General features: G+C 67.6%; 99 protein-coding genes and 1 tRNA gene (2 of these 100 cut by a window edge). 39 read left to right on the top strand and 61 right to left on the bottom strand.

All coding sequences use genetic code 11. The features are described 5' to 3' along the window. Together AC1RB9_RS12985 and dsbD are read right to left on the bottom strand one after the other, a co-directional pair. Positions 1–627, bottom strand: partial view of a TlpA family protein disulfide reductase gene (locus AC1RB9_RS12985; protein WP_003089792.1) — the 5' portion only. The gene continues 210 nt to the left of window position 1, outside the view; only the first 627 of its 837 coding nucleotides appear in the window; it begins with the start codon at positions 625–627; its stop codon lies off the left edge, out of view. After that, positions 627–2,396: a protein-disulfide reductase DsbD gene (gene dsbD, locus AC1RB9_RS12980; RefSeq protein WP_003451371.1), complete on the bottom strand. Its 1,770-nt coding sequence runs from the start codon at positions 2,394–2,396 to the stop codon at positions 627–629. Before dsbD ends, AC1RB9_RS12985 begins: the two co-directional genes overlap by 1 nt. A gap of 162 nt (positions 2,397–2,558) precedes the next feature. Here dsbD and AC1RB9_RS12975 point away from each other — a divergent pair, with 162 nt between their 5' ends. Beyond that, a complete protein-coding gene (locus AC1RB9_RS12975; RefSeq protein ID WP_003451374.1) occupies positions 2,559–3,239 on the top strand; it encodes a response regulator in 681 nt (226 codons plus the stop codon). After that, the gene (locus AC1RB9_RS12970; protein ID WP_003103567.1) at positions 3,236–4,558 is read left to right on the top strand and encodes an ATP-binding protein; all 1,323 of its coding nucleotides are present in this window, start codon (positions 3,236–3,238) and stop codon (positions 4,556–4,558) included. Before AC1RB9_RS12975 ends, AC1RB9_RS12970 begins: the two co-directional genes overlap by 4 nt. Positions 4,559–4,733: 175 nt before the next feature. On the opposite strand, the gene AC1RB9_RS12965 is transcribed toward AC1RB9_RS12970, so the two are convergent. The 4 genes from AC1RB9_RS12965 to AC1RB9_RS12950 form a co-directional block, all read right to left on the bottom strand. After that, positions 4,734–5,609, bottom strand: a complete 876-nt coding sequence (locus AC1RB9_RS12965) for a c-type cytochrome (protein WP_003103565.1) — start codon at positions 5,607–5,609, stop codon at positions 4,734–4,736. Continuing rightward, entirely contained in the window at positions 5,606–6,259 is a 654-nt protein-coding gene (locus AC1RB9_RS12960; protein WP_003451376.1) for a c-type cytochrome, read from the bottom strand. The genes AC1RB9_RS12965 and AC1RB9_RS12960 overlap by 4 nt, the downstream gene beginning before the upstream one ends. A 114-nt stretch (positions 6,260–6,373) precedes the next feature. After that, positions 6,374–7,375 (bottom strand): LLM class flavin-dependent oxidoreductase, encoded by a 1,002-nt coding sequence (locus tag AC1RB9_RS12955; RefSeq protein WP_003089806.1) that lies wholly within the window; start codon positions 7,373–7,375, stop codon positions 6,374–6,376. 150 nt (positions 7,376–7,525) lie between these two features. Beyond that, the gene (locus AC1RB9_RS12950; RefSeq protein WP_003451378.1) at positions 7,526–8,140 is read right to left on the bottom strand and encodes a TetR/AcrR family transcriptional regulator; all 615 of its coding nucleotides are present in this window, start codon (positions 8,138–8,140) and stop codon (positions 7,526–7,528) included. Positions 8,141–8,327: 187 nt separating this feature from the next. Here AC1RB9_RS12950 and AC1RB9_RS12945 point away from each other — a divergent pair, with 187 nt between their 5' ends. Both AC1RB9_RS12945 and ptrC read left to right on the top strand, forming a co-directional pair. Then, a complete protein-coding gene (locus AC1RB9_RS12945) occupies positions 8,328–8,447 on the top strand; it encodes a PA2485 family small membrane protein (RefSeq protein WP_003089810.1) in 120 nt (39 codons plus the stop codon). Between the two features lie 16 nt (positions 8,448–8,463). Next, entirely contained in the window at positions 8,464–8,658 is a 195-nt protein-coding gene (ptrC, locus tag AC1RB9_RS12940; protein ID WP_003089814.1) for a type III secretion system co-regulatory protein PtrC, read from the top strand. Positions 8,659–8,683: 25 nt separating this feature from the next. Here the strand turns inward: ptrC and AC1RB9_RS12935 are convergent, their stop codons facing one another. Then, positions 8,684–8,956 carry a hypothetical protein gene (locus tag AC1RB9_RS12935; protein WP_003451381.1) on the bottom strand — a complete coding sequence of 91 codons (273 nt, stop codon included), beginning with the start codon at positions 8,954–8,956 and terminating at the stop codon, positions 8,684–8,686. A gap of 97 nt (positions 8,957–9,053) precedes the next feature. Here AC1RB9_RS12935 and AC1RB9_RS12930 point away from each other — a divergent pair, with 97 nt between their 5' ends. From AC1RB9_RS12930 to AC1RB9_RS12920, 3 genes are all read left to right on the top strand, one after another. Beyond that, positions 9,054–9,818: an AraC family transcriptional regulator gene (locus tag AC1RB9_RS12930; RefSeq protein WP_003451383.1), complete on the top strand. Its 765-nt coding sequence runs from the start codon at positions 9,054–9,056 to the stop codon at positions 9,816–9,818. A 26-nt stretch (positions 9,819–9,844) separates the two neighbouring features. Then, the gene (locus AC1RB9_RS12925; RefSeq protein ID WP_003113300.1) at positions 9,845–10,660 is read left to right on the top strand and encodes an AraC family transcriptional regulator; all 816 of its coding nucleotides are present in this window, start codon (positions 9,845–9,847) and stop codon (positions 10,658–10,660) included. Between the two features lie 80 nt (positions 10,661–10,740). Next, the gene (locus tag AC1RB9_RS12920; protein WP_003089825.1) at positions 10,741–11,115 is read left to right on the top strand and encodes a cupin domain-containing protein; all 375 of its coding nucleotides are present in this window, start codon (positions 10,741–10,743) and stop codon (positions 11,113–11,115) included. Positions 11,116–11,173: 58 nt separating this feature from the next. Here AC1RB9_RS12920 and mexS read toward each other — a convergent pair whose 3' ends face one another. Beyond that, positions 11,174–12,193 carry an oxidoreductase MexS gene (gene mexS, locus AC1RB9_RS12915; protein ID WP_003103552.1) on the bottom strand — a complete coding sequence of 340 codons (1,020 nt, stop codon included), beginning with the start codon at positions 12,191–12,193 and terminating at the stop codon, positions 11,174–11,176. A gap of 220 nt (positions 12,194–12,413) precedes the next feature. Between mexS and mexT the strand changes: the two genes are divergently transcribed. The 4 genes from mexT (at position 12,414) to oprN (ending at position 19,428) form a co-directional block, all read left to right on the top strand. Continuing rightward, positions 12,414–13,328, top strand: coding sequence for a multidrug efflux system transcriptional regulator MexT (gene mexT / locus AC1RB9_RS12910; RefSeq protein ID WP_003089829.1), 915 nt, complete (start codon positions 12,414–12,416; stop codon positions 13,326–13,328). A 230-nt stretch (positions 13,329–13,558) separates the two neighbouring features. Next, the gene (mexE, locus tag AC1RB9_RS12905) at positions 13,559–14,803 is read left to right on the top strand and encodes a multidrug efflux RND transporter periplasmic adaptor subunit MexE (protein WP_003103549.1); all 1,245 of its coding nucleotides are present in this window, start codon (positions 13,559–13,561) and stop codon (positions 14,801–14,803) included. Between the two features lie 21 nt (positions 14,804–14,824). Beyond that, positions 14,825–18,013 (top strand): multidrug efflux RND transporter permease subunit MexF, encoded by a 3,189-nt coding sequence (mexF, locus tag AC1RB9_RS12900; protein WP_003089834.1) that lies wholly within the window; start codon positions 14,825–14,827, stop codon positions 18,011–18,013. Next, positions 18,010–19,428 (top strand): multidrug efflux RND transporter outer membrane subunit OprN, encoded by a 1,419-nt coding sequence (gene oprN, locus AC1RB9_RS12895; protein ID WP_003113303.1) that lies wholly within the window; start codon positions 18,010–18,012, stop codon positions 19,426–19,428. Before mexF ends, oprN begins: the two co-directional genes overlap by 4 nt. A 154-nt stretch (positions 19,429–19,582) precedes the next feature. Here oprN and AC1RB9_RS12890 read toward each other — a convergent pair whose 3' ends face one another. Then, positions 19,583–20,098, bottom strand: coding sequence for a DinB family protein (locus AC1RB9_RS12890; RefSeq protein WP_003451388.1), 516 nt, complete (start codon positions 20,096–20,098; stop codon positions 19,583–19,585). A 58-nt stretch (positions 20,099–20,156) separates the two neighbouring features. Next, positions 20,157–21,035 (bottom strand): LysR substrate-binding domain-containing protein, encoded by an 879-nt coding sequence (locus AC1RB9_RS12885; protein WP_003122653.1) that lies wholly within the window; start codon positions 21,033–21,035, stop codon positions 20,157–20,159. Between the two features lie 127 nt (positions 21,036–21,162). Between AC1RB9_RS12885 and AC1RB9_RS12880 the strand changes: the two genes are divergently transcribed. Genes AC1RB9_RS12880 through AC1RB9_RS12870 form a run of 3 tightly spaced genes read left to right on the top strand, consistent with a single transcriptional unit; the run spans position 21,163 to position 23,491 of the window. Beyond that, entirely contained in the window at positions 21,163–21,795 is a 633-nt protein-coding gene (locus AC1RB9_RS12880; RefSeq protein WP_003109549.1) for an ankyrin repeat domain-containing protein, read from the top strand. 17 nt (positions 21,796–21,812) lie between these two features. Further along, complete coding sequence (locus AC1RB9_RS12875; RefSeq protein WP_003122651.1) at positions 21,813–22,268, top strand: nucleoside deaminase; 456 nt, start codon at positions 21,813–21,815, stop codon at positions 22,266–22,268. Next, positions 22,265–23,491, top strand: a complete 1,227-nt coding sequence (locus AC1RB9_RS12870) for a CynX/NimT family MFS transporter (RefSeq protein ID WP_003451393.1) — start codon at positions 22,265–22,267, stop codon at positions 23,489–23,491. The genes AC1RB9_RS12875 and AC1RB9_RS12870 overlap by 4 nt, the downstream gene beginning before the upstream one ends. 43 nt (positions 23,492–23,534) lie before the next feature. On the opposite strand, the gene AC1RB9_RS12865 is transcribed toward AC1RB9_RS12870, so the two are convergent. Next, a complete protein-coding gene (locus AC1RB9_RS12865) occupies positions 23,535–23,702 on the bottom strand; it encodes a hypothetical protein (protein WP_003089849.1) in 168 nt (55 codons plus the stop codon). Between the two features lie 103 nt (positions 23,703–23,805). Beyond that, positions 23,806–25,146: a leucine-rich repeat-containing protein kinase family protein gene (locus tag AC1RB9_RS12860; protein WP_003160390.1), complete on the bottom strand. Its 1,341-nt coding sequence runs from the start codon at positions 25,144–25,146 to the stop codon at positions 23,806–23,808. Between the two features lie 117 nt (positions 25,147–25,263). On the opposite strand from AC1RB9_RS12860, the gene AC1RB9_RS12855 reads away from it, so the two are divergent. Beyond that, on the top strand, positions 25,264–26,517 hold the full coding sequence (locus AC1RB9_RS12855; protein WP_003116870.1) for an SMI1/KNR4 family protein: 1,254 nt from the start codon (positions 25,264–25,266) through the stop codon (positions 26,515–26,517). 3 nt (positions 26,518–26,520) lie between these two features. Here the strand turns inward: AC1RB9_RS12855 and AC1RB9_RS12850 are convergent, their stop codons facing one another. Together AC1RB9_RS12850 and AC1RB9_RS12845 are read right to left on the bottom strand one after the other, a co-directional pair. Then, positions 26,521–27,138, bottom strand: a complete 618-nt coding sequence (locus AC1RB9_RS12850; protein WP_003089860.1) for an immunity protein Imm33 domain-containing protein — start codon at positions 27,136–27,138, stop codon at positions 26,521–26,523. Positions 27,139–27,389: 251 nt separating this feature from the next. Continuing rightward, entirely contained in the window at positions 27,390–28,736 is a 1,347-nt protein-coding gene (locus tag AC1RB9_RS12845; RefSeq protein WP_003109544.1) for an OprD family porin, read from the bottom strand. 362 nt (positions 28,737–29,098) lie between these two features. Between AC1RB9_RS12845 and AC1RB9_RS12840 the strand changes: the two genes are divergently transcribed. Further along, positions 29,099–29,317, top strand: coding sequence for a hypothetical protein (locus tag AC1RB9_RS12840; protein ID WP_003089862.1), 219 nt, complete (start codon positions 29,099–29,101; stop codon positions 29,315–29,317). A 157-nt stretch (positions 29,318–29,474) separates the two neighbouring features. Here AC1RB9_RS12840 and catA read toward each other — a convergent pair whose 3' ends face one another. From catA to AC1RB9_RS12825, 3 genes are read right to left on the bottom strand one after another with little or no spacing between them, the layout of a single operon-like run. Then, positions 29,475–30,407: a catechol 1,2-dioxygenase gene (catA, locus tag AC1RB9_RS12835; protein ID WP_003113307.1), complete on the bottom strand. Its 933-nt coding sequence runs from the start codon at positions 30,405–30,407 to the stop codon at positions 29,475–29,477. Positions 30,408–30,451: 44 nt separating this feature from the next. Next, on the bottom strand, positions 30,452–30,742 hold the full coding sequence (gene catC, locus AC1RB9_RS12830; RefSeq protein ID WP_003089864.1) for a muconolactone Delta-isomerase: 291 nt from the start codon (positions 30,740–30,742) through the stop codon (positions 30,452–30,454). A 31-nt stretch (positions 30,743–30,773) separates the two neighbouring features. Continuing rightward, positions 30,774–31,895: a muconate cycloisomerase family protein gene (locus AC1RB9_RS12825; RefSeq protein WP_003120080.1), complete on the bottom strand. Its 1,122-nt coding sequence runs from the start codon at positions 31,893–31,895 to the stop codon at positions 30,774–30,776. A gap of 161 nt (positions 31,896–32,056) precedes the next feature. Here AC1RB9_RS12825 and AC1RB9_RS12820 point away from each other — a divergent pair, with 161 nt between their 5' ends. Continuing rightward, positions 32,057–32,929: a LysR family transcriptional regulator gene (locus tag AC1RB9_RS12820; protein ID WP_003089870.1), complete on the top strand. Its 873-nt coding sequence runs from the start codon at positions 32,057–32,059 to the stop codon at positions 32,927–32,929. Between the two features lie 8 nt (positions 32,930–32,937). Here AC1RB9_RS12820 and AC1RB9_RS12815 read toward each other — a convergent pair whose 3' ends face one another. Beyond that, a complete protein-coding gene (locus tag AC1RB9_RS12815; protein WP_003451400.1) occupies positions 32,938–33,939 on the bottom strand; it encodes an AraC family transcriptional regulator in 1,002 nt (333 codons plus the stop codon). Between the two features lie 316 nt (positions 33,940–34,255). Here AC1RB9_RS12815 and antA point away from each other — a divergent pair, with 316 nt between their 5' ends. The 3 genes from antA to antC are packed head-to-tail and all read left to right on the top strand — an operon-like array spanning position 34,256 to position 37,179. Continuing rightward, a complete protein-coding gene (antA, locus tag AC1RB9_RS12810; protein ID WP_003113310.1) occupies positions 34,256–35,650 on the top strand; it encodes an anthranilate 1,2-dioxygenase large subunit in 1,395 nt (464 codons plus the stop codon). Then, positions 35,647–36,138 (top strand): anthranilate 1,2-dioxygenase small subunit, encoded by a 492-nt coding sequence (gene antB / locus AC1RB9_RS12805; RefSeq protein ID WP_003116865.1) that lies wholly within the window; start codon positions 35,647–35,649, stop codon positions 36,136–36,138. The genes antA and antB overlap by 4 nt, the downstream gene beginning before the upstream one ends. Before the next feature lie 18 nt (positions 36,139–36,156). Then, positions 36,157–37,179 carry an anthranilate 1,2-dioxygenase electron transfer component AntC gene (antC, locus tag AC1RB9_RS12800; protein WP_003109538.1) on the top strand — a complete coding sequence of 341 codons (1,023 nt, stop codon included), beginning with the start codon at positions 36,157–36,159 and terminating at the stop codon, positions 37,177–37,179. Positions 37,180–37,184: 5 nt separating this feature from the next. Here the strand turns inward: antC and AC1RB9_RS12795 are convergent, their stop codons facing one another. From AC1RB9_RS12795 to AC1RB9_RS12760, 8 genes are all read right to left on the bottom strand, one after another. After that, complete coding sequence (locus AC1RB9_RS12795; protein WP_003451405.1) at positions 37,185–37,946, bottom strand: 1,6-dihydroxycyclohexa-2,4-diene-1-carboxylate dehydrogenase; 762 nt, start codon at positions 37,944–37,946, stop codon at positions 37,185–37,187. 24 nt (positions 37,947–37,970) lie between these two features. Further along, positions 37,971–38,984: a benzoate 1,2-dioxygenase electron transfer component BenC gene (benC, locus tag AC1RB9_RS12790; protein WP_003109537.1), complete on the bottom strand. Its 1,014-nt coding sequence runs from the start codon at positions 38,982–38,984 to the stop codon at positions 37,971–37,973. A 33-nt stretch (positions 38,985–39,017) separates the two neighbouring features. Then, positions 39,018–39,506, bottom strand: coding sequence for a benzoate 1,2-dioxygenase small subunit (benB, locus tag AC1RB9_RS12785; protein ID WP_003113314.1), 489 nt, complete (start codon positions 39,504–39,506; stop codon positions 39,018–39,020). Beyond that, positions 39,503–40,870 carry a benzoate 1,2-dioxygenase large subunit gene (gene benA / locus AC1RB9_RS12780; RefSeq protein WP_003113315.1) on the bottom strand — a complete coding sequence of 456 codons (1,368 nt, stop codon included), beginning with the start codon at positions 40,868–40,870 and terminating at the stop codon, positions 39,503–39,505. Before benA ends, benB begins: the two co-directional genes overlap by 4 nt. Positions 40,871–40,986: 116 nt before the next feature. After that, positions 40,987–41,943 (bottom strand): AraC family transcriptional regulator, encoded by a 957-nt coding sequence (locus AC1RB9_RS12775; RefSeq protein WP_003109534.1) that lies wholly within the window; start codon positions 41,941–41,943, stop codon positions 40,987–40,989. 206 nt (positions 41,944–42,149) lie between these two features. Beyond that, the gene (locus AC1RB9_RS12770; protein WP_003158534.1) at positions 42,150–45,305 is read right to left on the bottom strand and encodes an efflux RND transporter permease subunit; all 3,156 of its coding nucleotides are present in this window, start codon (positions 45,303–45,305) and stop codon (positions 42,150–42,152) included. Positions 45,306–45,327: 22 nt separating this feature from the next. Beyond that, positions 45,328–46,782, bottom strand: a complete 1,455-nt coding sequence (locus tag AC1RB9_RS12765; RefSeq protein ID WP_003109532.1) for an efflux RND transporter periplasmic adaptor subunit — start codon at positions 46,780–46,782, stop codon at positions 45,328–45,330. 52 nt (positions 46,783–46,834) lie between these two features. Further along, positions 46,835–48,121, bottom strand: a complete 1,287-nt coding sequence (locus AC1RB9_RS12760) for a TolC family protein (RefSeq protein ID WP_003113317.1) — start codon at positions 48,119–48,121, stop codon at positions 46,835–46,837. A gap of 512 nt (positions 48,122–48,633) precedes the next feature. Here AC1RB9_RS12760 and AC1RB9_RS12755 point away from each other — a divergent pair. Both AC1RB9_RS12755 and AC1RB9_RS12750 read left to right on the top strand, forming a co-directional pair. Further along, on the top strand, positions 48,634–49,308 hold the full coding sequence (locus tag AC1RB9_RS12755; RefSeq protein WP_003089900.1) for a heavy metal response regulator transcription factor: 675 nt from the start codon (positions 48,634–48,636) through the stop codon (positions 49,306–49,308). Then, positions 49,305–50,723, top strand: coding sequence for a sensor histidine kinase (locus AC1RB9_RS12750; RefSeq protein WP_003451409.1), 1,419 nt, complete (start codon positions 49,305–49,307; stop codon positions 50,721–50,723). The genes AC1RB9_RS12755 and AC1RB9_RS12750 overlap by 4 nt, the downstream gene beginning before the upstream one ends. Before the next feature lie 8 nt (positions 50,724–50,731). On the opposite strand, the gene AC1RB9_RS12745 is transcribed toward AC1RB9_RS12750, so the two are convergent. The 5 genes from AC1RB9_RS12745 to muxA form a co-directional block, all read right to left on the bottom strand. Beyond that, positions 50,732–50,965, bottom strand: coding sequence for a hypothetical protein (locus AC1RB9_RS12745; RefSeq protein WP_003451411.1), 234 nt, complete (start codon positions 50,963–50,965; stop codon positions 50,732–50,734). Positions 50,966–51,098: 133 nt separating this feature from the next. Continuing rightward, complete coding sequence (gene opmB / locus AC1RB9_RS12740; RefSeq protein ID WP_003089909.1) at positions 51,099–52,595, bottom strand: multidrug efflux RND transporter outer membrane subunit OpmB; 1,497 nt, start codon at positions 52,593–52,595, stop codon at positions 51,099–51,101. After that, entirely contained in the window at positions 52,592–55,702 is a 3,111-nt protein-coding gene (gene muxC, locus AC1RB9_RS12735) for a multidrug efflux RND transporter permease subunit MuxC (protein WP_003451413.1), read from the bottom strand. Before muxC ends, opmB begins: the two co-directional genes overlap by 4 nt. After that, positions 55,699–58,830 carry a multidrug efflux RND transporter permease subunit MuxB gene (muxB, locus tag AC1RB9_RS12730; protein ID WP_003089920.1) on the bottom strand — a complete coding sequence of 1,044 codons (3,132 nt, stop codon included), beginning with the start codon at positions 58,828–58,830 and terminating at the stop codon, positions 55,699–55,701. The genes muxC and muxB overlap by 4 nt, the downstream gene beginning before the upstream one ends. Next, positions 58,827–60,107, bottom strand: coding sequence for a multidrug efflux RND transporter periplasmic adaptor subunit MuxA (muxA, locus tag AC1RB9_RS12725; protein WP_003111498.1), 1,281 nt, complete (start codon positions 60,105–60,107; stop codon positions 58,827–58,829). Before muxA ends, muxB begins: the two co-directional genes overlap by 4 nt. Positions 60,108–60,363: 256 nt before the next feature. Here muxA and AC1RB9_RS12720 point away from each other — a divergent pair, with 256 nt between their 5' ends. The 3 genes from AC1RB9_RS12720 to ptaA all read left to right on the top strand — a co-directional run bounded on the left by AC1RB9_RS12720 (position 60,364) and on the right by ptaA (position 64,443). Continuing rightward, positions 60,364–61,797, top strand: coding sequence for a TldD/PmbA family protein (locus tag AC1RB9_RS12720; RefSeq protein WP_003451415.1), 1,434 nt, complete (start codon positions 60,364–60,366; stop codon positions 61,795–61,797). Continuing rightward, positions 61,797–63,122, top strand: a complete 1,326-nt coding sequence (locus tag AC1RB9_RS12715) for a TldD/PmbA family protein (protein WP_003113322.1) — start codon at positions 61,797–61,799, stop codon at positions 63,120–63,122. Before AC1RB9_RS12720 ends, AC1RB9_RS12715 begins: the two co-directional genes overlap by 1 nt. Positions 63,123–63,318: 196 nt before the next feature. Beyond that, the gene (ptaA, locus tag AC1RB9_RS12710) at positions 63,319–64,443 is read left to right on the top strand and encodes a pyoverdine biosynthesis transaminase PtaA (RefSeq protein WP_003113323.1); all 1,125 of its coding nucleotides are present in this window, start codon (positions 63,319–63,321) and stop codon (positions 64,441–64,443) included. A gap of 149 nt (positions 64,444–64,592) precedes the next feature. Here the strand turns inward: ptaA and tpx are convergent, their stop codons facing one another. The 3 genes from tpx to AC1RB9_RS12695 all read right to left on the bottom strand — a co-directional run bounded on the left by tpx (position 64,593) and on the right by AC1RB9_RS12695 (position 67,641). Then, positions 64,593–65,090, bottom strand: a complete 498-nt coding sequence (gene tpx / locus AC1RB9_RS12705) for a thiol peroxidase (protein WP_003089950.1) — start codon at positions 65,088–65,090, stop codon at positions 64,593–64,595. A gap of 134 nt (positions 65,091–65,224) precedes the next feature. Next, positions 65,225–66,574: an alanine/glycine:cation symporter family protein gene (locus tag AC1RB9_RS12700; protein ID WP_003113324.1), complete on the bottom strand. Its 1,350-nt coding sequence runs from the start codon at positions 66,572–66,574 to the stop codon at positions 65,225–65,227. Between the two features lie 155 nt (positions 66,575–66,729). Further along, positions 66,730–67,641, bottom strand: a complete 912-nt coding sequence (locus AC1RB9_RS12695) for a LysR family transcriptional regulator (protein ID WP_003120066.1) — start codon at positions 67,639–67,641, stop codon at positions 66,730–66,732. Between the two features lie 118 nt (positions 67,642–67,759). On the opposite strand from AC1RB9_RS12695, the gene AC1RB9_RS12690 reads away from it, so the two are divergent. Next, positions 67,760–68,755: an aldo/keto reductase gene (locus AC1RB9_RS12690; RefSeq protein ID WP_003113326.1), complete on the top strand. Its 996-nt coding sequence runs from the start codon at positions 67,760–67,762 to the stop codon at positions 68,753–68,755. 230 nt (positions 68,756–68,985) lie between these two features. Here AC1RB9_RS12690 and AC1RB9_RS12685 read toward each other — a convergent pair whose 3' ends face one another. From AC1RB9_RS12685 to AC1RB9_RS12645, 9 genes are all read right to left on the bottom strand, one after another. After that, complete coding sequence (locus tag AC1RB9_RS12685) at positions 68,986–69,921, bottom strand: phosphatidate cytidylyltransferase (RefSeq protein ID WP_003089962.1); 936 nt, start codon at positions 69,919–69,921, stop codon at positions 68,986–68,988. Position 69,922: 1 nt separating this feature from the next. Next, entirely contained in the window at positions 69,923–70,552 is a 630-nt protein-coding gene (locus AC1RB9_RS12680) for a lysophospholipid acyltransferase family protein (protein ID WP_003120065.1), read from the bottom strand. An 11-nt stretch (positions 70,553–70,563) separates the two neighbouring features. Further along, positions 70,564–71,016 carry a hypothetical protein gene (locus AC1RB9_RS12675; RefSeq protein WP_003451420.1) on the bottom strand — a complete coding sequence of 151 codons (453 nt, stop codon included), beginning with the start codon at positions 71,014–71,016 and terminating at the stop codon, positions 70,564–70,566. Continuing rightward, positions 71,009–72,358 (bottom strand): phosphatase PAP2/dual specificity phosphatase family protein, encoded by a 1,350-nt coding sequence (locus tag AC1RB9_RS12670; protein WP_016852825.1) that lies wholly within the window; start codon positions 72,356–72,358, stop codon positions 71,009–71,011. Before AC1RB9_RS12670 ends, AC1RB9_RS12675 begins: the two co-directional genes overlap by 8 nt. Then, positions 72,358–74,118 (bottom strand): bifunctional alpha/beta hydrolase/class I SAM-dependent methyltransferase, encoded by a 1,761-nt coding sequence (locus tag AC1RB9_RS12665; RefSeq protein WP_003451500.1) that lies wholly within the window; start codon positions 74,116–74,118, stop codon positions 72,358–72,360. Before AC1RB9_RS12665 ends, AC1RB9_RS12670 begins: the two co-directional genes overlap by 1 nt. A gap of 89 nt (positions 74,119–74,207) precedes the next feature. Beyond that, positions 74,208–74,843 carry a CDP-alcohol phosphatidyltransferase family protein gene (locus tag AC1RB9_RS12660; RefSeq protein WP_003122639.1) on the bottom strand — a complete coding sequence of 212 codons (636 nt, stop codon included), beginning with the start codon at positions 74,841–74,843 and terminating at the stop codon, positions 74,208–74,210. 134 nt (positions 74,844–74,977) lie between these two features. Further along, positions 74,978–78,643 (bottom strand): translocation/assembly module TamB domain-containing protein, encoded by a 3,666-nt coding sequence (locus AC1RB9_RS12655; RefSeq protein WP_003451506.1) that lies wholly within the window; start codon positions 78,641–78,643, stop codon positions 74,978–74,980. Then, the gene (locus AC1RB9_RS12650) at positions 78,640–80,379 is read right to left on the bottom strand and encodes an autotransporter assembly complex protein TamA (RefSeq protein WP_003122638.1); all 1,740 of its coding nucleotides are present in this window, start codon (positions 80,377–80,379) and stop codon (positions 78,640–78,642) included. The genes AC1RB9_RS12655 and AC1RB9_RS12650 overlap by 4 nt, the downstream gene beginning before the upstream one ends. 133 nt (positions 80,380–80,512) lie before the next feature. Further along, a complete protein-coding gene (locus AC1RB9_RS12645; RefSeq protein ID WP_003122637.1) occupies positions 80,513–81,226 on the bottom strand; it encodes a GNAT family N-acetyltransferase in 714 nt (237 codons plus the stop codon). A gap of 144 nt (positions 81,227–81,370) precedes the next feature. On the opposite strand from AC1RB9_RS12645, the gene xthA reads away from it, so the two are divergent. Then, the gene (xthA, locus tag AC1RB9_RS12640; RefSeq protein ID WP_003104469.1) at positions 81,371–82,183 is read left to right on the top strand and encodes an exodeoxyribonuclease III; all 813 of its coding nucleotides are present in this window, start codon (positions 81,371–81,373) and stop codon (positions 82,181–82,183) included. Positions 82,184–82,292: 109 nt separating this feature from the next. On the opposite strand, the gene AC1RB9_RS12635 is transcribed toward xthA, so the two are convergent. Beyond that, positions 82,293–82,724, bottom strand: coding sequence for a VOC family protein (locus AC1RB9_RS12635; protein WP_003104467.1), 432 nt, complete (start codon positions 82,722–82,724; stop codon positions 82,293–82,295). Between the two features lie 94 nt (positions 82,725–82,818). Here AC1RB9_RS12635 and AC1RB9_RS12630 point away from each other — a divergent pair, with 94 nt between their 5' ends. The 4 genes from AC1RB9_RS12630 to AC1RB9_RS12615 all read left to right on the top strand — a co-directional run bounded on the left by AC1RB9_RS12630 (position 82,819) and on the right by AC1RB9_RS12615 (position 86,528). Further along, positions 82,819–83,733, top strand: a complete 915-nt coding sequence (locus AC1RB9_RS12630) for a LysR family transcriptional regulator (protein WP_079275388.1) — start codon at positions 82,819–82,821, stop codon at positions 83,731–83,733. A 59-nt stretch (positions 83,734–83,792) separates the two neighbouring features. After that, positions 83,793–85,187, top strand: a complete 1,395-nt coding sequence (locus AC1RB9_RS12625) for a substrate-binding domain-containing protein (RefSeq protein WP_003160406.1) — start codon at positions 83,793–83,795, stop codon at positions 85,185–85,187. A gap of 149 nt (positions 85,188–85,336) precedes the next feature. Next, positions 85,337–86,380: a TerC family protein gene (locus AC1RB9_RS12620; protein ID WP_003104462.1), complete on the top strand. Its 1,044-nt coding sequence runs from the start codon at positions 85,337–85,339 to the stop codon at positions 86,378–86,380. Continuing rightward, entirely contained in the window at positions 86,337–86,528 is a 192-nt protein-coding gene (locus AC1RB9_RS12615) for a hypothetical protein (RefSeq protein ID WP_003451520.1), read from the top strand. The genes AC1RB9_RS12620 and AC1RB9_RS12615 overlap by 44 nt, the downstream gene beginning before the upstream one ends. Positions 86,529–86,570: 42 nt before the next feature. On the opposite strand, the gene AC1RB9_RS12610 is transcribed toward AC1RB9_RS12615, so the two are convergent. Continuing rightward, positions 86,571–87,800 carry an acyl-CoA dehydrogenase gene (locus AC1RB9_RS12610; RefSeq protein WP_003089998.1) on the bottom strand — a complete coding sequence of 410 codons (1,230 nt, stop codon included), beginning with the start codon at positions 87,798–87,800 and terminating at the stop codon, positions 86,571–86,573. A gap of 173 nt (positions 87,801–87,973) precedes the next feature. On the opposite strand from AC1RB9_RS12610, the gene AC1RB9_RS12605 reads away from it, so the two are divergent. Beyond that, positions 87,974–88,906, top strand: a complete 933-nt coding sequence (locus AC1RB9_RS12605) for a LysR family transcriptional regulator (protein WP_003090000.1) — start codon at positions 87,974–87,976, stop codon at positions 88,904–88,906. Positions 88,907–89,022: 116 nt separating this feature from the next. Here AC1RB9_RS12605 and AC1RB9_RS12600 read toward each other — a convergent pair whose 3' ends face one another. The 6 genes from AC1RB9_RS12600 to AC1RB9_RS12575 all read right to left on the bottom strand — a co-directional run bounded on the left by AC1RB9_RS12600 (position 89,023) and on the right by AC1RB9_RS12575 (position 96,867). Further along, a complete protein-coding gene (locus tag AC1RB9_RS12600; protein ID WP_003451524.1) occupies positions 89,023–90,150 on the bottom strand; it encodes an acyl-CoA dehydrogenase family protein in 1,128 nt (375 codons plus the stop codon). Between the two features lie 28 nt (positions 90,151–90,178). Further along, positions 90,179–91,369 (bottom strand): acetyl-CoA C-acyltransferase, encoded by a 1,191-nt coding sequence (locus AC1RB9_RS12595; RefSeq protein ID WP_003108823.1) that lies wholly within the window; start codon positions 91,367–91,369, stop codon positions 90,179–90,181. A 17-nt stretch (positions 91,370–91,386) separates the two neighbouring features. Next, the gene (locus AC1RB9_RS12590) at positions 91,387–92,154 is read right to left on the bottom strand and encodes a 3-hydroxyacyl-CoA dehydrogenase (RefSeq protein WP_003451527.1); all 768 of its coding nucleotides are present in this window, start codon (positions 92,152–92,154) and stop codon (positions 91,387–91,389) included. Between the two features lie 19 nt (positions 92,155–92,173). Continuing rightward, complete coding sequence (locus tag AC1RB9_RS12585) at positions 92,174–93,841, bottom strand: acyl-CoA synthetase (RefSeq protein WP_003102517.1); 1,668 nt, start codon at positions 93,839–93,841, stop codon at positions 92,174–92,176. A 177-nt stretch (positions 93,842–94,018) separates the two neighbouring features. Further along, on the bottom strand, positions 94,019–95,104 hold the full coding sequence (locus AC1RB9_RS12580) for an AraC family transcriptional regulator (protein ID WP_003451531.1): 1,086 nt from the start codon (positions 95,102–95,104) through the stop codon (positions 94,019–94,021). Between the two features lie 68 nt (positions 95,105–95,172). Next, positions 95,173–96,867 carry an AMP-binding protein gene (locus AC1RB9_RS12575; protein WP_003451533.1) on the bottom strand — a complete coding sequence of 565 codons (1,695 nt, stop codon included), beginning with the start codon at positions 96,865–96,867 and terminating at the stop codon, positions 95,173–95,175. 220 nt (positions 96,868–97,087) lie between these two features. Between AC1RB9_RS12575 and AC1RB9_RS12570 the strand changes: the two genes are divergently transcribed. Together AC1RB9_RS12570 and AC1RB9_RS12565 are read left to right on the top strand one after the other, a co-directional pair. After that, complete coding sequence (locus tag AC1RB9_RS12570) at positions 97,088–97,780, top strand: MgtC/SapB family protein (protein WP_003451535.1); 693 nt, start codon at positions 97,088–97,090, stop codon at positions 97,778–97,780. Positions 97,781–97,916: 136 nt separating this feature from the next. Continuing rightward, complete coding sequence (locus tag AC1RB9_RS12565; protein ID WP_003090016.1) at positions 97,917–98,063, top strand: PSPA7_2676 family Cys-rich small protein; 147 nt, start codon at positions 97,917–97,919, stop codon at positions 98,061–98,063. Between the two features lie 39 nt (positions 98,064–98,102). Here AC1RB9_RS12565 and AC1RB9_RS12560 read toward each other — a convergent pair whose 3' ends face one another. Continuing rightward, positions 98,103–98,645, bottom strand: a complete 543-nt coding sequence (locus AC1RB9_RS12560) for a DUF4946 domain-containing protein (RefSeq protein ID WP_003090018.1) — start codon at positions 98,643–98,645, stop codon at positions 98,103–98,105. 318 nt (positions 98,646–98,963) lie between these two features. Between AC1RB9_RS12560 and srfA the strand changes: the two genes are divergently transcribed. Further along, the gene (gene srfA, locus AC1RB9_RS12555; RefSeq protein WP_003090022.1) at positions 98,964–99,194 is read left to right on the top strand and encodes a stress response facilitator SrfA; all 231 of its coding nucleotides are present in this window, start codon (positions 98,964–98,966) and stop codon (positions 99,192–99,194) included. A 74-nt stretch (positions 99,195–99,268) separates the two neighbouring features. Here the strand turns inward: srfA and plzR are convergent, their stop codons facing one another. Further along, positions 99,269–99,556 (bottom strand): type 4 pili assembly inhibitor PlzR, encoded by a 288-nt coding sequence (gene plzR, locus AC1RB9_RS12550; RefSeq protein ID WP_003102510.1) that lies wholly within the window; start codon positions 99,554–99,556, stop codon positions 99,269–99,271. 168 nt (positions 99,557–99,724) lie between these two features. Between plzR and ctpH the strand changes: the two genes are divergently transcribed. Further along, positions 99,725–101,431: a methyl-accepting chemotaxis protein CtpH gene (gene ctpH, locus AC1RB9_RS12545; RefSeq protein WP_017001943.1), complete on the top strand. Its 1,707-nt coding sequence runs from the start codon at positions 99,725–99,727 to the stop codon at positions 101,429–101,431. Positions 101,432–101,557: 126 nt separating this feature from the next. Here the strand turns inward: ctpH and AC1RB9_RS12540 are convergent, their stop codons facing one another. Continuing rightward, positions 101,558–102,070: an anti-virulence regulator CigR family protein gene (locus tag AC1RB9_RS12540; protein ID WP_003090028.1), complete on the bottom strand. Its 513-nt coding sequence runs from the start codon at positions 102,068–102,070 to the stop codon at positions 101,558–101,560. A 356-nt stretch (positions 102,071–102,426) separates the two neighbouring features. On the opposite strand from AC1RB9_RS12540, the gene AC1RB9_RS12535 reads away from it, so the two are divergent. Further along, positions 102,427–103,914 carry a SulP family inorganic anion transporter gene (locus AC1RB9_RS12535; protein WP_003451548.1) on the top strand — a complete coding sequence of 496 codons (1,488 nt, stop codon included), beginning with the start codon at positions 102,427–102,429 and terminating at the stop codon, positions 103,912–103,914. Between the two features lie 134 nt (positions 103,915–104,048). On the opposite strand, the gene AC1RB9_RS12530 is transcribed toward AC1RB9_RS12535, so the two are convergent. Next, on the bottom strand, positions 104,049–104,258 hold the full coding sequence (locus AC1RB9_RS12530) for a hypothetical protein (RefSeq protein ID WP_003102501.1): 210 nt from the start codon (positions 104,256–104,258) through the stop codon (positions 104,049–104,051). A 256-nt stretch (positions 104,259–104,514) separates the two neighbouring features. Here AC1RB9_RS12530 and AC1RB9_RS12525 point away from each other — a divergent pair, with 256 nt between their 5' ends. Continuing rightward, positions 104,515–106,278 carry a cyclic di-GMP phosphodiesterase gene (locus tag AC1RB9_RS12525; RefSeq protein ID WP_003102498.1) on the top strand — a complete coding sequence of 588 codons (1,764 nt, stop codon included), beginning with the start codon at positions 104,515–104,517 and terminating at the stop codon, positions 106,276–106,278. 58 nt (positions 106,279–106,336) lie between these two features. On the opposite strand, the gene AC1RB9_RS12520 is transcribed toward AC1RB9_RS12525, so the two are convergent. The 5 genes from AC1RB9_RS12520 to AC1RB9_RS12500 form a co-directional block, all read right to left on the bottom strand. Next, a complete protein-coding gene (locus AC1RB9_RS12520; protein WP_003102495.1) occupies positions 106,337–106,744 on the bottom strand; it encodes a hypothetical protein in 408 nt (135 codons plus the stop codon). A gap of 118 nt (positions 106,745–106,862) precedes the next feature. After that, complete coding sequence (locus AC1RB9_RS12515) at positions 106,863–107,204, bottom strand: hypothetical protein (RefSeq protein ID WP_003120049.1); 342 nt, start codon at positions 107,202–107,204, stop codon at positions 106,863–106,865. A gap of 271 nt (positions 107,205–107,475) precedes the next feature. Further along, positions 107,476–107,844, bottom strand: a complete 369-nt coding sequence (lecA, locus tag AC1RB9_RS12510; RefSeq protein WP_003102492.1) for a PA-I galactophilic lectin — start codon at positions 107,842–107,844, stop codon at positions 107,476–107,478. A gap of 416 nt (positions 107,845–108,260) precedes the next feature. Beyond that, positions 108,261–108,347 (bottom strand) — tRNA-Leu (locus AC1RB9_RS12505). Between the two features lie 113 nt (positions 108,348–108,460). Then, positions 108,461–109,873: an ATP-binding protein gene (locus AC1RB9_RS12500; RefSeq protein ID WP_003120048.1), complete on the bottom strand. Its 1,413-nt coding sequence runs from the start codon at positions 109,871–109,873 to the stop codon at positions 108,461–108,463. A 77-nt stretch (positions 109,874–109,950) separates the two neighbouring features. Here AC1RB9_RS12500 and nosR point away from each other — a divergent pair, with 77 nt between their 5' ends. Continuing rightward, positions 109,951–111,294, top strand: coding sequence for a response regulator c-di-GMP phosphodiesterase, NosR family (gene nosR, locus AC1RB9_RS12495; protein WP_003102481.1), 1,344 nt, complete (start codon positions 109,951–109,953; stop codon positions 111,292–111,294). 10 nt (positions 111,295–111,304) lie between these two features. Here nosR and AC1RB9_RS12490 read toward each other — a convergent pair whose 3' ends face one another. Continuing rightward, on the bottom strand, positions 111,305–111,721 hold the 3' portion of the coding sequence (locus tag AC1RB9_RS12490) for a methyl-accepting chemotaxis protein (RefSeq protein WP_003451552.1). 1,191 nt of this gene lie beyond the right edge of the window; 417 of the gene's 1,608 nt are visible here — the last part of the coding sequence; the start codon falls outside the window, past its right edge; the stop codon is at positions 111,305–111,307.

Here is a 111,721-nt window from a genome sequence, read left to right as displayed (position 1 = left end):
CTCGCCCTGGAGGAAATGGCGCACGGTCTCGGCGCTCTCGCCCTGGTTGGCGAAGAGGAACACTACGTCGGGATTCTCCGCCTGCGCCTGTTGCAGCACCGGCATCTCGCGCCGACACGGCGGGCACCAACTGGCCCAGAGGTTGATCACCAGCGGGCGGCCCCGGAAATCGGCCAGTTGCACCGACTCGCCGGCGGCGTTGCGCAGGCTCAGTTCGGGCAGGCGCGTACCGCGCTCGTAGATGCCCAGGCCCAGGCTGCCAAGCAGCCAGAACGCCAGTCCGAGGCTGGCGCCGACACCCAGCGAGCGACGTAGCGCCGGTCGCCGCCAGGCCCAGAACAGCGCGCCGAGCACAGCGGCGAGCAGGCCTGGCCAGGCGAGGAAACCGCCATCGCGGATATCCAGCATCTGTGCGAAGTCGCCACGGTACTGCGGCCAGTAGCGCACCACGAAGGCCAGGCGCGCCACCAGCAGGCCGAGCAACAACAGGTTGAACAGCACCGGCTCGGCGTTGCGCCCGCCGCCGCGCGCCGCCAGCCAACCACCGAGCAGCGCGGCGCCGAGGGCGAGGAACAGCAGCAGGTGTTGCAGCGAGACCACCAGCGGCCCCAGGGAAAAACTCAGCATCAGCCGCGCTCCCGGGTCGCCTGCCAATGGGCGAGGAAGCCGCCGGCGTCGACTTCGCCGGTCAACCGGCGCGCGCGGCGCTCCTCGCCTTCCGGGCCGATCCAGATCAGGCTCGGCGGGCCGGGTACCTGGTAGCGGTGCAGCAGCTCGCGGCTGGCGGCGTTATCCGCGGTCACGTCGAGCCGCAGCAGGCGCACGCCCTGCAGGGCGGCGAGCACATCGGGCTTGGCGAACACCTGTTTCTCCATGATCCGGCAGGACACGCACCAGTCAGCGTAGTAGTCGAGCAGCACCCATTGTCCCTCGGCCTTGGCCGCAGCCAACTGACGGTCCAGCTCGGCCGGCTGGCTCACCGTGAGGAACGCCTCGTGGGCGCTGGCCGTCGGCGTAGCGCCCCGGTTCGCCGCCGCATACACCTGTAGCGGACGCCAGGGGTCGTCGGCCCCGGCCGCGGCGCCCAGCAACATCGCCGCGCCCCAGAGACCGAAGATGCAGCCCGCCGCGCCGAACAGCACCGCGTGCCGCGCCAGGCCTCGCGCCGTGTGCAGCGCGGCGTAGGCCAGGACCAGCAGCAACGCGCCGCCAAGGCCGATCCACAGCGCCTCGCCGAGCAGCGGACGCAGGAGTATCCAGGCGGTGCCGAGGAAAAGGAAGCCGAACACGCCCTTGACCAGGTTCATCCAGGGACCGGGCTTGGGCAGGAAGCGGCTGCCGACCGTCACCAGCAGCAACAGCGGCATGCCGATGCCGAGGCCCAGGCTGAACAGCACCAGGCCGCCATGCAGGGCATTGCCGGTCTGCGCGATATAGAGCAAGGCGCCGGCCAGCGGCGCGGTCATGCACGGTCCCACCAGCAGCCCGGACAACGCGCCGAGCGCAGCGGCACCGGCCAGGCTGCCGCCCTTGCGGCCGCGACTGAGACCGTCGAGGCGGTCGCGCAGGGCAGCCGGCAGTTGCAGCTCGAAGAAGCCGAACATCGGCAGCGCGAGGAACACGAACAGCGCGGCGAAGCTGCCCAGCAGCCACGGCTGTTGCAGCCAGGCCTGCAGGTTGCCGCCAAGCAGCGCCGCGACCACCCCGAGGCCGGCGTAGACCAGCGCCATGCTCAGCACGTAGCTACCGGCCAGCAGCAGGCCGCGACGAGGGCCGGCGCCGCTGCCGACCACCAGCCCGGCGAGGATCGGCAGCATCGGCAGCGAACAGGGAGCGAACGCCAGCAGCAGGCCGAGGCCGAAGAACAGCAACAGGCTCCAGGCCAGGTTGCCGGCCTGCAGGCTGCCGGCCAGGCCCTGGTCCTCGGCGACTTCGCCGCTCGTCCCGGCGACGGCGGCGGCAGGGCCGGTACCGCCCAGGTCGAGCGCCTGGCTCTGCGGCGGATAGCACAGGCCGGCATCAGCGCAGCCCTGCCAGCCCAGGCGCAGTTGTCCGGCGGCGGCCGCCGGCAGGGTCAGTTCCAGGCTCTGGCGATAGACCTGCGACTCGCCGAAGAACTCGTCGCTGTGGCTTTCGCCCGGCGGCAACTGCGGCTGCAAGGCCGGGTCGAGTCCGTCGAAGCGCAGGCGCTTCTGGTACAGGTAGTAGCCCGGCGCGATCTGCCAGCGCAGTTGCACCTGGCCGTCGTCGAGGCGCTCCCAGGTGAAGCGGAAGGCTTTCTCCACCGGCAGGAAATCCGTCTGCGTCGCGCCGCGCGGCGCGAACAGGTCGTCGCCCGGTTGCGCCTGGGACAGGCCCGGCAGCAGGAGCATCAGGAGCAGGATCAACACACGCATGGATAACGCCTTCTACGATGAACTCGGCGGCAGCATGGCCAGCGACGATTAACAGGCCGTTAACGCGGCCACGGGAAAACCCCGGCGACGCGCCGGGCGGGGCATAATCCTGGCTTAATTCGCCCGCTTCAGACTCCTATCCCTTTAACCAGCGATACCGCCATGCATGTACTGCTCACCGAAGACGACGACCTGATCGCCAGCGGCATCGTCGCCGGCCTCATCGCCCAGGGCCTGACCGTGGACCGGGTGGCCAGCGCCGCCGATACCCAGGCGCTGCTCCAGGTGGCGCGCTTCGACGTGCTGGTCCTCGATCTCGGCCTGCCCGACGAGGACGGCCTGCGCCTGCTGCAGCGCCTGCGCCAGCAGGGCGTCGACCTGCCGGTGCTGGTGCTGACCGCGCGCGACGCGGTGACCGACCGGGTCGCCGGGCTGCAGGCCGGCGCCGACGACTACCTGCTCAAGCCCTTCGACCTGCGCGAACTCGGCGCCCGCCTGCATACCTTGCAGCGGCGCTCCGCCGGGCGTTGCGTCAACGTCATCGAACACGGCCGCCTCAGCTACGATCCGAGCACCCGCGAAACCTGGCTCGACGGCCGCCCCGTGGAACTGTCGCGACGCGAACAGGCGCTGTTGCAGGCATTGCTCAACAACCGCGGGCGGATCCTCAGCGGCGAGCAGCTCAAGGACAGCGTCTATGGCTTCGGCGACGAGGTCGAGAGCAACGCCCTCAACGTCCACATCCATCACCTGCGGCGCAAGCTCGGCAACGCCATCGTGCAGACCGTGCGCGGCCTCGGCTACCGCCTCGGGCCGGCGCGCGGCGACGGAGACGACGCATGAGCCTGCGCCTGCGCCTGACCCTGATCCTCGGCTCGGCCTTCATCCTGCTCTGGTCGCTGGCCGCGGCCTGGATGCTCTGCGACCTGCGCGGACAGATGATGCGCTCCTTCGACCAACGCCTGGCGGCCTCGGCGCGGATGGTTGCCGGCCTGCTCCAGCAGTTGCCGCAGCCGCAGCCGGCGGACGGCCAGACCACGCGCCTGAGCGCGGAGCAACTGGGAATTCCCAACGGCATGGCCTGCCAGGTCAGCTCACTGCGCGGCGAAGTCCTGGCGCAGAGCCATGCCACCCCGGAGCGGGCGCTGGACAGCACCGCCAGCGGCTTCCGCGACCAGGAAATCAACGGCGTGCTGTGGCGCAGCTTCACCGTGCAGGCCGGCGATCTGCGGGTCAGCACCGCCGACCGCCTGGAAGAGCGCGACGTGCTGCAACGCTCGGTGGTTGTGGCCGCCGCGGTGCCGGTGACGGTCGCCCTGCTCGGCAGCCTGGCCCTGCTCTGGCTCGGCGCCGGCCAGGGTCTGGCGCCGCTCAAGCGGATTCGCGACGCCCTCACCCGACGTGGCGCCGACTCGCTGGAGCCACTGGAGCTGGCGGCCCTGCCGAGCGAACTGAAGCCGCTGGTGGAAACCCAGAACCAGTTGTTCCAGCGCATCGCCCAGGCCATCGAACGCGAGCGACGCCTGACCGGCGATGCCGCCCACGAGCTGCGCAGCCCGCTGACCGCGATCAAGACCCACCTGCAGGTCGCGCGCATGACCGAGGGCGCCGCCGCCGAGCAGGCCCTGGCCCACGCCGAGGAAGGCGCCGACCGTCTGCACCGGACGCTGGACCAGCTGTTGCTGCTGGCGCGGGTGGAAGGCAGCCTGTCGTTCGACGACGGCGTGCAATGCAGCGCCGAGGACGCCGCCCGGGTAGCCATGCACGACGCCGGCCACGGCGACGTGCGGATGTTCGAGCTGAAGCTGGCCGACGGCTTGTCCGAGGCGCCGCTGGAAGTCCCCTCGGTGCTGGCCATCGCCGCGCTGCGCAACCTGCTGGACAACGCCCTGCGCCACACCGCCGCCGGCACCCGGGTGGAGCTGGCGGTGGAAACCGCGCAAGGCTGCGCGCGCTTCCACGTCCGCGACCACGGTCCGGGCATCGCCGAAACCGACCTGCCGCACCTCACCCGGCGTTTCTGGCGCCACGGCAAGAGCGGCGGCAGCGGGCTCGGCCTGGCCATCGTCCAGGCTATCGTGCAACGCTGCCAATGCCGGCTGGACTTCGACAGCCGCGCGGACGGCCTGCGGGTGACGCTGGAAATGCCGCTGCGCGAGTGATGCGCGGGCCCACCCGCCAACCGGCCCCCGTAGGGCGAATAGCCGCCCGCGGCTATCCGCCGGACCGAGGCCCAGGCATCGGCGGATAACGCCGTTGGCGTTATCCGCCCTACCCCCGCGCCGACCTGCTTCCGCCGGACCGGGTCTCCGTCCTGCGGACGCCAGGCCACGAGGGTCAGATTCCCTGTCCCAGCAGCACGCCGTTGACCTTCTGTCCGTACAGGTTGACGCCGTCGTTGGCATGGAACTTCTGCCGCGTCTTCTCCACCGAACCGTCCACCAGGCGCGGGTCCTGCGGGCGCTCGTGGCTGTTCATGAAGGCGGCGACGTCCCAGGCGTCGCGGTCGCTGAGGGTACCGGGCTTGCCCAGCGGCATGTTGTACTTGATGAAGGAGGCCGCGGTGTTGATGCGGTGCATGCCCGCGCCCCAGTTGAACGACTGCGCGCCCCACAGCGGTGGGAACACCGTCTGCCCCAGAGCCATCTGGCCCTGGCCGTCGGCGCCGTGGCAGATCGCGCACTGCGCGGCATAGACCTTGGCGCCGCGCTCGATGCTGTAGCCGCCTTCCGGCGGGGCCACGTCCGGATAGCCGCGTCCGGGCAGGCTGACCCCGGTCGGCGCCTGGCTCGCCAGCCAATAGGCGTAGACGGTCAGGGCCTTGATCTCCGGGCTGTCGGCCGCCGGCACCTTGCCGTTCATGCTGAACTGGAAGCAGCCCTGCAGGCGCTCGGCGAACGTATTGACCTTGTTGTTCTTGGCACGGAACGCCGGATAGACCGGGTAGGCCGCCCACTGCGGCGCGGAGTTGGCCCGGCGGCCCTGGTCGAGATGGCAGTTGACGCAGTTGAGCTGGTTACCGACCAGATGCGGCGCGTTCTTCCGGGTTTCCACGAACAGCGCCTGGCCCTGGCGGACCATTTCGCCGAAGGCGTTGTCCGGGAGGCTGCTTTCCGCCGGCGGCTGGAACGGCTCCGAGGGCGCCGTTGCCGCGTGGACGGGAGCGACCAGCAGGCCGGCGACGGCCAGGGAAAGGATCGACGGCATGTTCATGGCTGGCCTCCTGCCTGACCGAGGGTGGCGAAGAACTGGCTGACGCTGCGGATCTCCTCTTCGCTGAGGGATTTGGCGATATGTCCCATCAGATCGTTCGGGTCGTTGCGGCGAGTGCCAAGCTGCCAGGCGCGCAACTGGTTGCTCAGGTACATCTCGCCCTGCCCCTGCAACGGCGGGAAGGCCTCCCCCACGCCGCTGCCGGCCGGACCGTGACAGGTCACGCACTCGGGAATGTTGCGCTCCCAGGCGCCACGCACCGCCAGGGTCTCGCCGGGGCTGCGCGGGGTGGCCACGCGCGACAGCTCCACCAGCTTGGGCGCCGGCATTGCCGCGAGGGTAGTGGCGAGCGCCTGGATCTCGTCGTCGCCGAGAGCATCGGCTATGCCCTTCATCACCGGGTGCTCGCGACTGCCGCCCTGCTTGAGGTCGTGCAGCTGCTTGCTCAGGTAGGCGGCGGGAAGGCCCGCCAGGCGCGGAAAGCCGGCGGCGGCCAGGCCCATGCCATCGGCGCCGTGGCAGGTGACGCAGGCCGCGGCGGCCGGGTTGGCGCCGCCCTGGGTATAGAGTTTCTGGCCGTCGACGGCGGCCTGGGCCGTCGCCGCCAGCAAGGCGGTCAATGAAAACAGCAGTCGGTGTGCAACCGGCATGGCAGGGTTCCTCTCTGGCTTATTGTTTTTAGTTCTAAGTTTAGAACCAAAAAACCTATCGCCGAAAGACCCTACCGCACGCAGGTCTACATCATTTTCCCTACAGGCCCCGGATCACGCCCCTTTCAGCCCCGCGACGATTTCGCAAGAGCGCAGCCGATGGGCGTGCTCGTAGAAGTCGCTGGTGAAGATAAGCTCGTCGGCGCCGGTCTGCTCCAGGAGGATCTCCAGGCGCGCACGAACCTTCTCCGGACCGCCGATCACCGCCAGGCCGAAGAAGCTGCCGACCGCATCCTGCTCGTGGGGCAGCCACAACGGCGCCATGCTTTCCACCGGGGGCTTCTGTTTCAGGCTCTCGCCGCGGATCAGCGCCAGCACGCGCTGGAAGGCGGTAGTGGCGAGGAACTCGGCCTCTTCGTCGGTAGGTGCGGCGATCAGCGGCACGCCGATCATCGCGTAAGGTTTGTCGAGTACCGCCGAGGGCTGGAAGTTGCTGCGGTAGATGCGCAGCGCCTCGTGCAGGTAACGCGGTGCGAAATGCGAAGCGAAGGCATAGGGCAAGCCTTTCTGCGCCGCCAGGTGAGCGCTGAACAGGCTCGAACCGAGTAGCCAGATCGGCACCTGGGTACCCTCGCCCGGCACCGCCAGCAGGCTCTGCTGGGAACGGCGCGGGCCGAGCAGCATTTCCAGCTCGGCGACCTGCTCGGGGAAGTCGTCGCCGTTGCCCAGGCGGTCGCGACGCAAGGCGCGCATGGTCGCCTGGTCGGCGCCCGGGGCGCGGCCAAGGCCGAGGTCGATGCGGCCCGGGTAGAGCGTCTCCAGGGTGCCGAAGTTTTCCGCCACCACCAACGGCGCATGGTTCGGCAGCATCACCCCACCCGAGCCGACGCGGATCCGCGAGGTGCCACCAGCGATATGGCCGATCAGCAGCGCGGTGGCGGAGCTGGCGATGCCATCCATGTTGTGGTGCTCGGCCAGCCAGAAACGGTTGAAGCCCAGGCGCTCCACATGGCGCGCCAGGTCCAGGGAATTGTGCAGGGCTTCGGCCACGCTGCCGCCGGTGCGCACCGGCACCAGGTCGAGCATGGACAGGGGGATATCAGCAAGCGTTGTCATGAAGGCTCCAATCGGCAGCGGGCGATGGCCAGGGCGCGAGACACGCGCGGAAGGACCTCGCCCGGGGTTTGGATCAATTCTATATCACGCGTTATAGTTTTTGCCCACGGAGAATCCATGGGCTTTTTCCAGCCAAGGAGCGCTGTGGCGTCAGGCGGCCTCGACCGCCAGCAGGGAATCCCAGGCCGCCATCGCGCAGCGGCCGATGGCCAGCAACTGCTGGCGGCTGGCGCCGTCGCGGGCCTGGATCGACAGGCCCTGGAGCACGCTGCTGTAGAAACTGGTGAGCGCGTCGAGATCGGCTCCGGTCGGCACGTCGCCGTCGGCCACGCCTCGTGCGAAACGCTCGCGCAGCAGGCGCGCGGCGCGCCGCCGGTGATCGCGCAGGTAGTCTTCGACGCCTTTGTTGGCCGGCGAGAAATTGGTCGTGCTGAGGTCGACCAGGCAACCGCGCGGCTTGCCTTCGGTGGTGTAGCTGACGGCGGCGCTTTCCAGCAGCGCGGCGATTGACTCGCGCGCCGTCGGCAGGGCGAAGGCGCCCTTGGAAAGCTGGCACTCCTGGCTCAGGTAGAGTTCCACCGCCGAACGGAACAGCGCCTCCTTGGAACCATAGGCGGCATACATGCTCGGCGCGCAGATGCCACCCATGGCCTCCTTCAGCGCGGCCATGGTCGCGCCTTCGTAGCCGGCCTCCCAGAACACGTCGAGCGCCCGGCGCAATGCCTGTTCACGATCGAAGCCGCAGGGGCGTCCACGCTTGGCCATGGGAATTCCTGAGAAAAAAACACGTCATATGGTAACACCGGCGAACAGTCGCAAGGCTGGAGGGGGTCGCTTGATCCATCACCGCGCTCGATATACACCATGCAGGCTTTTTACTTCTGCCGGTTCTCCCGCTGGGCAAACATGCTCTCCAAGGGCAGACGCCCACCCTTCCCCAGGAGAACCGATCATGTCCAGCTTCAGCGCCCTCGCCAGCTACTTCGCCGCTTCCGCGTTCTACAGCAATGCAGTGACCCCTACTCGCCCGGTTCAGGCCAGCGCGCCCGCGCCGACCAGCGAGAAAAAATGAGCCCAAGGAGGCATCCATGCTCTCAGCCCGCTCCCGCAAGGCCCCGACCTATGGCGTCACCTATGTGAGCCTCGAGGATTGCACCCTGCACTTCGAGACCGAGTACATCATCGAGCGCCGCGACGGCAGCCTCGCGCACATGCCGATGCGCACGCCGGTCAGTGAGCGCGAAGCCCTGCAACGCCTGATCGAAAGCTGCATCGACGACTGATACCTCCAGTGCCCGTGTGCCGCTCTCAGGAGCGGCCAGCGGCGTTTTCCCAATCCGCCACCAGCGTCCGCAGTCGCACGTCGCGCAGTTCGAAGAGTTCCAGCAGCCCCAGTGCCCGGATCGCCGGCAGCAGGGCGCGCAGGTCTTCTTCAGCCTGCCGCCGTTGCGCCGCGGGCAGTTCCTCCTCAAGCAGCAGCCGGGCGTTGGCGATGAACGCGCCGACGCTGCCCTTGCGTATCTCCACGCCGCCCAGGCGGATGCGGTCCTGTCGGTCGGGAAGGATGTCTTCGGCTTTCATGGCGTGCTCCAGGCAAGAATGATGAGCCGCCAGGCTACATCCGCAGTCGAATGGCCTATTATCCATCCCAAGCCAATCATCGTCGCTTTTCCGCCAAATGCTTCCGGAACCCCTGCCCGTCCCGCTCTTCGCCCTGCGCATCGACCGCGCAGCCAGCCGCACGGCCTCCCACCGCCATGCCTGCGGCCAGCTCTACTGCCTGGAGCGCGGCCTTCTGGTGGTCGAGGACGAGCATGGCCGCCAGGCCCTGCCTCCGCGCCAGATCGCCTGGATCCCACCGGGTCACCCACACTCGGCGCACTCCCACGGCAGCCTGGAGGGCTGGAGCGCCTACCTCGCCGCCGAACACTGCCGCGACCTGCCCCGGCACCCCGGCGTGCTCGCCTGCTCGGCTTTCGTGGCGCTGATCGTCGAACGCGCCACCCGCTGGCCGACCGGCTCCGCCTGGAGCACCGAACGCGAGAACCTGCTGCGCGTGCTGCTGGACGAACTGCGCCACGCCGTGCCCCAGCGGACCCGCCTGCCCTATCCGGGGGATTCGCGCCTGCGCAGGATCGCCGAGGCATTGCTGGCCAACCCCGGCGATCCGCGGCCGGCGGCCGAATGGGCACGCTGGGCGGGCCTCAGCAGCCGTAGCCTGAGCCGGCTGTTCGGCGCCGAGACCGGTATGAGCTTCGCGCAATGGCGGCAACTGGCGCGACTGCACGCGGCCGTCGAACGGCTGGCAGCGGGCCAGGCGGTCGGCGAGGTCGCCTGGTCGCTCGGCTACGAAAGCCCGAGCAGCTTCGCCAGTGCCTTCCGCACAGTATTCGGCGAGACGCCGTCCGGCTATTCCAGTCGCGCCAACGAAGCGCTAGCCTGAACCTTCCGCGCCACGAGCCTTTCCCCATGAGCCACGCCAATACGCCCCGCGACTGGGTTCGACGCGCCCCGCAACACGGTGCGGTGGAACGCATCGAGGCTTACTTCGCCGGCCACGGCTACGATCCGCATCGCCACGACACCTATGCCATCGGCCAGACCCTGGCCGGGGTGCAGAGCTTCCGCTATCGCCGCAGTCAGCGCCACAGCCTGCCGGGCGGCTGCCTGGTGCTGCATCCCGACGAGCTGCACGACGGCGAGGCCGGCAGCCAGGAAGGGTTCCGCTACCGGATGCTCTACGTCGAGCCGGCGCTGATCCAGCAGGCCCTCGGCGGCCGGCCGCTGCCGTTCGTGCGCGGGGGCTTGTCCGACGACCCGCGCCTGATCGCCGCCAGCCGGGCCCTGCTACAGGCCATGGATACCCCGCTGGAGCCGCTGGAAGAACAGGACGCCCTGTTCGAACTGGCCCACGCCCTCGACGCCGTGGCCGGCAACCGGGCGCGCGGCAGGCGCCACTTCGACTTCGTCGCCGCCGAGCGCGCCCGGCAGTACATCCACGCGCACCTGGAGCGCCCGCTGGGCCTCGACGAACTGGCGCAGGTCGCCCAGCGCGAACGCTGGAGCCTGTCGCGCGATTTCCGCGCGCTGTTCGGCACCAGCCCCTACCGCTACCTGATCCAGCGCCGGCTGGACATCGCCCGCCGGCTGATGCTCGGCGGCCAGACGCTGGCCGAAGCCGCGCTTGCCGCCGGTTTCGCCGACCAGAGCCACATGACCCGCCATTTCGGCCAGAGCTACGGCCTGCCGCCGGCACGCTGGCTGCGTATGCTCGGCCGCGCCTAGCCAGGTTGCACGATCATCCAAGACCGCCCGCTCCGTAGCCGCCTACCCTGGCGCCAGAGACCAACCACCGGAGCGCACCGATGTCCACCAGCACAACCCAAGCGATCAACTTCGCCGCCAAGCTCGCCCTGTTCGACGACCGCTGGCAACCCAGGGTGATCGCCCAGATGAACGACTACCAGTTCAAGCTGGTGAAGATCGAAGGCGACTTCGTCTGGCACAGCCACGCCGACACCGACGAGACCTTCATCGTCCTCGCCGGTCGCCTGCGCATCGATTTCCGCGACGGCGCGGTGCACCTGGGCCCCGGCGAGATGTATGTGGTGCCGCGCGGCGTGGAGCACAAGCCGTTCGCCGAGGGCGAGGTGCGCATGCTCCTGGTGGAGCCCTGCGGCGTGCGCAACACCGGCGACCAGGGCGGCGAGCGGACGGCGGTCAACGATCTGTGGATCTGAAACCGCGCCCATGAAAAAGCCCGGCTCGATGGCCGGGCTCTTTCGCTGCGGGTCGTCCTCAATCGGCGACGTGGATCACCACCCGGCCGCGCTTCGGACAGGTTTCCATGTAGCGGTGCGCCTCGACCACCTGGTCGAACTCGAATACCCGGTCGACCACCGGTTTGAGCAGGCGATCGCGGGTCAGTTGCTCGATGTGCGCGAGGGCCTTGCTCACCGACTCGTCGTTGCGTTCCAGGCCCATCTCCGGATGACCGGTGAAATCCATCAGGCAGTGGCGGTAGAACTGCAGGTGCTTCTTGAACGCGGCGCAGGCCGGGAACGCCGACTCGTTGCCGCCGTTGCAGCCATACAGCACCAGCTTGCCGCGGGTGGCGGAGACATCGCCGAGCAGGGTCATCTGCGGACCGCCCAATTCGTCGAGGATGACATTGACGCCCTTGCCCTCGGTGAAGCGCTCGACTTCCAGGACCAGGTCCTGCTCGTCGGTCACCACCACCTTGTCGGCGCCCTGCTCGCGGAGGAACTCGCGCTCCTCGGCGGACTTGGTGGAAGCGATCACCCGCGCGCCGAGAGCCTTGGCCAACTGGATCGAGACCGGCCCGTACATGCGCGCCGCCTCGGTGATCAGCACGGTCTGCCCGGCCTTCAACCCGGCCAGGTCGACCAGGCCGAAATAGGCCACCAGCAGGCCGGTGTAGTAGACGCTGGCCTCCACCGGGGTGAGTACCTCGGGGTAGACCGCCAGGGCCGCGCGCGGCATCAGCACCACGTCGCCATAGGCCGGATAATGATCGGGGGTATGGGCGGGGAAACTGGCCACGCGGGAACCCAGCGGCAGGTCGCCGACGCCGGCGCCGACCGCCAGCACCTCGCCGGCCAGTTCGAAGCCGAGACCGGACGGCAGCGCAGCCTGCTCCGGGGCCAGGTTCTGACGCCAGAGCACATCCTTCCAGCTCACGCCGATCGCCTGGACACGCACCAGGACTTCCCCTGCGGCTGGCGCCGGGGTCGGCAGCTCTTCGCATTTGAGGACCTCTGGCGGGCCAAACTGATGAAAACGGATCACTCGGGACATCGCAAACCTCTGCAGTGCATCACGGGGTGAATAACCTCATGGGTTGTGACTGTATCCGCCCATGCCTGACAAAACCACCCGTCGTTATTGATAATGGCTATGCCTGTCAGTGATCCTATGCCCCTCCGGCACCTCGCCAGGCCCCGCCCCGTCTCGCACGCAAGGCTTGACGGCGAGCCCCCGCGGTTGCAGCCTCTAGCCCCTGGAAACGAGGAACGCCATGAACCGAAACGACCTGCGCCGCGTCGATCTGAACCTGCTGATCGTGTTCGAGACCCTGATGCACGAACGCAGCGTGACCCGCGCCGCAGAGAAACTGTTCCTCGGCCAGCCGGCCATCAGCGCCGCGCTGTCGCGCCTGCGCACGCTGTTCGACGACCCGCTGTTCGTCCGTACCGGACGCAGCATGGAGCCCACCGCGCGAGCCCAGGAAATCTTCGCCCACCTGTCGCCGGCGCTGGATTCCATCTCCACCGCCATGAGTCGCGCCAGCGAGTTCGATCCGGCGACCAGCACCGCGGTGTTCCGCATCGGCCTTTCCGACGACGTCGAGTTCGGCCTGTTGCCGCCCCTGCTCCGCCGCCTGCGCGCGGAGGCGCCGGGGATCGTCCTCGTCGTGCGCCGCGCCAACTATCTATTGATGCCGAACCTGCTGGCCTCGGGGGAGATCTCGGTGGGCGTCAGCTACACCGACGAACTGCCGGCCAACGCCAAGCGCAAGACCGTGCGCCGCAGCAAGCCGAAGATCCTCCGCGCCGACTCCGCGCCCGGCCAGCTGACCCTCGACGACTATTGCGCGCGACCGCACGCGCTGGTGTCCTTCGCCGGCGACCTCAGCGGCTTCGTCGACGAGGAGCTGGAAAAATTCGGCCGCAAGCGCAAGGTGGTCCTGGCGGTGCCGCAGTTCAACGGCCTCGGCACCCTCCTGGCCGGCACCGACATCATCGCCACCGTGCCCGACTACGCCGCCCAGGCGCTGATCGCCGCCGGCGGCCTACGCGCCGAGGACCCACCGTTCGAGACCCGCGCCTTCGAACTGTCGATGGCTTGGCGCGGCGCCCAGGACAACGATCCGGCCGAACGCTGGCTGCGCTCGCGGATCAGCATGTTCATCGGCGATCCGGACAGTCTCTGAGCCCTCCGGCAGCTACCCGCACGAGGCGTCGCAACGGGAAAATCGATCGCGCGCCGCGGGTGTGCGGCTTATTCCATCGAAAGCACTGTCCATAACCATCGACTGTTACAGAAAACGAAAAACCATGTATCACTGTTCGTGATAATCAAAATCTCGTCGTTCGATTAGTTCCCTGCCGGAGCAGCCCGCAGACTTCGCCAATCCCGAAAAACCGACTGGCGGAGTCAAGCATGGAACAGTCATCCCACTTCTCCTGGCGCTACCCCCTCGCACTCGCGGCCGTACTGGTCCTGAGCGCCTGCGGCAAGGCCCCGGAAACCACCCAAGGCATGGCGGCGCCCAAGGTCAGCGTCGCCGAAGTCATCGAACAACCGCTGAACGAGTGGGACGAATTCACCGGCCGCCTGGAGGCCCCGGAGTCGGTGGAGCTGCGCCCGCGGGTGTCGGGCTACATCGACCGCGTGGCCTTCCATGAAGGCGCACTGGTGAAGAAAGGCGACCTGCTGTTCCAGATCGACCCGCGCCCGTTCGAGGCCGAGGTCAAGCGCCTCGAAGCCCAGCTGCAACAGGCCCGCGCGGCCCAGGCGCGGAGCGTCAACGAAGCCCAGCGCGGCGAACGCCTGCGCGCCAGCAACGCGATCTCCGCGGAACTCGCCGACGCCCGCACCACCGCCGCCCAGGAAGCCAAGGCGGCGGTCGCCGCGACCCAGGCGCAACTGGACGCGGCGCGCCTGAACCTGAGCTTCACCCGGATCACCGCGCCGATCGACGGTCGCGTCAGCCGCGCCGAGGTCACCGCCGGCAACCTGGTCAACTCCGGGGAGACCCTGCTCACCACCCTGGTCAGCACCGACAAGGTCTACGCCTACTTCGACGCCGACGAGCGCGTGTTCCTCAAGTACGTCGAGCTGGCCCGCCAGGCCGGTCGCGACACGCGCAGCGAGAGCCCGGTGTACCTCGGCCTGAGCAGCGAGGACGGCAACCCGCACCTGGGCCGGCTGGACTTCCTCGACAACCAGGTCAACCCGCGTACCGGCACCATCCGCGGCCGCGCCGTGTTCGACAACGCCAAGGGCGAGTTCACCCCGGGCCTCTACGTGCGCCTGAAGCTGGTCGGCAGCAAGACCTACGCCGCCACCCTGATCAAGGACGAAGCGGTCGGCACCGACCTGGGCAAGAAGTTCGTGCTGGTCCTGGATGGCGACAACAAGACCGTCTACCGCACCGTCGAGATGGGACCGAAGCTGGAGGGCCTGCGCATCGTCCGCAGCGGCCTGAGCAAGGGCGACCGGATCGTCGTGAATGGCCTGCAGCGGGTCCGCCCGGGCATGCAGGTGGATCCGCAGAAGGTCGAGATGGCCAGCGCCGACACCCTGGCCACCCTCGCGCGCCTGCGGCAGTCGGTCGGCGACAGCGAACCACCGAAGGTGGCGGCGTCCAAGGACAACGCCACTCGCAACGAGCCGCGCGGCTGAGCGCGGCGATAGGAAGAACCGATGAATTTCTCCCAATTCTTCATCCAGCGGCCGATCTTCGCCGCGGTGCTGTCGCTGCTGATCCTGATCGGCGGCGCCATCTCCCTGTTCCAGCTACCCATCAGCGAATACCCGGAAGTGGTGCCGCCGACCGTCGTGGTCCGCGCCAACTTCCCCGGCGCCAACCCGAAAGTCATCGGCGAGACCGTCGCCTCTCCCCTTGAACAGGCGATCACCGGGGTGGAGAACATGCTCTACATGTCCTCCCAGTCGACCTCCGACGGCAAGCTGACCCTGACCATCACCTTCGCCCTCGGCACCGACCTGGACAACGCCCAGGTGCAGGTGCAGAACCGCGTCACCCGGACCGAGCCGAAGCTCCCGGAAGAAGTGACCCGGCTCGGCATCACCGTCGACAAGGCCTCGCCCGACCTGACCATGGTCGTGCACCTGACCTCGCCGGATAACCGCTACGACATGCTCTACCTGTCGAACTACGCGGTGCTCAACGTGAAGGACGAACTGGCCCGCCTCGACGGCGTCGGCGACGTCCAGTTGTTCGGCCTCGGTGACTATTCGCTGCGCGTCTGGCTGGATCCGAACAAGGTCGCCTCGCGCAACCTCACCGCCACCGACGTGGTCAACGCCATCCGCGAGCAGAACCGCCAGGTCGCCGCCGGCACCCTGGGCGCGCCGCCGGCGCCGAGCGACACCAGCTTCCAGTTGTCGATCAACACCCAGGGTCGCCTGGTCACCGAGGAAGAGTTCGAGAACATCATCATCCGCGCCGGCGCCAACGGCGAGATCACCCGTCTGCGCGACATCGCCCGGGTCGAGCTGGGCTCCAACCAGTACGCCCTGCGTTCGCTGCTGAACAACAAGCCGGCGGTGGCGATCCCGATCTTCCAGCGTCCCGGCTCGAACGCCATCGAGATCTCCAACCTGGTGCGGGAGAAGATGGCCGAGCTGAAGCACAGCTTCCCGCAGGGCATGGACTACTCCATCGTCTACGACCCGACCATCTTCGTCCGCGGCTCCATCGAGGCGGTGGTGCACACCCTGTTCGAAGCCCTGGTGCTGGTGGTGCTGGTGGTGATCCTGTTCCTGCAGACCTGGCGCGCCTCGATCATCCCGCTGGCCGCGGTGCCGGTGTCGCTGATCGGCACCTTCGCGGTGATGCACATGCTCGGCTTCTCGCTCAACGCGCTGTCGCTGTTCGGCCTGGTGCTGGCCATCGGCATCGTGGTGGACGACGCCATCGTGGTGGTGGAGAACGTCGAGCGCAACATCGGCCTCGGCCTCAAGCCGGTGGAAGCCACCAAGCGTGCCATGCGCGAGGTGACCGGGCCGATCATCGCCACGGCGCTGGTGCTCTGCGCGGTGTTCATCCCGACCGCGTTCATCTCCGGCCTCACCGGGCAGTTCTACCGCCAGTTCGCCCTGACCATCGCGATCTCCACGGTGATCTCGGCGTTCAACTCGCTGACCCTGTCGCCAGCGCTGGCGGCGGTCCTGCTCAAGGGCCACCACGAGCCGAAGGACCGCTTCTCGGTGTTCCTCGACAAGCTCCTCGGCAGTTGGCTGTTCCGTCCGTTCAACCGTTTCTTCGACCGCGCCAGCCATGGCTACGTCGGCACGGTGAACCGGGTCCTGCGCGGCAGTTCGATCGCCCTGCTGGTCTACGGCGGACTGATGGTGCTGACCTACTTCGGCTTCTCCAGCACGCCGACCGGTTTCGTCCCGCAGCAGGACAAGCAGTACCTGGTGGCCTTCGCCCAGTTGCCCGACGCGGCCAGCCTGGACCGTACCGAGGCGGTGATCAAGCAGATGTCCGAGATCGCCCTGGCGCAGCCCGGCGTGGCGGACTCGGTGGCCTTCCCCGGCCTGTCGATCAACGGCTTCACCAACAGCCCGAACAGCGGCATCGTGTTCACCCCGTTGAAGCCGTTCGACGAGCGCAAGGACCCGAGCCAGTCGGCCGGGGCCATCGCCGCCGCGCTGAACGCCAAGTACGCCGACATCCAGGACGCCTACATCGCGATCTTCCCGCCGCCGCCGGTACAGGGGCTGGGGACCATCGGCGGCTTCCGCCTGCAGATCGAGGACCGTGGCAACCAGGGCTACGAGGAGCTGTTCAAGCAGACCCAGAACATCATCACCAAGGCCCGTGCGCTGCCTGAGCTGGAACCCAGCTCGGTGTTCTCCAGCTACCAGGTCAACGTGCCGCAGATCGACGCCGACATCGACCGCGAGAAGGCCAAGACCCACGGCGTGGCGATCAGCGACATCTTCGACACCCTGCAGGTCTACCTCGGCTCGCTGTACGCGAACGACTTCAACCGCTTCGGCCGTACCTATCAGGTCAACGTCCAGGCCGAGCAGCAGTTCCGCCTCGAACCCGAGCAGATCGGCCAGTTGAAGGTGCGCAACAACCTCGGCGAGATGGTCCCGCTGGCGTCCTTCATCAAGGTCAGCGACACCTCCGGTCCGGACCGTGTGATGCACTACAACGGCTTCATCACCGCCGAACTCAACGGCGCCCCGGCCGCGGGCTACAGCTCCGGCCAGGCGCAGGCGGCGATCGAGAAGCTGCTGAAGGAGGAACTGCCCAACGGCATGACCTACGAGTGGACCGAGCTGACCTACCAGCAGATCCTCGCCGGCAATACCGCGCTGTTCGTCTTCCCGCTCTGCGTGCTGCTGGCCTTCCTCGTGCTGGCCGCCCAGTACGAGAGCTGGAGCCTGCCGCTGGCGGTGATCCTGATCGTGCCGATGACCCTGCTGTCGGCGATCACCGGGGTGATCCTGGCCGGCAGCGACAACAACATCTTTACCCAGATCGGCCTGATCGTTCTGGTGGGGCTGGCGTGCAAGAACGCGATCCTGATCGTCGAGTTCGCCAAGGACAAGCAGGAGGAAGGCATGGACCGCGTCGCCGCGGTGCTGGAAGCCTGCCGCCTGCGCCTGCGGCCGATCCTGATGACGTCCATCGCCTTCATCATGGGCGTGGTGCCGCTGGTGATCTCCACCGGCGCCGGCGCCGAGATGCGCCATGCGATGGGCGTGGCGGTGTTCTCCGGGATGATCGGGGTGACCTTCTTCGGCCTGCTGCTGACGCCGGTGTTCTACGTCCTCATCCGCCGCTTCGTGGAGAACCGCGAAGCGCGCCGCGCCGCCAACGACAAAGGCCTGCCAGAGGTGCATGCATGATTCACGCGCAGTCGATCCGGAGCGGGCTCGCGTCCGCCCTGGGTCTGTTCAGTCTGCTGGCGCTCAGCGCCTGCACGGTGGGTCCGGACTACCGGACCCCCGACACCGCGGCGGCGAAGATCGACGCCACGGCGAGCAAGCCCTACGACCGCAGCCGCTTCGAAAGCCTGTGGTGGAAACAGTTCGACGATCCGACCCTGAACCAGTTGGTCGAACAGTCGCTGAGCGGCAACCGCGACCTGCGCGTGGCCTTCGCCCGCCTGCGCGCCGCCCGCGCCCTGCGCGACGACGTGGCCAACGATCGCTTCCCGGTGGTCACCAGCCGCGCCAGCGCCGACATCGGCAAGGGCCAGCAACCGGGAGTGACCGAGGACCGGGTCAACAGCGAGCGCTACGACCTTGGCCTGGATAGCGCCTGGGAGCTTGACCTGTTCGGGCGCATCCGCCGTCAGCTGGAGTCCAGCGACGCCCTCAGCGAAGCGGCCGAGGCCGACCTGCAGCAACTGCAGGTCAGCCTGATCGCCGAGCTGGTGGACGCCTACGGCCAACTGCGCGGCGCGCAACTGCGCGAGAAGATTGCCCTGAGCAACCTGGAGAACCAGAAGGAGTCGCGCCAGCTCACCGAGCAACTGCGCGACGCCGGGGTCGGTGCCGAACTCGACGTACTGCGCGCCGATGCGCGCCTGGCGGCCACCGCCGCCAGCGTGCCGCAACTGCAGGCGGAAGCCGAGCGCGCCAGGCACCGTATCGCCACCCTCCTCGGCCAACGGCCGGAAGAGTTGACAGTGGACCTTTCGCCGCGCGACCTGCCGGCGATCACCAAGGCCCTGCCGATCGGCGATCCCGGCGAACTGCTGCGCCGCCGGCCGGACATCCGCGCCGCCGAACGGCGCCTGGCCGCCAGCACCGCCGACGTCGGCGTGGCCACCGCCGACCTGTTCCCGCGGGTCAGCCTCAGCGGCTTCCTCGGCTTCACCGCCGGGCGGGGCTCGCAGATCGGCTCAAGCGCCGCCCGCGCCTGGAGCGTCGGCCCGAGCATCAGTTGGGCCGCCTTCGACCTCGGCAGCGTGCGTGCCCGCCTGCGCGGCGCCAAGGCCGACGCCGACGCCGCGCTGGCCAGCTACGAACAGCAGGTGTTGCTGGCCCTGGAAGAATCGGCGAATGCCTTCAGCGACTATGGCAAGCGCCAGGAGCGCCTGGTCTCGCTGGTCCGCCAGTCGGAAGCCAGCCGCGCCGCCGCGCAACAGGCGGCGATCCGCTACCGCGAAGGCACCACCGATTTCCTGGTGCTGCTGGACGCCGAACGCGAGCAACTCTCCGCCGAAGATGCCCAGGCCCAGGCCGAGGTCGAGCTGTACCGCGGCATCGTGGCGATCTACCGCTCCCTCGGCGGTGGCTGGCAACCCAGCGCCTGAACCGGCTATCCCCCGGCCGATGGAAATCGGCCACTCCAGCCCCGCGATTGCAGCTCCTGGTCGCGGGGCTTTTTTATGCGCAGCGCGGGGGCTCGGTCGAGCCCCACGTCGTTTCTCGGCGATGGCGTAGAGGCTCGGCGGCCATTGCCGCGGGCTATTCCCGCCGCTCCGGCTGCGCGGAGTGGATATACAGGGTGTAGGTATCCGCCGGCCGGGGCGCGCCCGCCAGGTCGAGGGCATGACCGATGGCGCCGCGATGGTAGGTGCCATGGTTGACGATATGGAAGAGGATCTCCTGGCGCGTCATGCCGCCGTCGCGGCCATCGGCGAAGCGGAAGCGCAGCCATTCGCCGCGACGCTCCAGCGGCAGCTCGGCGACATAGCCGGCGAACCAGGCGGCCGAATCCTCCAGCCGGCGACGCAGGACGTCGTAGCCAGGCACCACCTCGCTGTTGGTCTGTTGGTGGGGCGCCGGCTCGCCCAGCAGGCGCGCCCTGAACAGTTCCTCGACGATCGCCATGTGATTGAGCTGTTGCAAGGCGAAGGCCAGCGAGGCCGGGAACGCATCGGCGTCGATCCGGGCGATGGCATCGAGGGTGCGGCGGTCGGACCAGGCCTTGTAGTTGAAGGACTCGACCAGCAGGTCGACTTGCAGGGTGGGTCGGGACATGTGGCGGGCTTCCGTGTCCATTCGCTGAGGGAGCCGGATCATAGCCCGGAGACAGCGCTCAGCGCTCGCCCTGCAACCCTTCCAGGCGTGCATCGCAGAGGTCGCGCAGGCGGTCGCGGAGGGTGCGCCCGGCGCTGTCCAGCTCGGGCCGCGCGTAGAGCGCCAGCTCCAGGCCAGCGATGGGCGGGAAGCCGGCCTGCGCGCCAAGCAGGCGATGCTCGGGCCCGACGCAGCCCAGCGGCAGCAGGCTGACCCCCAGTCCGGCGCCGACCGCGGCCACCAGGCTGGCCAGGCTGGCGCTGGAATAGCCGATGCGCCAGCGACGCCCGATGCTCTCCAGGGCATGGATCATCTCCTGGCGATACAGCGCGCCGACCGGGAACACCACCAGCGGCACCGGCTCCTCCGGCGAACCCTCGCCGAACGGCCGCGTGGCGCTGCCGAACCAGCCCAGCGGCTCGGCCCAGCGTGCATGGCAGTCGCTGTCGGCCCCCCACTGCTTGACCAGCAGCAGGTCCAGCTCGCCGCTGCGATAGAGGCGCAGCAGGTGATGGCTGAGACCGCTCTCGACCTCCAGGCGCAGTCGCGGACGCTCTTCGGTGAAGCGCGTCAGCACCGGCATCAGCACTTCGCCGGCGAGGTCTTCCGGCACGCCGAGGCGCAGCACGCCGTCGCCATGGGCCGGGCTGAGGGCCTCGCTGGCCTCGTCCGAGAGCCGCAGCAGGCGCCGCGCGTAGCCAAGCAGACGCTCGCCTTCCTCGGTCGGCAAAACCTGCCGCTGGCTGCGGTCGAGCAGGCGGCAACCGAGGTTCTGTTCGAGGCGGATGACCTGCTGGCTGACGGTGGACTGGGTCAGGTGCAGGTGTTCGCCGGCGCGGGTGAAGTTGCCGGTGTCGACAACGCTGACGAAGGTACGGAGCAGGACCAGATCGAGCATGCACACTCCCACTGAAAGGCATTACATCATTTAATTTCAGCATACATGACATCGACGCCATACTTTTCGCCAACGCCTATCGGAGCCCATCGACATGTCCCTGGCCAATCTATGCAGGAGCGGAGCCATGCTGGTCTGCGCAGCATTCAGCGGAGGCGCCGGCGCGAGCGACGCCGGAGCATTGCTCGAAGCCGCGCGTCGCGGCGATACCGCGCAGGTCGCCAGCCTGCTCGAACGCAAGGTCGAGGTCGACGCGCCCAGCGCCGACGGTAGCACCCCGCTGCTGCTGGCCACCGCCAACGACCACCTGGCGGTGGCGCGCCAGTTGATCGAGGCCGGCGCCGACGTCAACCGGCAGAACAGCCGGCTCGACAGCCCGTATCTGCTGGCCGGCGCCGAGGGCCGCCTGGAAATCCTGCGCCTGACCCTGCTCCACGGCGCCGACCTGAAGAGTACCAACCGCTATGGCGGCACCGCGCTGATCCCGGCCTGCGAACGCGGCCATGTGGAAGTGGTGAAGACGCTGCTGCAAGCCGGGGTCGATCCCAACCATGTCAACAAGCTCGGCTGGACCGGGCTGCTCGAGGCGATCCTGCTGAGTGACGGTGGTCCGCGCCACCAGGAGATCGTGCGCCTGCTGATCGACGCCGGCGCCGACGTCAACCTGGCCGATGCCGACGGCGTCAGCCCGCTGGCCCACGCCCGCCAGCGCGGCCAGGGCGGGATCGAGCGGCTGCTGCTGGCCGCCGGCGCCCAATGAAAGCGAAGGAGAAAGACATGTCCGATGAAATCTTCATGCGCGAGGCCATCGCCCTCGCCCGCGCCAACGTCGAGGCCGGCGGCCGCCCGTTCGGCGCCGTGCTGGTGCGCGACGGGCGGGTCCTGGCCCGCGGCGTCAACCAGATCCACGAGACCCACGATCCCAGCGCCCACGCCGAACTGCAGGCGATCCGCCAGGCCAGTCAGGCGCTCGGCAGCCCGCGTCTGGACGGTTGTGTGATCTACGCCAGCGGCCATCCCTGCCCGATGTGTCTGGCCGCCATGCATCTCTGCGGCATCCAGGCGGCCTGGTTCGCCTATTCCAACGAGGACGGCGAACCGTTCGGCCTGTCCACGGCCACGCTCTACGCCGAGATGGCGCGCCCGCCACAGCGGCAAAGCCTGCCGCTACGCGCCCTGCGTCCTGCCGGCGAAGAGGGTCTGTACCGGCAATGGCGGCAACGCCAGGCATGAGCGCGCGAATCCCTTCCGGCGGCCAGGCCGCCACCGGCGTCGGCGCGGCGGAGGTCAGTTGGGTCGGCCTGCTGGTGATCTTCTGCCTCGGCATCAACCTGCGACCGATCCTCACCGGCATCGGCCCGCTGCTCGAGGAAATCACCGCCGGCACCGGTCTCGGCTTCCAGGGCGCGTCGCTGCTGACGGTGTTGCCGGTGCTCTGCATGGGCCTGGTGGCGCTGTTGCTGCCCTGGCTCGGGCGCTGGCTGGCCGAGCACCGCGGCATCGTCTGCGGACTGCTGGCCATCGCCGCAGCCTGCCTCTGGCGCCTGGAACTGGATAGCGGGCTGGCGCTGATCGCCAGCGCCGCGCTGGCCGGCAGCGGCGTGGCGATCATCCAGGCGCTGCTACCGGGCGTGGTCAAGCGCTGGTTCCCGAGGCGGGTCCCGGCGGCGATGGGCCTCTACTCGGCCTCGCTGATGGCCGGCGGCGGAACCGCGGCGGTGCTCAGCCCGCGGATCGCCGAACACTTCTCCAACTGGCAGGCCGGCCTCGGCGCCTGGGCCGTACCGGCCCTGCTGGCGCTGCTGCTGTGGATGTTCGCGCGGCCAAGGGAGGTGCTGCCGAGCGCTGGCGAGGGGCCGGTCCGGCACTTCTTCGGCAATCGCCGTGGCTGGCTGCTGGCGGTGTATTTCGGGCTGATCAACGGCGGCTACACCAGCATGGTGGCCTGGTTGCCGGTGTACTACCGCCAGCTCGGCTGGAGCGCCCAGGACAGCGGCGGGCTGGTCGGGATCATGACCATCTTCCAGGTGCTCGCCGCGCTCAGCGTGCCGCTGCTGATTCGCCGCCGCCTCGACCGCCGGCCCTGGCTGCTGGCCGCGCTGCTGGTCCAGCTCGGCGGCTTCTGCGGCCTGCTGCTGATGCCGCTGCAGCACGCGGCGCTGTGGGTGGCGTTGATCGGCTACGGCCTGGGCGCCTGCTTCGCCCTCAGCCTGACCCTGACCCTCGACCACCTCCACGAGCCGCGTGCGGCGGGAAGCCTGGCGGCCTTCGTGCAAGGCATCGGCTTCATCATCACCGGCATCGTGCCCTACCTGACCGGCTGGCTGCGCGACGTCACCGGCAGCTTCCAGGCCTCCTGGCTGCTGCTCGCGGCGAGCGTGGTGGCGATGTTGCTGGTGACCCTGCGCTTCGCCCCGTCCGGCTATGCCCGGGCCATGGGCGAGACGCGCGACTGAGCGGCGGACCTCCGCGCCCGCCATTGCAGGCGCGGGTGGCGCTTCAGTAATGGGTGGCGATATAGATGCGGTAGCTGATGATGGCCAGCATGCAGATCACCCCGACCCACATGAGGAACAGGCCGAACGGCGTGTCGCGCTTGGTGAAACCCGTGCCGATGAAGAGCATGCCCAGCACGATGATTGCGAAAGTGACGCCGTAGGAATCCATGTTTACCCTCGTTGGCCGCGTTCCTGACATACTTGTCAGTCTAGCTCCAAGCCCGCTAGAACTACGTTGATATTTATCAGCCTGCGGTCAATTTCGGACAAATTCATCGAACTTGAGGAAACGCCTGGCTGCGAGCGGCAAGGTCGCGCAAGATCGCCTGGATCTCGCCGAAGTCCGGCCGCTCGCTCACCCGTGGCAGCGCGCAACGTCGCTGCAACTCGACCAGCGCCGCACGTAGCGAGGCCTGCCCCGGCGGCGCCTCGCTGCGCTCGAGCAACTCTTCCAGCAGGCAGGCGAAGGCACGTACTTCCAGGCGCCGCAGGGCGCCGGCGAGCACGGCGTCGTCCGGGAGAAAGGACGCGGCGCCGAAATCGCCCAGCAGGCAGGCGCCATCCTCGCGCCAGAGGATGTTATGCGCATAGAAGTCGCCATGGCTGATGCCGCGTCCATGCAGATGGGCCATCAACGCGGCGAGCGAGGCCGCCAGGCGCAGCGCCGTGGCCAGCTCGAAGCGCAGTCCCGGCGGATAGACGTCGCGGGTACAGGACTCCAGGCTCGGCGGCCCCGCCAGGTTGCGATAGGCGTCGTCGAGCAGCTCCAGCACCAGCCCGTCGCGCCCTTGCGGATGCCCGGCGAGCTGGCCGAGCACCTCGATCAATTGCGCATGGCGCCCCGCCGCCAGGCAGGCGGCCATCTCGCTGGCGGGGGTGCCATCGCTGGTCACTTCGCCCTTGAACAGCTTCAGCGCCACCGTGCGCGTCGAGCCGTCCGGCTGGTGCCAGCCGGCGCGATGGATGACCCCGGAGGCTCCTTCGCCGATCAAACCGTCCAGGCTCAGCTCGCTCCAGTCCAGCGCAGCGATGCCGCTGTCGGCCAGCGCCGGCAGACGGCACAACGGGTTGCCGGCGTAGGCCAGCCAGGCCAGGCGCGGCAGCGTCGCCAGCCAGGCCGGCAGGCGCTGGAAACGGTTGGCGGCGATCCGCAGCAGTTCCAGGCCTTCGCAAGCGGCCATGCTCTCGGGCAAGGCCTCCAGGCGGTTGCCGGCCAGCATCAGCTTCTGCAACGGCCGGCGGCCCAGTTCCTCGGGCAGCGTGGCAATCCGGTTGTCGGTGAGGATCAGCCAGCGCAGCGCTGGCGGCAGGGCCGCGGCCGGCACCCGCTCGATGCGGTTGGACTTGAAGCCGACCATGCTCAGCGCCGGACAGTCCCCCACCGCCGCCGGCAATTCGTCGAAGTCGTTGGCGGAACAGAACAGCACCTTGAGACGATGCAGCCGGCCGAGGTCGTCCGGCAGGCTGTCCAGGGCGTTGCCGCTGAGGTTGAGCACCTCCAGGGAGTCGGCCAGCTCGAAGATTTCCCGGGGGAACTCGCGCAGGCCGCAGGACAGGTCCAGGCGCGTGGCGCCGGCCAGTTCGCCGCTGCGCAGTTGCTGCAAGGTGTGCATGGTTCGACGGACTCCGGCCAGGGCGGATGGAAAGCCGCGCATGATAGCCAAGGCGTTGCGGAACGCGCACCCTCGCCGTGCTAGAGTGGCCGCCCCGAATCGACAGGACCACAGAGAATGGAACTCTCCCCCGCCGAACGCCAACTCCTGCTGGCCCATCGCCTGGCCGTGTTCGACGGCTGCGTGGTGTACGACGCCCAACCGCCGGTGTCCGCCGAACACGTCCAGCGTCTTGCCGAAGGCCTGGCCGGACCGATTCCAGAAGACCTGCTGCGCCTCTGGCGCACCTGTTTCGGCGGGCGCCTCGGCTATGACCTGGAAGTCGACTACGACGGCCACCGCCACCCGTTCTCTTTCAGCGAACTGTTCTATCCGGACAGCGACGGCTACCACGACCTCTGGGGCTGGATCGAACACGAGCGCGAGCTGGCGGCGGAAGCCGCGGCAGAAGAAGGCCGCGACTGGAACGGCAAGCTGGCCTACCTGCCGTTCGGTGGCTTCGAGTACCTGGAGCGGCTCTACGTCTGCGTCGAACCCGGCCCCGAGCATGGCGCGGTAATCGCCTGGAGCCACGGCCTGCCGCCGGCCTGGGCCGGACGCCTGCACCAGGATTCGGTGACGCGCCTGGCCGACGACGTCGGCGGGCTGTTCCGCCTGCTGTCCTTCGAACAGGATCCGTTCGATGCCGAGAACGCCTGCGGCGTGGCCGACGAGCTACTGGAAGCGCTGGACGCCCTGGAGGCCGCTGGGGAGCCCGGCAAGGCGCTGAAGGGCCGCCTGGAAGTCCTGCTGCGCCAGCGCATCCTCGACTGGCGGCCGGCCCTCGCCGACGGCAGCCTGGCCGCCGAGCCAAGGCTGCGTCAACTGGCCCTGGCCGAAGCTGCGCAAGACGGCGACATCGACCTGCTGCAACGCCTGCGCGATGCCGGCTGCGACTTCGCCGAAACCTTGCGCGGACGCGGCGGCGTGCTGGAGGCCTGCCTCGCCCGCGGGCGCCTGGAGGCCGCCAGATGGCTGCTCGACCAGGGCGTCGCGGTGCACCAGGACAGCCTGCAGATTGGCGCCGCGCACCTCGATGCGGTCCTGGCCGAACGCCTGTTGCGGCTCGGCGCGATCTCCGACCCGAATACGGTGCTCCTCGCCCTGCAATACGGCGACGCCGACGCCGCGCGGATCATGGCGCGACCGCTGCTGGAGGAGTCGCCGGCGAGGGCCAGCGCCCTGCGTCTGGCCCTCGCCAGCCGCGCCGAGCGCGAGCGCAGCGACGCCAGGCGGGTCAGGTCGGGAAAGATGGGCAGCAACCGCAGTCCCGACGACTACCTGGCCCTGGCCGAGCGCCTGGAGCGCTTCCTCGCCGAGCTGCCAGGCTGAGGCTCAACCCTCCGGTCCCTGCACCTCGATGAAGGAACCGTCGGCCAGCCGCTCGAACGCCCGTCCCGGCGGCGCGTCGAGCAGCGGCAGGATGCTGTCGTCGGCGTTCAGCACCGAGCCCAGGCTGACGTAGGCGGTGGTCCCGGCGGTATTCATGTAGTCGTCCGACTCGTCGCCGGCCATCAGCCGCCAGCCGCTGTCGTTTTCCTCTTCCGGCGCCTCGCGGTAGAGGTAGCCGACCGCCTTCCCCTCGTCTATCACCCGGCGCGTCACGAAGCAGCGCCGGGCATAGCGCGAGATCGGCGTTTCCCGCGGGTCGTGCTCGGTGTTGATGATGTGCCGCGCCTCGAAGACGATGCGCTCGCCCAGCGACAGGTCGCGGATGTATTGCGGATAGTTGTCCAGGCGGCCGCTGAAGGCGCCATCCGCCTCGATGCCCTCGACCGTCACCCAGAGCCGCTCGGCGCGCGGCGCATCGGGGTTGTCGGTATCGAAGGCGAAGATCAGCTTGACGCTTTCCCCGGCGGCGACCCGGTCGATGGTCTCCGCGTCCGGTTTGTAGAAGGTGTAGGGATGGCGGACAGCGATCGCACTGGCGTCCACCAAGGTCCACGAGGCCATGTCGACTCCCGCTTGGCTGGCTACGCGGCGCCCGTAGCCTGGGCTGCCACGGGCACGCCGGTGCCCGGGCGGCATGGGTGGAATGGCGTGGCCGAGGTTCGGGTCGCGGCGCCCACCGGCAGGTCGAAGCCATGCCCGGCCAGGAACCGCCCTTCGGCCCGCCTACCCAGAGGAAAGTAGCAGCGCCGCCGCGCAGCCGCCAGCAACGGGCTGTCGCAGAGCGCCGCCCCGGACGGGGCGGCGGCGCGCCTTCAGAGGACTTGCAGCGGGTATTCGACGATCAGGCGGACTTCGTCGAGGTCCGACTCGAAGCTATCGGAGCGCACGGTGGCCTGGCGCACGCGGAACGCCAGGTCCTTGGCCGCGCCACCCTGCACCACGTACTTGACCTCCACGTCGCGTTCCCAGCGGCCCTGGTTGGTCAGCGGGTTGCCGTTGGCGTCGGTGCGCATGTAGACGCTGTTGGCATTCGAATAATCGGCGTCCCAGCCCTTGCCATAGCGGGTCATGAAGCTCAGCCCCGGCACGCCGAAGGCGGCCATGTCGAGGTCGTAGCGGAGCATCAGCGAGCGTTCCTTGGGCGAGTTGAAGTCGCTGTACTGGATCGAGTTGTCCAGGTAGATGGAGTCGGTCTGGCGCAGGTAGTCGAAGTCGTCGTCGCCGTTGTTGCGCTGGTACGACAGCAGCACCTGGTGCGGACCGTAGGCGAAGCCGCCGCGCACGCTCCAGATGTCGTTGTCGAGTTCGCCCATCACCTGCCTGCCCTGGTCCTTGACCTTGTAGTAGTTGGCGCCGCCGAGCAGGGACAGCTTGTCGTCCAGCGGATAGTTGAAGCTGGTGCCGGCGTAGTACTGGTCCCAGGCGTCCTTCTGGCGGCTGCCGTAGAGGCTGACGCTCCAGTGCTCGGTGGCCTGGTAGTCGCCGCCGGCGTAGGCGACCCACGGCGAGTCGATGCGCCGGCCGGTGTAGAAGCTGTAGAAGTCGTCGCTGCCGCTGGTGCTGTTCGGCTGGGTCATCGAGTTCAGCTTGCCGGCCTGCAGGGTCAGGCCCTTCGCCAGGCTGTCGTTGACCAGGGTGAAGCCACGGAAGCTGGAGGGGAACAGCCGGCTGTTGCCGTACTGGATCACCGGGGTTTCCGGGAACACGTCGCCGACCCGCAGCACGGTGCCGTACCAGCGCAGCTTGACCGCGCCGCCGGCTCGCGAATAGTCGTCCTGCGGCCGCCCCTGGTCGTCATAGGGCAGCAGGTCGACGCTACCGCCGGCGCCGGAACGCCCGCCGCCGCTGTCCAGGCGCACGCCGAGCTGGGCGAAGGCGTCGATGCCGACGCCCAGCGTGCCCTGGGTGAAGCCCGAGGAAAAGTTGGCCATGAAGCCCTGCACCCACTCCTCGGTGTAGCCGCCGCCCGCCGGGCTCGATTGGCCCTTGCGGAAGTCGCGGTTGAAGTAGAAGTTGCGCAGCAGCAGGTTGACCTCGCTGCCCTCGATGAAACCTTCCTTGCTCCGCTCGGCGTTCTCCTCGGCGACGGCCGAGGCCATCAGTCCGGCGCCCAGCAGCAGTGGAAGCGTCCACAGTCGTTTCTTTCCATCCCCTTGCATGGCGATTGCTCCAGATCGGTTCATGTCTGTTTTTCTTCTGCGGCCATGCCTTGCGGCGCTGGCTGTGCGTGAACTTCTGGTCGATCGCGCCCCCGCGCAGTCCTGCCGCAACCGGCATTGACCGTGGGGCTGATTCTGGAACCGGGGAAATGACGCAGACATGAGGCGGGGATTACTTTTCCGCAATCTTAACTCGCACTTAATGCGCTTCGCGCAGACTCCTCCGCCATGCAACGGAGCATCGCCGAAGTTATCGGAAACGTAATTTTCCACTCACCCTCGGGTAATCCGTCCGCTCTTACTCTTTGCTCAAACGGGACGAATACCTCGCCCCGGCGACGAGCCAACCCGAGAGGTTTGCCATGAAGATCATCCCGATGCTGCTGGCCGCCCTGCTGGCGACCGGCGCCGCTACTGCCCAGGCCCAGGACGGCAGCGAACGCTCCTGGCAGTACAACGCCGAATTCCGCGCCGCGCAGAAAGAACTGCGCGAAAAGCGCCTGCAGAAGCAACAACTGGAAGCGCAAGCGCAGAAGACCGACCGCAGCAAATGCGCCGAGCGCAAGAACGGCAACGGCTGAGCAGCCTTTCACCGAGCAATACACTTGTCCTTTTTGGGTTGCTCCTTTGGACAAGTCCTGAGGCGCCAGTCATGGCGCCTTTTTTTATCCGCCGTCGCGCCTGGCGGAAGAAGGCGGCATGGTCGCCAGCGACCAGCCGCCCTCCCCGCTCCCCGCCTTACCCCTGCAATGCCCGCGGCCGCTGGCTGCGGCGCTCGGCGGCGGGTGCCGGGCTGGCCTGGAGCTGGAAGTCGAAATCCAGTTCGGCGAAGCGTCCGCCCTCCACGCCGCGGTCGCGGGCCGCGGCGGGGTCGTCGTTGAAGCGCAGGTCGCCGATCAGCCCATCGCGGGTGGCGTAGGCGAAGTCGTCCCACAGGTAGCGGTCGCCCGCCAGGTTGATCTGGGTGGTCAGGTGGCGATGGCCGGGCGCCGAGACGAAGAAGTGAATGTGCGCCGGCCGCTGGCCGTGGCGGCCGAGGCGGTCGAGCAGTTCCTGGGTCGGGCCGTCGCTCGGGCAACCGTAGCCGGACGGCACGATGCTGCGCGCACGGTAGCGGCCGTCGGCGTCGGTACGGATGCGCCGGCGCAGGTTGTATTCGGACTGGCTGCTGTCGAAGTAGGAATAGGTGCCTTGGGTATTGGCATGCCAGACATCGACGATGGCCCCGGCCAGCGGCTGGCCGTCGGGACCGCTGACGCGGCCCTGGAGGAACATCACGGTGCCGGCGTCGCGGCCGTCGTCCATCCGTGCCTCGCCATCGCTCAGCGGCGCGCCGGCGACGTACAGCGGCCCTTCGATGGTGCGCGGCGTGCCGCCGGTGAGGCCGGCCTCGGCGTCCTGGGCGTCGAGCAGCAGGTCCAGGTAATGCTCCAGGCCCAGCCCGGCGGCCAGCAGGCCGGCTTCCTGGCGGCTGCCCAGGCGGTTCAGGTAGTCCACCGCTTTCCAGAATTCGTCGGGCGTGACCTGCATCTCTTCGATCAGCTTCGCCGTGTCGTCGAGGATGCGCCGCACCAGGGCCTTGGTGCGCGGATCGCCGCGTTCGTTGAGTTGGCCGCTGGCCTCTTCGAAGAAGCGCTGGACATCGGCAGTCTGGGAAATCTTCACGGTCATGGCGTTTGCCTCTGCTTGTTGTTGTCGGGCGTGGGAAGGGAATCTCAGCGGTCGTCGGCATGGATCGACGAGGGATGCCGGCAAAGCCCGTCGATCTCGATGTCCATGTAGGGAAACAGCGGCAGCCGGGTCAGGGTGTCGTGCAGTGCCTCGACGCTGGGCAGGTCGAACAGGCTGTAGTTGGCGTAGTGCCCGGCGATCCGCCAGAGGTGCCGCCAGCTGCCCTCGCGCTGGAGGCGCTGGGCCATTTCCTTCTCCTCGGCCTTGAGCCGCTCGGCCTGTTGCGGGTCCATGTCGACGGGCAACTTCACGGTCATCTTCACGTGGAACAGCATCGGTCGTTTCTCCTCTGTCTGCGGGACGGCTTCAGCGCCGGCGGAAGCGCGCCAGGCGCTCCTCGTCGAGCGCCAGGCCGAGACCCGGCGCACGCGGCACGTGCAAGTGGAAATCCTGGTAGCGCGGCGACTCGAGGAGGATGTCCTCGGTCAGCAGCAACGGGCCGAACAGTTCGCTGTGCCAGGCCAGGCGGTCGAGGGTGACGAAGGCGTGGGCGGCGGCCAGGGTGCCGATGCCGCCCTCGAGCATGGTCCCGCCGTACAGGCCGATCCCGGCCGCCTCGGCGATCGCCGCGCTACGCAGCACCGCGCGCGGTCCGCCGTTCTTGGCGATCTTCAGGGCGAACACCGGGGCGGCGCCCTCGCGAGCCAGATGGAAGGCATCCTCGACGCTCTCGATGGCCTCGTCGGCCATGATCGGCGCGCCGCCGCGGCTGCTCAGGCGCGCCAGGCCGACGCGGTTGTGGCGGGCGATGGGCTGTTCGATCAGGGCGATGCCGTTGTCGCCGAGCGTCGCGCAGGCACGCTGGGCAACGCCTTCGTCCCAGGCCTGGTTGACGTCCACCCGCACGCTGGCGCGCTCGCCGAGGGCGCGCTTGATGGCGATCGCGTGGGCCACGTCGGCATCCACCTCACCGGCGCCGATCTTCAGCTTGAAATGCCGGTGGCGGCGCAGGTCGAGCATCCGCTCGGCTTCCTCGATGTCGCGGCCGGTGTCGCCGCTGGCCAGGGTCCAGGCCACCTCCAGGCTGTCGTGCAGGCGGCCGCCGAGCAGTTCGCTGACGGCCAGGCCGAGGCGCTTGCCATGGGCGTCGAGCAAGGCGGTCTCGACCGCCGAGCGGGCGAAGGTGTTGCCCCTGATGTGTCGGTCCAGGCGCTGCATCGCGGCATTCACGTTGTCCGCCGGCTGGCCCAGCAGCAACGGGGCGAAATGCGCGTCGAGATTGCTCTTGATGCTCTCCGGGCTCTCGCTGCCGTAGGCCAGGCCACCGATGGTGGTGGCTTCGCCGAGGCCCTCGATGCCGTCGCTGCAACGCAGGCGGAGGATCACCAGGGTCTGCCGGTTCATGGTGTGCATGGCCAGCTTGTGCGGGCGGATGGTCGGCAGGTCGACGATGATCGACTCGAGGCTTTGGATCACGGCTTGGCTCATTCTCGGGGGTCCACCAGGGTTGCGGTCGGGTTTTCGACGGTTCGCTGCTCAAGGCTCGCTCGATACCGAGCGGGTTTCGCCGTCGTTTCGGCCAAGCATCCATCGCCTTCTTCACTGGGGTCCAATATCATCTTCCTCTCGAACCATACCCTGGAGGTATCATGGAGCTTCGTCACCTGCGCTACTTCCAGGCGCTGGCCCGGACCCTCAACTTCACCCGCGCCGCCGAGCAGTTGCACATCGCCCAGCCACCGCTGAGCCGGCAGATCCAGCAACTCGAGGAAATGCTCGGGGTGGCCCTGCTGGAGCGCGGCCGGCCGCTGCGCCTGACCGAAGCCGGGCGCTTCTTCCACGAACAGAGCGCGACGCTCCTGGACCAACTGGAAAGCATCTGCGACAGCACCCGGCGGATCGGCCAGGGCCAGCGCCAGTGGTTCGGCATCGGCTTCGTGCCCTCGGCGCTGTATGGCGTGCTGCCGGAGCTGATCCGCCACCTGCGCGGCGACCCGGAGCTGGAGCTGGGCCTGCTGGAGATGACCACCCTGCAACAGGTCGAGGCGCTGAAGAGCGGGCGTATCGACATCGGTTTCGGACGCATCCGCATCGACGACCCGGCGATCCGCCAGAGCGTGCTCAGCGAAGAGCCGCTGGTCGCCGCCCTGCCCGCCGGCCACCCGTTGCTCGGCCAGCCGCTGAGCCTGGAGCGCCTGTCGCGCGAGCCGTTCGTGCTCTACCCCGGCCAGCCGCGGCCGAGCTACGCCGACCACGTGCTGGCGTTGTTCGCCACCCACGGCCTGAGCCTGCGCGTGACGCAATGGGCCAACGAGATGCAGACCGCCATCGGCCTGGTCGCCGCCGGACTCGGCGCGACCCTGGTGCCGGCCTCGGTGCAGTTGCAGCACCGCGACGACGTCGCCTACCAGGCCCTGGCCGACGCCTCCCTGACCTCGCCGATCATCGTCAGCCGGCGCCAGGGCGACGGCTCCCCGCACCTGCGGCGCTGCCTGGCGCTGATCGGCCGCGAGGACGCCTGAGTGCCCTCTCAGGAGCGCCGCGCGGCGCGGCGCTGGGTCATGCTCGGGGTTTCCTCGAAGCGCTTGCGGTAGTCCACGGAGAAGCGTCCGAGGTGGCTGAAGCCCCAGCCCAGGGCGATCGTCGAGATGCTGCGGGCGCCGCCGCTGGCGAGGATCTCCTCGCGCACCGCGGCGAGCCGGTAGTGCTTCAGGTAGCTCATCGGCGATACCCCGAAGTAGCGACGGAAGCCCTCGAACAGCTTGAACCGCGAGACCCCGGCGGCGCGTTCCACGTCCTCCAGGCTCAGGGTCTCGCGGGCGTTGGCCTGGAGAAACTCGCGAGCGCGCAGCAGGTAGTGCGGCGGGCGCCCGCCAAGGCCCTGCTGCAGGGCCTCGCTGTAGTTGTTCGGCTGGGCCAGGATCAGTCCCTTGATCAGCGCGCGCTCCAGGTCGCTGCTGAAAAACGCCTGGGCGTAGAGTTCGCTGCGCGCCATCTCCTCGCTGATGTGCCGCACGGTGCGCCACCAGGACGCGGAGGCGCCGTCCAGGGCATCCATTTCCGGATCGAAGCGCAAGGGCGTATCGATCGGCCGCTGCAACATCTCCTCCAGGACCTTGCGCATCGCCGTGCGGCCGATCACCACCTGCAACTTGCGGCAGTCCCCGGCGATGCTCAGCTCCTGGCGCTCGTTGGGCGCGATGATCACCCCGCGGCGGACGTCGGAGAGCAGGCGCAGCCCGCCCCGGCACAGCTCCTGCTCGCCGCTGAGCGGCAGGCTCAGGCTGTAGGCGTTGAACGCCGCGGCATCCTCGACGGTGATGGTGACGTCGGTACCGTAGCCGATGTAGCCAAGGGTGGTGCACATCGACTTCAGCACGTTGCCGTGGTGCTCGAACTGCACCAGTCCCGGGCTCGCCGCTTCGAGCCGGTGCGGCCCGCAGACCTTCGACATCCAGGAACGGGCGGCGGCCAGGTCCAGGTGGTCGGCATGGAGATCGCCACGATCGGCGACGGGATGGCTCCTCATCATGGTTCGGCACTCGACACGGCAAGGCTGGGGGTGCGCTCTGCTGGCGCTCTGTTTTCAGCAAAATGCAAGGCATGTGCCGGCGCAAGGCCGACTCCCCGCATCCTCCACTATCCGGATAGCGTTCGCCGACTTTCCGGACAAAGCGTCCGCCGCAAGCGCCGCTCGAACCCGGAACGAGCCCTCCGCGAGGCCCTCGGCCGCTCCTCGGCGGCCGCACATTTTCGGGATGCGCATCGTCGACTAAGCGGATAGCCCGCCCCCGCTCGTGGCCGTTGAATGGGTCACCCATAACGACAACGCACAAGGGTGAGAACGCATGAACGCTACCCGCAGAAGCCTGGAACAGTGGCGCGACTATGTCGGCGGCTGTCTCGACTTCCGTCCCGAGGAAGGCATCTTCCGCATCGCCCGGGACATGTTCACCGAACCGGAGCTGTTCGACCTGGAGATGGAGCTGATCTTCGAGAAGAACTGGATCTACGCCTGCCACGAGAGCGAACTGGCCAGGCCCCACGACTTCGTCACCCTGCGCGCCGGACGCCAGCCGCTGATCGTCACCCGCGACGGCAACGGCCAGTTGCACGCGCTGGTCAACGCCTGCCAGCATCGCGGCGCGACCCTGGTGCGGGTCGGCAAGGGCAACCAGTCGACCTTCACCTGTCCGTTCCATGCCTGGTGCTACAAGAACGACGGCCGGCTGGTGAAGGTCAAGGCGCCGGGCGAATACCCGGAAGGCTTCGACAAGGCCACCCGCGGCCTGAAGAAAGCGCGCATCCAGAGCTACAGGGGCTTCGTCTTCGTCAGCCTGGACGTCGCCGGCGAGGACGACCTGGTGGACTTCCTCGGCGACGCCCGGGTGTTCCTCGACATGCTGGTGGCGCAGTCTCCCAGCGGCGAGCTGGAAGTGTTGCCCGGCACCTCCACCTACACCTACGAAGGCAACTGGAAGCTGCAGAACGAGAATGGCCTGGACGGCTATCACGTCAGCACAGTGCACTACAACTACGTAGCCACCGTGCAGCACCGCCAGCAGGTCGAGGCCGAGCGCGGCGGCGTGGCCGCCACCCTCGACTACAGCAAGCTCGGCGCCGGCGACGCGGCCACCGACGACGGCTGGTTCTCCTTCGCCAACGGCCACAGCGTGCTCTTCAGCGAGATGCCCAACCCCGCCGTACGCCCCGGCTACGCCAGCGTGATGCCGCGGCTGGTGGCGGAATACGGCCAGGCCCGCGCCGAGTGGATGATGCATCGCCTGCGCAACCTCAATCTCTACCCCAGCCTGTTCGTCATCGACCAGATCAGCTCGCAGCTGCGCATCGTCCGCCCGCTGGCCTGGAACCGTACCGAGATCGTCAGCCAGTGCATCGGCGTCAAGGGCGAGTCGGACGCCGACCGGGAGAACCGGATCCGCCAGTTCGAGGACTTCTTCAACGTCTCCGGGATGGGCACGCCCGACGACCTGGTGGAGTTCCGCGAAGCCCAGCGTGGCTTCCAGGCCCGCCTGGAGCGCTGGAGCGACATCTCCCGCGGCCACGGCAAGTGGCTCGAAGGCGCGACGCCGAACAGCCAGGCGCTGGGTATCGCGCCGCTGCTGACCGGCACCGAGATCACCCACGAAGGCCTCTACGTCAACCAGCACGCGCATTGGCGGCGCTTCCTCCTCGACGGCCTGGAGCGCCTGGCCCTGCGCGCGAAGGAGGTGACCCCATGAACGCCGGACTGCAGTACCGCGTCGAACAGTTCCTCTACCGCCACGCCGAACTCTGCGATGCCCAGGACTGGGACGGCTACCTCGCGCAGTTCGACGAACAGTGCGAGTTCCACCTGCCGCAGTGGGAGTCCGAGCAGCGCTACACCCGCGATCCGAAGCGCGAGATGTCGCTGATCTACTACCCCAGCCGTGCCGGCCTGGAAGACCGGGTGTTCCGTATCCGCACCGGCAAGGCCGCGTCCACCGTGCCGATGCCGCGCACCCTGCACCAGATCGGCAACGTGCGCATCGCCGAGGAAGGCGAAGGCCTGCTGCGAGTGCGGGTCAACTGGCAGACCCTGTTCCAGCGCCTGGACCAGACCGGCAGCTTCTTCGGCCATGCCACCTACCGCCTGAAACCCCATGGAGAGGCCTGGCTGATCGCGCGCAAGCACATCGTCCTGCTCAACGACCGGATCGACTCGGTCCTCGACTTCTACCACCTCTGAACGGCGGGACCCGTCACGATGAATCACAAAGTCGCCCTCAGCTTCGCCGACGGCAAGACCCTGTTCCTGCCCGTCGGCCACGACGACCTGCTCCTCGACGCCGCCCTGCGCCACGGCATCAACCTGCCGCTGGACTGCCGCGAAGGGGTCTGCGGCACCTGCATGGGCCGCTGCGAGGCGGGCAGCTACAGCCTGGACTACGCCGACGAGGACACCCTCTCCGCCGCCGACCTGGAGCAGCGCAAGGTGCTCGCCTGCCAGACCCGGGTGCGCTCCGACGCGGCCTTCTACTTCGACTTCGCCTCGACCCTCTGCCATGCCGCCGCGGCCCAGGCGCACAGCGGCGTGGTGCGCGAACTGCGCCTGCTCTCCGAGGACACCGCGCTGCTCCGCCTCGACGCCGGCGCCGCGGGCCGCCAGCTGGACTTCCTGCCCGGCCAGTACGCGCGCCTGCAAGTACCCGGCAGCGACTGCCGGCGCGCCTACTCCTTCGCCAACCGGCCGAATCCGCAGAACCACCTGCAGTTCCTTATCCGCCTGCTCCCGGGCGGCGCCATGAGCGACTACCTGCGCCAAGGGTGCAGGGTCGGCGACGAGATCCGCTTCGAGGCGCCGCTGGGCACCTTCTACCTGCGCCAGGTGGAGCGCCCGTTGCTGCTGGTGGCCGGCGGCACCGGCCTGTCGGCGTTCCTCGGCATGCTCGACGAACTGGCCGAGCGCGGTTGCGAGCGGCCGGTGCATCTCTACTACGGGGTACGCCGCGCCGCCGATCTCTGCGAATTGCAACGGATCGCCGGCTACGCCGAGCGGCTTCCCGGCTTCCGCTTCGTCCCGGTGCTCAGCGAGGCGGACGCCGACTGGGATGGCCGGCGCGGCTACCTGCACGAGCATTTCGACGCCGCCCGCTTGCGCGACGAAGCTTTCGACCTCTACCTGTGCGGGCCGCCGCCGATGGTCGAGGCGGTCCGCCAGTGGCTGCGCGAGCGCTCCCTGGAGCATCTGCGGCTGTACCTGGAGAAGTTCACCGAAAGCGGCGACTGAAGCGCTCAGCCGAGGTCGCCGCCAGCTACCGGCAGGGTCACGCCGGTAATGTAGGACGCCTCGTCGGAGGCGAGGAAGAGGATCGCCGCGACCTGCTCGTCGATGCTGCCGTAGCGCTTCATCAGGCTGCTGTCGAGGGTCTGCTCGACGATCTGTCGATACCAGCGCCGCTCCTCCTCGCTCTGCGCCGCGGCGTTGCGCGGAATCCTTCGCGGCGGCGCGTCGGTGCCGCCCGGCGCCACCGCGTTGACGCGGATGCCCTGGTCGGCGGTCTCGAACGCCAGGCAGGCGGTCAGCGCGTTCACCCCGCCCTTGGCGGCGCCATAGGGCACCCGGTTGATCCCGCGGGTGGCAACCGACGAGACGTTGACGATCGCCCCGCTGCCCTGCCCCAGCATCGCCGGCAGCGCCGCTCGGCAACACCACAAGGTGGGCAGCAGCGAACGCCGCAGCTCGGCCTCGATCTCGTCCTCGGCGTAGTGTTGGTAGGGCTTCGCCCAGAGGGTGCCGCCGACGTTGTTGACCAGGATGTCCAGCCGGCCGAAACGCTCCAGGGTCCGCTCCAGTACCCGCTGGCATTCGGCGTAGCGCTCCAGGTCGGCGGTCAGGCACAGGCAGGCGTCGCCGGCCAGTTCGTGGACCAGCTCGGAGCGGTCCACCGCCACCACCCGCGCGCCTTCCTCCAGCAGGCGCCGGGCCACGCCCAGGCCGATGCCCTGGGCGGCGCCGCTGACCAGGGCGACCTTGTCGGGGAATCTGTCGTTCATGGGAATCTCCTTGGCTGCTCGGGTTCAGGCCGCGCTGGCAGCGAACTTTTCGTAGTAGAAATTCGCCGGGCGCACGCCCTGCTCGCGCAGGTAGCGCTCGACCGCCTCGACCATCGGCGGCGGCCCGCACAGGTAGATGTCGACGTCGCCCTCGTGCAGGTGCTGCGCGGCGATGTGCTCGGTCACGTAGCCCTTGCGCGGATAGTCGCTGTCGGCGCTGGCCACGCACGCGCTCCAGGTGAAGCCGGGAATCCGTTCGGCGAACGCCTCCAGGCGCTCGAGACCGACCAGGTCGACGTCGTGGGTCACCCCGTAGACCAGGTGCAGCGGGTGCGCGCTGCCCTGTTCGGCGATCCGTTCGAGCATCGCGGTGAACGGCGCCAGGCCGGTGCCGCCGGCCAGCATCAGCAGTGGCCGGTGAATCTCGCGCAGGTAGAAACTGCCCAGCGGGCCGTCCATCGCCAGGCTGTCGCCGGCCCTGGCCGTGCCACTGAGGAAGCCGCTCATCAGCCCGCCGGGGACGTTGCGGATCAGGAAGCTGACCTCGCCGTCCTTCGCCAGCGAGCTGAAGGAGTAGGCGCGGCGCTGCTCGCTGCCGGGTACCTGGAGGTTGACGTACTGCCCGGGCAGGAACGCCAGGCTGGCCAGCGCCTCGCCGCGCAGCGACAGGCCGATGGTGCTCGGCGAGAGTTGCCGGACTTCGCTGATGCGCGCCTCGTAGCGCGCCTGGCCGGTCCTGCACAGGGTCGAGGACGCCGGCACGCGCAGCACGCAGTCGCTTTCGGCGCGCATCTGGCAGGTCAGCACGTAGCCGCGGGCGGCTTCCTCGGCGCTGAGGGCATCGTCGATGTAGTCCTGGCCCAGCGCATAGCGCCCGGCCTCGGCCAGGCACTTGCAGGTGCCGCAGGCGCCGTCGCGGCAGTCCAGGGGGATGTTGATGCCCTGGCGGTAGGCCGCGTCGGCCACGGTCTCGCCGGGCGCGGCATGGATGAAGCGGGTCACCCCGTCTTCGAAGTTGAGTGCGATCCGATGGTTCATGGCATGTCCCTCGACAGCCCGCCGGCGCGGGCGTCAGACGTGGTAGACGTCGATCAGCTGGCGAACGTAGTCGTTCTTCAGGATCACTTTCTTGGCCTTGATCAGCGGACTCTCGCCGCGTACGTCGAGGTCGTAGAAGGTGGTGCCGAAGTAGCTGTCCACGGTCTTGTAGCGATAGCTCAGGGTGTGCCAGTTGCAGCGCACGCGGCAGATGCCGTCGTCCTCGCCGAGCAGTTCGATGTTGCTCAGGTTGTGCGAGGTGCGGGTGTCCGGCAGGGTCGCGCTGGAGCGCTCGGTGCGGATGCGGAATACCCGGTCCTCCAGGCCGCCGCGGTTGCCGTACCAGATCAGCGAGATTTCCCGCTGCGGGTCCTCGGTGAGCTGGTCGCGGTCGTCCCAGGACGGCATCCAGAAACTGGCGTCCGCGGCGTACAACGCCAGCCAGGCGTCCCAATCCTTGTCGTCGAGATAGCGCGCCTCGCGGTAGAGGAAATCGCGCAGGGCGTCGTAGCCCAGGCTCATGACGCCACCTCCCGCAGCGCCACGCGCTGCGTCCGTTCGCGTTCCAGGGCGGCGAGCAGCGCCTCCTGCCAGTAGCGATGCTGCAATACGAACAGCCCTTCGTCCTCGGTGCGCACGCCGCTCAGGCGCGGCCGCAGGTCGATGGCCGCGGCCGCCGCGTCGGCGCCCTCTATCCAGTGTTCGGCGCCGCGCGACAGGTCGTTCCAGCCGACCACGCTGCCCTGGTAGCCCTGCTGGCAGGAACGGAACTCCTCCAGGTCGTCCGGGGTGGCCATGCCGCTGACGTTGAAGAAGTCCTCGTACTGGCGGATGCGCCGGGCGCGCGCCTCGGCGCTCTCGCCTTTCGGCGCGATGCAGTAGATGGTGATTTCCGTGCGGTCCACCGACAGCGGCCGGGCGATGCGGATCTGCGAGCTGAACTGGTCCATCAGGTACACGTTGGGGTACAGGCAGAGGTTGCGCGAGTTCTCGATCATCCAGTCGGCGCGGGCCTCGCCGAAGTCGCGGGCAAGCTCGGCGCGGCGCTCGAAGGCCGGCCGGTCCTCGGGGTTGGCCCAGCGACTCCAGAGCAGCATGTGGCCATGCTCGAACGAGTAGAAGCCGCCGCCCTGCCGGGCCCAGCCGGCGGCGCTCATGGTCCGCAGCGGGTCCGCGGCGTCGCGCTGCTGGCGCTGGCTCTGGGTCGCCGCGTAGTTCCAGTGCACCGAGCTGACGTGGTAGCCGTCGGCGCCGTTCTCGGCGGTGAGCTTCCAGTTGCCTTCGTAGACATAGCTGGAAGAGCCGCGCAGCACCTCGAGGCCTTCCGGCGACTGGTCGACGATCATGTCGATGATCTTCGCCGACTCGCCCAGGTGCTCGGCCAGCGGCCTGACATCGGGGTTGAGGCTGCCGAACAGGAAGCCACGGTAGGACTCGAAGCGCGCCACCCGGGTCAGGTCGTGCGAGCCCTCGCAGTTGAAGCCCTGCGGGTAGCCGGCCTCGGCCGGGTCCTTGACCTTGAGCAGCTTGCCGGAGTTGTTGAAGGTCCAGCCGTGGAACGGACAGGTATAGCTGCTGCGATTGCCGCTCTTGTGCCGGCAGAGCATCGCGCCACGGTGGCTGCAGGCGTTGATGAAGGCGTTGAGCTGGCCGTCGCGGTTGCGCGCGATGACGATCGACTGGCGGCCGATCTGGGTGGTCAGGTAGTCGTTGACTCCGGCAACCTGGCTTTCGTGGGCGAGATAGACCCAATTGCCCTCGAAGATGTGCTTCATCTCCAGTTCGAACAGGCGTGGATCGGTGAACATCTCCCGCTTGCAGCGGTAGACGCCGCGCTCGGGGTCTTCCTCGAGCAGAGAACGCAAGTAATCGCTACCCAGGGACATGGCCGGGGCCTCCGTTGTTATTGTTCAGGCCCGGTCAGGTTAGGTAGCGCGTGCTGCTGGGGATATCCGTTGCCTGCGGATCGCTGGCCGATTCCTGCACGCCGTGGCGGTCGGCGCTAGGCGCGCCGGCGCAGGGTTTCCGAAGGCAGCTCGCCGAACTGCCGGCGATATTGCTCGGCGAAGCGGCCGAGGTGGGCGAAACCGAAGTCCAGGGCCAGTTCGGTGAGGTTGCGTACCCGGCAGCCGGGGTCTTCCAGGCAGGCGCGGATGCGCTCCAGGCGCAGCCGGCGAATGTATTGCCGAGGGCTCTCGCCAAGCTGGCGCTCGAACAGCGCGTACAGCGAACGGGTGCTCATGTGCGCCTGCTCGGCCAGCGCCGCGACCTCGATCTCGCTCTGCAGATGGCGGCGGATGTAGGCATCGAGGCGGGCGAAGACGACCTGCGCATCGCCGGGGTCCTCGCGGCTGACGTTGGTCTTCAGCAGGGTCAGCAGCTTGCTGCCGAGGATCTGCTCGAAGTGGCTGTCGACCCGCGCCAGCCGCTCGCCGGACTCGGCCTCGCGGCAGACCAGGGCGAGCAGGCCGACGAAGCCTTCCAGCTGGTCCAGGCGATAGCGATGTTCGAGGAAACGCACGCCGCGCGCCGGATGGCTCCAGCGCTGCTCGGCGCAGATCGCTTCGAGCAGCGCGCAGGGCAGCTTGACGATGAATTTCTCGCAGTCCGCCGAATAGGTCAGGTCGACCGGATCGTCCGGGTTGATCAGCAACAGCTCGCCCGGCGCCAGGGCGTGTTCCTGCCCGCCGCCGCGCCACAGGCAGTGGCCGCGCAGGAGGATCTGCAGGTGGAAGATGCTCTCCAGCGCCGGCGAGGTGACCCGTACCGCCGCGCCGTAGCTGATCCGGCACAGGTCGAGGCTGGCGAAGGTGCGGTGGTCGAGGCTGGCTTGCGGCCTGCCGGCGGCCGGCAGGCGTATGCAGTGCGTACCGACGTGCCGGTTGACATAGCCGGACACCGCATAGGGGTCGGCACGTTCGAACACCCGGCTGCGCTCGCTGAGCAAGGAGGCATTCATGGGCAGGACACTCAGGCTGCTATCGTTGTTGTTATCGCCGCGCGGCGCCAAGCGCCGGGCGCGGAACGTCCACCCACACTACGCAAGCCCTCCGCCGGCGACAATCCGGGCCGGCAATCGCGTGCGGTAATCGAACGGAATCCGTCCAACGGCCAACGAAAAAGGGCCGCCAGGGTTTCCCCTGCCGGCCCGCTTGCGCGCCCGCTTCAGCCGGCCGCCGGCGTCTCCTCGCGCGGTCCGGCGTCGCGCCCGTGGGTCCAGCGATAGAGCACCGGCAGCACCAGCAGGGTCAGCATGGTCGAGGACAGGATGCCGCCGATCACCACCGTCGCCAGCGGCCGCTGCACCTCGGCGCCGGTGCCGGTGGCCAGGGCCATCGGCACGAAACCGAGGGACGCCACCAGGGCGGTCATCAGCACCGGACGCAGGCGGGTGATGGCGCCCTCCCACACCGCCTGGTCGAGGCTGCGTCCTTCCTGCAACAGGTTGCGGATGAAGGAGATCATCACCAGGCCGTTGAGCACCGCCACCCCGGACAGGGCGATGAAACCCACCGCCGCCGAGATCGACAGCGGTATCCCGCGCAGCCACAGGGCCAGCACCCCGCCGGTGAGGGCGAAGGGGATGCCGGTGAACACCAGCAGGCCGTCCTTGACGTTGTTGAACATGGCGAAGAGCAAGGTGAACACCAGCAGCAGCGCCACCGGCACCACTACCTGCAAGCGCTTGGCGGCGGACTGCAACTGTTCGAACTGGCCGCCCCAGGTGGTCCAGTAGCCGGCCGGGATCTTCACCCCGTCCTGCAGCTTCTGTTGCGCTTCCAGCACGAACGAGCCGATGTCGCGGCCGCGCACGTTGGCGCTGACCACGATGCGCCGCTTGCCGTTCTCCCGGCTGATCTGGTTCGGTCCCGGCGAGAGGTCGAGGCGCGCCACGTCCGACAGCGGGATGAAGTCGATCCGCGCCAGGTTGTTCGGCGGCAGCGGGATCAGCAGGTTGGACAGTGCCGGCAGGTCGGCGCGCAGGGTTTCCGGCAGGCGGATGACGATGTCGAAGCGGCGGTCGCCCTCGAACAAGGTACCGGCGTTGCGTCCGCCGAGGGCGGTGGCCACGGTGTCCTGGATGTCGCCGACATTGAGGCCGAAGCGTGCCGCCTTGTCGCGGTCGATGTCCACCGTCAGCACCGGCAGGCCGGTGGTCTGCTCGACCTTCACCTCGGAGGCGCCGTCGATGCCTTGCAGCACCTTGGAGATCTTCTCCGCGGTGTCGTTGAGCACCTGCATGTCGTCGCCGAAGACCTTCACCGCGACGTCGCTGCGCACCCCGGAGATCAGTTCGTTGAAGCGCAACTGGATCGGCTGGGAGAACTCGTAGACGCTGCCCGGCACCTCAAGGGCCGCGGCCTGCAATTCTTCCAGCAGCGCCTCCCGCGACTTCTTCGGGTCCGGCCACTGGCTCTGCGGCTTGAGCATCACGTAGCTGTCGGAGGCGTTCGGCGGCATCAGGTCGGAGGCGATCTCGGCGGTCCCGGTGCGGGCGAAGACCCGCTCGATCTCCGGGAACTTGCCCATCAGCTTCCTCTCCAGGGTCTGCTGCATCTCGACCGACTGGGTCAGGCTGGTGCCCGGCACCCGCAGGCCCTGCATGGCGAAGTCGCCCTCGCTGAGGCTGGGAATGAACTCGCTGCCCATCCGCGAGGCCACCAGCCCGGTGAGCAGGATCGCGCCGAGGGCGCCGCCGACCACCAGCGCGCGGTGCCCGAGCACCCAGCGCAGCGCCGGTTCGTAGGCCAGACGCGCGCGGCGCATGACGAAGTTCTCCTCCTCCTTGACCTTGCCGGTGATGAACAGCGCGATCGCCGCCGGGACGAAGGTCACCGAGAGGATCATCGCGCCAAGCAGCGCGGTGACCACGGTGAACGCCATCGGGTGGAACATCTTCCCCTCGACCCCGGTGAGGGCGAAGATCGGCAGGTACACCACCATGATGATGATCTGGCCGAAGATCAGCGCCCGGCGCGCCTCCCTGGACGCGGCGAAGACCTCGTGGAAACGTTCCGCGCGGGTCAGCTGGCGGCCGTGGTGGGCCTGGGCGTGGGCCAGGCGGCGGATGGCGTTCTCGACGATCACCACGGCGCCGTCGACGATGATGCCGAAGTCCAGCGCGCCGAGGCTCATCAGGTTGGCACTGACCCTGTTGCCGACCATCCCGGTGAAGGTGAACAGCATCGACAGCGGGATGATGGTGGCGGTGATCAACGCCGCGCGGATGTTGCCGAGGAACAGGAAGAGCACCGCGATCACCAGCGCCGCGCCTTCCACCAGGTTCTTCTTCACCGTGGCCACGGCCTTGTCCACCAGGGTGGTGCGGTCGTAGACGGTGATCGCCTTGACCCCCTTGGGCAGGGTCCGGTTGATCTCCTCCAGGCGCTGGCCGACCGCCTGGGCCACTTCCCGGCTGTTCTCGCCGATCAGCATGAACACCGTGCCGAGCACCACTTCGCGGCCGTTCTCGGTGGCCGCGCCGGTGCGCAGCTCCTTGCCCAGGCCGACCTCGGCGACGTCGCGGATACGGATCGGCACGCCGTCGACGTTGGAAACGATGATCCCGCGGATATCGTCCATGTCCTTGACCTGGCCCGGCGCGCGGATCAGCAACTGCTCGCCGCGCCGCTCGATGTAGCCGGCGCCGACGTTCTCGTTGTTGCGCAGCACGGCGTTCTGCAGGTCGCCGAGGGTCAGCTTGTAGGCCGCGAGCTTCTTCGGATCCGGGGCGATGAGGAATTGCTTGGCGTAGCCGCCGATGGTGTTGATCTCGGCCACGCCCTTCACGTTGCGCAACTGCGGACGGATGATCCAGTCCTGGATGGTGCGCAGGTCGGTGGGCGTGTAGGCGCTGCCGTCCTCCTTGGTCGCGCCCTCCTCGGCCTCAACCGTCCACAGGTAGATCTCGCCGAGACCGGTGGAGATCGGCCCGAGGGTCGGCGAGATGTCTTCCGGCAGTTGCTCGCGCGCCGTGCTCAGGCGTTCGTTGACCTGCTGGCGGGCGAAGTAGATATCGGTGCCCTCCTCGAAGATCACCGTCACCTGGGAAATCCCCGGCCGCGACAGCGAACGGGTTTCCTGCAAACCCGGCAGGCCGGCCATGACGGTCTCCACCGGGTAGGTGATCCGCTGCTCCACTTCCAGCGGCGAGTAGCCGGGGGCGGCGGTATTGATCTGCACCTGGACGTTGGTGATGTCCGGGACCGCGTCGATGGACAGCTTCTGGTAGCTGCCGATACCGACCCCGGCCATCCCCAGCACCGCCAGCAGGACCAGCCAGCGTTGCTCGATGGCGAATTGGATGATGCGTTCGAACATGCGAAGACTCCTGGAGCGGGACTCAGTGACCGTGTTCCGCCGAGCCCTTGCCCAGTTCGGATTTGAGGATGAAGCTGCCGCTGGCGGCGACCTGGCTGCCGGCGCGCAGGCCCTCGAGGACCTCGACGCGCTGGCCGTCGCTGATGCCCAGCTTGACCGGCTGGACCACGAAGCCATCGGCCACGCGGACGAACACCACGTCCTCGCCGTCGACGTTCTGCACCGCGCCGTCGGCGACCGTCAGGACTTCCTTGCGGGTCGCCTCGGCCACCTGCACGGAAACGAACAGGCCCGGGCGCCAGGTGCTCTCGGGGTTGCTCAGGGTGACCCGGGCGGTGGCCGCGCGGGTCTGCTCGCCGAGCAGGTCGCCGATGTAGGACACGGTGCCCTCCACCTCGCTATCCAGCGCCTGGGCGAGCACCTTGACCTTGCTGCCGACGCGGACCTGGCCGAGCAGTTGCGCGGGCACGTTGAAGGTGGCCCAGACCGAGGACAGGTCGGACAGGGTGAAGACGTTGGCGGTGCCGTCCACCGGCTCGCCCTGGGTCAGGTGCTTTTCCACCAGCACCCCGGCGAACGGCGCGCGCAGCTCGTAGCGGTTGCCGCCCTGCAGGCTGGGATTGCCGCCGAGCGCGGCGATCTTCGCCCGCGCGTTGTTCAGCGCGATCTCGGCTTCCTGCAAACCCTGGCGGGCGAGCAGGAATTCCTGCTCGGCGGAAATGCCCTCCTTCCACAGCTGCTGCTCGCGCTTGTAGGTGCTCTGCGCCAGGCTCAGGCGGCGCTGGGCGGCGGCGAATTCGCTGCGCTGGTCGGACAACTGCGGGCTGCTGATCACCGCCAGCAGCTCGCCCTGCTTCACCGCCTGGCCAAGATTGGCCGGCACGCTGTCGACGATCCCCGGCAGGCGCGGGACGATATGCGCGGTGCGGTCCTCGTTGAAGCGGATCTCGCCGGGCAGCGAGACCACCTGGGCCAGGCTGATCGTCCGCGCCGTATCGAGGGTGATGCCGGCGGCCTCGATCTGCTCGGCATCCAGCTCCAGCTTGCCCTCCTCGCGGGTGAAGGCGAAGTCGTAGCCCTGCTTGCCGGCCATCAGCTTGAGGCGCGCGGTGAAGGCATGCGGCTCGGCGATCCCGGCATTGGCCACCAGGCCATCGCCGCTGGCCTTGAACAGCAGGTCCTCGACCTCGCCGGTGGCACGCTCGACGTCGGCGCCGAGGACCACCTCCTGCGGCGCCAGCGCCTTGCCGCCGCGCTCGACCCAGGCCTTGAGCGGGCTGCCGTCCTCCGGCACCAGCAGTTCCAGGGTCAGGTCGCCCTGGCGCAACAACATGCCGCCGCGCGGTCCGCTGCCCTCGCCCTCGGCGGCCGCTTCGCCGGCGCCGGCCGGCGCCTTCCCGCCCAGCTCCAGGTAGGCGCCGCCGCCCAGGCCGAGCAGTGCCAGTGCGGTCACCGCGATAATCGTCTTCTTGCCCATTCTGTTCTCCCGAACCGTTCGGGGGGCGCGCCGGCGGCCCGCCCCGGAAATCTCACTGGCCGAGGTGGCCGATGTCTTCGCCGAGCAGGCGCTCCATGCTCACCCGCGCCTGTGCCGCGGCGTCCAGCGCGCGCACGTACTGGGCACGGACGCCGACCAGGGTGCGCTGGGCATCGAGCACGTCGAGGAAGTTGAACTTGCCCATCTCGAAGCCGCGGGTCATCGAGTCCAGCGCGCTCTGTGCGCCGGGCAGCAGGTCGCGACGGACCAGCGCCAGCTCCTGTTCCGAGGTGCGCAACTGGTCGTAGGCCTGTACCGCTTCGCTGCGCAGGCGCAGCAGGGTCGCGCGCTGCAGGTCGCGGGCCTGGTCGGCGCGGCTCTGGGCGGCGTAGATGTTGCCCTGGTTGCGGTCGAACAGCGGCAGCGGCATCGACAGGCCGATCAGGTTGACCCGTTCGCCACGTCCGTCGCGGGCGGTCTGGTCGTACTTGCTGCCGATGCTGACCGTCAGGTTGGGGATGCGCTGGCGCTTCTCCAGGTCGACCTGGGCCTCGCCGCGCGCTACCTCCTGGGCCGCCAGGCGCAGGGTCGGCGACTCGTCGAGATGGCGCAGCAAGGCGCCACGGGTGATGCTCGCCGGCACCGCGTCGAGCGCGCCGCCGACCCTGGCGAAGCCTGGCTGCGGCTCGTCCCAGGTGCTCGACAGCTGCACATAGGTGCGCTGCTGCTCCAGCTCCGCCTGGCTCAGGTCGAGCTGGGCGTTGTCCGCCAGGACCTGGGCGCGAACCCGTTCCACCGAGGAGATGCTGCCGGCCTTGACCCGTCGGTCGGCGGCCTGCAGCGCGCGCCTGGCCAGGTCCAGGGAGGTCTTCGCCAGGCGCACCCGCTCCTGCGCGGTCAGCGCCGCGTAGTAGGCGCCGCGGACCTGGGCGCGCAGTTCGGCGCGACGGACTTCCAGTTGGGTCCAGGCGATCTCGCTGCCGCGTTTCGCCACCTCCACCCGCGCACCGCGCTTGCCGCCCAGCTCCAGCGGCTGGGCGATGCTGACGCTGGTCTGGCGATTGCCCTGGCGGGTGTCCTCGACGCTCCAGGACAGATCCGGGTTGGGGATCAGCCCGGCCTGCTGCCGCGCGCCGCTGGCGATCTCGGTCTCGCGCCCCACCGCCGCCAGCTCGGGGTTGCTCCGCAGGGCCCGCTCCAACGCCTGCTCGAGGCTGATCGAAGTGCCGTTGAAACTCACCGGCGCCTCGTTCGCCAGGGCCGGCAGGCCCAGGCAGAGTCCCATCAGTAGCCAGCAGGCGCGTTTCCCCGCGCTGGCCAGTGGCCGAAGTATCGGCATGTTCCGCTCCTCGTCTGCTGATCGTCGTCGGCGACGGCGATCCATTACCGGCCCGGAACCACGCAACCGTTCATCGGCGATATCTCGCCGGCGATATTCGAAGTTGCACTTCCGGGATGCGGCAGATGTTAGGTAGCGGGGCTTATCGGCAAGGTGACGGAAGAATTACAAGTCGGTAATGAATATTCTCCACGGACAATTAGCGGTTACACTTCGGCAACCTTCGAAGAGACTGGCAATAGTTGGATGAAACATAGGGACAAAAGCAACATGCGCTTACAAAAGGCATTGCCCCTCACGCCCAGCGGTGCTTGCGCCGCGGACATTTCCAAAGTTCTCAGGCGGACTCCCGGGAGAACTACCCGGTCATTCGATAATTATCATCGAAGCAGCGCAACGATATGAAATTACATTTCCAGGATTCTATCCAGGCAACGCCCGCAATGTAACTTTATAGCAATGCACTTAAACATTTACTTGCAAATGAATCCATACTTTATATAGGGGCGAACATGCGCATCCTTATTATCGAAGATGAAGTCAAGACTGCCGACTACCTGCACCAGGGCCTGACCGAAAGCGGCTACATCGTCGACCGCGCCAACGATGGCATCGACGGCCTGCACATGGCCTTGCAACACCCTTACGAACTGGTGATCCTCGACGTCAACCTGCCCGGCATCGACGGCTGGGACCTGCTCCGCCGCCTGCGCGAACGCAGCAGCGCGCGGGTGATGATGCTCACCGGGCATGGCAGGCTGACCGACAAGGTGCGCGGCCTCGATCTCGGCGCCGACGACTTCATGGTCAAGCCGTTCCAGTTCCCCGAACTGCTGGCGCGGGTCCGCTCGCTGCTGCGCCGCCACGACCAGGCACCGATGCAGGACGTCCTGCGGGTCGCCGACCTGGAGCTGGACGCCAGCCGCCACCGGGCCTTCCGCGGCCGGGTGCGGATCAACCTGACGACCAAGGAGTTCGCCCTGCTGCACCTGCTGATGCGGCGCAACGGCGACGTCATCACCCGGACGCAGATCATCTCGCTGATCTGGGACATGAACTTCGACAACGACTCCAACGTGGTGGAAGTCGCCATCTGCCGCCTGCGGGCGAAGATCGACGACGGCTTCGACCTCAAGCTGATCCATACCATTCGCGGCGTCGGCTACGTCCTGGAAGCGCGCCGATGACGCCACCAGGCCGACTGTCGCTGCGCCTGGCCCTGCTGGTCGGCGCCCTCGGCGCGCTGCTGGCCCTGGCGCTCGGCGCAATGGCGCACTGGAACCTCGGCCGCGAGCTGGAAGCCCGCGAGCGGGAAAACCTGCAATTGAAGCTGGAGCAGATCCGCCACAGCCTGGAAGACGATCTCGACCTGCGCAGCGACCCGGCCGTACAGGCGCATGCCCTGCAGGACCAACTGGTGGCTCACAGCGGCCTGCACCTGAGCATTCTCGACAGCCGCAGCGGCCAGCCGCTGATGAGCTTCGGCGACCAGGCCGCGGCCAGCATCGCGGCCAACCGCGCGCTTCTCGCCCGCTTGCAGGCGGATGCCCGCCAGCCGGTGTTCCAGAGCTGGAGCACCGGCAACGACCAGCGCCTGCTGAGCATCGGCGCTTCCATGCGCATGAAGAACGGCACCCCGGTACAGGTGTTGCTGAGCAGCGAGCGCAACGCCGACGAGCGCCTGCTCGACGGTTTCCTCCGCGCCACCCTGCTGGCCCTGCCCTTCCTCCTGCCACTGATCGCCCTGGCCGCCTGGTGGGTGGTGCGTGCCGGCCTCGAACCGTTGAACCGCTTCCGCCGGGTGGCCGCCCAGGTCAGCCCGCAGGATCTCTCCTACCGCATCCCCGAGCAGAACCTGCCGCGCGAGCTGGACAGCCTGGCCCGCAGCTTCAACCACATGCTCGGCCGCCTCGAGGATGGCGTACGCCAGCTCTCGCAGTTCTCCGACGACCTGGCCCACGAACTGCGCGCGCCGATCTGCAACCTGCTGGTGCGCAACCAGGTGCTGCTCAGCCAGCATCGCGACAGCGCGGCATACCGCGAAGCCCTGGAGTCCAATGCCGAGGAACTGGAGCGGCTGTCGCGGATCGTCACCGACATGCTGTTCCTGGTGCAGGTGGACAACCCGGCGATCCAGGCCCAGTTCGGCTGCGTCGCCCTGCACGAGCAGGCGGCCAAGGTCATCGACCTGTACGAGATGGTCGCCGAGGACAAGGGCGTCGAACTGCGCCTGTCCGGCAACGGCTTCGCCCACGGCGACAACCTGATGATCCAGCGCGCCATTTCCAACCTGGTGTCCAACGCCGTGCGCCACACCCCGCAAGGCGGGCGCATCGACGTGCGGATCGGGGAACGCGCGGGGCACACCGAGGTGAGGGTCAGCAACGACGGTCCGGGCATCCCGCCGGAGTACCTGCCGCACCTGTTCGAGCGCTTCTACCGCCGCGCCGGACGCCAGACTGGAGCCCAGGCCGGCACCGGCCTGGGACTGGCCATCGTGCAATCGATCATGGCCTACCACGGCGGCCGCGCCGAAGCGGAAAGCGTACCGCAGCAGAAGACCCACCTGCGCCTGCTGTTCCCTTCGACGGGCGCTGCCTGACGCCGGTTTCAGCAACCGGCGCGGCGCCGCCACAGCCGGTACTCGCCGCAGAAACCGGCGAGGAACAGCGCCAGGCCGAGCGCCAGCAGGGTCCAGGGCGTCCGCAGCGGGGCGCGCTGGAGCGGCGGTTCACCGTGCAGCAGGACGAAGCATTGCAGCAGCGCCCAGAACATCGCGGCGACGCCGCCAAGCATGGCCAGGCGGCACAACCAGCCGAGCCAGTAGCCTCGGCGCGAGGACATTTCCGGAAACTTCCCCGACACGTATTCACCTCCACATCCGCCGCCGTACTCTAGCCGAGACGCGGACGGCGGTGTGTCATGCAAGCGCAATAGCGGGGAAAGGCATTCGTCAGGAACAGGCAGCGAGAAGAACTCAGGGCGAAGGCGGCAGGCCCTCTTCGACCCGGCCGAGCCGCTCGTCGGTCCGCTCGATGTCGGCGCTGTCCCAGCCGCCGCCCATTGCCGCGATCAACTGGACGCTGGCGGTCAGGCGGCTGCCGAGCAGGGTCAGCACGGTGCGTTCGTTGCTCAGCGCGGTGGCCTGGTTGGTGACCACGTCGGTGTAGTCGACGGTGCCGGCCTTGTACTGGTTCTCGGCCAGGCGCAGTGCCTCGCGGGCCGACTCCAGGGCTTCGCGCTGCACCCCGCTCTCCTCGTCGAGGACGCTCAATTGCACCAGGTAGTCCTCCACCTCGCGGAAACCGTCGAGCACGGTCTGCCGGTAGGTCGCCACGGTCTGGTCGTAGGTCGCCTCGGCCTGGTCCACCTGGGAGCCGATCAGGCCGCCGTCGAACAGGGTCATGGCGAACTGCGGGCCGATCGACCAGAAGCGGTTCGGCGTGCTGATCCAGTTGCTCAGGCTGCCGCTGCGGTAGCCGCCGGCGGCGCTCAGGGTGAGGTCGGGGAAATAGGCGGCCTTGGCCACGCCGATCTGGGCGTTGGCGGAAATCACCTTGCGTTCCGCCGAGGCGATGTCCGGCCGCCGCTCGAGCAATTGCGACGGCACCACTGCCGGCAGGTCCGGCAGCTTCGGCACGCTCGCCACCGGCGGCAGGTTGAATTGCGCCGGCGGCAGGCCGACCAGCACGGCGATGGCGTGCTCCAGCTGGGCACGCTGGTACTTCAGGTCGATGGCCTGGGCCTGGGTGCTTTTCAGCTGGGTGCGGGCCTGGGCCACGTCGGCCCTGGTGACGATGCCGGCGCGGTATTTGTTCTCGGCCACCTTCAGCGAACGCTCGTAGGCCGTCACCGTGTCGTTGAGCAGGCGGATCTGTTCGTCCATCACCCGCAGTTGCAGGTAGTTCTGCGCCAGTTGCGACTGCTGGCTGAGGCGCACCGCGGCGAGGTCGGCGGCGCTGGCATGCAGGCTCGCCTGGTTGGCCTCCAGTTGCCGGCGCAGCTTGCCCCAGAGGTCGACCTCCCAGCTGACACTGAGGTTGGTCGAGTAGCTGGTACTGATCGCGCCAGAGCCGCCGCTGCTCACCGTCGAGCCTCCCGGCAGCAACACGGTGCTATCGCCGCCGCCCTGGCCGCTGCGGGTCTTGCCCACGTTGCCGGTGATCGACGGGAAGAACGCGGCTCGCGCGCCGCGCACCAGCGCCTCGGCCTGGCGGAACTGCGCCACCGACTGGGCCAGGGTCTGGTTGGAACGTTCCAGGTGCATCTGCAGGTCGTTCAGGGTCTGGTCGCCGTACAGCTCCCACCAGGCGCCGCGCTGGAACACGTCGCGCGGCTCGGCGCGGCGCCAGCCTTCGGCTTCCTTGAATTCGGCGGGCACCGCCAGGTCCGGTCGCTGGTAGTCGGGGCCGATGGCGCAGCCGCCGAGGGCGGCGACCAGGGCCAGGGCGAGCAACGAGGGGGTGTGTTTCATAGGGGTGTCTCCAGCGCACCGTCCGTGCGTACGCCGCGTTTCTGGTTGACCCAGTGGCGCAGGCGGTCGAGATAGAGGTAGACCACCGGGGTGGTGTACAGGGTCAGCAACTGGCTGCCGATCAGCCCGCCGACGATGGTGATGCCCAGCGGCCGGCGCAGCGCGGCGTCGCCGCCGATGCCGAAGATCAGCGGCAAGGCGCCGAGCAAGGCGGCCAGGGTGGTCATCATGATCGGCCGGAAGCGCATCATGCAGGCCTCAAGGATCGCCTCGCGCGGGCTCAGGCCGTGGTTGCGCTCGGCCTCCAGGGCGAAGTCGATCATCATGATCGCGTTCTTCTTGACGATGCCGATCAGCAGGATGATGCCGATCAGCGCGATCAGGCTCAGCTCGCTGCGGCAGAAGATCAGCGCGAGCAGCGCGCCGACCCCGGCCGAAGGCAGGGTCGAGAGGATGGTCAGCGGGTGCACGTAGCTCTCGTAGAGGATGCCGAGGACGATGTACACCGCCAGCAGCGCCAGGAGGATCAGCCAGGGCATCTGGTTCTGCGTGTCCTGCACCGCGCCGGCGTTGCCCTCGAAGCTGGTCTGCACGTCCACCGGGATGTGCAGCGGCTCCAGGGCCTGCATGATGGCCTCGCGGGTCGGGCCGATCTGCGCGCCCGGTGCCAGGTTGAAGGACAGCGTGGTGGCGGCGAACTGGCCCTGGTGGTTGACCTCCAGCGGTGCCCGGCTCGGTTCGTAGTGGCTGAACGCGGACAGCGGCACGCGCTGGCCGTCGTTGCCGATCACCTGGACCTGGCGGAGGATCTCCGGGCTCTGCTGGTACTGCTGGTCGACCTCCATCACCACCCGGTACTGGTTCAGCGGGTTGAAGATGGTCGACACCTGGCGCTGGCCGAAAGAGTCGTTGAGCACCGCGTCGACCATTTCCACGTTGATCCCCAGGGTCGCCGCGCGGTCGCGGTCGATCACCAGGCGGGTCTGCACGCCCTTGTCCTGGGAGTCGCTGTTGACGTCCACCAGCTGCGGCAGCTTGCGCATCGCCGCCTCGACCTTCGGCGCCCATTCGCGGAGCAGGGTCAGGTCGTCGCTGCGCAGGGTGAATTCGTACTGCGCGTTGCTGTCGCGGCCGCCCAGGCGCACGTCCTGGCCGGCGTTGAGATAGAGCGCCGCGCCGGGCACCTTGGCGATCCGCTCGCGCAGCCGGGTGAGGACCTTCTCCACCGGGTCGCGCTCGCCGATCGGCTTGAGAGTGACGAAGAACGAACCGGTGTTGCTCGACTGCCAACGGCCGCCACCGATGAAGCCGACCACGTTTTCCACCGCCGGATCGGAAGAGAGGATCTTGCGGTACTCGCCCATCTTCGCGCTCAGGGACTGGAACGAGATGCTCTGGTCGGCCACCGCGTAGCCGCGCAGGCGCCCGGAGTCCTGCTGCGGGAGGAAGCCCTTGGGCACCACCACGAACAACCAGAGGTTCATGGCAATGCAGGCCAGCATGATCACCACCATCAGCCGCGAGTGCTCCAGCGCCCAGCCCAGGCTGGCGCGGTAGCGCAGCATGAAGGCGGCGAAGAAGCGATCGCTGCGCCGCGCCAGGGAAGCGCCTTCGGGCCGTTTCAGCGGACGCAGCAGACGCGCGCAGAGCATCGGCGTGAGGGTCAGGGATACCACCAGGGACACCAGGATCGCCGCCGAGAGAGTCACCGCGAACTCGCGGAACAGCCGTCCGGTGAGGCCGCCCATGAGCAGCAGCGGGATGAACACCGCGACCAGCGAGAGCGTCATCGACAGCACGGTGAAACCGACCTGGCGGGCGCCGGTGATCGCCGCCTGGATCGGCGGATCGCCCTCCTCGATGCGTCGGGCGATGTTCTCCACCACCACGATGGCGTCGTCCACCACGAAGCCGGTGGCGATGATCAGCGCCATCAGCGACAGGTTGTTCAGGCTGAAGTCGCACAGGTACATGACCGCGAAGGTGCCGATCAGCGAGACCGGCACCGCCAGGCTGGGGATCAGCGTGGCGCGGCCGTTGCGCAGGAACAGGAAGACCACCAGGATCACCAGCGCCACCGAGATCAGCAGGGTCAGCTCGGCCTCTTCCAGCGACGCACGGATCGACGGGCTGCGATCGTCCATCACGTTCAGCTTGACCTGCGGCCCGAGCAGTTCCTGCAACACCGGCAGTTGCGCGTGGATGGCGTCGGTGGCCTCGATGATGTTGGCGCCGGGCTGGCGGGTGACGATCAGCAGCACCGCCGGCAGATCGTCGGAAAAGCCGGCGTTGCGCACGTCCTCCACCGAGTCGCTGACCTTGGCCACGTCGCCGAGGCGCACCGCGGCGCCGTTGTCGGCGTTGTAGTGGATCACCAGCGGCTCGTACTCGCGGGCCTTGCGCAACTGGTCGTTGGCGTCCACCTGCCAGTGCTTGTCGTCCTTCTCGACGGCGCCCTTGGGGCCGTTGCTGTTGGCCGCGGCGATGGCCGTGCGCACGCTGTCCAGGGACAGCCCGTACTGGCTCATGGCATCCGGGTTGAGGTCGACCCGCACCGCCGGCAGCGAGCTGCCGCCGATGCTCACCTGCCCTACCCCCTGCACCTGCGACAGCTTGGGCGCCAGCACGGTCGAGGCGAGGTCGTACATCTCGCCGCGACTCTGGGTCTCCGAGGTCAGGGTGAGGACCATGATCGGCATGTCCGAGGGGTTGGCCTTGCGGTAGCTGGGATTGTTCGGCATACCGCTGGGCAGCAGGCTCATCGCGCCGTTGATCGCCGCCTGCACCTCGCGGGCGGCGCCGTCGATGTCCTTCTCCAGGTCGAACACGAGCACCACGGTGGTCGAGCCCAGCGAACTGCTGGAGGTCATCTCGCTGATCCCGGCGATCCGTCCCAGCGAGCGCTCCAGCGGCGTGGCCACCGACGAGGCCATGGTTTCCGGGCTGGCGCCCGGCAGGCTGGCGCTGACCACGATGGCCGGAAAATCGACGTTGGGCAGCGGCGCCACCGGCAGCAGGCCGAACGACAGGGTGCCGGCCAGCAGCAACGCCAGGGTCAGCAGCGTGGTGGCGACCGGGCGGCGGATGAAGGGCGTGGACAGACTCATCGCCCGGCGTCCCCGTCGAACCCGGCCTCGGTGTTCAGGTCCAGCCCGCGCTGCTTGCGCCAGGCCGCCCAGCGACGGGCCAGGCGGTCGAAGTAGAGATAGATCACCGGGGTGGTGAACAGGGTCAGGACCTGGCTCAGCAGCAGGCCACCGACCATGGTGATGCCCAGCGGCTGGCGCAGCTCGGCGCCGGCGCCGCCGGCGAGCATCAGCGGCAGCGCGCCGAGCAGCGCGGCCATGGTGGTCATCAGGATCGGCCGGAAGCGCAGCAGGCAGGCCTGGTAGATCGCCTCATGGGGCGGCTTGCCTTCGTTGCGCTCGGCGTCGAGGGCGAAGTCGATCATCATGATCGCGTTCTTCTTGACGATGCCGATAAGCAGGATGATGCCGATGATCGCCACGATGCCGATCTCCTGCCCCGCCAGCATCAGCGCCAGCAGCGCGCCGACCCCGGCCGAGGGCAGGGTCGAGAGGATGGTCACCGGATGGATGAAGCTCTCGTAGAGGATGCCCAGGACGATGTACATGGTCACCACCGAGGCGAGGATCAGCAGCAGCGTGTTCGACAGCGAGGCCTCGAAGGCCAGCGCCGCGCCGCGGAAGCTGCCCTGCATGCTCAGCGGCAGCTCCAGGCTGGCCTCGACGCCACGGATCGCCTCGACCGCCTCGCCCAGGGAGTAACCCTTGGCCAGGTTGAACGACAGGGTCGCCGAGGGGAACTGGGCGATATGGTTGATCGCCAGCAGGGTATGCCGCTCCTCCACCTTCGCCAGGCTCGACAGGCGCACCTGGGTGCCGTCGCTGGACGGCACGTAGAGCTGCTCCAGGGCCTGCGGGCCGAGCTGGAACTGCGGCGCCACCTCCAGCACCACGCGGTACTGGGTGGCCTGGGTGAAGATGGTCGAGATCAGCCGCTGGCCGAAGGCGTTGTAGAGCACGCTGTCGATGTCGGAGAGCTTCACGCCGAGGCGCGAGGCGGTGTCGCGGTCGATGTTCAGGTAGGCCTGCAAGCCCTTGTCCTGCCAGTCGCTGGCGACGTCGGCGAGCTGCGGCAACTCCTGCAGCCGCGCCACCAGCTTCGGCACCCACTCGGCGAGCACGTCCGGGTCGGCGTCCTGCAAGGTGAACTGGTACTGGGTGCGGGCGACCCGGTCCTCGATGGTCAGGTCCTGCACCGGCTGCATGTACAGCTTGATCCCGGGCAGGTGGTCGAGTTCGGGCTGCAGGCGCTGGATCACTTCGCTGGCGGTGACGTCGCGCTCGCTGTGCGGCTTGAGGTTGATCAGCAGGCGGCCGGTGTTGAGGGTCGGGTTGCTGCCGTCGACGCCGATGTAGGAGGACAGGCTGGCCACCGCCGGGTCCTTCAGCACCACCTCGGCAAGGGCGCGCTGGCGCTCGGACATGGCCTGGAAGGAGATCGACTGCGGCGCTTCGGCGACGCCCTGGATCACCCCGGTGTCCTGCACCGGGAAGAAGCCCTTGGGCATGGCCAGGTAGAGCAGCGCGGTCAGCGCCAGGGTGGCGATGGCCACCAGCAGGGTCAGCGGCTGGTGCCGCAGGACCACCCGCAGGGCCTTGGCGTACTGTGCGATCAGGCCATCGATGACCCGCCCCGCGGCGCGCGCGAAGCGGCCCTGCTGGTCCTCGTCGATGTGGCGCAGCAGCTTGGCGCTGAGCATCGGCGTAAGGGTCAGGGAGACGAAGCCGGAAATCAGGATCGCCACCGCCAGGGTGATGGCGAACTCGCGGAACAGCCGCCCGGCGACGTCGCCCATGAACAGCAGCGGGATCAGCACGGCGATCAGCGAGAAGGTCAGCGAGATGATGGTGAAGCCGATCTGCTTCGAGCCCTTGAGCGCCGCTTCCAGCGGCGAGTCGCCCTGCTCCAGGTAGCGGGCGATGTTCTCCACCATGACGATCGCGTCGTCGACCACGAAGCCGGTGGCGATGGTCAGCGCCATCAGGGTCAGGTTGTTGATCGAGAAGCCGGACAGGTACATCACGCCGAAGGTACCGATCAGCGACAGCGGCACGGCGAAGCTGGGAATCAGGGTGGCGTAGACGTTGCGCAGGAACAGGAAGGTGACCATCACCACCAGCGCCACCGCCAGCGCCAGCTCGAACTGCACGTCCTTGACCGAGGCGCGGATGGTGGTGGTGCGGTCGGTCAGCACCTGCACGTCGAGATTGCCCGGCAGGGTCGATTGCAGCTGCGGCAGCAGCGCCTTGATCCGGTCGACCACCTCGATCACGTTGGCCCCCGGCTGGCGCTGGATGTTCAGCACCACCGCCGGCAGGTTGTTGGCCCAGGCGGCCAGGCGCACGTTCTCGGCGTCGTCCTCGACGCTGGCGACGTCGCGGATGCGCAGCGGCGAGCCGTTCTTGTAGGCGATGATCAGGTCGCGGTAGGCGTCGGCCGAGCGCAACTGGTCGTTGGCGTCCAGGGTCGAGGCACGGGTCGGGCCGTCGAAGCTGCCCTTGGGGCCGTTGAGGTTGTTGCTGGTCACCGTGCTGCGCAGGTCCTCCAGGCTCAGCCCCGCCGCCGCCAGCGCCGTCGGGTTGGCGCGCACCCGCACCGCCGGGCGCTGGCCGCCGCTGATGCTGACCAGGCCGACCCCGGAGATCTGCGAGATCTTCTGTGCCAGGCGGGTATCCACCAGGTCCTGGATCTGCGGCAGCGGCATGCCGTCGGACATCACCGCCAGGGTCAGGATCGGTGCGTCCGCCGGGTTCACCTTGCTGAACACCGGCTGGTTCGGCAGGTCGTTGGGCAGCAGGCTCTGCGCGGCGTTGATCGCCGCCTGGACCTCCTGCTCGGCAACATCGAGGTTGCTCTGCAGGCTGAATTGCAGGGTGATCACCGAGGCGCCGCCGGAACTGCTGGAAGACATCTCGTTGAGCCCCGGAATCTGCCCGAGCTGGTTCTCCAGCGGCGCGGTGATCGACGAGGTCATGATCTCCGGGCTGGCGCCGGGGTACAGGGTGACCACCTGGATGGTCGGGTAGTCCACTTCCGGCAACGCCGAGATCGGCAGGAAGCGGTAGGCGATCAGGCCCGAGAGCAGGATCGCCACCATCAGCAGGGTGGTCGCGACCGGCCGCAGGATGAACGGGCGGGACGGGTTCATTCAGCGCTCCCGCTACCCACCGAGTCGCCCTGGAGGCCGCTGGGGCGGCCAGTCTGCGGTTTCTGCGGCTCGCCCTCGAGGACCTGCGGGGAGGCCTCGGCGACACGCACTTCCATACCGTCGCGCAGGCGGTCGGTGCCTTCCACCACCACCTGCTCGCCGGCCTTCAGGCCGCTTTCCACCACCACCCGCTCGTTCTCGCTGGTGCCGATGGCGACGCTGCGCTGGCTGACCTTGTTGTCGGCGCCGACCACGTACACATAGATACCGTTGGTGCCGCGCTGCACGGCGTTGGCCGGAATGGTCAGCACGCCCTTGAGGGTCTGCGCCAGCAGGCGCACGTTGACGAACTGGTTGGGGAACAGCTTGCCGTCGGCGTTCTCGAAGCGCGCCTTGAGCTTGACCGTGCCGGTGGTGGTGTCGATCTGGTTGTCCAGGGTGGTCAGGGTGCCTTCGGCGAGAACCTTGTCCTGGTTGCGGTCCAGCGCGGTGACCGCCAGCTTGCCGGGGCCGTTCATCTGCTCGACGACGGTGCCGATCTGCTGCTGCGGCAGGCTGAACACCACCGAGATCGGCTTGACCTGGGTGATCACCACCAGCGGCGTGGTATCGCCGCTGGTGACCAGGTTGCCGATGTCCACCTGGCGCAGGCCGAGGCGCCCGGAAATCGGTGCGCGGACCTCGGTGAAGGTCAGATTGAGGCGGGCGTCGTCGACCTGGCCCTGGTTGGTACGGATGGTGCCCTGCAACTGGCGGACCTGGGCTTCCTGGGTATCCAGGGTCTGCTTGGCGATCGAGTCCTCGGCATACAGCCCCTTGTAGCGCTGCAGGTCGATCTCGGCGTTCTTCAGTTGCGCCTGGTTCTGCATCAGCGTGCCCTCGGCCTGGGCCAGCGCCGCCTTGTAGGTGCGCGGGTCGACCACCGCCAGCAGGTCGCCGGCCTTGACCTCCTGCCCCTCCTGGAACAGCACCTTGACCAGCTCGCCGTTGACCCGCGGCTTGACGTTCACCGTGTTGAAGGCGGTGACGGTGCCAAGCGCGTTGAAATGCAGCGCCAGGTCGCCCTGCTCCACCCTGGCCACGCCGACGGTGAGCGCGTTGGCCTTGGGCAGCGCGGCGCCCGGCTTGCCGCCGCGACCGGGTCGCCCGTCGGAGGACGGTGCCGAGGCGGGCGCCGCCAGCCACATCACCAGGCCGATCACGGCGGCGAAGGCCAGGGCGGTGATCAGCCACGGGCGCAGGGTACGGAACTTGGATTTACCGGTCGTTGGAGTCATGGTTCTTCTTCAGGCTTAGAACGGAGGCGCTTTTTCCAGGCTGCACGATAAGCATTGCGGGGGCCCAGGCAAAGCCTCTTTACCCGCTATTTACCCTTGCTTTACCGATAGTTAGGCATTCCGCCCGCAGGCTTCGGCGAGCCACCCGCAGCCTGGCACCAGGCTATGACAACAAACGGCTTGCTCCGTTACGGGCGAAGGCTTGAAATAGAGCGTTCTGCATTCGCCCACTCCGCAATCGGCCAGGGACGCACAGATGATCGACCCGTTGAAACACCGCTTCGCGGCGCTCCGCAGTCGCGCCGAATTCCACTCCTTGCGCTACGTCCAGCGTAGCGGCGAGTACCTCTCGGTGCGCCGCAACGTCAGCGAGCCGCCGCACTTCAGCCAGGACCGCGGCGCCATGCTCTGCGTACGGCTGAACGGCGTGGAAGCCTACGCCGCCACCAACGATCTCTCCGCGGCCGGCCTGCAGGCCGCCCTGGAGCAGGCCGAACGGCAAGCCGAGCGGATCGCCCGGCACGCCCTGTTCGACGTCAGCGGATTGCCGCCGGCAAGCGGCCGCTCGCAGTATCGCTCGCCGAACCAGGACGCCCCTTTCCCCTCCCTCGCCGAGTGCTACGAACTGCTCGCCGAGGAGTCCGCCAAGGTGCCGCGCGACGAGCGCCTGGTGAACTGGAGCGTATTCCTCGAAGTCAGCCGCCAGGAACAGCTCTACCTGAACAGCGCCGGCGCCGAGCAATACCACGAGCAGCGCTTCGTCTATCCCGGCGCCAGCGTCACCGCCTACGACGGCCATGACAGCCAGACCCGCAGTTTCGGCGGCCACCATGCCGGCCAGCAGGGCGGCGCCGAAGTGATCGAGCGCCTCGGCCTGGTCGGCGCCGCGCCGCGCATCGCCGACCAGGCCCTGCAACTGCTGGCGGCGCCGAACACCCCGAGCGGCCGCTGCGACCTGCTGCTGATGCCGGACCAGATGATCCTGCAGATCCACGAGTCGATCGGCCACCCGCTGGAGCTGGATCGCATCCTCGGCGACGAGCGCAACTACGCCGGTACCAGCTTCATCAAGACCGAGGACTTCGGTCGCTACCAGTACGGCTCCAGCCTGCTCAACGTCAGCTTCGACCCGGAAATCCCCGAGGAGCTGGCCAGCTACCGCCAGGACGACGACGGCAGCCCCGCGCGCAAGGAATACCTGATCCGCGAAGGCCGCCTGCTGCGTCCGCTCGGCGGCGCCCTGTCGCAACACCGCAGCGGCCTGGAGGGCGTCGCCAGCAGCCGCGCCAGCAGTTGGAACCGCGCGCCCATCGACCGCATGGCCAATCTCAACCTGGAGCCCGGCGACAAGAGCTTCGCGCAGCTGGTGGCCGGTATCGAGCGCGGGGTGCTGATGTCCTACAACCGCTCCTGGTCGATCGACGACGCACGCAACAAGTTCCAGTTCGGCTGCGAATGGGGCCAGTTGATCGAGGACGGCGAACTCAAGGGCGTGGTGAAGAACCCCAACTACCGGGGCATCTCCGCGCAGTTCTGGCGCAACCTCAGCGCGGTGGGCGACGCCGGCACCTTCGAGGTGCTCGGCACGCCCTACTGCGGCAAGGGCGAGCCGAACCAGGTGATCCGTGTCGGCCACGCCTCGCCGGCCTGCGTATTCAGCGATGTGGACGTATTCGGGGGAGATACCTGATGCACCAGAGACAGCATTTCGAAGCCCTCGCCGAGGACCTGCGCCGGCATCTGGCCGAGGGCGAGGACTTCACCCTCTGGTACAGCGCCGAGGACTCCGAGTTCATCCGCTTCAACCGGGCGCGGGTGCGCCAGGCCGGCCGGGTGCGCCAGGCCAGCGCGCTGCTCCGGCTGATCCGCGACGAACGCCAGGCGAGCCTCGACCTGACGCTCTCCGGCGCGCCGGAAGAAGACCGCCAGCGTCTGGCCGAAGGCCTTCGGCAACTGCGCCAGAGCCTGGCCTGGATTCCCGCCGATCCCTATCTGCTGCTCGACACCTCGGCCTGGCAGCGAGAGAACCAGGACCTCGGCGCAGCGCCCGACAGCGGCGCGCTGCTGGCCAGCCTCGAACGCCGGGCGCGCGACCTCGACCTGGTCGGCATCTATGCCGCCGGACCGCTGTTCCGTGGCTTCGCCAACTCCTGGGGCGCCTTCGGCTGGCATGCCGGCAGCAGCTTCAACTTCGACTGGAGCCTGTTCCATGGCAACGGCCAGGCGGTGAAGGCCGACTACGCCGGCCAGCGCTGGGACGACGAAGCCTTCGCCCGGCGCTTCGAACAGGCCCGGGAGCAGCTCGGCCACCTGGGCAAGCCGCTGCGCCAGTTGCGCCCCGGCGACTATCGCGCCTACCTGGCGCCGGCGGCGCTCGAGGAAGTCATGCAGATGCTCTGCTGGGGCGGTTTCTCCGCGCGCGCCCTGGCTACCGGCGAAAGCCCCCTGCAACGCCTGCAGAACGGCGACGCCCTGCTCAGCCCGCTGCTGAACCTCGCCGAGCGCCCTGCCACCTCGCCCTCCCCGGCATTCAGCGCGGAAGGCTCGCCGCGCGCCGAGGTCGAACTGGTCGGCAACGGCCGCCTGAGCGGACGCCTGGTGAGTTCGCGCAGCGCCCGCGAATACGGCCTGGTAGCCAATGGCGCCGGCGCCAACGAGGCGCCCACGGCGCTGGACATGGCCGGCGGCAGCCTGGAGCAGGCGCGCATCCTCGAGGCCCTGGATACCGGCCTGTACATCGGCAACCTGTGGTACCTGAACTACTCGGACATGCCCGCCGCACGCCTGACCGGAATGACCCGCTTCGCCACCTTCTGGGTGGAGAACGGCCAGATCCGGGCGCCGGTCAGCACCATGCGCTTCGACGACAGCCTGTACAGCTTCCTCGGCGCCCACCTGGAAGACCTCAGCCACGAGCGCGAACTGCGCCTGTCCAGCAATACCTACGGCGAACGCCAGACCGACTCGATGCACCTGCCGGGCGCGCTGACCGGGCGCTTCACCCTCACGCTCTGAATCCACACGGCGCTCCCCGGCGGTTCGCCGCCCGGGAGCGCCGCGTGCGCAATCCGAAGAACGACCGCCGATATTCCGGCGCCATTATCACGCCACCATAAACGGACCGACTCCCTCCTCGTTATCCACTCTGGTGACACACGCCCGAGAGGAACCCACCGCACGCATATCCCATTCGGTACACGGAGGTGAAGCTATGCCCGCTTTGAGTCGTCGTTCGTTCGTGACCCTGACCGCCCTGGCCTCCAGCAGCATCCTGCTGAGCCCGCGAGCCTTCGCCGGGAGCGGCGCGACAAGCGCCGCCGGCAAGCCGCAAGAGACCTTCCTGGATTTCAACGAAAGCCCCTACGGCCCCTCCGCCAAGGCCAGGGCCGCCATGCAGCGGGCGGCCGCGCTCTGCGGTCGCTACGACTACGACGCGCAGGACGCCCTGGTCGGCCTGTTCGCCAAGCAGAACGGCATCCCCGCCGAATGCGTGCACGCCTACTGCGGCTCGCGCCAGCCGCTGCAATACGCCGTCGCGGCGTTCACCGGCAAGGAGCGCGGCCTGGTCATCGCCGATCCCTCCTACGACTCCGTGGTCGGCGCCGCCCAGGCCCAGGGGGCGAAGGTCGCTGCCGTGCCGCTGGACGCCGAGGCGGCCCACGACATCGAGCGCATGCTCGCCGCCGCGCAACGCGACGCCGGGCTGATCTATATCTGCAACCCGAACAACCCGACCGGCACCCTCACCCCGCACGAGCGGATCGTCAGGGCGATCGAACGCAAGCCCGAGCGCAGCGTGGTGCTGGTCGACGAGGCGTATATCCATTTTTCCGACGCACCCAGCGTCGTTGGCCTGGCCGTCCAGCGCCAGGATGTGCTGGTCCTGCGTACCTTCTCGAAACTCTACGGGATGGCCGGCGCCCGGCTCGGCCTGGCCATCGGGCATCCGCAGCTGCTGGCGCGGCTGGAGCGCTTCGGCGGCCACAACGTGGTGCCCTCGCCGACCGCCCACGCCGGGCTGGAAAGCCTGCGTGACGACGACCTGGTGCCACGGCGCAAGCAGCAGAACGCAGAGGTCCGCGAGCGCACCATCGCCTGGCTGCGCCAGCAGGGCTTCCGCTGCACCGCCTCGCAGTCCAACTGTTTCATGGTGGATATGCGCCGTCCCGCCGAGCTGGTCATCGCCGAACTGGAGAAACAGCGGGTGCACGTCGGCCGCCCGTGGGCCTCCTGGCCCAACTGGGTCCGCGTGACGGTAGGCAGCGAGGAAGAGATGCAGGCGTTCCGGAGCGCCTTCGCCAGCGTCAGCCGGCGCCACCAGGTCGCCATGCGCTAGCGCTGCGTCTCTGCGACGCAGGGCGGATGACCGCGCTGCGATTATCCGCCCTGCTCATGGCCCGAGGCGAGCAGCCAAGGGATTCGGGTTCGCCCGTTACCAGCCAGCCTGGCTGACGGTCATGGGACGAAGCGGGTTGGCCGTGGGGCTCAGAGAGCCGCCAGGGCCGCCGCGTAGTTCGGCTCGTCGGCGATTTCGCCGACCAGTTCGCTGTGCAGCACCTTGTTCTGCTCGTCGAGCACCACCACGGCGCGCGCGGCCAGGCCGGCCAGCGGGCCGCTGGCGATGGCCACGCCATAGTTCTCGAGGAACTCGCGACCGCGCAGGGTCGACAGGTTGACTACGTTCTCCAGGCCTTCGGCGCCGCAGAAGCGCTTCTGCGCGAACGGCAGGTCGGCGGAGATGCACAGCACCACGGTGTTGGCCAGCTTGCCGGCCTCGACGTTGAACTTGCGCACCGAGGTGGCGCAGGTCGGGGTGTCGACGCTGGGGAAGATGTTCAGCACCTTGCGCTTGCCGGCGAAGTTTTCCAGGGTCACGTCGGCGAGGTCGCCGCCGACCAGGCTGAAGGCCGGAGCCTGGGCGCCTTTCTGCGGGAGCTGGCCATCGACGTTGACCGGGTTGCCCTTGAGAGTCACTTGAGCCATTGCGTTGATCCTTCTAGTCAGTGAGAAGCCGCCGGCCCTGTGGCCGGCGGCGGAAGCATTCGGGGCCGGCGACGATGCTAGCACGCTTTACCCGAGCGAAAACCTCGGGTTTGAGCGTCGCCGTCCCCCGAGGCTCAACTCCTGGCCTTGGCGAAATACTCCCGGGTCAGGCGGAACACCACCGGACTCAGCAGCAGCAAGGCGATCAGGTTGGGAATCGCCATCAGCGCGTTGAGGGTATCCGCCACCAGCCAGGCGAAGTCCAGCTGGGTCATGGCGCCGAACGGAATCGCCAGGGTCCAGACGATCCGGAACGGCAGGATCGCCCGGGTGCCCGCCAGGTACTCCCAGCAGCGCTCGCCGTAGTAGCTCCAGCCGAGGATGGTGGTATAGGCGAACACCACCAGGGCCAGCGACAGGATGTAGTGGCCGACGCCCGGCATCGCCGCCTCGAACGCCGCCGAGGACAGCGCCGCGCCGCTGGCGCCGCTGGTCCAGACGCCCGAGGTGATGATCGCCAGGCCGGTCAGGCTGCAGATGATCAGGGTATCGATGAAGGTGCCGAGCATACCGATCAGGCCCGAACGCACCGCGCTATGGGTCGTGCCGGCGGCCTGGGCGATGCCGGCGGTGCCGAGGCCGGCCTCGTTGGAGAAGATCCCGCGTGCGACGCCGAAACGGATTGCCGCCATCACCGCTGCGCCGGCGAAGCCGCCGGTGGCGGCGATCGGCGTGAAGGCGTGGGTGAAGATCAGTTGGAACGCGCCGGGAATCGCCTCGGCATGGACCACCAGGACGATCACCGAGGCGACGATGTAGCCGACGCACATGAAGGGCACCAGGGCTTCGGCGACCTTGCCGATACGGCGGATGCCACCAAGGATCACCAGCCCGGTGACGAGCATGGTGGCGACCCCGGTGACCCAGTCGGGCACGCCGAAGGAAACCTCCAGGGCATCGGCCATGCTGTTGACCTGGACCATGTTGCCGATACCGAAGCCGGCGAGCCCGCCGAACAGCGCGAAGGCCGCGCCGAGCCAGGCCCAGCGCTTGCCCAGACCGTTCTTGATGGCATACATCGGACCGCCGACGTGTTCGTTGCGCTCATCCTTCTCGCGGTAGTGCACCGCCAGCACCACTTCGGAGAACTTGGTGGCCATTCCCACCAGCGCGGTGCACCACATCCAGAACAGCGCGCCCGGGCCGCCGAGGAAGATCGCCGTGGCCACCCCGGCGATGTTGCCGGTACCGACGGTGGCCGCCAGGCAGGTCATCAGCGCCTGGAACGGGCTGATCTCGCCGCTGCTCTCGTCATCCTTGCTACGCCCCTGCCAGAGCAGGCGAAAGCCGACTCCCAGGCGCACCAGGGGCATGAACTTCAACCCCAGCATCAGGTACAGGCCGGTGCCGAGAATCAGCACCAGCATCAACGGCCCCCAGACCACGCCGTTCAGGTCGACCACCCACTTCTGCAAGCTTTCCATCAGCGATCCTTATTCTTGTTCGAATGAATGCGGCCTGGCGGCAGCGGGCATCCGGAACTCGGACGAACATCCCTGCTCGACAGGCCAAGGCTGCCGATCCTAACGAGGTTCTCTCGGCGAAATCGAGAAAAATCTTCGCCCGGAAAGCCTGCGTCTCATTGCGTCTCGCCGGCCGCCTGGCGACCGAACAGTTCCACCAGCCAGTCGACGAACACCCTCACCCGCGGCGACAACTGGCGCTGCGAGGGATACACGGCATGCAGCGGCAGCGATGGCGGCAACCATTCTCCGAGCACTTGTCGGAGGCTACCGTCGGCCAGGCCGGCGGCGACGTGATAGTGCGGCGCCTGGATCAGCCCGAGCCCGGCCCGGCAGGCGGCGACGTAGGCATCGGCGTTGTTGACGCTGACCCGGCTGCGCATCGGCAACGTGCGCAGACGCCCGTCGACGCTGAACTCGAAGTCGAAGGTACGCCCGCTGGAAGGCGACTGGTAGTTCACCGCGAGGTGCCCGCCGAGCTCGGCGAGCTGCCGCGGATGGCCATGACGCTCCAGGTAGGCGGCGCTGGCGCAGGTCACCTGCGGCAGGTCGGCCAGGTGCCGGCCGACCAGGCTGGAATCGTGCAGCTCGCCGACCCGCAGCACGCAGTCCGCACCCTCGCGCAGCAGGTCGACCAGGCGATCGTTGCTGCTCAACTGCAGCTCCAGTTCCGGGTAGCGCTCGCAGAACTCCGGCAGGAACGGAATCACCCGCATCCGCCCCAGCGCGCCCGGCAGGTCGACCCGCAAGCGCCCGCGCGGGTTGTTCAGGACGCGTGGAAAGCAGCTTTCCGCCTCCTCCAGGTCCGCCAGCAGGCGCACGCAACGCTCGTAGTAGGCCTGCCCGTCGAGGGTCAGGCTGACCTGGCGGGTGGTGCGCTGCAGCAACTGCACGCCAAGGTGCGCCTCCAGTTGCTGGATCGCCTGGGTCACGCTGGCGCGCGGCAGCTCCAGGCTGTCCGCGGCCTTGCCGAAGGCGCCCAGCTCGACGATGCGGGTGAAGGCCTGCATGGCCTGGAAACGATCCATCGGACACCCTCGATTATTTGGAAAATACGAATGGTAAAACCGTAATTATGGGCTTTATCCAGACCAATGCAGAGCGAAGAATGACGACGTTTTCCTTCCCTCCCGCGAGGCTCGACACATGAAAACCCGTCAACTCGGCCACAACGGCCCTTCCGTCTCCGCCATTGGCCTCGGCTGCATGGGCATGACCGACTTCTACACCACCGGCGGCGACCGCCAGGAGGCCATCGCCACCCTGCATCGCGCCGTGGAACTCGGGCTGAACTTCTTCGATACCGCCGACATGTACGGCCCGCACAGTAACGAGGAACTGCTCGGCGAGGCCCTGCGCGGCAAACGCGAGCAGGTGTTCCTGGCCAGCAAGTTCGGCATCGTCCGCGACCCTGCCAATCCCCGGGCGCGCGGCGTCGACGGCAGCCCGGCGTACATCCGCCGCGCCATCGAAGGCAGCCTGAAGCGCCTCGGTACCGACCGCCTGGACCTGTACTATCAGCACCGCATGGACCCGCAGGTACCCATCGAGGACAGCGTCGGCGCCCTCGCCGACCTGGTGAAGGCCGGCAAGATCCGCCACATCGGTCTCAGCGAAGCCTCGGCGGAAACCCTCGAGCGTGCCCACCGGGTGCACCCGATCAGCGCGTTGCAGAGCGAGTACTCGCTGTGGACCCGCGATCCGGAGGACACCGGGGTGCTCGCCGCCTGCCGTCGCCTGGGCATCGCCTTCGTCCCCTACAGCCCGCTGGGTCGAGGCTTCCTTACCGGCACCCTGAAGCGCCCGGAAGACTTCGCCGCCGACGACTACCGTCGTTTCAGCCCGCGCTTCCAGGGCGAGAACTTCGCGAAGAACCTGAAGCTGGTGGACAAGGTCGGCGAACTGGCCGCAGCCAAGGGCGTGAAACCCTCGCAACTGGCGCTGGCCTGGGTGCTGGCGCAGGGCGATGACCTGATCCCGATTCCCGGCACCAAACAGCGGCGCTACCTGGAGGAGAACGTCGCCGCGACGGAATTGCGCCTGAGCGCGGCGGAACTGGCCGAGCTGGATGCGATCTTCCCCGCCGAGGCGGTCGCCGGCAGTCGCTATAGCGAGGAAGGCATGCGCCTGGTCAATCTCTGAGACAGTGAAGCTGCGGTCACGTCCCCGTATGCCGGAGCCTGGTTGTAGGGCGAATCACCGCTTGCGGTTATCCGCCGCTTATCCGGGGTTTCGGCGGATACCGCCTGTGACGGTATCCGCCCTACGGGTCTCTATCGCTCGCAATTTCCTGGCTGCCTACACGGCGGGAAAACGACGACGGGGCGGCCGCCATCGGCAACCGCCCCGCTCCCCTCGGCGCCAGGCGAACCTCAGGGCGTCCACCAGTAGCGCACCACGTGGAAGAAGATCGGCGCGGCGAAGCACACCGAGTCCAGGCGGTCGAGCATGCCACCGTGGCCTTCGATCATGTGCCCCCAGTCCTTGACCCCACGGTCGCGCTTGATCGCCGACATCACCAGGCCGCCGAAGAAGCCCAGCAGGTTGATCAGCAGCGCGATCAACGCCGCCTGCCAGAGGTTGAACGGGGTGATCCACCACAGCGAGGCGCCGATGGCGGTGGCCAGGGCGATGCCGCCGACGAAGCCTTCGACGGTCTTCGACGGCGACAGGTTGGGAGCGATCTTGCGCTTGCCGAACAGCTTGCCGCAGATGTACTGCATCACGTCGGAGAGCTGCACGACGATCACCAGGTAGGCGATCAGCAGCAGGTTGCGCCCCTCGAAGCCGGGGATGTCGAGGGTCAGCAGCGCCGGCACGAAGGAGATACAGAACACCGCCAGCATCAGGCCCCACTGCACTTTCGAGGCGCGCTCGAGGAAGTGCTTGGTGTCGCCGCCCAGCGAGGCGAGGATCGGCAACAGCAGGAACACGTACACCGGGATGAAGATCGAGAACATGCTGTACCAGTCGATGTAGATCAGCAGGTACTGCATCGGCAGCACGAAGTAGAACGCCGCCACCAGCGCCGGGTAGTCGCTGCGCCGGGTCGGGGTGAGGGTGATGAACTCGCGCAGGGCGTAGAACGACACGCCATAGAACAGCAGGATCACCGCCGCCTGGCCAAGCCAGAAGGCGAAACCGATCACCAGGACCATCGCCCACCAGGCGTTGATCCGTGCGTTCAGGTTGTCGATCACCGCGTTCGGGCCGGGACCGGCGCGCCACTTGAGGACGAAGCCGACCAGCGAGGCGAGCAGCAGCAGCGCGCCGATCCCGCCGAAGAGCATCCAGGTCTGTTCGTTCATCTCAGGCCTCCTCTTCCGGCGCCAGGTCCAGCAGGGCCATGCGCGCTCGTTCGAGGAACGCCTCCTTGCCTTCTTCCGCCGTGGCGACCAGCGGCTTGCCGAAGCTCAGGGTGCAGAGCAGCGGCAACGGCAGCATGCGGCCCTTGGGCATGACCCGGTTGAGGTTGGCCAGCCAGACCGGCACCAGCTCGACGTCCGGGTGGGCCAGGGACAGGTGGTAGATACCGCTCTTGAATGGCAACAGCTTGACCTCGTCGTCCAGGTTGCGGGTGCCCTCGGGGAAGATGATCAGCGAATCGCCGCCGTCCAGGGCGCGGTCGAGGGGTTCGAGCGGATTGGCATTGACCTCGCTGCGCTGGCGGTCGACCAGCACGCCGTTGAACACCTTGTTGATCACGTAGCTGCGCAGGCCGGCCTTGTTCCAGTAGTCGGCGCCCGCCACCGGCCGGGTACGCCGCCGCACCTCCGGCGGCAACGAGGCCCAGAGCAGGACGAAGTCGCCATGGCTGCTGTGGTTGGCGTAATAGATGCGTTGCTTGGGGATCGGCGTGGTGCCCAGCCAGAGGCTGCGCAAGCCGGTGATGGCGCGGGCGCCGGCGATGATGCCATAGGCGACGACTGATTCGAGCATGGGAAGACTCTTCAGGTTTGAGCGTTGAATAGAGGGATCGACAACAGGCACGACAAGGCCAGCAGTAACTGGGCGCCACAGGCCAGCGCCTGCCAGCGTAGCAGGCGCAGGGCGCCGCGGCTGCGCTGGTTCCAGGTGCGCCCTGCGGCGTCCGCTCGGGCCAGGCCGAGATCGGCCAGGGCCCGGTCCAGGTCTTGGGTCTGCGCTTCCAGCCTGTCGCCGACGTGGCTGAAACGTTCGAACAGTTCGGCGTCCAGGGCCACTCGCAGCGCCCAGTACTTCTGCCACAGGCCGAGCAGGGCGATCGCCAGCATCGCCGCAGCGAAATAGCGCCAGCCGATGCCCTGCACGGCCTGGTACAGGCCCAGCCCGATGGCCAGCAGGGTCAGTGCGGCGGACAGCCGGTCAAGCTCGCGGCCACGGCGCAGCAGGGCCGCCACCAGGGCCAGGGTTTGCTCAGGCATGGCGCACCTCGCCCAGTTCCGCCGATGGCTCCGGCACGCTCCCGCTCAGCGCCGCGAGGGTCCGCCGCTGGGCCTCGCCCAGCAGCACTTGCGGTCGCGCCCGACGTAACACGGCCACGGCCGACTCGACGTCCGCCGCGCGGCCGCTGAGCAGCAGCCAGGCGGCGACCAGCGTGGCGCTGCGCGAATAGCCCAGGGCACAGGCCACCAGCAGCGGCCCTTGCGCCAGCAGTTCGTCGATCAGCACCGCGGCGCGCCGGCAGTCCTCGACGTCCGGCGCGACCAGGTCGAGCAACGGCAGGCTGCGATAGGCCAGCCCCTGCGGCTTGCAGGAAAGTTCGGCGGTAGCGTCGAGCAATGCGCGGAAGCGGCCGTCGGCCAGTTCCGCGGACGACGGCAGGCGCCCCAACCAGAGGCCCGGCAGCACCTCGTCCGGCTGCGGCCGGCGACGGGTCCAGAGCCAGGCGTTGATCCGCGCGGCAAGCAGATATGGCGCCAGCAGCCAGCGCGCGGCGGCGCTCAGGCGGCCAGTGCTGCCCTTCTGGAAGCCGGCGGCGCCGAACAGCAGGTAGTTCAGCGCCACCAGCGCCAGCGCCAGCGCCGGCCAGCACAGCCACAACGCCGCACCGCCGACGGCAAAGGCGACGGCGGCGCAGGCCAGCGCGCCGAGGCCGTAGCGAGCGGCCAGCCGCCGCCGTTGCCGGTCGCGGCTCAGACTGGCGCGGGCGAACGGCGCGGGCTGCGCCTGCGGCCACAGCCAGACGCACAGCCAACCGGCCAGCGCGCCGGTGGGCACGTCGATGAAATGGTGCTGCCAGGTGGTCAGCACCGACAGCCCGATCAGCGCGAACCAGCCATGCAGCAGCCAGCGCCAGGCGCCGCTGGCGTAGCGCGCGTAGCAGACCCAGAGCACTACCAGCAGGGCGATGTGCAGCGACGGTGCCTGGTTGTACGGTTTGTCGAACCCCATCAGCACGTCGAACAGCCAGCCGAACACGCCGCCCAGTTCCGGCCGTTCGAAGGTGAAGCGCAGGGGGAACAGCAGGAAGCAGGTCACCGACAGCACCTGGGCGCTGAGCAGGCGCAGGCAGTGGGTGTCCAGCTCGCGCTTGTCCCGCGGCAACAACAGCGACAGGCCGTAGAGCAGGTCGATCGACCAGTACGGCAGGATGGTCCAGGGCCACAGCGGCATCCCGCGTTCCCAGTCGAAGACCAGGCTGCCGACGTCGCCGCGCTGGCTGGTCAACCAGTTGGCCAGGCCATAGCTGGCGAAGAAGAACGGGCCGAGGAACAGCAGCCAGAGCACCGCCCGCTTCAGTACCCCCGGCTCGCGCGGCGCCATCAGCGGGCGACCTTCTGCGCCAGCGATACGCTGAAGATGCCCCACTGGTCGACCCGCTGGGTGATCTTGCGGAAGCCGGCGGCGGCCACCAGCTGGTCCATTTCCGCCTGGGTCCGGCGCCGCATCACCCAGGCCTGGCCCTGGCGGTGGCTGGTCAGCGCGCGGGCGATCAGTTCCAGCTGCGGGTGCCAGGGCTGTCCGGTGTAGACCAGGTAGCCGCCCTCCTCCAGCGCCTCGCCGAGGCCGGCGAGGGAGTCGCCGACCATGCGGTTGTCGGCGAACAGCTCGTAGAGCCCGGAAACCACCCCGAGGCTCGGCTTCGGTTGCAGCGCCGACAGGTCGGCGCGATCGAAGGCGTCGCCCTTGACGAAGCGGGCGATGCCGGCGAGGCCCTTGCTTTCGATCAGGGCGCTGCCGTCACGCACGTTGATCTCGCTGTAGTCGCGCAGGAGGATGCTTTCCGGCAGCGGCTCGACGCCTTGCAGGGCTTCGAGGATGTAGCGGCCGTGGCCGGCGGCGATGTCGACGATGCGCACCTCGCGCTGCTCCTCGCGCAACCGCTGCATGGCCAGGCGCAGCAGCTCCTCGGCGTGCAGCTTGCGCTGGCGGATGCCGCGCCAGCCGATGGAGTCCAGGTAGTTGCGGTCGATCAGGCGACCCAGCGGGCCGCTGCCGCTGGGCTGGTTGCGGTAGACATAGTCGAGGGTGCTGCCGGAATCGAAACCGGTGTCGAAGCCCAGCTTGACCCCGTCCGACCACAGGCTGCCCAGGCGCAGCCCGGCACGGGTGGCGCGCCAGTAGAGATCGCGCGGCGAGTTCTTCGGCAACGGCGCGGCCAGCGCCTCGGCCTCGGCGCAGGTATGGCCCAGGCGGTCGGCATCGAGCAGGCTCGGTCGTTCGGGGGCCGTGGCGAATGCCTCGAGGAGGAAGCGCCGGGCACGGCCGACGGCCAGGTGACGATCGCGCTCGCCAAGGGTGTCGTGGAAGAAGCCGGGCAGGATGTGCTTTTCCTTGCGCAGGCTGCCGAGACGCTCGAAGAAGCGCTCCTGCGGCGCACGATGGACGACGAAGTCGGCCCCGGAAATCAGCAGTTGGGTGGGAATCTGGATCGCCTGTGCGTCCGCTACCACCCGCTCGGCAGCTTCGTAGAGGCCGAGCAGGACGTTCACCGAGATCGCCTTGGCGATCAGCGGGTCGCTGTCGTAGGAGGCGATCCGCTGCGGGTCGTGACTGAGGAAGCGTGCCTTGACATAGCTGTTGACGAAGAAATTGCCGCGCCACAGGCGCATCAGTTTCAGCCCGCTGCGGGCGAACGGCACGTAGAGCTTGACCTGGAACGCCGGCGAAGCCAGCACCAGTGCGCGCACCTTCGGCGCGTAGTCGTGGGCCCAGGTGGAAACCAGCACCGCGCCGACGCTCTGCGCCACCACCGCCATCCGCTCTTCGGCGATACCGTGGACGGCCTGGATATGGTCGACGAAGGTCTGTACGTCGCGCACGCTGGTGGCAAAGCTCGGGCTGTCGCCGCGGGCGCCTGGCGAGAGGCCGTGGCCACGGGCGTCCCAGGCGAAGAAGTCGTGTTCCGGCAGGTCGAGTTCGTCGACCAGATGGGCGATCCGCCCGGAGTGCTCATGGCCGCGGTGGAACAGCAGCACCGCCTGGCGCGTGCCGTCCGGCGCCGGGCGGCTGGCCGGCCAGTGGCGGTAGAAGAGCTCTACCCCGTCGTGGGTGGTGAAACGCAGTTCCTGTACGTCGCGCATGTGATGTCCCTATGTCGTTGCCCCGGCCGGGATCCCGGCGGGGTTGCTTCCTGCGGGCGCCCACCTCCATGGCGTTCGCCCGTTCCCTCTCAGGCCTGGCCGTCGCTGCCCCGTCGACTCGCGGCCAGCTCGGCCAGGCCCTGGCGCACGCGGTTGCCGATGGTCAGCAACAGCAGGGCCGCGATCAGCAACATCAGCCAGTCGATCCAGGCCAGCGGCAACAGGCCGCTGGCCACCCCGGCGCCGATCACGCCGAAACACAGCGCCCGGTCGCTCTTGCCCATCGGGCCGTCGTAGCGGCGCGAAGCGCCGACCATGGTGCCCAGCGCGCCGGCATATTCGCTGATCACCGCCAGCAGCACCACCAGCACCACCCATAGCGGGTTGACTCCCGGCAACAGGGCGAACGGCAGGTACAGGCCGCTGTCGGCGATCACGTCGGTGAGTTCGTTGAGGTAGGCGCCCAGGTCGGATTTCTGGCCGAACTCGCGGGCGAGCATGCCGTCCACCGCGTTCAGCGCCATGCGCAGGAACATCCACAGCGGAACGAGGGCGAACAGCCAGAGATGGCTGGCGAAACCGGCGACCAGCGCGCCGACCAGCAGCGACAGCAGGCAGGCCGCCAGGGTCACCTGGTTGGCAGTGATGCCGCGCCGGTAGAGGCGCTGCACGCCGGGACGAAGAAGATTCTGAAAGCGCGGTTTGAGTTGATAGACGGAAATCATGTCAGCCAGTCCTTGTGCCGAGTTGCTTCGGGCACCGACCTGGCGGTCGGCGCCCGCTCCATTCTACGACGTCGATGCGCCGCTAAAAGTGACACACTTTTATGCGTTACGCATGGTCCGTATCAGCGCATCCGTCAGAAATCGCGCTTGAAGAACAGGTCCAGCGAACTGGCCAGGCCGCTCGCCGCTTCGAGATAGAGGCGTTTGGTCAACTGGTAGCGCAAGGCGATGGTATTTGCCGGTTCGAACACTCCAACACCATAGCGCAGGCTGAGCTTGTCGGTGATATTCCCGCTAGCGACCACGCTGGTGCTGTTGCCGGTGCCCTCGGTGTCCAGCTGGAAGTCCTGGATGCCGAGCTGCTTGGCGATTTCCCCGGTGAGCGGTGCGCTACCGGCCAGGCCCAGGGCCAGGGCCGCCTCGCCGAGCATGTTGCTGTCTTCGCCGGTGCTCATCGGCCGCCCCAGCACCAGGTAGGACAACGCCTGCTCCTGGCTCATCGCCGGTTCGGAGAATACCGCGCTGGTCGGCTGCTCGGCGCTGCCGGTCAGGCGCAGGCCGGCGACCACGTCGTCGACCCGGCGGATCGCCTCGATATCCAGGTACGGCTGGTCGATCGGTCCGGCGAAGAACAGCCGCGCCCTACGGATCGTCAGGCGCTGGCCGTAGGCACGATAGCGGCCCTTGTTCAGGTTCAGCTCGCCGCGGGTATCCAGGTTGTCGCCGATGTGCAGGTGGCCGGCCAGTTCGGCGCTGAGGCCGAAGCCGGAAAACGCCAGCTTGTCCTGGCCGACCTCGACATCGATGTCCATCTTCATCTTCAGCGGCTGCTGCTCGGGCTGCTCGGAGCCGACGATCACCGCGTCGTCGGAGACCTTGACCGTGGATGGCGGCAACTGGCGGATGGTGATGTCGCCACGCGGCACCAGGACCTTGCCGGAGATCGCCAGCTCCTGGCCGGCCATGCCGATCTTCAGGTCCGGTTCCACCTCCAGTTGCGCATAGGGATCGACCACCACCGGCAGGCGGTTGCCACGGATGTTCAGGGCGACGTTCAGCGCCTCGCCCCAGCTCAGGTTGCCGGACAGGCTGCCCTGGCCGTACCTGCCGCTGCGCCAGCCGCCGCCGAGTTCCAGGCTTTCGCCAGCGATGCGAGCGTCGAGGGAAAGGTTCTCGAAGCTGGTCGGCAGCTCGCCGCCGCCGATGTTGCCGTCGCTCAGCGTCACCCGTCCGTCGACCCGCGGCGCCAGCAGGCCGCCGGACAGCCGGCCGCTGCCGTTCAGCCTGCCTTGCAGTTTCTCCACCATCGGCACGAACGGGCGCGCCACCGACAGGTCGAGGCCGGCCAGGCTGAACTCGCCGCTCAGCGGCTTGCTCGCCGGGCGCGGGTCGATCTGCGCCTGCACCCGCAACTCGCCGAGCTTCGGTCCGCGGAAGTCGAGGGAGGTATCGACGCGGTTGGGCGCCAACCGGCTCTCCAGGCGCAGGCTGTCGTAGCCGACGTCGACCCACTGGCCCTGGTCGCGCAGGCGCAGCGTACCGCTGCCGGCGTCCAGGCTGACCACGCCGCTCGGGCCGCGGGCCGGAACGTCCAGTTGCAGGTCGCCGTTCAGCTTGCCCTGCCAGGCGAAGTCCTCGGGGAACCATTGCTTCAGGCTGTCCAGCGGGAAGTCGCGCAGGGTGTAGCGCAGCCGCGGCTCGGGCAGCAGGCGCTGCTCGCCGCCGCAGAGGCTGGCGGCGCCGGATACCCAGCAATGTGCGCCGAAATTGACCCTGCCGTCGGCCAACCGCTCCAGGCGCGCCGGCTGCTGTAGCTTCCAGTCCTGGCCGCCACTGCTCAACTCGCCGCGCGCCAGGCGACCGCGCCAGTTGCCGCGCTCCAGTTGCCCGTCGAAGGCCAGGCCGAGCTTGAGCAAGGCACCTTGCAGGTCCAGTTCCAGTTGCTGGCGGCGTTGGTCGCCGCGGGCATTGGCCTTGAACAGGCCGAGATCGGTTTCGCCGCTGCGCAGGCCGGAAGCGACCAGCGCCAGGGTGCCATTCTGCCGGGCATCGAGGTTCGCCTGCAGGTCGAGGCCGGCGATGCGCTGCTCGGCGTAGGCGATCTGCTGTCCCTTGAGGTTCAGCCTGCCTTGCGGCGCCGCGAGGCTGCCAGCCAGGTCGAGGCGTCCGTCGAGGCGACCGAAGAGTTGCGGCCAAAGCTGGCCGAGACGGTTCAGGGCGATGTCCAGGCGGCCTTGCAGGCGCTGGTCGAGCGCCCCGCTGCCCTGAACCTTGTTATCCCCCAGGCGCAGGTCGAGGTTGCCCAGCGTCCAGCGCTGCCCCTCGCCTTCGGCGCGCGCCTGGAATAGCGCCGGCTGGCCGCGCAGGCGGCCCTTGACGTCGAGATCCACGCCCAACGCCAGCCGCTCGTCGCGAACACTTCCCTGGCTACGCAAGGGACCGGCCAGTGAACCCGGCAGCTCGGCGACCCAGTAAGCCGGGTTCAGTTCGCTGAGCTGCAGGGCGGTATCCCAAGCCACGCCATTGTCGAAACGCAACGTCACCCGCCCCTCGGCCTGGCCTTGCCCGGCGCGGAGCTGCAGCGACGGCAGGTTGAGCTGGACGAGGTCGCCGGACACCGGGCTGGCCAGCGTGAAGTCGCCCGCCGGACCGCTCGCCGCCGCGCTGAAATTGCCCAGGTAGCGCTGGTCCTGGTAATGCACTTCCGCCTTGAAGGTCTTCAGCGTCACCGGCGGCGGCTCCGCCAGCGGATACAGGCGCAGCCAGGGGAAATCCTTCCAGTCCAGGGTCGCGTCGGCGGCCAGGCTTTCGCGCCAGTCCAGGCGTCCGACCAGCTCCAGGCGCTGCTCGCCGCCAGCGTCCAGGCGCAGTTGGCGGATATCCGCGCCCTGGGCGTCGACCCGCCCGTCCAGGCTCAACGCCACCGCCCCGCCCTCGCCCGGCAGGCTGGCGCCACCGCGGATCAGGTAACCGCTCTTGAGATCGCCGCCGGCATCGAGCTGGATGGCATTCAGGGTCAAGGTGTCCGGTAGTCCGGCCGCACCCTTGAAACCGTCGGCGCGGATCAGCAATCGTGCCGGCAGGTTTTCCGCCAGCGCCTGCAACTGTCCTTCCAGGCTGCCGTCCAGGTAACCGCTGCTGCGGCCTTTCAGGGTCAGCGCCTGCTGCAGCTCACCGCCGACCTGGACGGCCAGCTTCCACGGCTTGCCTTCGGGAGCGGGCAGGCCGAGCGTGGCTTCGGCCTGCAAGGGCCAGTCGCCGCTCGGCTGCAAGCGCCCCTGGAGCGCCAGGTCCAGGCCGAAGCCCCGCGCCGTCAGCGAGTCGATGTGCAGGCCGTCGGCCAGCCAATGGGCCGCCAGCTTGAGTTCGGCGACCTGCTGGTTGCCGTCGAGCAGGAAGCTGCCGACCGCCACTTCGCCGAGTTCGATGCTCAGCGGCAGTTTCAGCGTCGGCAGGCTGATCGGCCCGCTGTCGGCGCTGTCGCCGCTCGGCGGCAGGTCCAGCGCGACCCGTTCGGCGGCCACCCGCTGCAGGCACAGGCGCAGCCCCGCCAGGCAGCCCGGCGACCAGCGCAGTTCAGGCCGCTCGACGACCAGTTGCGTACCGTCCTGCGCCCAGGACAGCCGCCGTGCCTGCCAGGCGCCACCGAGGCGACCCTCGAAGCCGCTGACCTGCAGGCCCGGCACGCGGCCGAGCAGCCAGGCGCTGCCGGTCTGGGTGCCGAGCAGCGCAGCGAGTCCCAGGAGCAGCGCGAGGAGCAGCCCGACTATGGCCAGCAAGGTGATCTTCAGCGCCTTCACAGTTCTGGCCCCATGGAGAAGTGCAGGCGGAAACCGCCGTCGTCGTCGAGCGCATGGGCCAGGTCGAGGCGCAACGGGCCGACCGGCGAGACCCAGCGCACGCCGAAGCCGACCCCGGTCTTGATCGACGGGAAGTCCAGCGAGTTGAAGGCGTTGCCCTGGTCGACGAAGGTCGCCAGGCGCCAGCGCTCGGCCAGCGGATATTGATACTCGACGCTGCCGGCGATCATGTAGCGGCCGCCGATCTTGTCGCCATCGGAATTCTCCGGCGACAGCGTCCGGTAGTCGTAGCCACGCACGCTCTGGTCGCCGCCAGCGAAGAAGCGCAGCGAGGGCGGGATCGACTTGTAGTCGTTGGTGGCGATTCCGCCTACCTGCAGGCGGCCGAGCAGGCGATGGCCGCCGGCGAAGCTGGTCAGGCCCTTGGCCATGGCGTCGACATGGAGGACGTCGGCGTCGGCCAGCAGGCCTTCCTTCGCCCCCTTGACGTTGAACTGCAGGCGGTAGCCATGGCTGGGGTCGACCTTGTTGTCGGTCTCCAGCAGCGAGTAGCCGATCCCCGGCATCAGGAAGCTGCTCAGCCCGGAGTCGTCGCCCAGCTTGTACTCCTCGCGCATCCAGTTCAGCGAAACCACCCGCTGCCAGCCATCGGGCTGCTTGCTGTGCCATTCGCCGCCAAGGGTCAGCAGCTTGCTCTCGGTGTCGACCAGGTCTTCGAACTGGTAGCCGCTGGTGAAGCGCAGCTTGTCGGTGAGCGGCGGATCGAGGGGAATCTCGTACCAGGCGCCGACGTTCTGCCGTGGTGCGGAGATTTCCGACTCGAATCCCAGGCTATGTCCTTCGGCATTCACCCAATGGCGGGTCCAGTTGAACCTCGCGCGCGCCCCGACGTCGGTCGAGAAACCGAGGCCGACGCCCATGGTCCGGGGCTTGCGCGCCTCCAGCCGGACCGCTACCGGGATCGCCTGGCGCGCGCCGTCGGCCTGCGCCTGGGTCGGCGCGGCGTCGACCCGCACGCCCTCGAAGTAGCCGCTGGATTGCAGGTTCTGGTTGAGTTCGGCGATCAGTTCGGAGTCATAGGGTTGGCCGGCCTTGAACGGCACCATGCGGCGCAACAGTTCTTCCTCGATGATCGAGTCGCCGTCGAAGCTCACCTTGCCGAAGGTGTAGCGCTGGCCGCTGTCGTAGACCAGGTCGATGTCGGCGATGCCGGCGCGCGGATCGATGCTCAGGCGCTGGGTGCTGAAGCGGCCCTGGAAGAAGCCGTAGCGCGAGGCCTGGTTCTGGATCAGCCGCTTGGCGTCCTCGTAGACGCCCTGGTTCAGCTTCGCGCCCGGTTTCAGCTGCTTGCCCGACGGCAAGCGGAAGCTCTCCAGGCTGGCGGCCTCGCCGAGCACCTGGATATTCACCTGGCGCAGGCGCACGGGCTCGCCGGGCACTACCTTGAGCGTGAGCTTCGGCGGCTTGCCGTCCTTCACCTCGCTGTCGATCTGCGCCTGGAAGTAGCCGAGCGCCTGGGCCGCCTTTTCCGCCTGTGCCTCGGCATTGCGGCGGAAACGTTGCAACGCCGCCTCGTCCCGCTCGCCGAGGCTACCCACATAGGCCTCGATATTGGCCTTCAGGGCGGCATTGGCGGGGGTGACGCGCACGCTAAGCTGGCTCTCCGCGAAGGCGGCCGTACTCAGGCACAGCAGCCCGGCCAGCGGGAACCGGAACAATCCTTGAGTCAGTCTCATGGCGCGGATGCTACGCAGGCGGGTGGCGCGCGTCCAGATTTGCGCGGACGCCGCCGACCACCTCCTGACATTCGGGTTTTATGACGCCAAGCGCCTGACAGGCATGGCTTTTCTCGCGCGTCCGGGGGAACGCTCAGGTCGCCGCCGGCGTCTCGCCAGGATGCAGGAGGACGTGCTCGCGCACCGCTCCCAGCGTCACCTCGCCGATCTCGCGGTAGCCGTGCCGCTGGTAGAAGTCCAGGTAGCGCGCATTGCCAGTATCCAGGACCAGCCCCTGCGAAGCGGAGTCCTCGGCGCACCAGCGCTGCACGGCCGCCAGCAGCTGCTCGCCGATCTGCCTGCCCTGGTACTCGGGATGCACGCCGAGCATCGGCAACTGGTGATGGGGGCCGACCGGCAGGCAGGCCTGCACCGCCCGGTGGTAATCCAGGTAGCGCCGGGTCGCGGCCAGGCCGACGCTGAACAGCATGCGCAGGCGCCAGCTCCAGCTCTCGGTGATATCCAGGCGCCGCTGCGGCGGCGTGATCAGGGCCGCCGCGACCAGCCGATCGTCGATGAACAGGCCGATGGCCGGCAACTCTTCGCCCAGATGGCGCTCGACCATCTCCCGGACGCAGGCACGCACGCGCTGGTCGTAGCCGGCGCGCTGCGCATCCATCAGGTAGGCGAAGGTCGGTTCGTGGCGGTAGGCGTGGTAGAAAAGCGAGCGGACTTCGCGACTATAGCCGTCGTCGAGCAGACGGACATCGGTGACCTGATCAGGCATGGAACGCATTCCTTGTCGGCCGCAGGCGCAGCGACACGCACGCTTCGCCACGGCGATTGGTCGAGCGGATGGCCTGGCCATCCCCGTCCGCGGCAGACCACAGGGCCGGCAAGGCGCCAAGCCACACAGCCATCGGGTACCCGGCGGACACTAGCACAGCGCCTCCAGGGTCGCCAGGCATCCCCCGGCTGGGCTAGCATTCCTGTTTTTGCCAGGACGCCCACCATGAAAATCGTCTCTTTCAATATCAACGGTCTGCGCGCCCGGCCGCACCAGTTGGCGGCGCTGATCGAGCGGCACCAGCCCGACGTGATCGGGCTGCAGGAAACCAAGGTCGCCGACGACCAGTTTCCCCAGGCCGAGATCGAGGCGCTCGGCTACCACGTCCACTACCACGGGCAGAAAGGCCACTACGGCGTCGCCCTGCTCTCCCGCCAGGCGCCCCTGGAACTGCATCGCGGCTTCCCGAGCGACGGCGAGGAGTCCCAGCGGCGCTTCATCTGGGGCACCTTCAGCGACGCCCAGGGCAACCCGATCACCGTGATGAACGGTTACTTCCCGCAAGGCGAGAACCGCGAGCATCCGACCAAGTTCCCGGCCAAGCAGCGCTTCTACGCCGATCTCCAGTCGCTGCTGGAGAACAGCTTCAAGCCCGAGCAGGCCCTGGTGGTGATGGGCGACATCAATATCTCGCCGGAGGACTGCGACATCGGCATTGGCGAGGAAAACCGCAAGCGCTGGCTGAAGACCGGCAAGTGCAGCTTCCTGCCGGAAGAGCGCGAATGGCTGGCTACCTTGAAGAACTGGGGCCTGGTCGACAGCTTCCGGGCCCTGAATCCGGAGGTGAACGACCGCTTCAGCTGGTTCGACTACCGCAGCCGTGGCTTCGAGGACAACCCCAAGCGCGGCCTGCGCATCGATGTGATCCTGGCCAGCCGGGTGCTGCAGTCGCGCTTCAAGGACGCCGGCATCGACTACGACCTGCGCGGCATGGAGAAACCCTCCGATCACGCCCCGATCTGGCTGGAACTGGCCTGAGGCTCAGCCCAAGGAAAAGGCTCATCCCCGGATGAGCCTTCAGGCGATCGCTACCTGGTCCGGGCGATCTCGCCGACGCCGCCCCCCTATCCGGCGCAGGGCCTTTCCCTCAGGCAGGATTGTCCACCCGCGGCCCCTTCAGCTCCACTCGATTGCCATCCGGGTCGAAGAAGTACAGCGACCAGCCGTCGCCCTCGGCGCCGAAGCGGATTTCCGCGGGAACCTGCGGGACCAGGCCGAACCCCTCGAGATGGGCGACCAGCGCGGCCTCGTCGAACGGCTCGATGCGCACGCAGAAATGGTCGAGGTTGCGCCCTTCCCCACCCGGAGCCGCACCGCCCTCCCGGCCGAGCGCCCCGGACACCGCGACCAGATCGAGCATCGACGTGCCCAGGCGCAGATGGGCCAGCTCCAGGTCGTCGCGCCACTTCACCACCACGCAACCGAGGACATCGCGATAGAACGCGATGCTGCGTTCCAGGTCGCGGACCCGCAGGACGATGTGATCGAGACGTTCGACGACGAAGGGTTGCATGGTCATTCACCTCTTGGACCGTGGACTATGGCGAGACTTTAGCCAGCACACCTCGGGTTGATAATGGTTTAATCCCTGATTCATTGATTACTGACAGTGAATTATCCCCGTGGATCACCTCACCGCTCTCAAGGTCTTCCGCGCCGTGGCCGCGAATGGCGGCTTCGCCGCCGCGGCCCGGCAGATGAATCTCTCGCCGGCCGCCGTGAGCAAGAACGTCGCCGAGCTGGAAGCGCACCTCAAGGTGCGCCTGATCAATCGCACCACCCGCAGCATGAGCCTGACCGAGGCCGGCGAAGTCTACCGGCAGCGCCTGGAGCGCATCCTCGACGACCTCGAGGCCGCCGACGCCGCGCTCACTTCGATGCAGCAGGGCCCCAGCGGCCTGCTGCGGGTCAGCGCCCCGCTGACCCTCGCCCTCACCTGCCTGACCCCGGCCATTCCGGCTTTTCTCCAGCGTTATCCGGACCTGCGCCTGGAACTGCTCCTGCAGGACGGCCGCCAGGACCTGATCGCCGAAGGCATCGACCTGGCCCTGCGTGGTAGCGACCGGGTTGCTGACTCCGGCCTGGTCGCCCGCCCGCTGCTGGTCCTGGAGCACGTGCTCTGCGCGGCGCCGGCCTACCTCAGTCAGCATGGCCAGCCGCTGCGGCCGGAGGCCCTGCGCGAACACGAGTGCATCCGCTTCAGCCTCTCTGGCCATGCCGACCGCTGGACCTTCCGCAAGGACCGCGAGTGCATAGCGGTGCCTATCGCCGGCCGTTACCGGGTGTCCTCCAGCCTGGCGGTGCGCGATGCCCTGCTCGCCGGCTTCGGCTTGAGCCTGATCCCACGGCTGTACGTACAGGCGGAACTGGCCGAAGGCCGCCTGGTTAAATTGCTGGCTGACTGGAAGGCCGACGAGACGGCGATCCACGCGGTCTATCCATCGCGCCAACTGGCCGGCAAGACCCGGGTGTTTCTCGACTTCCTGACCGAGACAATGGCGCAGGGCCATGATTCCCCAACGCTGTAACCTTAGCGTCACCCGTCTGACTTAATCTCGCCGGCAAATCCCTTCCCCCATAGAAGACGATGCCCGCGATGCCACACCGCCAGCGCGCCAGTGACAAAGACCTCTGGAGCCGTACCCTGAGCCTGGTTTTCCTCGGATTCCTCTGTTACGCCTTCCCCTGGTCGGTATTCGCCGCCCCCTTGCCGATCCCCACGGACGACACGCCGGCGCTGCGCATCCAGGGTTCCAACACCATCGGCGCGAAGCTCCTGCCGGCCCTGGTCGAGGGCCTGATGGAAGAGGAAGGCCTGGAGGATATCCGCCGTACCCCCGGAGAACGGGAAAACGAACTCCATCTGCTCGGCAAGAGCCGCGACGGCCGCCTGGTGAGGGTGGAGCTATCCGCCCACGGTTCGAGCACCGGCTTCACCGCCCTCCTCGAACGCCACGCCGAACTCGCCGCGGCCTCGCGCCCCGTCAAGGACAGCGAAGTTCGCGCCCTGGCCGGCTTCGGCGACCTGCGCAGCCCATATGCCGAGCAGGTGATCGCCATCGACGGACTGGCGATCATCCTGCATCCGGACAACCCGCTGGCCTCGCTGGACACCGCGCAACTGGCGGCGGTGTTCGCCGGCGAGGTGCGTACCTGGGAAGAACTGGGCGGCAAGGGCGGCGCCATCCGCCTGTACGCTCGCGACGAGCAGTCCGGCACCTACGACACCTTCAAGGAACTGGTGCTGGCCAGTCACGGCAAAAGCCTGGCCAGCGACGCCCGCCGCTTCGAATCCAACGATCGGCTGGCGGCCGCGGTGAGCGCCGATCCGCACGCCATCGGCTTCGTCGGCATCGCGTCGGTGGGCCGGGCCCGCGCCTTGGCCATCGCCGACGGCGAATCGCTGCCGATGGCGCCCCAGGAAAGCCTGATCGCCACCGAGGACTATCCGCTGTCGCGCCGCCTGTTCCTCTACCTGAAGCCCGGCGAGAAGAACCCCTGGGCCCAGGCCCTGGTACGTTTCGCCCAGGGCCCGCGCGGCCAGGCGATCGTCACCCGCAGCGGCTTCGTCGCGCAGAAGATCCAGGCGGTGCAGATCGCACCGCGCCCGCAGATGCCCGCCGAATACCGCAAGCTCGCGGAACAGGCGCGGCGCCTGACGGTGAACTTCCGCTTCCAGGAAGGCAGCGCGCTGCTCGACAACAAGGCACTGCTCGACGTACAGCGTTTGCTGGACTACCTGCGGCAAAATCGGAAGTTGCAGGAGCGCACCGTGCTGGTGGGCTTCGGCGATCCCAAGTCCGACGCCGAGCGCTCGGTCCTGCTTTCGCGCCTGCGCGCCATGGCCGTGCGCCGCGAACTGGCCCGCGGCGGCGTGAGTTTCCGCGAGATCGCCGGCTTCGGCGACGAGTTGCCGGTCGCCAGCAACGACCAGGAACTGGGCCGACAGAAGAACCGGCGGGTGGAAGTCTGGGTCTACTGAACGCTGTAGCACTTTGTAACCTCGCCGTTTTGCCGGCGCCCGGAGCCTGGTTTATTTTTTCCGAGTGACTGCGGGCCCCTCTGACGGTAAGCAATTGCCGCCATGTCGGAGTCACATGACCATCCGACAATTCGAAGCGAGGGGGCCCAATGGCAGCTCTGCATGCATTTCTCACCGAACCGTTCCTCGGTACGGCTACCTGGTTCTGGCTGGCCTTCCTGGCCATCGTCATCGTTCTCCTGGTCCTCGACCTCGGCGTGCTGCAACGCGACCACCACGAAATCGGCGTGCGCGAAAGCCTGCTGCTGTCCGCCGGCTACTTCGCCTGCGGCCTGGCCTTCGGCGGCTGGGTCTGGTACGCCTTCGGCCCCACCAGCGCGGTGGAGTACTACACCGGCTTCCTGGTCGAACAGTCGCTATCGATGGACAACGTGTTCGTCATGGCGATGATCTTCAGTTTCTTCGGCATCCCCCGCCGCTACCAGCACCAGGTGCTGTTCTGGGGCATCCTCGGCGCCATCGTCCTGCGGGCGATCATGATCGGCCTGGGCGCCGCGCTGGTGAAGGAGTTCGACTGGATCATGTACGTGTTCGGCGCCTTCCTGCTGTTCAGCGGCGTGAAGATGCTGTTCAACAAGCACGAGGAAGAACCCGACCTCGAGCACAACCCGGTGCTGCGCTTCCTGCGCAAGCACATGCGGGTGACCAAGGAACTGCACGAGCATCACTTCTTCGTCCGCCTGCCGGACGCCAGCGGCAAGCTGGTGCGCTACGCCACCCCGCTGTTCTTCGCCCTGGTGCTGATCGAGCTGGCCGACCTGGTGTTCGCGGTGGACAGCGTGCCGGCGATCTTCGCCATCACCCAGGACCCGTTCATCGTCTACACCTCGAACATCTTCGCCATCCTCGGCCTGCGCGCCCTGTACTTCTCGCTGGCGGCGATGATCCACCGCTTCGTCTACCTGAAGTACGCCCTGGCCCTGGTGCTGGTGTTCATCGGTGCGAAGATCATGCTCCACGGTGTGATCGGCAAGATTCCCGCCGGCCTCTCGCTTGGCGTAACCTTCGGCCTGCTGGCGGGCGGTATCCTGCTCTCCCTGCTGAAGACCCGCACGCCGAAAGCCACCGTCGAGGACAAGGCCGAACCGAATGCCGAACACGCTCTGGATCGAACGTCTGGACACCCACGCTGAACCTTTCTGGCGGGTCCGCCTCGGCACGCGTGGGATCTGCTTCCGCAACGAGCGGGCGGCCCGCGAGTTCGCCGCCCTGCTGCACAGCCGTCGCGCGTGGCAGCTGCAACGCAACGCCGAGGAAAAAGGGGCAGACTCCCCGGAATGAAAAAGGCCCGCACCCGCGGGCCTTTCCCCTATACCACAGCCGTCAGCGGCTGCTGCGCAGCATCTCCCTGGGCACGTACTTGCCCAGCTCGAACTTGCCGATCGCCGCGCGGTGCACCTCGTCCGGACCGTCGGCCAGGCGCAGGGTGCGCTGCATGGCGTACCAGTAGGCCAGCGGGAAGTCGTTGGAAACCCCGGCGCCACCGTGCATCTGGATCGCCCGGTCGATCACCTTCAACGCCACGTTGGGCGCCACCACCTTGATCTGGGCGATTTCGCTCTGGGCGATCTTGTTGCCCACGGTATCCATCATGTAGGCGGCTTGCAGGGTCAGCAGGCGCGCCATGTTGATCTCCATCCGCGAGTCGGCGATGTGGTCTATGTTGCCGCCCAGGCGCGCCAGCGGCTTGCCGAACGCGGTACGGCTGACCGCGCGCTTGCACATCAGTTCGAGGGCGCGCTCGGCCATGCCGATGGAGCGCATGCAGTGGTGGATGCGGCCCGGGCCGAGGCGCCCCTGGGCGATCTCGAAACCGCGGCCCTCGCCGAGGATGACGTTCTCGTAGGGCACCCGCACGTTCTCGAACAGCACTTCGGCATGGCCATGCGGCGCGTCGTCGTAGCCGAACACCGGCAGCGGACGGAGGATCTTCACCCCGGGGGTGTCGACCGGTACCAGGATCATCGAGTGCTGCTGGTGGCGCGGCGCGTCCGGGTTGGTCAGGCCCATGAAGATCAGGATCTTGCAGCGCGGATCGCAGGCGCCGGAGGTCCACCACTTGCGTCCGTTGATCACCCAGTCGTCGCCCTGGCGCTCGGCGCGCGCCTCCATATTGGTGGCGTCGGACGAGGCCACGCCCGGTTCGGTCATGGCGAAGGCCGAGCGGATCTCGCCGCTCAGCAGCGGTTCCAGCCAGGTGCGCTTCTGCTCCTCGCTGCCGTAGCGCACCAGCACCTCCATGTTGCCGGTATCCGGCGCGGCGCAGTTGAAGGGTTCCGGCCCGATCAGCGAACGGCCCATGATTTCCGCCAGCGGCGCGTATTCGTGGTTGGCCAGCCCGGCACCGTACTCGGACTCGGGCAGGAACAGGTTCCACAGCCCTTCGGCCTTGGCCTTGGCCTTCAGCTCTTCCATGATCGCCGTCGGCTGCCAGCGGTCGCCCTCGGCGACCTGGCGCTCGAACACGGCCTCGGCGGGATAGACATGCGCTTCCATGAACGCGCTGACGCGTTCACGCAGCTCCTGGACCTTGGGGGAATAGGCGAAATCCATGGGGGATACCTTCTGACGGGTTGGCAGGCGAGGCATCGGACAAAGGCGCTGGTAACGATGCCGGAACAGGGCTTAAGATTTGCCCAGTCTATTTTTTCCGTCCATGAACATTCATGATCCATATGGGGGTCATCCAAGCCCCCAATAACAAGAAAAGTCGCGGAGCCAGTGCCATGAACCTGAACAAAGTCGACCTGAACCTGTTCATCGTGTTCGATGCGATCTATACCGAAGCCAACCTGACCCGCGCCGGGCAGATCGTCGGCATCACCCAGCCAGCCGTATCCAACGCCCTTTCCCGCCTGCGCGAGACCTTCAACGACCCGCTGTTCGTGCGCACCGCCCAAGGCATGGTGCCGACCCCTATGGCGCAGAACATCATCGGCCCGGTGCGCAACGCGCTGCAGTTGCTGCGGGTTTCGGTGCAGGAGAGCCGCAGCTTCGATCCGCAGCAGGCGAACAAGACCTACCGCATCAGCATGACCGACCTCACCGAAGCGGTCATCCTCCCCCCGCTGTTCCAGCGCTTGCGCCGCCTGGCGCCGAACGTGCATATCGAGAGCTTCCTCGCCAAGCGCCGCGAGACCACCAAGGAACTCGCCGCCGGCCGCCTCGACTTCGCCGTCGACGCGCCGCTGAACACCGATCCCCAGGTGCGCCACGTCAAGCTGATGGAGGACCGCTACGTCTGCGCCATGCGCCGCGGCCACCCACTGGCGGGCAAGCCTAAGCTGGCCCTGGACGATTACCTGGGCCTGACCCACATCCATATTTCCAGCCGCCGCAGCGGCCTCGGCTACATCGACCTGGCGCTGGGCAAGATGGGCATCCAGCGCAAGATCGCGCTGCGCTCGCAGCACTACCTGATGGCCTCCACGGTGGTCCAGCAGACCGACATGGCGATGACCGTGCCGGAACGCTTCGCCCGTCACCACGACCTGCACTACGCGGTGCTGCCGGTGAGCGACGTGCCGAAGCTGGAAACCCACCTCTACTGGCACGAGAGCACCGATCAGGACCCGGCCAACCGCTGGATGCGCGAGCAGATCATCGAGCTGTGCCAGCAGGTCACCGCGCGCGAGAACAAGGCGGCACAGCCGGCGTGAGCGCCTGCCAAGGGGCGTAGGGCGAACGAGGCTCGGGCATTTGCTTCCGAGGTGCCTCAGTGCGCCCTCTCCCTGAAGGGAGAAGGCGCCGTTGCGGAAACGACGGATAGTCGCCGCTACAGGCTGCGCGCGATCACCAGGCGCTGCACGTCGCTGGTGCCCTCGTAGATCTGGCAGACCCGCACGTCCCGATAGATGCGTTCCACCGGGAAGTCCTTGAGGTAGCCATAGCCACCGAGGGTCTGGATCGCCGCGGAGCAGACTTCCTCGGCCATCTCCGAGGCGAACAGCTTGGCCATCGAGGCTTCGGTCAGGCACGGCAGGCCGGCTTCGCGCAGGCTGGCGGCGTGGTGGACCATCTGCCGCGCCACGGCGATGCGGGTGGCCATGTCGGCCAGGCGGAAGGCCACCGCCTGGTGCTCGATGATCGGCTTGCCGAAGGTTTCCCGCTCATGGGCGTAGTCGCGCGCCGCCTCGAACGCCGCGCGCGCCATGCCGACCGCCTGGGCGGCGATGCCGATGCGGCCGCCTTCGAGGTTGGCCAGGGCGATGCGGTAACCCTCGCCCTCCTCGCCCAGGCGCAGCGTGGCCGGGATACGCAGGTCGTTGAAGGCCAGCTGGCAGGTGTCCGAGGCGTGCTGGCCGAGCTTGTCCTCGATCCGCACCACCTCGTAGCCGGGCGTGTCGGTGGGCACGATGAACGCGCTGATGCCGCGCTTTCCGACATCCGGATCGGTGACCGCGAAGACGATCACCATCCCCGCGTGGCTGCCCGAAGTGATGAACTGCTTGGCACCGTTCAGCACGTAGTGGTCACCGTCGCGGCGGGCGCGGGTCTTCAGGAAGCTCGCGTCGGAACCGGCCTGCGGCTCGGTCAGGGCGAAGGCGCCGAGCATCGAACCCTGGGCCAGCGGACGGAGGAAGCGCTCCTTCTGCTCGGCGCTGCCGAACTTGTGGATCGGCATGCAGCCGACCGAGTTGTGCACGCTCATGATGGTCGAGCAGGCGCCGTCGCCAGCGGCGATCTCCTCGAGGGCCATGGCGTAGGCCAGGTGCCCGGTCTGCGCGCCGCCCCATTCCTCGGGCACCAGCATGCCGAGGAAGCCGAGGTCGGCCATCTCGCGGATCGCCTCGGCCGGGAAACGGTGCTCGCGGTCCCAGTCGGCGGCGAACGGTTTCAGCCGTTCCTGGGCGAACTGCCGCGCCATGTCACGGATCTGGATCTCTTCTTCGCAGGGAATCATCGCGGGTTCCTCTTCTTCACTGCCTGCATCAGCGCAAGCGCTCGACGGCGATCGCGGTCGCCTCGCCGCCGCCGATGCAGACCGCCGCCACGCCGCGTTCCAGGTCGTACTGCTGCAGGGCGTTGAGCAGGGTCACGACGATCCGCGCGCCGGACGCGCCGATCGGATGGCCCAGCGCACAGGCGCCGCCGTGGACGTTGAGGCGCTCGTGGGACAGGTCGAGGTCGCGCATTGCCGCCATGCCGACCACGGCGAAGGCTTCGTTGACCTCGAACAGGTCGACCTCGCCCAGCGACCAGCCGGTACGCTGCATCAGGCGCTTCACCGCACCGACCGGCGCGGTGGGGAACAGGTTCGGCGCGTCGGCGAACGAAGCATGCCCACGAATCGCCGCCAACGGCGCGAGCCCGCGTCGCTCGGCCTCGGAAAGGCGCATCAGGACCAGCGCGGCGGCGCCGTCGGAAATCGAACTGGAGTTGGCCGCGGTCACCGTGCCGCCTTCGCGGAACGCCGGCTTCAGGGTCGGGATCTTGTCCAGCCGGGCCTTCGGCGGCTGCTCGTCGCTATCCACCAGGCGCTCGGTCTTGCCGGCGGTGACCGTCAGCGGCACGATCTCGGCCTGGAAGCGCCCGTCGCGCATGGCTTGCTGCGCGCGGGTCAGCGAGGCCACGGCGAACTCGTCCTGTGCTTCGCGGGTGAAGCCGTAGGCCTCGGCACAGTCCTCGGCGAAGGTGCCCATCAGGCGGCCCTTGTCGTAGGCGTCTTCGAGGCCGTCGAGGAACATGTGGTCGAGCACCTTGCCGTGGCCCATGCGGTAGCCGCTACGGGCGCGCTCCAGCAGGTAGGGCGCGTTGGACATGCTTTCCATGCCCCCGGCCAGCGCGACCCCGGCGCTGCCGGCGAGCAACGTGTCGTGGGCGAGCATCAGCGCCTTCATGCCCGAGCCGCACATCTTGTTCAGCGTCGAGCACGGCGTGCCGCGCGCCAGTCCGGCGCCAAGCACCGCCTGGCGCGCCGGCGCCTGGCCCTGGCCGGCGGCGAGCACGCAGCCGAGCACGGCCTCGTCCACTTCGTCAGCTTGCAGGCGCGCCCGCTCCACCGCGGCGCGCACCGCCGCGGCACCGAGGGTAGCGGCGTTGACGTCCTTGAAGTCGCCGAGGAAGCCGCCCATCGGGGTGCGGACGGCGCTGACGATGACGATCGGATCTTCGCGGGTCATGGGATCTTCCTCCTGTATTAGCGGGCGGCCATGCGGATGGCGCCATCGAGGCGAATCACTTCGCCGTTGAGCATGCTGTTCTCGATGATCTGCCGGACCAGCGCGGCGTATTCGTCCGGACGCCCCAGGCGCGGCGGGAACGGCACGCTGGCGCCGAGGGAGTCGCGCACCTCCTGGGGCATGCCGGCCATCATCGGTGTCTCGAAGATGCCCGGGGCGATGGTCATCACCCGGATGCCGAAGCGCGCCAGCTCGCGGGCGATGGGCAGGGTCATGCCGACCACCCCGCTCTTCGAGGCGGAATAGGCGGCCTGGCCGATCTGCCCGTCGAACGCCGCCACCGAGGCGGTATTGACGATCACCCCGCGCTCGCCGCCCTCGTCCGGCTGGCCCTGGGACATGGCCTCGGCGGCCAGGCGCAGCATGTTGAAACTGCCCACCAGGTTGATGTCGATGACCCGGCGGAAACTCTCCAGGGCATGGATGCCATTGCGTCCGAGAACCTTCTCGGCCGGCGCCACGCCCGCGCAATTGGCCAGGCCATGGAGGCCGCCGAAGGCCTCCAGTGCAGCGGCCACGGCCTGGCGGCCGCCGGCCTCGCTGGCGATGTCGGCCCTGACGAAGCGCGCCTGGGCGCCAAGCTCGGCGGCCTTGGCTGCGCCGGCCTCGGCGTTGATGTCGGCCAGCACCACCTTGCCACCCTGCTCCACCAGCATCTTCGCGGTGGCGGCGCCGAGGCCGGAGCTGCCGCCGGTAACCAGGAACACTCGATTTTCGATACGCACGTCGTTTTCTCCTGCTGAATCAGTTCGCGGCGGCCGCCCGTGGGGCCGCCTCGCGTTGCCGGGCGATCTCCTGGTTGCGCAGGAGAAAGCGCTGGATCTTGCCGCTGGGAGTCTTCGGCAGTTCCTCGAGGAACTCGATCTCCCGCGGGTAGGCGTGCGCCGACAGGCGCTGGCGCACGTATCGCTGCAATGCGTCCGCCAGTTCCGGCGTCGGCCGGTGGCCGGCGCAGAGCACGACGAAGGCCTTGACCAGTTCGGTGCGCTCCGGGTCGGGCTTGCCGATCACCGCCGCCTCCATCACTGCCGGGTGTTCGATCAGCGCGCTCTCCACATCGAACGGGCCGACCCGGTAGCCAGAGGTGGTAATGACGTCGTCGGCGCGGCCGACGAAGCTGATGCTGCCGTCTTCGTTGAGTTCGACGGTATCGCCGCTCAGGTAGTAGTCGCCGACGAAGGCTGCGGTTTCCAGGCCCTGGTAGCCGGGAAACCACATCAGCGGCGAACGCCGCCGGTCGAGGGCGAGGATGCCTGGCTGGCCGGGCGGCAGTTCGTTGAGATCGTCGTCCAGCACTACTACCCGGTGCCCGGGACAGGCGAACCCGGCGGCGCCGACCCGCACCGGATGCGCCAGGGCATGGTGGTTGCACAGCACCATGCCCAGCTCGGTCTGCCCGTAATGATCGTGGATGGTGGTGCCGAGCCTGTCGGCGAACCAGCGGATCACCTCCGGCGTCAACGGCTCGCCGGCGCTGCTGACCGCGCGCAGGCGCCCCTTCAGCGCAGTTTCCGCGGCCGCGCCGGCGGCCATCAGCAGGCGATAGGCGGTGGGCGATCCGGCAAGGTTGGTGATGCCGTAGTCACGGATGATCCGGCAGGTGCTTTCCACGCTGAACGGCCCTTCGTAGAAGGTGGTCGGATGGCCCATGGCGAGGGGACCGGCGACAGCGTAGTAGAGGCCGTAGGCCCAGCCCGGATCGGCGAGGTTCCAGAAGGCGTCCTCGGGGCGCAGGTCCACCGCCTCGCGCAGGTAGCCGACGAAGGCGAGGATCGCCTTGAGCGGCACCGGCACCGGTTTGGCCAGGCCGGTGGTGCCGGAGGTGAACATCATCAGGAACGGATCCTCGCCGCTGCGCGGAACCGGTTCGAATTCGGCCGGATAGCGCTCCAGCTCGGCCCAGAAGCTGAAATCGCCGCGACGGATGCCCTGCCCCTTCGGTCCGCCGACGGTGACGGCCAGAGGCGGATCGGCGAGTTCGTCGAGCTTGTCGCGGTTGGCCGCATCGGTGACCAGCACCTTGCTGCCGGCGGTCGCCACGCGGTGTTCGATGGCCTTCGGGCCGAAGGCGGTGAACAGCGGCTGGTACACCGCGCCCAGGCGCCAGGCGCCGAGGATGGTGACCAGCAGCTCGGGCGTGCGCGGCAACAGGCCGGCGACGCAGTCGCCCGGGCGTACGCCCTGGGCCTGGAGGAAATTGGCGAAACGTCCGGAGAGCGCTTTCAGCTCGCTGAAGGTATAGCTGGCGCGACTGCCATCCTTGCCCTCCCAGAACAACGCGATCCGACCCGGCAGGGCATGCCGGTCGCAGCATTCGACGCAGGCGTTGAGTGCCTGGAGCGTACCGGAAAGCGTGGCGGCGGCGGTCCGCTGCAAGTCGAACCCGGCGGCAGTGGTGGCGTAGTCGCGCATTGCAGGACTCCTCGGCTTGTTTTTGTATGGAGTAGCCGGAATCTTCACGCCGTGGCCAACGCGGGGCAATGTCGAAAGGCTTCAATCTGCCTGAGCGGTTTGGACAATCCGTGCTGGCCGCCTGCCCCGCCGAACCGTTCGCGACATACGGCGGATGACGCTGCGCGGGCATTCGCCCTATCGACGGCCGAGCGTTTCGGACAAGACGCCTGACGATTCGGCCGACGCGGTTTCCGCCGCGACCTGCGCCCGGTACTGCCCGGGGGTCGAGCCGGTCCACTTCTTGAACGCCTTGTGGAACGCGCTGCCATCGGCGAAGCCCAGCTCCAGCGCCAGTTCGGCGAAATTCGCCGCGCCGGCGTCCAGCCGCGCGATGGCCAGGTCGCGGCGGACCTGGTCCTTCAGCGCCTGGTAGCTCTGCCCTTCCAGGGACAGCTTGCGGCGCAGGGTCGAGGGCGCCATGAAGAAATGCCCGGCGAGCGCGTCCGCGTCCGGCCAGCGTCCCGGCCGCAGGCTGCGCAGGTAGGCCTTGATCCGCGCCGCCAGGCTCTGCGGATCGCGATAGCGGACCAGGATGTTGGCCGGCGCGCCGAGCAGGAAGCGCCGCAGCTCCCGCTTGTCGCGGCGGACCGGCAGGGCCAGGCAGTCGGCATTGAACAGCAGGCGGCTGAGGGGACGGGAGAAACGCAGGTTGTCGCTGAACATCACCCGGTAGTCCTCGATGTAGTCCGGCTGCGGACAGCGCAGGTCGATGGCCAGGATCGGGATGCGCCGGCCGACCAGCCAGCAGGCCAGGCCATGGGTGATCATCCATAGGGTGAAGTAGGACAGCGCTCGCCCGTACCGGCCCGGCGCCTCGTCGAGGACGATTTCCGCCAGGCCGCCGCGGCGCTGCAGGCGCGGCTGGAAGTCGTCGAACTGCAGGCAGAGGAATCGCAGGATGCCGGTCAGCGCCGGCTCCAGGGTCTGCTCGTGGATCGCGCAGCGGCTCATGAAAGCGAAGCTGCCACTCTTCAGACGCCGCGAGTCCATGCCGAAGAACTCGTCGTCCATGCGCCGAGCGAGATCCAGCCAGAGCCGCGAATAGGCGTGCGAGGTGACCCGCGCGTAGGGTTTGCCGAGCAGCTGCGGATCGATACCGGCGGCCTGGAGGACCTCCCCCTCCTCGCCGCCCTGCCGGCGCCACTCCACCAGCGCCTCGCCGACCAGGCGCACCGAGATGGTGCCCTTGGTGCTCGCCTGAGTCTCGCCGTCGTTCTTCACCCGCCCCTCTCGCCTCGCTGCGCGCCGCCCACCACCTTAGCGCAGGAGCGGGGCGCGGCTCCATCCTCTCAATCGCGCCCCTGGCGCAGCGCGAGTAGGCGAATCTCTTCGATGCTGATCTCGCGCATGCGGAACTTCTGGATCTTGCCGGTAACGGTCATCGGGAACTCGTCGACGAACTTGAAGTGGCGCGGGATCTTGAAGTGAGCGATACGCGCCTTGCAGAACGCCCGCAACTGCTCGTCATCGGCGTGGTGGCCCGGATGCAGCTTGATCCAGGCGACGATTTCCTCGCCATAGCGCTCGTCGGGGATGCCGATCACCTGCACGTCGGCCACCGCCGGGTGAGTGAAAAAGAACTCCTCCAGTTCGCGCGGATAGATGTTCTCGCCGCCGCGGATGATCATGTCCTTGCTGCGCCCGACGATCCGCACGTAGCCGTCGTCGTCCATCACCGCCAGGTCGCCGGTGTGCATCCAGCGCGCCGGGTCGATGGCCTCGGCGGTGGCCTGGGGGTCGTTCCAGTAGCCGAGCATCACGCTGTAGCCGCGGGTGCACAGCTCGCCGATCTCGCCGCGCGGCACCACCCTGCCCGTCTGGTCGACGATCTTGCTCTCCAGCCTCGGCTGGGTGCGTCCGACAGTGGTCACGCGCAGCTCCAGGCCATCGTCCGGACCGGTCTGCAGCGACACCGGACTGGTCTCGGTCATGCCGTAGGCGATCTGCACCTCGGCCATGTGCATGTCGCCAATGACCCGCCGCATCACCTCGATCGGGCAGGTGGCGCCGGCCATGATTCCGGTGCGCAGGCTGGAAAGGTCGAATTCGCGGCGGCGCGGATGATCCAGCTCGGCGATGAACATGGTCGGTACCCCGTACAGCGCGGTGGCGCGCTCCTCGGCCACGGCCAGCAGGGTCGCCTCGGCGTCGAAGCTGGGCGCCGGGTAGATCATGGTCGAGCCGTGGGTGACGCAGCCGAGGTTGCCCATCACCATGCCGAAGCAGTGATACAGCGGCACCGGGATCACCAGGCGGTCTTCCGCGCCGAGTCCGAGGCTTTCGCCGACCATGTAGCCGTTGTTGAGGATGTTGTAGTGGCTGAGGGTGGCGCCCTTGGGGAAGCCGGTGGTACCGGAGGTGTACTGGATGTTGATCGGCTCGTCGAACTGCAGCGAGGCCTGGCGCTGGCGCAGTTCCTCGGCGCCTACCGCGGCGGCCAGCGCCGGCAGGCCCTGCCAGTGCAGGAAGCCCGCCGGCGCCCGCTCGGCCAGGCTGATCACGCCGCGCAGCTCCGGCAGGCGCTCGCTGGCCAGTTCGCCCGGACGCGACCGCGCCAGCTCCGGCAGCAGGTCGCCGAGCATCGCGTGGTAGTCGCTGGTCTTGAAGGCGTCGGCGCAGATCAGCCAGCTGCAACCGGACTGCTTGAGAGCGTATTCCAGCTCGCTGCTGCGGTATGCCGGGTTGATGTTCACCAGGACCGCGCCGACCTTGGCGCTGGCGAACTGGGTAATGCACCATTCGGCGCAGTTCGGCGCCCAGATCCCCAGGCGCTCGCCGGGGCGCAGGCCCAGGGCGATGAAGGCGCGGGCGTAGGTATCGACCCGCTCCGCCAGTTGCCGCCAGCTGTAGCGCAGGCGTTGATGCCGCACCACCAGCGCCTCGCGCTCGGCATGATGCGCGACGGTGGCATCGAAGGCGTCGCCGACGGTGGTCGCCAGCAAGGCGACATCCTGGCGACCCGAGGTATAGCTCGGCTGATTCATGGCTTTCCCTTGTTGTGGTTGTTCTGGGAATGTCGCTGAACCGTCGTCCTGCGCCGCCAGGGCGCTACGACGGACACCGGCGAGCGGTGTCGGTGAAGTCGAAGAGCATGTTTACGTTAACGTAAAGGTAAACGCAAGAGGCTTGTCCGCCCAGGGCCGTCGGCTCCGGCGCGGCCCAACGGAACGGCGTAGAATGGGCGGTTTTTCACAGGAGCACAGCATGACCCCGGAAATCGCCATCGGCCTGGTGACGGCCCTCGGCCTCGGTGCGCTGGTCGGTCTCGAGCGACAATGGCGACAGCGCTCTTCCGGCATGGCCACCCACGCGATGGTCGCACTCGGTGCGGCCAGCTTCTCGATCCTGCCGCTGTTGCTCGACAACGAGGTCAGCGTGACCCGCATGGCGGCCCAGGTAGTCAGCGGCATCGGTTTTCTCGGCGCCGGCGTGATCATGCGCGACGGCCTCAGCGTACGCGGCCTGAGCACTGCGGCGAGCATCTGGAGCACCGGCGCGATCGGCGTACTGGCCGGCAGCGGTTTCATCCTGGCGGCCTGCATGACGACCGCGCTGATCGTCATCGCCAACCTGTTCCTGCCCGCTCTCGGCCGGGTGGTGGACCGCCACACCTCGGGCGAGGCCGAGCAGGAGCGCTTCTACCAGATCAGCGTGTGCTGCGAGGCGCGCAACGAAGCGCTGGTGCGCATGCAGTTGCTGCAACGCATGGGCGACAACCGCCTGAACCTGCAGAGCCTGGAAAGCCACGCGCTGAAAGGCAGCGGCAACGTGGAAGTGAACGCCGTGGTGTTCACCCTGCACAAGGAGGATTCGCTGGTGGAACAGATGGTCGGCGAGCTGTGCCTGGCACCGCAGGTCACCGCCGCCAGTTGGGTGATGAATCCCGCCGCGGAATGATCCGGCGAATTTAGGTTGCCCATTCTAGACGCTTCGCCGCAGGCTTTTCCCACCTCCAGACAAGAACAAGCCGGAGTGAACCACACCACCACTGCCTGTTTCGTGGACGGGGCGAGCCGCCCCGCGGGGAGGAGTCATGCGCTTGCGTTGTTTCTTGCGAGGTTGCCGCTGGGACGAAGGTAGCCTGGTCACGGTAGGCCCCGACCTGATGCTGCGCCAACGTTGCCGGCGTTGCGGCGCCCATCGCTATCTCAGCGTCGAGGCGCCGCCCGAGGAAGCCTGAGCGACGCCGGTCGCGTCCAGGCGTCGAGCGGCTGGCCCTTCAGCGCAGGACCAGGCTGGCCCGGGTGCGCAGGTAGCTCTGCCGGTAGACCACGCTGTTGGCCGGACTGGCGGTATATACCAGGGAGTACATCGCGCGCTGTCCCAGGGCCATCGCCACGATCTGGGTCAGCAGCACCTCGTTGCCCTGGCTGATCCGGCAGTGGGTCTCCAGCGATGCCAGGCCGCCGAGGTTCGAGCGGATCGGTGTGGTGCAGCGCGAGCCCAGCCCGGCCTTGCGGTAGCCCGATTGGACGACATCGAAGACACTCTGGAACTGGCCGTCGATCTCCACCGACTCCTCTTCCATCATCTTCAGGCTGAGCAACTCGATGCTGGCTTCCTTCTCGCCTCCCGGCCCGAGCTTGGTCGCCAGTTGCCGGGAGCCCAGTTGCTCCACGTCGCTGGCCTCGGGTGGGATGCTCTCGGTGATCACCTGCCAGCCGGCCGGCCAGTCGACCTCGGGCTGATAGCCACTGCTGGCGCAACCCGCCACAAGCCCCGCCACTACCACCAGCGCCAAGCCGGACGCCTTGCTTCTCATAGCATTTCCTTACTCGCAAAACCCATCGGAGGGAAAGGTCGGACCTGTCGCCATGGCGCCGTCCGCGCAGTCTCCGAGCCCATGGCGACAACGTTCCCAGCTTACCGGAGAGACGGCGAGCGCCAAGGCGCAAGCCTGAACAAGCTAGCCGACTTGGCGAGGAACGCACAAATTTCATCGGCTGGCGTACAGGTATGGGACATCGGTACCAATAGCGAAGTCGCGCAATCCGTCAGTTTTTTTTGAATTTTTGCCATTGGAAAAAGTCTGTTCAGCGCAGCGTTTTTCCAAGTCCCATCCGGCCCGCAAGGAGAACCCATGGCTGAACCCCAGGACAAGTACACCCGGCGCACAGGCAGGACCTGGGCGGACGACCAGGCGACCTACAACCGTCTGCGCGAAGAAGCCGACGCCGCTCGCCAGAAGCTGCGCGAAAGCGGCTACAGCGGCGCCGAGTATGACCAGTTGCGTCAAGCCGCCTTCGATCTCAACCGCAAGGCCAACCAGTACTGGGAGCAGATGCTCAGCGACCTGCGCCAGGAAGACTGATCAGCGCCACGCCGGGAGACTGCCGCTCTCGGCCCGCACACCCCCTCCACTCTTTGCGTGCTCCTGGCGTCGGCTCATTCGGGCGCATCCGGGTATTGCACCTCGTCCAGCAGGCGAAACCCCACGTTGTCGGCGTCCAGCGCGCTGAGCAGCTCGATCTGTCGATCGATGTCCTGGTTGATATTGGCCAACTGGCCGATGAAGGCATTGGCCGCCTGGCGGGTGCCAGGGTCGGAGCTGCGCGACAGCTCGAAGCCGAGCTGGGTCAGGGCAGCGGCCAGGTGAGCGAGATTGCGCACACTCAACGAGTGCAACTGGCGGGAAACGGCCTGTTCATCCTGAACGGTGGGAGGGACATCCATGAATCAGATCCTTCGACTGGCACAATGTGACATTCGTCACAGAGATTAACCGAAGCCCCGCAGAACATCCATGCCAGCTATTTCCCTTCGTCGGCTCTGGCCCGGCCCCTGCGTCGTCCTCAAGTTGTCAGATCCGCTGTCGATACTCTGCGAGCCGGAACACGCGCCATGCCCGCCTCGCCGGGCCACAGGGACGTCCTCGGCTGCCTCGTCGCAGCCTGCGTGCCGGTCCAACCTGGCAATCCATCGAGGCGTTCCATGCTGCAACAATCCCTACGTGCGCAAATCCTTGTCCTGCTCGGCGGCAGCCTGGCTGCGCTGCTACTCATAGCCCTGGCCTGCTTCGGCTCGCTGACCGGCGACGTACGCGCCTACCGCGAGCTGCTCGGCGGCCCCGTGCGGGCGGCGCAACTGATCGACGAGGCCAACCTGCAATTCCGCGGCCAGGTCCAGGAATGGAAGAACGTCCTGCTGCGCGGACGCCAGGCAGAGGCCCAGACGAAATACTGGAGCCAGTTCGAAGCCCAGGAGCGAGCGGTGCAGGACATCCTCGGGCGCCTGGGCAGCGTGGCCGAAGGCGAGTTGAAGGATCGTGTCGAGCGCCTGCGCGAAGAGCACCGGCGACTCGGTACGGCTTACCGACAAGGCAGGCAACGGTTCCTCGAGGCGGGCGCCGACCCCATCGCCGGCGACCAGGCGGTGACCGGCATCGACCGCGCCACCACCGCGCAGATGCAGGCCCTGCGCGACGAACTGCACCAGGCCAGTGATCTCCATTCCTCCTCCATCAGCGCGGAGGCCCGGCGCACCATGCTGCTCGGCAGCCTGGTGCTGATCGGCGCCAGCCTGGCCGTCGCCCTGCTCAGCCTGTGGCTGGTCAACCGCAACCTGGTCCGTCCGGTGCAACGCCTGATCGAGCACATCGCCCAGCTCAGCCATGGCGACTTCGGCGAGCGCATCGAGATCCGGCGCAAGGACGAACTCGGCAAGCTGGCCCTGGCCGCCAACACCCTGCGCGACTTCCTGGTGGACATCTTCGACCGGCTGCGGCGCAGTACCCGCGACCTGGACAGCGCCAGCGGCTCGCTGAACGCGATCGCCAGCCTGATGGCGGCCGGTACCCGCGAGCAGTTCAGCCGCACCGACCAGGTCGCCACGGCGATGCAGGAAATGTCCGCCACCGCCCAGGAAGTGGCGCGCTACGCCGGCGACGCGGCCAGGGCCGCCGACGAGGCGGACGATTCCGCCCAGCGCGGCGAAGACGTGATGGAAGAAACGATTCGCAGCATCGGCGAGATGCGCAAGGAGATCGACCATACGGTGGAGGTCATCCGCCAATTGGAAAGCGATAGCGGCAGGATCGGCAAGGTCCTCGACGTGATCCGTGGCATCGCCGAGCAGACCAACCTGCTCGCTCTCAACGCGGCCATCGAAGCCGCCCGCGCCGGCGATGCCGGCCGTGGCTTCGCGGTGGTCGCCGACGAGGTCCGCACCCTGGCGCAGCGCACCGCCGAGTCCATCGCCGAGATCCACCAGATCATCGATACCGTGCAGAACGGCGCGGTGAATGCCGCGCGCGCCATCGAAAGCGGGCAGTCGCGCAGCGAGGCCGGTGCCGAGCAGGTTGCCAACGCCGGCACCATGCTGCGCCAGATCACCGCCTCGGTCGAATCGATCCGCGACATGAACCGCCAGATCGCTACCGCCGCCGAGGAACAGACCGCCGTGGCCGAGGACATTTCCCGCAACCTCACGGAAATCGCCTCGATCGCCTCCAGCAACCAGGAACAGGTGGAGCAGACCGAAGCCGCCAGCCGCGATCTCCACGGCCTCTCCGCGCAACTGGGCGATGCCCTGCAACGCCTGCGGGCCTGACCTGGGGTAAGGAAACGACTTCCATGAGGTAAGGCGGACAACCGCAACGCGATTATCCGCCGCTCCAACGGGGGGTCATGGCGGATAGCGTTGTGGCGCTATCCGCCATGCACAGCCAGGGTTCGATCAGTCGAGGACGTTGTCCAGCACCTCGTAGATCAGCCCGGTCGCCACCGCCACCAGCAGCAGGTCGGTGCCGGCCTGCATCCACTCGTAGCCGTCGTAGTGCGGCAGCCGGCCTAGCAGGCGGCCGTCGAGTTTCTTGGCGATGCCGGGCGGCAGCGGCTTGCCGCGCGCCAGGTTCTTCTGGATGCCGGGCGGCAGGGCCGGCCCCGGGTTCCAGTAGCCGCGGTTGTCGCCGAGGATCACCCGTACCCCGCCGACGTCGATACGCGGTCCCGAGTCCCAGTTGCCGCCGCCGTTGCCCTTCTGGCCGGCGCCGCCGCCCTTGTTGCCGGGGCCGCCATGGTTGTCGTGGCCACCCTGGTTGCCTTTGTTGCCCTTGTTACCCTTTCCGCCGTCCATCTGGTTACCGTGCGGGTTGCCCTTGCCATTGCCCGGGTCGGCCAGGACGGCAGGCGTACCGCCGATCAGGGACAGGCTCACGACCAGCGCGAGCACAGAACGAGTGTTGAACATGATGATGTTCTCTCCATGCGAGGACGATCCCTCGATAGCTTAGAACCGTTTCGCTTGTTTGGTTCCATGCCGTCGATCGCGACGAAACCCAGGGAAAGCCCGAGCTGCCGGCTTGGTCGAACCTGTCGAATCAGCTATGCTGCCGCTCCCTGCAAGCGACTACCCGCTACTCCCCGATGACCTGGCTGCCCACTCCGCCATAGCCATGCCTGCCCCTTCCGGCCACGGTCCGAACGACCGTGGCCAGCGTTCGTTCGCCTGAACGCCTGTCGTCATCCCTTGTTTTTTCCAATGCCATCCCGCGGCCCGCGCTGTCGACCGACTGCACGGGCCGTGCCTCGCCCCTGGGTATCCCGATGCTACAGACGCTGAAACAGAACTGGTTCTCCAACCTCCGCGGCGACCTGCTCGCCGGCCTGGTCGTCGCCCTGGCGCTGATCCCCGAGGCCATCGCCTTCTCCATCATCGCCGGGGTCGACCCGAAGATCGGCCTGTACGCCTCCTTCAGCATGGCGGTGGTGATCGCCTTCGCCGGCGGCCGTCCGGGAATGATCTCCGCCGCGACTGGCGCCATGGCGCTGCTGATGGTCAACCTGGTGAAGGACCACGGCCTGCAATACCTGCTGGCGGCGACCCTGCTCTGCGGCGTGCTGCAGATACTCGCCGGCTACCTGCGCCTGGGTTCGCTGATGCGCTTCGTCTCGCGCTCGGTGGTGACCGGTTTCGTCAATGCCCTGGCGATCCTCATCTTCATGGCCCAGCTACCCGAACTCACCGATGTCGGCTGGCCGGTCTACGCGATGACCGCCGCGGGCCTGGCGATCGTCTACGGCTTCCCGCACCTGCCACGGATCGGCCGGCTGCTGCCCTCTCCGCTGGTATGCATCCTGGTCCTCACCGGCATATCCATCTACCTGGGCCTGGACATCCGCACCGTCGGCGACATGGGTCAGTTGCCCGACAGCCTGCCGCTGTTCCTCTGGCCGGACGTGCCGCTGAACCTCGACACCCTGCTGATCGTCCTGCCCTACTCCGCCGCCCTGGCGGTGGTCGGCCTTCTGGAGTCGCTGATGACCGCCACCATCGTCGACGAGATGACCGACACCGGCAGCGACAAGAACCGCGAATGCAAGGGCCAGGGCCTGGCGAACATAGCCACCGGCCTGCTCGGCGGCATGGCTGGCTGCGCGATGATCGGCCAGTCGGTGATCAATGTTAAATCCGGCGGGCGCAGCCGGCTCTCGACCCTGGTGGCCGGCGTCGCGCTGCTGCTGATGGTGGTGTTCCTCAGCGACTGGGTCGGGCGGATTCCCATGGCGGCCCTGGTGGCGGTGATGATCATGGTGTCCATCGGCACCTTCCGCTGGGAGTCGATCCGCAACCTGAAGCGCTACCCGCTATCGACCAACCTGGTCATGCTGGTGACAGTCGGCGTGGTGCTCGCCACCCACAACCTGGCCTTCGGCGTGGTCGCCGGCGTTCTCCTGGCCTCGCTGTTCTTCGCCAACAAGATCGGGCACTACCTCGATATCGACAGCGAACGCTCCGCCGACGGCACCCGCCGCCACTACCAGGTGAGGGGACAGGTGTTCTTCGCGTCGTCCGGCAGGTTCGTCGCTGCCTTCGACCTGAAAGAGACACTGGAGCATGTGCTCATCGACCTGCGCCACGCCCACCTGTGGGACGTCACCGCCGTCGCGGCACTGGACAAGGTGGTCCTGGGCTTTCGCCAGCGCGGCGTGCAGGTCGACGTGCTGGGCCTGAACGCCGCCAGCGCGACCCTGGTCGATCGCTTCGGCGCCTATGACAAGCCGGGCGCCGTGGACATTCTCCCCGGCCATTGAGCGAAGCGCCACTCGGCGGGCTGGCATGAGCTGGCCCTTCCGCTGTGGCGGAGAGCCCGCCGCTCCACGTATCAGTGCTGACAGGGGGCAGCACGGGGATACAGCGCTGCATCGGTGCCTGCGCGCCCGGAGGCCTAGCGCCCGGGGCGGGAGAAGGCGCGAAAGGTGTCGAACGCCAGCACCAGAAACAGCATCGGCATGAGCAACGGGACGAAGGCGGACATGGCGTCCTGGTAAGGTCGCCCCAGCCACCACAGGAAGAGGCTGGCGCCGCCGATCAGCAGGATGACGAGAAGGATGACGAACTTGCAGAGGCGCGAGGCGAAGGAGAGCGTGTCGGACATGTCTTTTCTCGGTGGAAGCATGTGCGACCGTTTTAGCGAGCGGTGATGCTGGCCGATATAGGAAGAGTCCGTTTACCAGGTAATCGATTTCGCAGAGCTGGCGTCGGCGTCGAAGACCGTACCGGCATGACCGCGATCAACCTCCATGCCCTTTCATCGCTGCAATCTGGGAAAAGAGCCCGCGCTCCACGAAATAAAGGCACAATGACATCATTGATTGCCGATGCCCGACATCGCAGTAACCCAGGAGTCCAGCATGGCAACCCCACCCTATCCCGAGGACGAGCATTCGAGACAGGCCTACGTCGACCAACTCGGTCTGCTGGAAGAAGGTGCGGACGAGGTATTCGAGGAAATCCTCGCCGCCGCTACGTCCTACTTCCAGACGCCCATCGCGCTCATTTCCATCCTCGACCATCAGCGCCAGTGGTTTCGCGCGAGCATCGGCCTCGATATCCGGCAGACGCCGCGACGGGATTCGTTCTGCGCCTATGCGATCCTGGGCAAGGGAGTCTTCGAGGTGGCCGACGCCACTCTCGACCCGCGCTTCCGGGACAATCCCTATGTGCAAGGCGAACCGCGCATCCGCTTCTACGCCGGGGCTCCGCTGGCCACCGCGGAAGGTCTCAACCTCGGCAGCCTCTGCGTCATCGACCGGGAACCACGCGGGCCGCTGGCCGAGCGGGACGTCGCCATGCTCGAGCACTTCGCCCGGCTGGTGATGGCCCGTATCCATACGCTCCGCTCGACCAACTACATCGACGAGCCAACCGGCCTGTACAACCGTCTCCGCCTGCAGGAGGACGTTTCCCTGCGCCTGCAGCGCGACGGCGCCCTCACCGTGATCGCCGCCGACCTCCTGCCCCTCGCCCTGCTGAATACCATCATCCGTACGCTGGGCTATCCCTTTTCCAACGACCTCATGCTCGAGGCGCGCGACCGCATCCGCGCGGAACTGCCGGATTTCACTCTCTACAAGATCAGCCCGACGCGCTTCGGACTGCTCCTGCCACGGCAGCAACAGGAAGAAACCGAGTCGGTCTGCCTCCGCCTGCTGCGGGCCTTCGAAAGCCCCGTCGTATGTCGCGGGATCCCGATCAAGGCCAACGTGGGCCTCGGCGTACTACCGCTTGCCGACGATCCCCTCGATGGCGATCAGGACTGGCTGCGCCTGGTGGTCAGCGCGGCCGACGACGCCCGCGACCGCGGTGTCGGCTGGGCCCGCTACAACCCGCCGCTGGACCAGGCCCAGCAGCGTGCCTTCACATTGCTGACCTCGCTGTCCCAGGCGATCGGAACCGAAGAAGGCTTCCATCTGGTGTATCAGCCGAAAATCGACCTGCCGACAGGCAGGTGTACGGGCGTGGAAGCGCTGCTGCGCTGGCGGCACCCGCAACTCGGCTTCGTCAGCCCCGCCGAATTCGTGCCCCTGGCGGAGAAAACCGCACTGATGCGCCCCCTCAGCGACTGGGTGCTGCGCCATGCCATGGCCCAGCTGGCGCAATGGAACGCACGGAACATCCCGCTCAGGCTGGCGATCAACGTATCGGCATCGGACATGGAAGACAGCAGCTTCCTGGAAGAGGCCGTCAGACTCGCCAAAACCTACGACATCGACCTTTCCGCCCTCGAGCTGGAATTCACCGAAAGCGTACTCATCCGCGACGCCTCGGCGGTCGGCTCGGTGCTGCTGCGTGCCCGGGAGCTTGGCATGGGCATCGCGGTGGACGACTTCGGCACCGGCTACAGCAACTGGACCTACCTGCGCGATCTGCCAATCACCGCCATCAAGCTCGACCAATCGTTCACCCGCGACCTCGCCGGCTCGCCGAAGGCGCAGAGCGTCACCCAGGCGGTGATCGGCCTGGCCAGCCAGTTGGGTTATCGGGTGGTCGCGGAAGGCATCGAGACCCACGACACCTTCCACCTGCTGCAGGCCTGGGGCTGCCACGAGGGCCAGGGCTATCTGATCGCCCAGCCGATGCTGCCGGAGCAACTGGAGGACTGGCTGCGGCGTTAGCCAACGCAGGCACGTGGAATGGGCCGTACCAGCATGCTCGCCAGCCTCGGCGCGTCGCTCAGGGACTGGCGAGCAAGGCCCAGACCAGATAGATCGAGTAAAGGGTCAGGAGTATCAGTGCCAACAGCACCGCCCTGCTGGCATGGCGCGCAGCCACCCAGCGGGAATTGCGCCCGCAGCGCCAGACCACGACGAGGCTGAGGCACAGGTAGGCCAGCCTAACCAGCTCGACACCGACCATTCCCCACAAGGTCAGGGCCACCGCATGTTCGCCGGGAGCTTCCTGCATCAGCGGATCGACAATGGCCACCATCGCCTGCCTGGCGGCGACGCTGAGCAATAAGAAACCCGCAGCGAAGAACAGCCAGAATGCCTTCCACAGCGGCTGCCCGCCGGAAAGGAAACCTCTCGCAGTCAGCTTCTCCTCGGCCAGGTCCGCCTCTGGGGTCTTGTATGGGTGCTCCATGCCCTGGGACCTCCCTGCAAACGGGCACCCTAGCACATCCCGCGCCGCTCGCCTTCTTCAGCGGGCGGCAGACCATCCGTTGCACCTCGCGATGTTTCCAGCACTCGGCCGAGCGTCTCTAGCGCGGGCAGGAAACCTGCGTGCCTTCCACCTTGCGGATGTGATCGCGATAGGAGCCGGAAACCAGGATCGATTGCGTGCCGCCCTTCTCGCTGAGAATGCCATCGCAACTGTAATCGCAGCCAGCCTCGATGCTGAGGCACACGTCCTGTCCCTCGAAACGGTACAGGTTGGCAGGCCACCCCGTGCAATCGTACAGGCCTGCGCCAGGGCATTCGACGGCCTCGAGTCTTCCGGCAACGACGATGGTCGAACCTGCCATGTCCTTGAGTTCCTCCGCGGCGCCAGCGGCAATGGAGAAGAGAGCGGGAAATACAACCAGGGAAAGTCGGCAGGGCATCGGCTTCGGTACTGTCTACTATGTGGACGGAATTCTGAATCGGGTCAGGAATCGATATTCCCGTTCAGACCGAAGCGTGTTGAAGCAGTTCCCCGCCCCCCCTCGCTCGGTTTCCCACGACCGCGGCAGCCCCAGGAGTTCGATACCCTTGTCATTGGTAGTCGCAACTGCGAAGCGCTGCCTGTCCGTTCATAACGGCCACACGGGCAACTTCACTTTATTTGTATTTAAAAAAGAGCCCATTCGGGCCCTTTTTTTCCGAGACAAGTTATCAGGACTGATCCTTTCCAATATTGACACTGAACGAGCCGGAGTTATTGCCATAGGTTCCGGGCACGTCGTTGTAGATAAGAGTGATTGCACCCTGGACATTATTGGGTGCAACCCAACGGAACAACCCGGTATTGACCGGAATGGTTCCGCTGTTGCCAATCTTCATGACCAGCGCACCACAAAACGCATCGTGGCAGATCAGCCCTTGGTCCGGATGCTCCCGATCGCCCTGCGGCCCCCATTTCTGGGTAGGTCCGTAACTGGCCCAACCGGCGGCGACGATGGTAATGACATCGCCCGGATTGTAGATAATCGACGTTACCTGCCCTGCTTCGTTATTAGCCAGAACCTCACCTTTCCAAGCCATGATTGATCTCCGATATATGAATTCCTGTTCATAAACGAAAGAGGCGAAAAACCCTGATTCGCGATCCTTCCCTGTCAGCAAAGCACAGCAACGAGGAAGTACCGCCTACCAATTCATGCAGGAGAAAAGAGGATAATTCCGCCAGTGAATTGAATATATTCGGAAAGGAAATTAAAAAGCAGGAGCAGAAGATAACGACAAAAAAATCAAACTTCCAAAGACAACTACTTCAAGCTGAACAAACACTCCCGCTCGCCAGCCAGGGCGAACCCTATACGGAGCCGTACTAGAATGAAACGCCTCCGAGGCCGAGGAGGGAAAGAAGGCAACGTCGACTCGTTGACTGCCGCGCGATGGCGGGCCGGAAGAAAATCGGGGAAGGAACGCAGAAGTCGGCTGAACGCCAGGAAACACGATGGTGCCCGGAGCCGGGGTCGAACCGGCACGGGGTTACCCCCGAGGGATTTTAAGTCCCTTGCGTCTACCGATTTCGCCATCCGGGCAGGATCTCGCTTCAAGTGAGCCGGCAACGGGAACCAAACCGGCATCCCAACCCGAGACCCACCCCAAACGGTAGATAAATCATTGTCTTACGTTACCCTAGCCGGCGCAACAGTTAATTTCCGTGGGCTCCGCCCAGGTTGCCGGGCGATTCCAGGGGAAGCACGATCCGGAAAGCGCTGCCGACTCCCGGCTGGCTACGTACCTCGATGGTGCCGCCGTGTTTCTGGACGATGCCGTAGGAGAGCGACAACCCCAGGCCGGTCCCCTTGCCTACCGGCTTGGTGGTGAAGAACGGATCGAAGATGCGCGGCAGGATCTCGGGGGAGATACCCTGCCCCGAGTCTTCCACCTCGATCCAGGCATGCTCCACGGTATGCCCCGTGCGAATCACGATGCGACCCCGCTCCGGCCCCATCGCCTGGGCCGCGTTCATCACCAGGTTCATCACCACCTGGTTGATCTGCGACGGCAGGCACTTCACCTCGGGCAGATCGCCGTATTCGCGGACCACGTCGGCCCGGTACTTCAGTTCGCTGGCGACGATATTGAGGGTCGACTCGATCCCCTGGTGCAGATCGGTCCACTGCCAGTCGTCCTCGGCGTCGACGCGGGAGAAGTTCTTCAGGTCCTGGACGATCTTGCGCACCCGCCCTATACCTTCCCTGGATTCGCGCAGCAACACGGCGACATCCTCCTTGACGAAGGCCAGTTCGACCCGCTCGCCGAGCTGCTCCAGGCGTCTTGCCAGCGCCTCGTCGCGGATCGCGGGGCGAGCCTCTTCATAGGCTTCAAGTACCTCCAGCAAACGCCTGACGTGCTCCTCCAGGGTGGTGTAGTTGGAGGAAACGTAGCTGATGGGGTTATTGATCTCATGGGCGACGCCGGCGGCCAGGTGGCCGATCGAGGCAAGCTTCTCCGTCTGCACCAGTTGGCTTTCCAGTTCCTTGCGCTCGCCGATCTCTTTCTCCAGCGCCTCCTTGGCCTGGCCGACTTCCCGGGTGATCTCCTGGATGGCAGCCTCCATCCGGCTCATCTGCAACTGGAGGTGAGCCGTCACGTTCCACTTGGCGCTGAGATTGCCGGCCATCTGGCGGACCTCCTGTCCCTGCAAAGGCAGGCCGAGGAGCAGCAGGCGCTCTTCCGCAGCCCACGGCGCCAATAGCGGAAAATCGGCGGGAGGCGCATGCACCACGACCTGCAAGCGGGAGTCGAGACGCCAGAACCGCTCTAGAACGGGAATATCCGCGCCTACCGACGGCATCCCGAGAAACACCACGGCATACGGCGCATCGGCCTGGAGGGCCGAGCGTATCCGCCCCAATGCCTCCTCGGCGCTTCCCGCCGTATCCACCTGGTAGCCCCGCTCAGGCGCCACGGGAGGCGATTCAGCCCCTAGGGTTCCCTGCAACAACCCGCATACACGGTCTCGATCCGCCTGCCGCTCATCGATCACCAGCAAGCGCCGGTTCCTGATGGGTAACGTCTCCATGATCCGCACCTCCGCTCGCCCAGCCGCCGCGTGCATGCGCCCTCGTCCAGGCCAGACTCGGACTATGCTTGCCTGAAGTATTCAGGCAAAACTCACCCGGTGGACAGACACTCATGAACGATAGCGCACCTCCTTCCAACGAGACGGAGATCCGCTTCAGCGTGCTGCTGGTCGACGACGAGCCGCTGATCCTCAGCAGCCTGCGCCGGCTGCTACGCAACCAGCCCTACGACCTGTTGCTGGCGGAGAGCGGCGAACAGGCCCTGCAACTGCTGGAAAGCCGGCCCGTGGACCTGGTGGTGTCCGACGCCCGCATGCCGAACATGGACGGCGCTGCCCTGCTCGCGGAAATCCATCGCCGCTCCCCGGAAACCATTCGCATCCTGCTCACCGGCCATGCCGACCTGCCAACCATCGCCAAGGCCATCAATGAAGGGCGCATCCACCATTACCTGAGCAAGCCGTGGAACGACGACGAGTTGCTGCTGACCCTGCGCCAGTCACTCGAATACCTGCATTCCGAGCGCGAGCGGCGGCGCCTGGAGCGACTTACCCAGGAGCAGAACGACCGCCTCCAGCAACTCAACGCCACGCTGGAAAAGCGCGTTCAGGCGCGCACCGCCGAACTGCAGCAGACCGCCGACATGCTCGACCTCGCCTATGAGGAGCTAAAGCGCAGCTACGTGGTCGGCACCGAAGTCTTCTCGCTGCTGGTCAACCAGCGCCTGCCCAAGGACAAGCAGACCAACCAGCAAATCATCGAACTGGTCCGCGCCTGCTGTGCCAGCGGCCTCGTCGACGAATCGGATGGTCGCGACCTGGCGATGGCCGCGGCGCTCTACAACATCGGCAAGCTGAGCTGGAACGACACCCTGCTCAGCTCGCCCTCGGACCTGCTCTATCACCACGACCGCGATCGTTTCCGCGGCTACCCGGAGCTCAGCGAGTCGCTGCTGATGTCGCTGGAACCGATGCAGGACGCCGCCCGCCTGATTCGCCATCACCAGGAGCACTGGGACGGCAGCGGCTATCCGGACCACCTCAAGGGCGAGGCCATTCCCCTGGGCTCGCGCCTCTTGAAGCTGGCGGTGGATTTCGTCGAGCTGCAGCGCGGACTGATCCTCGAACGGCGCATGAATCGCGACGAAGCACTGATGTACATCCGCAAATACGCCGGCCGGCTGTACGACCCCGAGCTGATCGAACCGTTCATCCAGGTCTGCGCGACGACCCTTGCCGATGTCACCCTGGCCGATCCGCAAGTCCGTGCCCATGGCACCCGCGACCTGGTTCCGGGCATGGTGCTGGCGCGCAACCTCACCGCCAACAACGGCATGCTGCTGCTCAACGCGGGCAAGGTCCTGAACCTGGCGCTGATCGAGAAGCTGATCGCCTTCGAAGCGATCGAAGGCGCACGCTACACGCTGTTCGTGCGCCTCCCGGAGTCGACGACCTAGGCGGCTCCCGTCAGATCTTGAAGCGCTCCACCGACGAGCGCATGGTCGCTGCAACCTCGTTCAGGCGCCTGGCGGTGGCGGCCATCTCGTGCATCGCCTGGGTGTTCTGCTGCGAACGCTGGGCGATGAGTTCCACGCGCTGGGCGATTTCATCACTGGCGCGCGACTGCTCGCGGATGGTCTGGGAAATCTCATCGACCACCGACGCGGCATGACGGGTTCCATCGAGGATCTCGTTGATCGACACCCCTGCCTGGCGGGCGAACGACACCCCCTCGTTGACCCGGCTCACGCCGGCCTCCATGCTGTTGATCGCTTGCCCCGTGCTGGCACGGATGCGCTCGATCATCGCGGTGATCTCCTGGGTCGACTGGGTGGTCCGCGCCGCCAGCCCGCGTACCTCGTCGGCGACCACGGCGAAACCGCG

Source organism: Pseudomonas sp. 20-5 (assembly GCF_056782835.1).
Note: the sequence above shows the minus strand (reverse complement) of the source record. Positions and strands in the feature narration are given on the sequence as shown.

Excerpts from the sequence above, each read along its gene's own strand:
- lecA (WP_003102492.1), bottom strand. The coding sequence starts at position 107,844 with ATGGCTTGGAAAGGTGAGGTTCTGGCTAATAACGAAGCAGGGCAGGTA.
- AC1RB9_RS12865 (WP_003089849.1), bottom strand. The coding sequence starts at position 23,702 with ATGGATTCCTACGGCGTCACTTTCGCAATCATCGTGCTGGGCATGCTC.
- AC1RB9_RS12920 (WP_003089825.1), top strand. The coding sequence starts at position 10,741 with ATGTCCACCAGCACAACCCAAGCGATCAACTTCGCCGCCAAGCTCGCC.
- AC1RB9_RS12870 (WP_003451393.1), top strand. The coding sequence starts at position 22,265 with ATGAGCGCGCGAATCCCTTCCGGCGGCCAGGCCGCCACCGGCGTCGGC.
- AC1RB9_RS12965 (WP_003103565.1), bottom strand. The coding sequence starts at position 5,609 with ATGAACATGCCGTCGATCCTTTCCCTGGCCGTCGCCGGCCTGCTGGTC.
- muxB (WP_003089920.1), bottom strand. The coding sequence starts at position 58,830 with ATGAACCCGTCCCGCCCGTTCATCCTGCGGCCGGTCGCGACCACCCTG.
- AC1RB9_RS12675 (WP_003451420.1), bottom strand. The coding sequence starts at position 71,016 with ATGCCTGAGCAAACCCTGGCCCTGGTGGCGGCCCTGCTGCGCCGTGGC.
- antB (WP_003116865.1), top strand. The coding sequence starts at position 35,647 with ATGAACGCCGGACTGCAGTACCGCGTCGAACAGTTCCTCTACCGCCAC.
- mexE (WP_003103549.1), top strand. The coding sequence starts at position 13,559 with ATGGAACAGTCATCCCACTTCTCCTGGCGCTACCCCCTCGCACTCGCG.
- AC1RB9_RS12605 (WP_003090000.1), top strand. The coding sequence starts at position 87,974 with ATGAACCTGAACAAAGTCGACCTGAACCTGTTCATCGTGTTCGATGCG.
- benA (WP_003113315.1), bottom strand. The coding sequence starts at position 40,870 with ATGTCCCTGGGTAGCGATTACTTGCGTTCTCTGCTCGAGGAAGACCCC.
- tpx (WP_003089950.1), bottom strand. The coding sequence starts at position 65,090 with ATGGCTCAAGTGACTCTCAAGGGCAACCCGGTCAACGTCGATGGCCAG.
- AC1RB9_RS12660 (WP_003122639.1), bottom strand. The coding sequence starts at position 74,843 with ATGATTTCCGTCTATCAACTCAAACCGCGCTTTCAGAATCTTCTTCGT.
- AC1RB9_RS12885 (WP_003122653.1), bottom strand. The coding sequence starts at position 21,035 with ATGCTCGATCTGGTCCTGCTCCGTACCTTCGTCAGCGTTGTCGACACC.
- AC1RB9_RS12935 (WP_003451381.1), bottom strand. The coding sequence starts at position 8,956 with ATGAAAGCCGAAGACATCCTTCCCGACCGACAGGACCGCATCCGCCTG.
- AC1RB9_RS12700 (WP_003113324.1), bottom strand. The coding sequence starts at position 66,574 with ATGGAAAGCTTGCAGAAGTGGGTGGTCGACCTGAACGGCGTGGTCTGG.
- AC1RB9_RS12635 (WP_003104467.1), bottom strand. The coding sequence starts at position 82,724 with ATGACCATGCAACCCTTCGTCGTCGAACGTCTCGATCACATCGTCCTG.
- AC1RB9_RS12600 (WP_003451524.1), bottom strand. The coding sequence starts at position 90,150 with ATGATTCCCTGCGAAGAAGAGATCCAGATCCGTGACATGGCGCGGCAG.
- antC (WP_003109538.1), top strand. The coding sequence starts at position 36,157 with ATGAATCACAAAGTCGCCCTCAGCTTCGCCGACGGCAAGACCCTGTTC.
- AC1RB9_RS12540 (WP_003090028.1), bottom strand. The coding sequence starts at position 102,070 with ATGTTCAACACTCGTTCTGTGCTCGCGCTGGTCGTGAGCCTGTCCCTG.
- AC1RB9_RS12770 (WP_003158534.1), bottom strand. The coding sequence starts at position 45,305 with ATGTTCGAACGCATCATCCAATTCGCCATCGAGCAACGCTGGCTGGTC.
- catA (WP_003113307.1), bottom strand. The coding sequence starts at position 30,407 with ATGACCGTGAAGATTTCCCAGACTGCCGATGTCCAGCGCTTCTTCGAA.
- AC1RB9_RS12840 (WP_003089862.1), top strand. The coding sequence starts at position 29,099 with ATGAAGATCATCCCGATGCTGCTGGCCGCCCTGCTGGCGACCGGCGCC.
- AC1RB9_RS12930 (WP_003451383.1), top strand. The coding sequence starts at position 9,054 with ATGCTTCCGGAACCCCTGCCCGTCCCGCTCTTCGCCCTGCGCATCGAC.
- opmB (WP_003089909.1), bottom strand. The coding sequence starts at position 52,595 with ATGAAACACACCCCCTCGTTGCTCGCCCTGGCCCTGGTCGCCGCCCTC.
- benB (WP_003113314.1), bottom strand. The coding sequence starts at position 39,506 with ATGAGCCTGGGCTACGACGCCCTGCGCGATTTCCTCTACCGCGAGGCG.
- AC1RB9_RS12775 (WP_003109534.1), bottom strand. The coding sequence starts at position 41,943 with ATGAATGCCTCCTTGCTCAGCGAGCGCAGCCGGGTGTTCGAACGTGCC.
- AC1RB9_RS12950 (WP_003451378.1), bottom strand. The coding sequence starts at position 8,140 with ATGGCCAAGCGTGGACGCCCCTGCGGCTTCGATCGTGAACAGGCATTG.
- srfA (WP_003090022.1), top strand. The coding sequence starts at position 98,964 with ATGGCTGAACCCCAGGACAAGTACACCCGGCGCACAGGCAGGACCTGG.
- AC1RB9_RS12815 (WP_003451400.1), bottom strand. The coding sequence starts at position 33,939 with ATGATGAGGAGCCATCCCGTCGCCGATCGTGGCGATCTCCATGCCGAC.
- AC1RB9_RS12575 (WP_003451533.1), bottom strand. The coding sequence starts at position 96,867 with ATGAATCAGCCGAGCTATACCTCGGGTCGCCAGGATGTCGCCTTGCTG.
- AC1RB9_RS12875 (WP_003122651.1), top strand. The coding sequence starts at position 21,813 with ATGTCCGATGAAATCTTCATGCGCGAGGCCATCGCCCTCGCCCGCGCC.
- AC1RB9_RS12525 (WP_003102498.1), top strand. The coding sequence starts at position 104,515 with ATGGCAACCCCACCCTATCCCGAGGACGAGCATTCGAGACAGGCCTAC.
- AC1RB9_RS12745 (WP_003451411.1), bottom strand. The coding sequence starts at position 50,965 with ATGTCCTCGCGCCGAGGCTACTGGCTCGGCTGGTTGTGCCGCCTGGCC.
- AC1RB9_RS12570 (WP_003451535.1), top strand. The coding sequence starts at position 97,088 with ATGACCCCGGAAATCGCCATCGGCCTGGTGACGGCCCTCGGCCTCGGT.
- AC1RB9_RS12850 (WP_003089860.1), bottom strand. The coding sequence starts at position 27,138 with ATGGCCTCGTGGACCTTGGTGGACGCCAGTGCGATCGCTGTCCGCCAT.
- AC1RB9_RS12690 (WP_003113326.1), top strand. The coding sequence starts at position 67,760 with ATGAAAACCCGTCAACTCGGCCACAACGGCCCTTCCGTCTCCGCCATT.
- AC1RB9_RS12500 (WP_003120048.1), bottom strand. The coding sequence starts at position 109,873 with ATGCACGCGGCGGCTGGGCGAGCGGAGGTGCGGATCATGGAGACGTTA.
- AC1RB9_RS12955 (WP_003089806.1), bottom strand. The coding sequence starts at position 7,375 with ATGACAACGCTTGCTGATATCCCCCTGTCCATGCTCGACCTGGTGCCG.
- mexF (WP_003089834.1), top strand. The coding sequence starts at position 14,825 with ATGAATTTCTCCCAATTCTTCATCCAGCGGCCGATCTTCGCCGCGGTG.
- plzR (WP_003102510.1), bottom strand. The coding sequence starts at position 99,556 with ATGGATGTCCCTCCCACCGTTCAGGATGAACAGGCCGTTTCCCGCCAG.
- mexT (WP_003089829.1), top strand. The coding sequence starts at position 12,414 with ATGAACCGAAACGACCTGCGCCGCGTCGATCTGAACCTGCTGATCGTG.
- AC1RB9_RS12720 (WP_003451415.1), top strand. The coding sequence starts at position 60,364 with ATGATCGACCCGTTGAAACACCGCTTCGCGGCGCTCCGCAGTCGCGCC.
- AC1RB9_RS12755 (WP_003089900.1), top strand. The coding sequence starts at position 48,634 with ATGCGCATCCTTATTATCGAAGATGAAGTCAAGACTGCCGACTACCTG.
- AC1RB9_RS12860 (WP_003160390.1), bottom strand. The coding sequence starts at position 25,146 with ATGCACACCTTGCAGCAACTGCGCAGCGGCGAACTGGCCGGCGCCACG.
- AC1RB9_RS12890 (WP_003451388.1), bottom strand. The coding sequence starts at position 20,098 with ATGTCCCGACCCACCCTGCAAGTCGACCTGCTGGTCGAGTCCTTCAAC.
- AC1RB9_RS12620 (WP_003104462.1), top strand. The coding sequence starts at position 85,337 with ATGGCAGCTCTGCATGCATTTCTCACCGAACCGTTCCTCGGTACGGCT.
- xthA (WP_003104469.1), top strand. The coding sequence starts at position 81,371 with ATGAAAATCGTCTCTTTCAATATCAACGGTCTGCGCGCCCGGCCGCAC.
- benC (WP_003109537.1), bottom strand. The coding sequence starts at position 38,984 with ATGAACCATCGGATCGCACTCAACTTCGAAGACGGGGTGACCCGCTTC.
- AC1RB9_RS12560 (WP_003090018.1), bottom strand. The coding sequence starts at position 98,645 with ATGAGAAGCAAGGCGTCCGGCTTGGCGCTGGTGGTAGTGGCGGGGCTT.
- nosR (WP_003102481.1), top strand. The coding sequence starts at position 109,951 with ATGAACGATAGCGCACCTCCTTCCAACGAGACGGAGATCCGCTTCAGC.
- ptrC (WP_003089814.1), top strand. The coding sequence starts at position 8,464 with ATGCTCTCAGCCCGCTCCCGCAAGGCCCCGACCTATGGCGTCACCTAT.
- AC1RB9_RS12665 (WP_003451500.1), bottom strand. The coding sequence starts at position 74,118 with ATGCGCGACGTACAGGAACTGCGTTTCACCACCCACGACGGGGTAGAG.
- AC1RB9_RS12825 (WP_003120080.1), bottom strand. The coding sequence starts at position 31,895 with ATGAGCCAAGCCGTGATCCAAAGCCTCGAGTCGATCATCGTCGACCTG.
- AC1RB9_RS12970 (WP_003103567.1), top strand. The coding sequence starts at position 3,236 with ATGAGCCTGCGCCTGCGCCTGACCCTGATCCTCGGCTCGGCCTTCATC.
- AC1RB9_RS12845 (WP_003109544.1), bottom strand. The coding sequence starts at position 28,736 with ATGCAAGGGGATGGAAAGAAACGACTGTGGACGCTTCCACTGCTGCTG.
- AC1RB9_RS12880 (WP_003109549.1), top strand. The coding sequence starts at position 21,163 with ATGCTGGTCTGCGCAGCATTCAGCGGAGGCGCCGGCGCGAGCGACGCC.
- oprN (WP_003113303.1), top strand. The coding sequence starts at position 18,010 with ATGATTCACGCGCAGTCGATCCGGAGCGGGCTCGCGTCCGCCCTGGGT.
- AC1RB9_RS12760 (WP_003113317.1), bottom strand. The coding sequence starts at position 48,121 with ATGCCGATACTTCGGCCACTGGCCAGCGCGGGGAAACGCGCCTGCTGG.
- muxC (WP_003451413.1), bottom strand. The coding sequence starts at position 55,702 with ATGAGTCTGTCCACGCCCTTCATCCGCCGCCCGGTCGCCACCACGCTG.
- AC1RB9_RS12595 (WP_003108823.1), bottom strand. The coding sequence starts at position 91,369 with ATGACCCGCGAAGATCCGATCGTCATCGTCAGCGCCGTCCGCACCCCG.
- AC1RB9_RS12520 (WP_003102495.1), bottom strand. The coding sequence starts at position 106,744 with ATGGAGCACCCATACAAGACCCCAGAGGCGGACCTGGCCGAGGAGAAG.
- ctpH (WP_017001943.1), top strand. The coding sequence starts at position 99,725 with ATGCCCGCCTCGCCGGGCCACAGGGACGTCCTCGGCTGCCTCGTCGCA.
- AC1RB9_RS12685 (WP_003089962.1), bottom strand. The coding sequence starts at position 69,921 with ATGAACGAACAGACCTGGATGCTCTTCGGCGGGATCGGCGCGCTGCTG.
- AC1RB9_RS12615 (WP_003451520.1), top strand. The coding sequence starts at position 86,337 with ATGCCGAACACGCTCTGGATCGAACGTCTGGACACCCACGCTGAACCT.
- AC1RB9_RS12585 (WP_003102517.1), bottom strand. The coding sequence starts at position 93,841 with ATGCGCGACTACGCCACCACTGCCGCCGGGTTCGACTTGCAGCGGACC.
- AC1RB9_RS12610 (WP_003089998.1), bottom strand. The coding sequence starts at position 87,800 with ATGGATTTCGCCTATTCCCCCAAGGTCCAGGAGCTGCGTGAACGCGTC.
- AC1RB9_RS12855 (WP_003116870.1), top strand. The coding sequence starts at position 25,264 with ATGGAACTCTCCCCCGCCGAACGCCAACTCCTGCTGGCCCATCGCCTG.
- AC1RB9_RS12765 (WP_003109532.1), bottom strand. The coding sequence starts at position 46,782 with ATGGGCAAGAAGACGATTATCGCGGTGACCGCACTGGCACTGCTCGGC.
- AC1RB9_RS12795 (WP_003451405.1), bottom strand. The coding sequence starts at position 37,946 with ATGAACGACAGATTCCCCGACAAGGTCGCCCTGGTCAGCGGCGCCGCC.
- catC (WP_003089864.1), bottom strand. The coding sequence starts at position 30,742 with ATGCTGTTCCACGTGAAGATGACCGTGAAGTTGCCCGTCGACATGGAC.
- AC1RB9_RS12670 (WP_016852825.1), bottom strand. The coding sequence starts at position 72,358 with ATGGCGCCGCGCGAGCCGGGGGTACTGAAGCGGGCGGTGCTCTGGCTG.
- dsbD (WP_003451371.1), bottom strand. The coding sequence starts at position 2,396 with ATGCGTGTGTTGATCCTGCTCCTGATGCTCCTGCTGCCGGGCCTGTCC.
- AC1RB9_RS12515 (WP_003120049.1), bottom strand. The coding sequence starts at position 107,204 with ATGCCCTGCCGACTTTCCCTGGTTGTATTTCCCGCTCTCTTCTCCATT.
- antA (WP_003113310.1), top strand. The coding sequence starts at position 34,256 with ATGAACGCTACCCGCAGAAGCCTGGAACAGTGGCGCGACTATGTCGGC.
- AC1RB9_RS12530 (WP_003102501.1), bottom strand. The coding sequence starts at position 104,258 with ATGTCCGACACGCTCTCCTTCGCCTCGCGCCTCTGCAAGTTCGTCATC.
- AC1RB9_RS12945 (WP_003089810.1), top strand. The coding sequence starts at position 8,328 with ATGTCCAGCTTCAGCGCCCTCGCCAGCTACTTCGCCGCTTCCGCGTTC.
- AC1RB9_RS12975 (WP_003451374.1), top strand. The coding sequence starts at position 2,559 with ATGCATGTACTGCTCACCGAAGACGACGACCTGATCGCCAGCGGCATC.
- ptaA (WP_003113323.1), top strand. The coding sequence starts at position 63,319 with ATGCCCGCTTTGAGTCGTCGTTCGTTCGTGACCCTGACCGCCCTGGCC.
- AC1RB9_RS12715 (WP_003113322.1), top strand. The coding sequence starts at position 61,797 with ATGCACCAGAGACAGCATTTCGAAGCCCTCGCCGAGGACCTGCGCCGG.
- AC1RB9_RS12680 (WP_003120065.1), bottom strand. The coding sequence starts at position 70,552 with ATGCTCGAATCAGTCGTCGCCTATGGCATCATCGCCGGCGCCCGCGCC.
- AC1RB9_RS12565 (WP_003090016.1), top strand. The coding sequence starts at position 97,917 with ATGCGCTTGCGTTGTTTCTTGCGAGGTTGCCGCTGGGACGAAGGTAGC.
- AC1RB9_RS12960 (WP_003451376.1), bottom strand. The coding sequence starts at position 6,259 with ATGCCGGTTGCACACCGACTGCTGTTTTCATTGACCGCCTTGCTGGCG.
- AC1RB9_RS12925 (WP_003113300.1), top strand. The coding sequence starts at position 9,845 with ATGAGCCACGCCAATACGCCCCGCGACTGGGTTCGACGCGCCCCGCAA.
- AC1RB9_RS12625 (WP_003160406.1), top strand. The coding sequence starts at position 83,793 with ATGCCCGCGATGCCACACCGCCAGCGCGCCAGTGACAAAGACCTCTGG.
- muxA (WP_003111498.1), bottom strand. The coding sequence starts at position 60,107 with ATGACTCCAACGACCGGTAAATCCAAGTTCCGTACCCTGCGCCCGTGG.
- AC1RB9_RS12750 (WP_003451409.1), top strand. The coding sequence starts at position 49,305 with ATGACGCCACCAGGCCGACTGTCGCTGCGCCTGGCCCTGCTGGTCGGC.
- AC1RB9_RS12820 (WP_003089870.1), top strand. The coding sequence starts at position 32,057 with ATGGAGCTTCGTCACCTGCGCTACTTCCAGGCGCTGGCCCGGACCCTC.
- AC1RB9_RS12650 (WP_003122638.1), bottom strand. The coding sequence starts at position 80,379 with ATGAGACTGACTCAAGGATTGTTCCGGTTCCCGCTGGCCGGGCTGCTG.
- mexS (WP_003103552.1), bottom strand. The coding sequence starts at position 12,193 with ATGTCCCGAGTGATCCGTTTTCATCAGTTTGGCCCGCCAGAGGTCCTC.
- AC1RB9_RS12695 (WP_003120066.1), bottom strand. The coding sequence starts at position 67,641 with ATGGATCGTTTCCAGGCCATGCAGGCCTTCACCCGCATCGTCGAGCTG.
- AC1RB9_RS12535 (WP_003451548.1), top strand. The coding sequence starts at position 102,427 with ATGCTACAGACGCTGAAACAGAACTGGTTCTCCAACCTCCGCGGCGAC.
- AC1RB9_RS12645 (WP_003122637.1), bottom strand. The coding sequence starts at position 81,226 with ATGGCCAGGCCATCCGCTCGACCAATCGCCGTGGCGAAGCGTGCGTGT.